We start from the raw sequence: 115,343 nt of genomic DNA on the forward strand, positions 1-115,343 counted from the left end.
TGCGGGCCAACCACATAAATCCGCAGAATATTTTTCATCAGAGTGAAAAAATACCCCGCGTAAAGCGGGGTATTTCTTGTTAGAGCAATTCCGATCAGAGAGTTATCAGCTCTGGGTAGAGGAGGCCAGCTTGCCGTGGCACTGCTTGTACTTCTTGCCGGAACCACAGGGGCATGGGTCATTGCGGCCAACCTTGGGTCCGCGGCGCTCTGGAGCCGGGGCCGCCTGCTGCTGAGGTTCACTCTCTGGGAGAGCCGAGGCCTCGGCGTGCTGAAGCTCCAACTGTTGCTTGCGCTGCTCTTCCAAACGGCGCTGCTCCAGTTCGTCCATTTGCTCGCGAGTCATGGGTTCCACATGGGCGAGAATGCGCACCACTTCGTGCTTAAGGTTTTCCAACATGCTTTGGAACAGGTGGAATGACTCACGCTTGAACTCCTGCTTGGGGTTCTTGTTGGCGTAAGCGCGCAAGCCAATACCCGCTCTCAGGTGATCCATGCTGGAAAGGTGCTCCTTCCACAGCTGATCCAACACCTGCAACATGATCTGACGCTCCACGGTGGGCATCAGGTTGGCGTCGCCGGAGGATTCACTGATACGCTCCACCTTGGTGGCGTAAGCGGCTTGCGCTTCGGCAACAACCTTCTCGCGCAGCGTTTCCTCGTGCAGGTTGCGGTCTTCATCCAGCCATTTTTGGATAGGCAGCTCAATGCCCAGCTCACCGGCCAGCTGCTGCTCCAGCGCCGGGATATCCCACTGCTCCTCAACACTCTGTGGCGGGACTGAAGCCGAGATAATTTCATTCACAACGTCTTCGCGAATCGCGTTGATGGTATCGCTGATCTGATCGGCTTCAAGCAGCTCATTGCGCTGACTGTAAATCACCTGACGCTGATCGTTGGCCACATCATCGTATTCCAGCAATTGTTTGCGGATATCGAAGTTGCGCCCTTCCACGCGGCGCTGGGCTTTCTCAATCGCATTGGACACCATGCGGTGCTCGATAGCTTCACCGCGCTCCATTCCTAGCATCTGCATAAAATTCTTCACCCGGTCAGAGGCGAAGATACGCATCAGGTTATCTTCTAAAGACAGGTAGAAACGAGTTACACCCGGGTCGCCCTGGCGCCCGGCACGGCCACGCAACTGGTTATCGATACGACGGGATTCGTGGCGCTCGGTGCCGATAATGTGCAAGCCGCCAGCTTCGATCACCTGCTCGTGGCGCTTCTTCCACCCCTCTTTCACCTTGGCTACTTCCGCCTCACTCAAGGCGCTGCCTTTTTCCTGGGCCAGAGCTTCCGCTTCGGCTTCCCAGTTACCACCCAGCACAATATCGGTACCACGACCAGCCATATTGGTGGCGATGGTGACCGTACCGGGGCGACCAGCCTGAGCAATGATATGCGCTTCGCGTTCATGGTACTTGGCGTTTAGCACCTGGTGCTGGATACCCGCCTTCTGCAGCATGTGCGACATTTCTTCGGAAGTCTCGATAGAAGCGGTACCCACGAGGATCGGCGCCTGCTTTTCACGGCAGAACTTAATGTCCTCAATAATGGCTTCCATCTTCTCTTCTTTGCTCAGGTAGACCAGATCGTTGAGGTCATCCCGCTGAATATCTTTATTGGTGGGGATCACCACCACATCCAGACCATAAATCTGCTGGAATTCAAACGCCTCGGTATCAGCGGTACCGGTCATACCGGAAAGCTTCGGATAGAAACGGAACAGGTTTTGGAAAGTAGTGGAAGCCAGCGTCTGACTCTCACTCTGGATCTGAACATTTTCCTTAGCTTCCAAAGCCTGGTGCAAACCTTCAGACAGACGACGGCCAGGCATGGTGCGGCCGGTGTGCTCATCGATCAGCACGACCTGGCCATTTTGCACGATATAGTCCACATCCCGGTTAAATAGCACCTGGGCACGCAGCGCAGCGTGTACATGGTGTAACAGACCCAGGTTACCGGGCGCATACAGGGACTGGTCTTCCTTCATCAGGCCGCTGCGGGACAACAGCTCCTCCACCAGCTGGTGACCCTGCTCAGTCAACTCTACCTGACGGGTCTTCTCATCAACCGTATAGTGTCCCTCACCGCCTTCCTCGGCACGTTCGAGCTGCGGAATCAGCTTGTTCATGGCCAGGTACAAGTGAGAGGAATCTTCTGCTGCACCGGAAATAATTAGCGGGGTACGCGCTTCATCGATCAGGATGGAGTCCACCTCATCCACGATGGCGAAGTTTTGCGGGCGCTGGGTGCGATCTTCCTTGCGCAACACCATATTGTCACGCAGGTAGTCGAAACCGAATTCATTGTTGGTGCCGTAGGTGATATCAGCCTGATAGGCGGCCTTCTTATCGTCCGGATGCTGCTGGGAAACAATCACTCCCACCGTCAAACCGAGGAATTCATAAACCGGGCGCATCCAGTTGGCATCCCGCGATGCCAGGTAATCGTTGACCGTCACAATATGCACACCCTTACCTTCCAGGGCGTTCAAGTAGGCCGGCAATGTCGCCACCAGGGTTTTACCTTCACCGGTACGCATTTCAGCGATGCGACCTTCGTGCAGCGTCATACCCCCAATCAGCTGTACATCGAAGTGGCGCATACCCAGTGTACGACGACCAGCTTCACGCACTACCGCGAATGCTTCAGGCAGCAGCTGGTCCAGAGTCTCACCATCTGCAATACGCTTTTTAAACTCTTCTGTTTTGGCGCGAAGAGCTGCATCGTCCAGCTTCTGGAAATCCTCTTCCAGCGCGTTGACTTTCTCCACGATGCGTCGCATGCGCTTCAGCTCGCGGTCATTTTTTGTACCAAAGACCGATTTAATCAGTTTGCCAATCATTATCTAGAAACCACTTATCTTATGTGCGCTGTCGGCGCTAATGCTGGGCAGATATTGCACCGACACTCCTTTATGCGAGGGGTGCAAGTAAACAGGAAGGCGCAAGCGCTGGCAACTCTTATGCCAAGCTGCCAGCATTTGCGCGTAAGGGAAGAATAGTTGTTATCTGCCTGTGCGGCGGATGTAGCTGGCCGGGTCGACGGTGCGATTATTCTTGAAGATTTCGAAGTGCACATGAGGGCCAGTAGAGCGTCCACTGGAGCCCATCTGAGCAATTACCTGGCCTTTTTTAACCACATCACCGAGGCCAACATTGAGTTCACTGTTGTGGCCGTAGCGGGTGGAATAACCATTGCCATGGTTAATTTCCACCAGTTGTCCGTAGCCGTGGCGCTCATCGGCCCAGGTAACTACCCCTGCGGCAACGGATACTACGTCTGAACCCATCTTGCCAGCAAAGTCGACACCTTTATGCCAAGTGCGACGTCCGGTGAAGGGATCGGTGCGATAACCGTAACGGGAGGACATCCAGCCTTTAGTGATCGGGCGCCCGGCGATAAACTGCTCATCTTCAAGCTGCAGATTCGCCATCAGGGATTCGAGGGTGTTCAGCTGCATCTGGCGATCGTCCACCTTGTGGGACAATTCACCAATCACTTCAAGAAATTCAGGAGGCTGGTAAGGCAGCTCTGAAGCCCCAGCGATACCGGGATCTTCCGGCCCCCCCACCGCGGGGGCAGCGCTGAATTCGAATTCACCCTCGTCGAGGTTAGCCGCTGCGGTAAGACGCTCACCCACGGCATCCAGGCGTGTTAGACGGGCCTGCAACTCGGCCAGCTTTACTGTAAGCGCGGCGAGTTGCTCGTGAGCCTCACGGTCGGCCTCATCAATTTCCTGCTGCTGCTTACGCAGAGCACGTTCCCACGCCTTGGCCGTGCGAGCATCGAACAAATCGGTTTTGGTCACAGGCAGATTGGCGCCCAGGAAAAAAGCACCAACCGGGAGACCCAACAGGCACAAGCTCAGTAGTGCCTTGCTCAGTCCACCAAAGTTGAAGCTGCGGGTGGCGCCACGCTCATTGACCAGTATTACTTTCATAACAAGCAGGAGAAATTCGATATTTTGTAGTTTTGTTGTCTCTATAAGTGAGACGAGACTCCAGTGCAGTACCTCACACTAATGGAGCGGTAAACCTAAACATCCGGAAGAAAGTAAGGTTACCAGAATTGCATCAACCTTCTCTGGTGATTCAGTCACGTAAAAAAGCCGGCAGTATAATGCCGGCTTCTTGCAGAATTTAAACAGCCAAAATCGGCTTGACGTAGGAGATTGGAGCCTCTTGCTCCCCCTCGAAAGTCACCATTTCCCAGGCATCTTTCTGGGTCATCAGATGACGCAGGGACTTATTGTTCAGAGAGTGGCCAGATTTAAAGGCTTTAAACTCACCAATCAGGCTGGTGCCAAGCAGGTAAAGGTCACCAATGGCATCGAGAATCTTGTGTTTCACAAATTCGTCTTCGTAACGCAACCCACCTTCGTTCAAAATACGATACTGGTCGATTACGATAGCGTTATCCACGGAGCCGCCTTGAACCAAGCCCTTAGAGCGCAGGTATTCAATTTCGTGCATAAACCCGAAAGTGCGTGCGCGACTCACCTCTTTCACAAAAGAGGTGCTGGAGAAGTCCACGGAAGAGGTCAGATTGCGCCCCTGGAATACCGGGTGGTCAAAGTCAATGGTAAAGGAGACCTTAAAACCATTGAACGGCAGGAAACTGGCAACTTTATCGCCCTCTTCCACCGTAATCGGCTTCTTGATACGCAGGAATTTCTTCGGCGCGGATTGCTCCTGAATACCGGCAGACTGGATCAGGAATACAAAAGGACCGGCACTGCCGTCCATGATCGGCACTTCCTGGGCGGACAGCTCGACAATCGCATTGTCGATACCAAGGCCAGCCATTGCCGAAAGCAAGTGCTCAACGGTAGCAATGCGGACATCGTCCTTCACCAGAGTAGTGGAAAGCAGTGTATCGCCCACATTCTCTGCGCGGGCTTCAATTTCGACCACCGGATCCAAGTCCGTTCTACGGAACACGATGCCGGTGTCTACGGGAGCCGGCTTAAGGGTCAGAACGACCTTTTTGCCAGTGTGCAGACCTACGCCAGTGGCGCGAATAGCATTTTTAAGCGTGCGCTGTTTGATCATGAAACTATCTTTTCCCAGTCGGTGGTCTACGCATAATGCGCAGCAAGCCGCCGATATTAGCACAATTGCGACGCCAATACCAATTGTGGGCGCGTGGTCAACTCAACACACCGCCACCGTCCTTCCAAGGATAGTTTAAAAAAAGATTGGAGCGCCACATCTCAGTCGCAGATACAGTATTCTAAGACTACGAGCGCCAGGATCACTGTAAAAAATTGTTAATTATACCCACCAGTCACTTTGCTTGACTCTCATTGCCTTCAGCGAATGCCCGATGACAACTGCATGACTAAGGCAAACTCTTTACTATCACAGAGCTCAACTCTCTAAGCTAAGGCGAGCTAAACTGAGGCCAGCCAAGATGCTGCAATAAGCCGCACCGCAGAGGCGACACCCAACCTTAAGTTGGGTGGACATGAGCAGTGTACTGCCTCTGCGGCGGCTACACTCAGTCTGCCTGACGGCGTAAGAATGCCGGAATATCCAGGTATTCCATATCAGCATCTGCCGGGTTCAGAGACGGAGCTGGGCGCTTGGGACGCTCGACATCTACCCGCGGGCGGGTGTCGGCAGCACTCTCGCGAGAAGCCAGCCCCGAAGCTCCGTGACTTTCTCGCATATCGCGCATATCGCGGCTCTCACGAACATCGCGGGATTCACGCACTTCACGCGCTTCCGGACGACGTGTGTTATCCACAACCTTGGCTGGTCGAACCGCAGGGGTTCCCTCACCCAGGCCAGCGGCTACAACGGTCACCCGCATCTCATCACCCAGCTTGTCATCCACTGCGGTTCCAATAACCACAGTGGCTTCATCAGAGGCGATTTCCTGTACGATCTCACCAACTTCGGAGTATTCGCCCAGGGTCAGCTCCTGACAACCAGCCTCTTCACTACCGGTGATAATGTTGACCAGAATACCGCGGGCACCGGCAAGGTTAACGTTATCCAACAATGGGCTGCGTACAGCTTTCTCCGCCGCTTCACGGGCACGGTTCTCACCAACAGCAGAGCCGGAGCCCATCATCGCCATACCCATTTCAGACATCACCGTGCGCACATCGGCAAAGTCCACATTCATAATGCCAGGACGGATCATCAGATCGGCAATACCCTGTACCGCTCCGAGCAACACGTTGTCAGCCTCTTTATAGGCGGACTTCATGGTGATCTTACTACCCAGCACTTCCAACAGGCGATCGTTGGGAATAGTAATCAGAGAGTCGACTTTATCGCGCAGCTCGAGAATTCCCTCTTCGGCTACCACGGTGCGCTTGCGACCTTCAATTTTGAATGGACGGGTAACAACAGCTACGGTGAGGATGCCGAGCTCTTTGGCAATTTCAGCCACAATCGGCGCACCACCCGTGCCAGTACCACCGCCCATACCAGCGGTGATGAAAACCATATCAGCACCGTTCAAGACTTCGGCGATGCGATCGCGGTCCTCCAGAGCGGATTGACGGCCAATATCAGGGTTGGCCCCAGCACCCAGACCGCGGGTAATGGTGTTGCCAAGCTGCAGGATTGTTTGCGCTTCGACATCTTTCAGCGCCTGAGCGTCGGTGTTCGCGCAGATAAAATCCACACCTTCCACGTCACTGGCAATCATATGCTTCACAGCATTGCCACCGCCGCCGCCGACTCCTATTACCTTGATGACAGGTTTATCCTGTACGCTATCAACTAGCTCGAACATCGCTGTTCCCCTTTCTTGCTCATGTCGAATTTTACAGCCACGCCTAAAAAAAATCCCTTATGGGACGGCTAATTCTGGTTGCATGCTATTACAAATTTCCACGAAACCAGTGCTTTACTTTGTCCCACCACTGATTATCGTTGCGCGCAGGCTGGGTTTTTCCTTCGGTAACCACTTCCTGTTGCATCGCGTACATCAATAATCCAACTCCGGTGGAATAAATTGGGTTGCTCACAATATCGGTCAACCCAGAAATTCCCTGAGGTACCGCGAGACGCACCGGCATATGGAAAATTTCCTCAGCCAGCTCAACTGCACCCTCCATTTTTGAAGAGCCCCCAGTTAAAACCACACCGGCTGCGCACAGGTCCTCAAAACCACTGCGACGCAGTTCCGCCTGTACCAGGGTAAATAGCTCGTCGTAACGAGGCTCTACCACTTCGGCCAGAGCCTGGCGAGATAAATCCCGGGGCTCCCGATCCCCCACACTCGGCACTTTAATGGTTTCACCTTCCCGTGCCAGCTTTGCCAAAGCACAGGCATATTTTATTTTTAAATCTTCGGCGTGCGGTGTCGGGGTCCGCAAAGCCATCGCAATATCGTTAGTCACCTGGTCCCCAGCTATGGGAATCACCCCAGTGTGACGAATTGAACCACCGGTAAATACCGCGATATCGGTGGTGCCACCACCGATATCCACCATACAAACACCCAGCTCTTTTTCATCTTCAGTCAGCACTGCGTAGCTGGAAGCCAGCTGTTCGAGAATGACATCCTCTACTTCAAGACCGCAGCGGCGGATGCATTTCTCAATATTTTGTGCAGCATTGACCGCACCACTGACCAAATGCACTTTCGCTTCCAGGCGCACGCCGGACATTCCCAACGGCTCTTTTACGCCCTCCTGATTGTCGATCAGGTACTCTTGCGGCAGCGTGTGCAAAATTTTTTGGTCTGCGGGAATGGCGACCGCTCGAGCCGCATCGATTACCCGGTCCAAATCCTGCTGAGTTACCTCGCGATCTTTAATCGCCACAATACCGTGAGAGTTGAGGCTCCGAATATGGCTGCCCGCAATACCGGCATAGACAGAATGAATTTCACATCCCGCCATTAATTCAGCTTCTTCTATGGCACGCTGAATAGATTGCACAGTGGATTCAATATTTACCACCACACCTTTTTTCATTCCGGTGGAGCGATGGGAGCCAATACCGACAATATTGAGATCCCCATTGGCAGATACCTCACCCACGATGGCAACTACTTTAGAGGTGCCGATATCCAGCCCAACAATCATGCGCTGATCGGATACTTGTGTCATTTTTGTTCCAACCTCGCTGGGCCATGTCCCGGTTTTTCATTAGTTATCAACCGAACCACCGCCTTCGCTTTTAAACTTTATTTTCAACTGCGGCTATTGCCGCTTCCCTGTTTGCTCTTGCTCGTTCTTCCATTGAACCGCTACCGCGTTGCCGTAACGGGTATCTACCTCGGCTACTTTTTGTAAATAAGGTTCGAGTAGTCCACGACTCAAAGTGAGAAAGCGGTTAACTCGCTCCAACAGTGCCTCATGACCGAGTTTTAATTCAATTCCCGACATTAACTCCAGATGCCAGCCACTCAGGTCATCAAATGACAACCGTTTTACTTCCATATCTCGCGTGGTCAAAAGCCCCGCAAGCGCTTGGTACTGGGACATGATCTGCCCCACCAACTCTTCATCTCCAGCAAGCTCAGGTAGCGTACCTACCTGCATTTGCGCCGGTCGTGGCAGCAGTGCACCGCTGGCAACCAGCAAACGATCATGTCCCCAGACTGCAAGTGGCTGCGCCTCGGTGACTTCAACAACAACACCTTTAGGCCAACGGCGACTTATGGAGACCCTGGTAATCCACGGCTGCTCAACCAATGCGGTGCGCATCGCGCGGATATCAACAGAAAAAAAACCCGCTTGCAAATACGGCAGTAAAATTTCTTTTATCTGCTCTTCAGTAACTGCATTAAAAGTTCCGCGGACCTCCACCTGCTCCAGCGCATCAACCCTACTGAGCTGAATTGCCGGCAGGCGCTGCCAAAGCCAATAACCACCTGTAACGACCCCAAAGGACAAGATCAGAAAAACAATTGAAAGTAACCAGGGGCGCCAGTGGATTCTGCCCTCCTGCCTTTGCCCGAGGGGGCGGGCTCCACGAACCTGGGCCTGCTTAGCTCTCACATTTTTTTTCTGTGTGGACCTCACTTACACTCAAGCCTCAAGGTCTTTCTCACCTAGGCGCCACTCTGCCAGCCTTTGTGAAAGAGCACCAACATTGCCAGCTCCCTGAGTCAGTACCACATCACCTGGCTCCAAAAGATCAGCCAAGATAGGTGGAACCTGATCAACAGTCTCGACAAAAATCGGATCAACTTGGCCCCTATTGCGCAAGCTGCGCGCCAACGTTCGTCCATCAGCCCCAGCTATCGGCGCCTCGCCGGCACTGTACACATCCAACAAAATTAATTTGTCCACTTCGGACAGAACCTGAACGAAATCCTCAAACAAATCTCGGGTTCGTGTATAGCGATGGGGCTGATAAACCATCACCAAGCGCCGCTCGGGCCAGCCATCGCGCACAGTTCTGATAGTTGCCGCCACTTCACGTGGGTGGTGGCCATAATCGTCCACCAACATCACTTTTTCTGCGTTACTGTCGTCACTAATAGAGAAATCCCCATAAATCTGGAAACGACGACCCACCCCTTGAAAACCTTGTAAACCTTTTTGAATCGCTTCATCGCCAATGCCTTCATCGGTGGCGACAGCAATGGCCGCGGTAGCGTTCAGTACATTGTGAATACCTGGAGTATTTACCGAGACCTCCAGCAGGTCACCCGCCGGGCGCTGCACCTTAAAGTGACTGCGTAAAGGCTCTTGCTTCACCTCGACGATGCGAAAATCATTGCCCTCGGCAAACCCATAGGTCAGCACAGGGCGGGAAAACTTCGGTATCACTTCCAGCACATTGGCATCATCACCACAGACCACGGCGAGACCATAAAAAGGCAGGTTGTGAACAAAATCAATAAAGATTTGCTTAACCTTCTCGAAGTCCCCACCATAGGTCTCCATATGGTCCGCATCGATATTCGTAATCACCGTCACCATCGGTTGAAGGTGAATAAAAGACGCATCACTCTCATCCGCCTCGGCAATCAGATAACGGCTCTCCCCTAGTGCAGCATTGGCGCCGGCCGAGTTAACCAATCCACCAATCACAAAAGTGGGATCTTTTTTATCCGCAGCAAAAATTGAGGCGATCAGGCTCGTGGTTGTGGTCTTACCATGTGTACCAGCGACGGCGATGCCATAACGGTAACGCATCAGCTCGCCAAGCATCTCTGCACGACGGACAACCGGGATACGGTTTTCATGGGCTGCGACCAGCTCGGGGTTATCGCCATGCACTGCGGAGGAATTCACAACCACATCGACACCGCGAATATTTTCCGCGCTGTGTCCAATTTGCACTTTCACACCCAGCTTTTGCAGTCGATCTGTAACGGTCGACTCGCGAAGATCGGAGCCAGAAACCTCGTATCCCTGGTTCTGCAGTACTTCGGCAATACCACTCATGCCCGCACCGCCAACACCAATGAAGTGGATGCGACGAATGCGGCGCATCGTCGGTACAGCGTAACTTTTTTCCAACTTGGTACGCTCAGAAGCCATACTTTCTAACCTTGATCCACTCGTGTTGTATTTGTTATCTGGCAAGGGCCAGCTGTTCAACGCAGGCACCAATCACCTGCTCGGTTGCATCGACCTTTGCCACACTGCGCGCAGCTTTCGCCATATTTAATAGCGCTTGCGGATCGGAGAGCAGTTTATGCAGTAGCTCCGACAAGCTCTGCGCATCCATGTCACTCTGCTGAACGACTACAGCACCACCAGCACTCTGTAGCCATTCACCGTTGCGTGTTTGATGATCATCAATAGCAAACGGAAAAGGCACCATAATTGCGCCCACACCAGCGGCAGCGATTTCCGAAACCGTCAATGCACCGGAGCGGCAAATAATCAAATCTGCAGCGCTGTAGGCATCGGCCATATTTGCGATAAAAGGCACAACTTCGGCCTCTACCCCAGCGGCCTGATAGGCTTCACGAGCCAACGCTATATGGCGCTCTCCCGCCTGATGGACCACTTTCGGTCGCAGGGATAGCGGTAATAAAGCGATGGCTTTAGGTACTAGTTCATTAATTGCTACAGCGCCGAGACTGCCGCCGAGCACCAACAAGCGCAGAGGTTTCTCACTACCAATGCGCAACTGGGGCTCCGAGAGGTTCGCAATTTCGGTACGCACGGGATTTCCAACCTGCTTGGCGCCGGGCAAGCTGCTGGGAAAAGCTTCCAGCACCTGACTGGCGATACGTGCGAGCAAGCGATTAGTAGTGCCGGCAACTGCATTCTGTTCGTGGATAATCAGTGGAATTCCACTGAGCCGCGCTGCCACACCACCGGGACCGGTGGCAAAGCCACCAAACCCAAGCACCGCATCCGGCGCTACCGCCTTCACTACGGCACGGGCCTGAGCCACCGCGCGTAAAACCTGCACAGGCGCTTTGAGCAGGGCCAATTTGCCCTTGCCGCGAACACCCTCCACGCTAATACAGTGCAGAGGAATATTGGCCTCGGGAATTAAACGCGCTTCAATACCGCGCTGGGTGCCGAGCCACTCGACATCAGCGCCATATTCTTGCAAAGCCTTTGCCACGGCCAGTGCCGGGAATACATGACCGCCGGTGCCACCGGCCATAAGTAGAAACTTCTTACCGGCAAATATTTGTTCTTTATGGGACATCAAAGCACCTCCCCACCGCCGATACCGGCGCTGACACGGCGCCGGGTAAATATTGGCAACTGCGCAAACAGGCCTGGGGTTTCCTCTTTGCCTTCAATTGGGCCACGCAGCTCAGTGCGGACTCTCAGGGCCAACCCCAACAGAGCGCAGCAAATAATTAAACTACTACCGCCGGAACTAACAAACGGCAGAGTCAACCCTTTGGTAGGCAACAAACCTGAAGCCACGCCCATATTCACAAAAGCCTGCCCCGCGATCTGCACCGCCATGCCAAATGCCAGCAAGGCAGCAAAAAATTTCTGCTGTGCCAAGGCCTCACGTACCAAGCGCAGCAATGAGCAAGTCAGCATCACAAACAGCCCAACAACAACCAAGCCACCAAACATGCCCCACTCCTCGGCGAGGATGGCAAAAATAAAGTCGGTATGTGCCTCGGGCAGGTAAAACAGTTTTTGCACACTGTTACCCAGACCAACTCCAAACCATTCACCGCGGCCAAATGCGATCAGTGACTGGGTCAGCTGATAGCCGCTGGCAAACTGGTCCCCCCAGGGGTCTAAAAACGTCAAAAGCCGTTGCAAGCGATAGGGGCTCATCAATGCCATCAGTGCTAAACCACAGGCCGCTGCCACCACAAGTAAAAAGGTGTGCGGCAAACGCGCGCCCCCTAGAAACACCATCGCCAGCACCGTACCGGATAGCACTACCACTGAGCCAAAATCCGGCTGCAACAACAGCAATAAAGCGACCACAGCGAGAATGACCACCGGCACCATAAAGCTGCTCCAGTGATGCAACTGCTTGCTACGCCGAGTTAAAAAGCTGGCAAAAAATACCAACATACAAAACTTGGCTACCTCTGCAGGCTGGATGGTGATTCCCGCAAACATTAACCAGCGCCGACTGCCATTCACCTCTCGTCCAATACCCGGCACCAACACCACCACCAATAACAGGCAGGAAAACAGTAGTAGTGGCCAGGACAGCCGCGACCAAATAGCCAGGGGAATTTGGCTCACCAGCAGTGCCGCCATTGCGCCAATCGACAAAAACGCCAAATGGCGCTTCAGGAAATACCAGGGATCTCCATAAATATCTGTAGCGAATGCAATTGAGGCCGAAGCCACCATCACAACCCCAATGCTCACCAGTGCCAATACACTAAATGGCAAAAGAGCATCGAGAAAATCACGTCTAGAATTCAGGGAGGGCAATTCACTCATTGCTCCTCCCCTGAGCCCTCGCACAAAATCGTTACGATTTTGCGAAAGTCTTCACCGCGCGCTTCAAAATTGCGATACATGTCAAAGCTGGCACAGGCTGGAGACAGCAATATATAGTCCCCGCTATGAGCCAAGGTGCTGGCCTTACTGACAGCATCCGCCATGGAATCAGCTCTGAGTGTTGGGCACTGTTCGGCAAACACCCGCGCAATTTTGTCTCCATCGACACCGATTGAAACCATTGCGCGCAGGGCGCTTGCGCTTTTCTTCAGGGCGGAGAAGTCCGCACCTTTACCGTCCCCACCAGCAATCAAAACTATTTTGCGGGTTGAGGTAGCCAACCCATTCAGTGCGGCCTGAGTCGCGCCGACATTGGTGCCCTTGGAATCATTGACATAGATAACACCGTGCAAATCCGCCACGCGCTCACAGCGGTGAGCCAATCCTGGAAAGCTACGCAGGACCGAGAGCATGGCGTCCATTGGCAGACCCACTACACTGCCCATCGCCAAGGTAGCCAGGGCGTTGGCAATATTGTGTTTCCCAACCATCGCCAGCTCATCGACCGGCAATAAATTCTCATTGCCCTGGGCTAACCAGTCACGCCCTTCAAAAGTGCGCACACCAAACTGCTTGAGATCGGGCCGGTCCAGGCCAAAAGTCCACTCTCGTCTCTCTCTTGATAAAGGCCCCTGACTCAGAGGGTCCTCACGATTGACCACGAAGACTTCCGCACCGCGGTAGATCCGCTGTTTAGCTCGGTGGTACTCCAGCATACTGGGGTAGCGGTCCATATGGTCCGCGCTCATATTCAAAACAGTGGCCACTGTCGGAGCGAGGGAGTTGGTCGTCTCTAGCTGGAAACTGGAAAGCTCCAAAACAAACAATTCTGGCAAGGGATCATCCAATAAATCGAGCACCGGCACGCCGATATTGCCGCCCACCCGCACAGAAACACCGGCGGCTTCAGCCATTTTGCCAAGTAGTGTGGTGACCGTACTTTTGCCATTGGAGCCGGTAATCGCCGCAAGCTTCGCTTTAGACTGCTTACGCTGTAGAGCCTGGGCAAACAATTCGATATCCCCCACCACAGGAATACCTTCAGCAATCGCCTGCTGCAGAAGCGGTTCCGCCAAGGGCACACCTGGGCTGGCAATAATCAGACTGGCCGCAAGCAGGGTATTCGCTCGCAGGGGCCCGGTTTCCACAGCAACCTGGGGAAATTCCCTCTGAAAATCCGCAAGCCCCGGTGGGTTATCACGACTATCCACCACTACCGGGGTATGACCGTGACGCAGCAGGTAGCGCACCACCGATTGCCCGGTAGCACCCAGTCCAATTACCACTTTATGCTGCGATGAGGTCGCGATCAGACTCATTGTTTTTTATCGGAGTTTCAGGGTTGCCAGTCCAGCCAAAACCAGAATTACGGTAATAATCCAAAAACGAACAATTACCCGCGGCTCGGGCCAACCTTTCAATTCAAAATGGTGATGTAGCGGCGCCATGCGGAAAATACGCTTGCCAGTTAATTTGAAGGACGCTACTTGCAAGATTACCGAGACGGTCTCCATCACGAATACGCCACCCATAATAAACAGCACAATTTCGTGGCGGGTGATCACCGCGATAATACCCAGTGCCGCCCCCAGTGCCAGAGCACCCACATCTCCCATAAATACCTGGGCCGGATAGGTGTTAAACCACAGGAAACCAAGGCCGGCGCCACACAAAGCGGCACAAAATACGGCAAGTTCCCCGGCACCAGCGATTGCAGGGATATGCAGATAATCGGCAAATTCCGCGTGCCCAGACAAATAAGCGATAATGCCCAATGCTCCGCCTACCATCACCGTGGGCATAATTGCCAAGCCATCGAGGCCATCGGTCAGGTTTACCGCATTACTGGAGCCCACCACTACGAAATAGGTCAGCAAAATAAAAGTGACCGGCCCCAGGTTAATAGCGACATCCTTAAAGAAAGGCACAAAGAACTGGGTTTCCGCCGGGCTGGTCGCACTCATAAATAAATAAATGGCCGCACCCAGACCGGCAATGGACTGCCAAAAATATTTCCAACGCGCAATGAGACCGCGGGGGTTTTTGTGAACAACTTTTTTATAGTCATCAACAAAACCTACCGCGCCGAAGACAAAAGTCACCAGTAATGTGACCCAAACGTAGCGATTGCCAAGGTCGGACCACAGTAGCGCTGAAGCAAAAATTGAAGCAAGAATCAGGGTACCGCCCATTGTGGGCGTACCGGATTTACTCAAGTGGGTTTCCGGACCATCGTCGCGGATCGCCTGGCCTACCTGTAAGTGGTTCAACCAGTTGATCATGCGCGGGCCAACGAGCAAGGAAATCCCCAGCGCGGTTAGGGCCGCAAGAATTGCGCGAACGGTTAAATAGTTGAACACCGAGAAGGTGCTCACATGTTGTTGTAATAATTCCGCCAGCCAAAGCAGCATTACGACTCCCCTCTGCTGTTGCCAAGCAGGGCCTGAGCGACCAGTTCCATACGGGCACTACGAGAACCCTTCACCAATACGGTGGTGTTGTTATCTAATTCCTGGGACAAGGCCGCAATCAGCGGCTCCCGTTCCCGATAATTTTGCAGGGGCGCATTATGTCCCTGGTTAAATGCCAAGCTGGCGGCAGTGCCCAATGGGCCCAGAGTAAATAGCGCATCGAGGCCGCGCTCCCGCGCCAGGTCCCCGACACCTCGGTGCATATCCTCGGCATCAGGGCCCAGTTCAGCCATATCCCCGAGCACCAGGATTCGCTTACCCGATCGCTGCGCCAATAGCTCGATAGCCGCCCCCACAGAACCCGGATTCGCGTTGTAGCTATCGTCAATAATCGTAGCCCCACCAATGCCGCGTTGTTCCTGCAAGCGACCGTCGACAACTCTCAGGTTGGAAAGCCCCTGAACAATTTCTGTTGCCGATATTCCCGCAGCAAAAGCACAGGCTGCCGCTACCAGGGCATTGTGCACATTGTGCTCACCCAAAAGTTGAAGTTGCAGGGGATGGGCAAGCCCTTCGATCACCAAATCAAATCCAGCACAACCACTCTCGTCCAGCGCAATATTTTCCGCATAGATCTCACACTGGCTGGCAAGGCCTACCTCTAGAGTGCGCACGCCTTCGGGCATGCGTCCGCGCCAATAGTCTGCGTAATTGTCATCGGCATTGATAATTGCGGTACCGCCAATATCCAAGCCGGTATAGATTTGCCCCTTGGCCTTGGCGATCGCATCAATAGAACCAAATCCCTCGACGTGCGCGGCCATGACATTGTTGACGGCACTGATTTGCGGTTTACCGATACTGCATAGATAAGCAATATCGTCCGGCCCATTAGCGCCCATTTCCAGAATCAGTACATCGTGTTCTTTACCGAGACTAAAAAGTGTTATCGGCAGGCCATACTGGTTATTTAGGTTGCCCTTAGTCACACAGGGTGTGTGACGCTGGCAAAATATCGCCGACAGCATTTCCTTGACTGTGGTTTTGCCACAGGAACCGGTAATCGCAATCACTCGCCCGCTGAACTGCTCACGGCACAGGAGACCAATCTGGCCGAGTGCCATGGTGGTATCCTCTACCCGCCACTGAGGCAGGCTGCAGCCCGGTACCTCCCGATCCACAACTAAGCCAAGAGCCTGCCCATCCAATTCGCCAACAAAATCATGGGCATCGAAATTGTCACCCACCAATGCAACAAACAACGCTTGGGAATTTAACTTGCGAGTGTCTGTACACACCTCGGAAAACTCCACCGAGCCATTGACCAACTCGCCACCGAAGCGTTCCTGTAATTGTTTTAAACTCAGCGCTCCGATCACTGGGCTTCCCCCTTTATTCCTTCAACCTTAAGGGACTTACCCATACGTCGGAGCAGCGCAGCAGCGGCCTGCTCGCGATCGCAAAAGTGAATTTTTTCACTGCCAATAATCTGGTAATCCTCATGGCCTTTACCGGCAATCAGCACTATGTCTCCCGGTTGAGCGGCAGCTACTGCCTGGCCAATAGCCTTGGCTCTATCAATTTCCACTTCGATATTACTGGCGGCACCTTCGAGGATATCGTCGATAATTTTTTGCGGCTCTTCACTACGCGGATTATCGCTAGTGACAATGGCGCGGTCGGCCATTTCCGAAGCTATACGCCCCATTGAGGCGCGCTTGCCGGTATCGCGATCGCCACCACAGCCAAACACACACCACAATTTGCCGCGGCAATAAGGCCGTGCAGCGGCGAGTGCCGCGCGCAGGGCATCTGGAGTGTGGGCATAATCGACCAGCACACCCACCTCATCCGCATCCTCAACCTGCACCCGCTCCATGCGCCCGGGGACCGCTTGAATGGAGGGAAAAGCCGCGAGGATTTCATTGAACGGCATGCCCGCCGAAGCAGCGGCGGCCACGACTGCGAGGGCATTGTAAATATTGAAGTCGCCGATCAGGGACGCATTGAGTTCACCGCTGCCCCATGGGGAGCTGAGCTGAACAGAAAACCCTTTTTCGTGACGGCGCAAATCTGTCACGTGCAAATCGCCAGCCTGCAAACCATAAGTCAATACACGCAAGCCGCGTAACCTGCAGCGCTCCGCCAGTTGCGCTCCGAAGGGATCATCCAGGTTAATAATGCCGCGCTTTAATTTTGGCAGACCAAATAACTTCTCTTTGGCTGCCCCGTAGGCGGCCATGTTGCCATGATAATCCAGGTGATCGCGGGAAAGATTGGTAAAAATTGCAGTATCAAAAATAAGGCCGTGCACCCGTCCCTGCGACAGGGCATGGGAAGAAACTTCCATCGCCGCAGCGCCTACTCCGCGCTGGCAAAAACCGGCAAAGTCTTCTTGCAAACGGACGGGGTCGGGAGTGGTAAGGCCGGTCTCTTGAAGCTCGATCGCTCCCTGGTTCCAGATGCCATTACCGATAGTGCCGATCAGGGCGGCACTGCCGAAGTGCCGAGCCAACAACTGCGAAGTGAGATAGGCACATGTGGTTTTACCATTGGTGCCGGTGACGCCCACCAAGTGCATTTTTCCACTGGGATTGCCGTGAAAGCGCGCGGCGATTTCCCCCACACGTTTGGCAAGTCCGGGCACAGTCACCACCAGAATATCCCTGTGGGTTTTGCACTCCAGCTTGTCCCCATCAGCCAACACTACGGCGGCGCCTGCTTCTATTGCGGCATCAATATATTCACGCCCATCCACAACAGAGCCACGCAATGCCATAAACGCATCGCCGGTTTTCACCTTGCGACTATCCAAAGCCACACCACTTACAGGCACATCGGGAATACCCGCATATCCGGGTACCAATTCCTGCAGGGAAATAAAAGAATGTTCGCGCTGAGTCACGATTTTGAACCCCTTTCGCTTAACTGCGCGGCCAGTTGCCGTTCCGCCGACTCCTTGAGATCTGGCGGTACCTGCAGCAGGCGCATAGCCCCAGACATCACAGCGCCAAATACCGGCGCTGCCACTTCACCGCCGTAGTACTTGGCGTGACTGGGATCGTCTATTACTACAACCGCAGCAAGGCGCGGCTTGTCCGCGGGAATAAAACCCGCAAATACTGAGCGGTAGCGATTATCGGCATAGCCTCCACTACCAACCTTGTGCACGGTGCCGGTCTTGCCAGCCACACGATAGCCCTCAACGGCTGCCTGACGGCCAGTACCACGCTTGCCAATTACCGTCTCCAGCATTGCAGTCACATCTTTAACCAGAGGCCCCTCGACTACCCGCTGGGTTTCCGTATCGGGCTGATCACCCGATAAAATCAAGGAAACCGGGCGCTTGAGCCCCCCATTGGCCAACACGCTGTAGGCCTGGGCGAGCTGCACCCCATTCACTGTTAAACCGTAGCCGAAGGCAAAATTGGCCCGCTCGATTGGGTGCCAGCGACTGCGGCTGGGCAGGATTCCTGGAGTTTCGCCAGGAAAACCACTACCAACTGCCTCCCCCAGGCCCAAGCGGTAAAAGAGTTCCCGCAGCGTATTTGGTTCCAAATCCAGGGCAATTTTTGTAATACCCACCTGGCTGGACTTGGTAATGATGCTGGTTAGGTCTAATTTTCCGTAGTTGACTGGATCAACCAGGGTTTTACCGGGCACACGGATATAACCCGGGCTGGTATCTATCTGGGTACTCGGCTTATAGCGACCGCTCTCCAAAGCCGCCAATACTGTTAGGGGCTTTACCGTGGAACCCGGCTCGAACTGGTCTATCAAAGCGCGATTGCGCATAGCCGCAGCTTTGACCCCCTTGCGGTTATTGGGGTTAAAAGAAGGCTGGTTGGCCATGGCGAGGACATCCCCACTGTGGGTATCCAGAATGACCATAAAACCGGAGGCGGCACCGTTTTCTGCTACAGCACGCTTTAATTCCCGGTAGGCGAGATATTGCAGGCGCATATCAATCGACAGTCGCAACTCCTGACCGGGCTGAGCCTCGCGCTGAATAGCCAACTCCTGCACGGTCCGGCCTTTCAAGTCCTTGACCACCTGCTGTGCTCCGGGCTCACCAGACAGCCAACTGTCGTAGGCGAGCTCAATGCCCTCCTGGCCGCGATCATCGATATTGGTAAAGCCCAGTAACTGAGCGACCACTTCACCAGCAGGATAAAAACGGCGGTATTCTTTTTTGCTGTAGACACCAGCTAGATCGAGGGACAGCACCCGTTCCGCCTGCTCTGGGGTCAGGTGGCGGCGCAGATACATAAACTCTTTATTGCGATATTTTTCCAGACGCGCGGCCAACTTACCCGCTTTTATCTCCAGCGCTTTAGCGAGTTGGCTTATCTGTTCAGAATTACTTTCACGCAGCAGTTTGGGATTGGCCCAGAGACTGTGCACCGGGGTGCTAACCGCCAGCAATTCACCGTTGCGATCAACAATCGAACCTCGGTACGCGGCAATTTCTTCGGTGCGAATAGTCCGTGCGCGGCCCTGATCCTGCAGGAATCGGTAACCCCGCTCCGCCGCGGGCACGACCTGTAATCGGGCTAAATGCGACACCAATACCAGGGCGAGCAGGCACAGCAGGGCCGCCACCAGCACAAAGCGCCAGCGAGCGATTCCCGGTTGAACTTGCTTTTTCTTAACTGCGCCCATAATTTTCCAATTGGCGTTATATTGTCATCCTGAGGGCCAACCTCTTAGCGGGGATGCTTGCCCAGCACCCCCAAAAGCGTTCCAGCACACCATTTCTTATGATTATTTCGTGTCGCCATACTCAACTTTAAGCGCGCACCGATTCCGCATAAAACGAACAAAAAATGTATAAATAAAAGGACCACTGAGCTACTTTCGCCCGAGCCCTATCCCCAACCCTACTCCGCCGGAACCAATACCTGCTCCGAGGGGCTCGGCATATGCATTTTTAATTCTTCCCTCGCCACTTTTTCCACACGGCTATAAGCGGACCAGGCTCCCCGCTCCAGCAATAGACGCTCCTGCTCATAGCGCAATTCATCGCGCGTCTTCTGTGCCCGGCCCAGCTCCGCAGTCAGCTCCCTGCTGCGCTGGGTCGAATACACCACTGCCAAAGCCGAAGCGATTGCTCCCAGCCAGAGCACAGCTATGCCGAGAAGCGACCTGATAGGCACCGGATCAACTCTCACCCAACTTTTCAGCAACCCGCATTACCGCACTGCGCGAGCGTAGGTTTTCATCCACCTCAACGGTGTTGGCCTTGATCGCTTTACCCAGTGAGCGCAAGGGCTTAGCGATCTGGCTATCCATCACCGGAAGCCCGCGGGGCAATTTTGGCCCGCGCTCCTTTTCGCGGATAAAGCGCTTGACCATACGATCTTCCAGGGAGTGGAAGCTGATAATCACCAGCCGCCCTCCCGGCGCCAGCAACTGTAGAGATTTTTCCAAAGTACTCTGCAGATCATCCAGCTCGCCATTTACATGAATACGAATCGCTTGAAAGACCCGGGTCGCCGGGTGCTTACCCTTTTCCCAAGCCGGGTTGGCCGCCTTGACCACCTCAGCAAAATCCAGGGTGCGCTCGAACGGTTTCTCGACACGGCGGCGAACGATGGCAGCGGCCATTCGCCGCGCGAAACGCTCTTCACCATACTCTTTGAATACCCGAGCCATTTCGTCTTCGGCTTCGCTATTCACCCACTGTGCGGCACTGATACCCCGGCTGGTATCCATGCGCATATCCAGTGGCCCGTCCTGCATAAAGCTAAAGCCGCGCTCAGCCTGGTCCAACTGGGGCGATGAAACCCCTAAGTCCAGCAGGATTCCGTTGACACTTCCCGTCCTCTCGCCAACGGCGAGATCCATATCGGCAAAGGAGCCGTGCCAAATAGAAAACCGCGATTCACCGGCAAAGCGCTGCTGCGCATAGTCAATCGCCTGGGGGTCTTTATCCACAGCCAACAATTGCCCTTTGGGGCCCAACTGTTCGAGGATCGCGGCACTGTGTCCGCCGCGGCCAAAGGTTCCATCTACATAGAAACCTTCCGGGTCAGTTACCAGAGCGTCCACGGCCTCGCGCAACAACACACTGCGATGCAATTCTTGAGACACCCGGTGTACTCCTTATAAAGAGAGGGAAGCCATTTCCTCGGGCATTCCCTCCTCGTCTTCACTATCATCGAGCCAGGACATCCAGCGTTCCTCGCTCCAAAGTTCTAATTTCTTGCCCTGCCCCACGAGCATCAGTTTTTTCTCCAGCCCCGCATATTCGCGCAGGGTGGGGGGAATCAATACGCGGCCGTTGCCATCCACCTGCAGCTCACAGGCATACCCGATCAAAAGCCGCTGGGCCCGACGCGCCACCTTGTTGAAGCTGGGAAGGGCTTCCACTTTAGGCAAAATTTGCTGCCACTGTGGCGCCGGGTAAACCAGCAGACAGCGCTCTTCAGTGTGAGCTGTGACCACCAGGCAACCGGCGCACTCCTCCAGCAAGCGGTCACGGACCCTTGCCGGTATCGCCAGACGCCCCTTGGCGTCCATATTGATTGCATGGCTGCCCAAATACACTTTGTGAGTTCACTCGCTCTGCTGTGCGCTAGTCGCGACAAGCCCTTTTCCAACAGGCCGATAGCGGGAAAAATTCAAATTTACGCCGCGCTGTGTAAATACCCACTTACCGGCGACGAATAAACCACAAAGTTCCACGAATTTCCACTTTTCCCCACTTTCGACACTATAAAACTGGTCGACACAAAGTCAAGGAAATCGACCGCAAAGTCGGCACAAACCCCAGTAAATTCGGGGTCTGCAGGCCAGATGGGAGTATTGGCACAAAAATCACTGTCACAAAGCAACAAAATAGTGCGAGCGCTCACTTACAAAATAATCGACCATATTAAACTAGCCGCCATTCCACCAGTAAGCGCGCCACGGTCAAAAATGGAGCCGGATCCGTTCTATTCGCCGCCAAGGAAGCTCTGCTGAGTTAGAGGGAGCAAAATAAAAAGCCCGGCGGATGCCGGGCTTTAGAATTATGTGAGCTGGCCTGTAAGCCGGGTTCTGTCGAGGACAACCATTCATCTGGGATGCCTGTCACCAGACACCTCAAGCGACCTACCCGCCCTCAGTGCGGGTCACACCTATAGAGGGCCTATTTGGTCTTGCTCCGAACGGGGTTTACCGTGCCGCGAACTGTTACCAGTCGCGCGGTGCGCTCTTACCGCACCCTTTCACCCTTACCTGTGCTTCCCCGGACCGAAATCGAGGGAGGCCATCGGCGGTCTACTCTCTGCTGCACTTTCCGTAGGCTCGCGCCCCCCAGGCGTTACCTGGCGTTCCACCCTATGGAGCCCGGACTTTCCTCCATCGCACAAGGCGACAGCGATTGCCCGGCCAGCTCGCGGCGAAGAGTAATGAGGCGACAGCCGGAATGCAACAGGCATTTTCCCTCAGCAGTAAAAGACCGCGCCTTATTTTTGCTGAAGGCTCCAGTTATACAGGGTCTTTTTATTCACACCGGTGATCTCCGCAGCAATGGCGGCGGCCTTTTTCGGCGGTAACTCTGCCAGCAGCAGAGTCATCACCCGCTGCGCCTCAGCGTCCAACTCAGTGTCGCGACGACGCTCAGCCCCGCGCACCAGCAATACAATTTCACCACGCTGTTGATTGCTGTCGGAACGCACCCAGTCCACCAACTCTCCCAAGGGCATCAGCTGGAAAGTCTCGAAGGCCTTGCTCACCTCTCGGGCAATGACTGCCTCGCGCTCGGTACCAAAGATCTCCGCCATAGCCTGCAAGGTATCGGCGACCCGGTGGGGCGCCTCATAGAAAACCAGAGTGCGGTTATCACCCGCCAGCTCCTGCAGTGCGCGCTCACGGGGGCCGGCTTTGGCCGGCAGGAAACCCTCAAAACTAAACCTATCACTGGGCAGGCCGGCGGCGCTCAGCGCCGCGACAAAAGCACAGGCACCGGGAATCGGCACTACGCGAATATCCCGCTCGCGCGCCTCGCGCACTAAGCGATAACCAGGGTCGGATATCAGCGGTGTGCCGGCATCGGAGATCAGCGCTACCGTTTGCCCCTGCTCCAGTCGCTGTAGTATCTGGCCGGTGCGCTTGTCATCGGAATGATCGTGGTACGCCATCAGGGGCGTTTCGATATTGAAATGGGAAAAGAGTCTCTGACTGTGACGTGTGTCCTCTGCCGCAACCAGATCGGCACATTGTAGAACTTCAATCGCTCGCGGTACCATATCGGCCAAATTACCGATGGGCGTAGCAACAATGTATAGCAGCGCCTGATCCGGCCCCATAGCTGTTCACTCCAAATATAAATATTGCGGGAGAAGAATATGTCCGCCTCTTCCCGGCGCACCTCTACTGTGATCACCAGCGTGGCTGCCGCCGCCCTGACATTGGCCCTGGCCGCCTGCCAGACTCCGGCCTCACGCCCCGGGGGCTACCAGCCCACTTATCCGGCGAGCCAACAGGTCAGCCGCGGCGACGCCGTGCGCTTGTTGCGCCGCGCAGATACTCTGCCGACACCCGCCAGGGATCAACAGCGCCTGCAGGCGGCGGCTATTCTATACGAGCTGGGCGACAAAGAGACGGCCAAAGAGGCGGTAACCAAAATAAATCCCGAACAGCTCGATAACACCCTCTTTGCAAGCTACGCCCAGGTATACGGCCATCTCCTAGTCGAGAATGACGATTTCTTCGAAGCTTTAGATCTGGCAACCTCACCGCGACTCGACGACGTCTGGCCGCGACTACCACAGGACACAGTCCTGCCGCTGCGCAACTTGCGCGCCGATCTGTGGGGGCTTCTGGGGGATTTAGATAGCGCTATTTCTGAGCGGCGCGAGATTTCCTTCCTGGCCAAATCTGATGAGAGCATCACCGAGAACAATAACGGCTTCTGGCAACTTCTCACCCAGCTGCCCTCCAGCGAACTGCAACAACGCGCCAATAACAGCAGCGACACTCAAATGCGCGGCTGGTACCAGCTTGCTCTACTCGGGCGCGACACCCAGGCCGACATCAGCACCCAACTTACCTCCCTCCGCCGCTGGCGCGAGCGCTGGCCGGCACACAGCGCCAACTCCCATCCACCCCAGGCACTGCAACTACTGGAGCGCCTGGCGGCGCAGCGCGCCGACAGCATCGCCCTATTGCTCCCCCTCAGCGGCTCACTCGGCAGTGCCGGTCGCGCGATCCGCGACGGCTTTATGGCCGCGCACTACACCGCCCTGAAGGGCGGTTCGGCAACGCCCCGTGTCATGGTGTACGACACCGGCACCGAACAACCTTTCGAAGAGGTTTATCAAAGTGCGGTGGATGCGGGAGCCCAATTCATTATCGGCCCGCTCGATAAAAGCAAGGTTGCCAATCTTCTGGCCACCGAAAAACTGCCGGTTCCCACCCTCGCCCTTAACTACGGCGATCAGGGTCGCCTGACCGGTGATCTGGTTCAGTTCGGCCTCGCCGTCGAAGATGAAGCCCGCCAGATCGCTCGCCACGCCTACCGCCAGGGACACCGCCAGGCAATGGTATTGAGTAGTGATAGCAGCTGGGGGCAGCGCGGTGCCGAAACCTTTGCGGAGGAATGGCAGCAGCTCGGCGGCTCTGTAAGCATCAATAAAACCTTCACCAATAGCAGTAAATTTGCCAACCTGGTCAGCGATGCCCTGCTGATTCCCGACAGCAAGGCTCGAAAAAAGGCCTTGCAGGGACGCCTGTCCGCCCCATTGGAGTTCACTCCGCGCAGGCGCGGTGATGTCGATATGGTCTTCGTTACCGCCCTGCCGCAACAGGCGCGGCAACTCAACCCGATGTTGACCTACTACTATGCCGGCGATCTACCGGTCTATGCCACGTCCCATGTGTTTGCCGGCCAGGCCAACCCAAATCGCGATCGCGATATCAACGGTGTGCGCTTTACTGCGCTGCCCTGGCTGTTTGAAGACAGTGAGACCAAGCGGGATATCGCAGAGCAGGCGGCCCCACCGCCGGCTTTCGCCCGCCTTTACGCCCTGGGTGCCGATGCTTTCCGCCTCTATCCCCGCCTACCCATGTTGCGCCAGTTCCCCGAGCAAAAGATCTACGGCCTCACCGGCGCCTTGAGCCTGAGCGCGGATGGCCGCGTAGTGCGAGAGCAGATGTGGGCACAAATTGAAAAAGGCATCCCGGTGCCGGTTACCACCATGGAACCCCTGCTGCCTTCCCGTCAAACCAGCCTGCAGCCGGAAAATAGTGAAACTTTTTAAAGGCTCTGCGGGAAGTGTCGGCGCCCACATGGAAGACGCCGCGGCACGCTATTTACAGCGTGCCGGGCTTTCCCTGATCGAGCGAAATTACCGCAGTCGTCACGGAGAGATAGACCTTATCGCCCGTGAAAGCGATACTGTAGTGTTTGTGGAGGTGCGTTTCCGCCGCAACAACCGTTTCGGCGGGGCCGGAGCCAGTGTGGATATTCGCAAGCAACAGAAACTGCTCGCCACCGCCCACGGCTATTTGCAACAACACAAACTGGACTGTCCCTGCCGCTTCGATGTCCTTGCTATAGAGGGCGATGCGCAAAACATTCAGTGGATTAAAAACGCCTTCGAAGCTTGAGGCAAAACCGAGATTTACCTTGCCAAGTATGGCGAACCCCAGTTCGCCAGTATTAAGGACACAATGGAACAGCGAGTCGTAACCCTTTTTCACCACAGCCTGGAAGCCACCATGAACGCCGGTGAAATACTGGCGCCTTTGATTGCGGAAGCCAGTGAGATGGTGGTGCACACACTGCTGGCAGAGAGCAAGGTGCTGCTCTGCGGCAATGGGGTCAGCGGCGCCCTGGCACAGAGCTTCTGCTCGCAGCTTACCGGCGGATTCCAGCGCGAACGCCCGGGTCTGCCAGCCATGGCTCTCAACAGTGACGGTGTCTCTATGGGCACCGTTGCGCAAAATCACAGCAGTGCCGATACCTTTGCCCACCCGGTGCGCGCCCTTGGGCAACCCGGTGACCTTTTGGTGATTATCAGCAGCGATGGTCGCGATTCCAATCTGGTGCAAGCCATGCGCGCTGCACGGGATCGCGATATGGGCATACTGGCGCTGACCGGCGGCGACGGCGGCGATTGCGCAGCCCTGCTCGATACACACGATATTGAACTGCGCGTGCCCTCTGATGTCGCAGCTGAGGTACACCAGGTGCACCTTCTGACTATTTTCTGCCTGTGTGATCTTATCGACAGCAGCCTTTTTGGTGGCTACGAGGACTGAACCATGAAAAATAACCAGCTTTCCTTGGGAAAACGCCTTCTCTCTGCCCTTGCCGCAACCGCACTGCTCGGTGGCTGCAGCACTGTTATGGAGGCCACCCACGATGGCCCTATCGAACAGGACCCCGGCAAGCGCTCACTGGGCACTTATATCGATGACGAGAGAATCGAAACCATAGTGACGGTCAATATCAATAAAGCCCACCCGGACCTGAAGACCTCGAATATCGATGTAACCTCCTTCAATGGTGTGGTGCTACTCACAGGCCAAGTGCCTGATCAGGAACTGCGCCTGCTCGCCGGGCGTACGGCGAGCCAGGTACAAAATGTTCGCCAGGTTTACAATGAAACCCAGGTTCGCGGCAAAGTTACCTTTCTCGCCACTACCAGCGATGCCTGGTTGACCACCAAAGTCAAAACCAACTTACTCGCCCACAAAGAAATTGATGGTGCGCGTATCAAGGTAGTGACGGAAAACGGTGTCGTTTACCTGATGGGCCTGCTCACTCCGGCCGAAGCCGAGCGCGCGGCTGACCTCACCCGCTCGATTGGCGGGGTACAGAAAGTGGTGAAAGCGGTGGAATATATCAACTAACAGCACACCCACTGCGCGCTACTGCAGCTAGGCCTAAATAAGAGCCTGGTGATATCGGTCAAAAAGAGCAAGCGCAATAAAAAAACGGAGGCAAAAGCCTCCGTTTTTTATTTCTAACTATCGCGCGGGACCTATACCCGCTCAATCGCTACTGCTGTGGCCTCACCGCCACCGATGCAGAGGCTCGCCACCCCTTTTTTCACATCGCTTTTTTCCATCGCCGCCAGCAGGGTGGTCAGGATGCGGGCACCGCTCGCGCCCAGGGGATGCCCCAGTGCGCAGGCGCCGCCATTCACATTGACCTTCTCCCAGGGCAGATCCAGCTCGCGCATAGCCGACATGGTCACCACAGCGAAAGCCTCATTGATTTCAAACAGGTCTACATCGCTGACGGACCAACCGGAGTTTTCCAGCAGCTTGTGCATAGCGCCCACCGGAGCGATGGTGAACCACTCAGGCTCGCGGGCAAACTGAGCCTGAGCCTTGATCACCGCCAACACTTTGAGATCGCGCTTCTCCGCTTCGCTCTTGCGCATCAACACTAAAGCGGCGGCGCCGTCGGAGATAGAGCTGGAGTTGGCCGCGGTGACAGTGCCATCCTTGCGGAAGGCTGGCTTCAGCTGGGGAATCTTATCTGGGCGGGCGTTGCCGGGGGCTTCATCCGTATCGACCTGTACCTCGCCCTTACGGGAAGCGATGGTCACCGGGGCGATCTCGCGAGTGAAGCTGCCACTCTCGATGGCCGCCTGAGCCCGGGCTAGGGATTCCAGTGCGAAAGCATCCTGCTCCTCGCGGGTAAAGCCGTATTTTTCGGCCGTGTTCTCGGCGAAGGTGCCCATCAGCTTGCCGTCCGCCGCGTTCTCCAGGCCGTCGAGGAACATGGAGTCTTTGACCTCACCGTGTCCCAAACGCATGCCGGAACGGGCCTTGGGCAGCAGGTAGGGGGCATTACTCATGCTCTCCATACCGCCGGCAACGATGATTTTCCCCTCACCCAGAAACAGTGCATCGCGAGCCATCATCACGGTCTTCATACCGGAACCACAGACCTTGTTGACTGTGGTGGTGGGCGTGCCCTCAGGAATACCCGCCGCCAGGGAAGCCTGGCGGGCTGGCGCCTGCCCAACACCAGCCGGAAGCACACAGCCCATCAGTACTTCATCGACATCGGCAGGGGATACACCGGCGTCTTCCAGGGCCGCACGAATGGCCGCGGCGCCCAGCTGCGGCGCGCTCAAGGCCGACAGGCTCCCCTGCATGGCACCCATTGGGGTACGCGCCATTCCAACGATCACTACCGGATCTGAAGTTACATCGCTCATTCTGTTTGCTCCCAGTTCAGCGCCGCCATCCCTGTCGTGGCGGCAATTGTTTTTAATGTCGCGGCATTATAGCCGAAGCCATACCCCGCTTCGCCAGAACCCCACGGCAATACGTCTCGATTGCCACGGAGGGCATGTTACTATCGACGCCAATCACAAGAAAAAGTGGCGAGGGAATTATGGAGATTTCAAGCATCGTCGTTCTGGTTGTTTTAGCCGCACTATTGTTCTACGGAATCGGCATCTACAACCGGCTGGTATCCCTAAAAAATCGCAATGAAAATGCCTTCGCCCAGATTGAGGTGCAGCTTAAACGCCGCCACGATCTGATCCCCAACCTGGTGGAAACCGCCAGGGGCTACTTAAAGCATGAAAGGGACACCCTTGAAGCGGTGGTCAGTGCACGCAACACCGCCATTAGCGACCTGAAAGCCGCGGCGGCCAGCCCTTCCAACGCCAGCGCGATCGACAGCCTGGGGCGTGCTGAAAGTGCCCTAAACAGCGCTTTGGGCCGCTTCAATGCAGTTATGGAAGCCTATCCAGACCTCAAGGCCAACCAGAATATGATGCAGCTCAACGAGGAACTGAGCAGCACCGAAAATAAGGTTGCCTTTGCCCGCCAGGCCTTTAATGACGCGGTCACCAATTACAACATCTACAAACAGAGCTTCCCCCCCGTTCTACTGGCAGGATTCTTTGGTCACCGCACCGACGGCCACTTACTGGAGTTTGCCGACAGCGAAGCCATCCAGGTGGCACCGCGAATCGAGTTTTAAGCGATGAACTTCTTCGAGTACCAGGATAAGGCCAGGCGCAACAGCGGCTTGTTGGTCGGACTCTTTGCTTTGGCGCTAATTCTGCTGGTTGGATTGACCACCTTGGTGGCTGCCGCAGCGGTTTCGTATTCCCGCGGCCAGGCTTTTTCCCCATTGGCGATCGAGCAGCTGCTCGGCTGGCAGACGGTGGGCTACATAGCCCTCACCATTGTGGCTATCGTGGCCCTGGGCAGCCTGTACAAACTGCACCAGCTGGCAGCCGGCGGCAAAGCGGTAGCGGAGTCGCTGGGCGGGCGCAAACTCAATATCGCCCCTCAGGGCCCTGCCGAACAGCGCGCCCTGAATGTAGTGGAAGAGATGGCCATCGCCTCCGGTACCCCAGTGCCGGATGTTTACCTGATTGAAGATCCAGCCATCAACGCCTTCGCCGCCGGCTACAAGCCCAGCGATGCGGTGATCGGTCTCACCCGTGGCTGCATTGAACAGCTCAACCGAGACGAGCTGCAGGGCGTGGTGGCCCATGAATTCAGCCATATTCTCAATGGCGACACCCGCCTGAACATCAGCATCGTCGGCCTGTTAAATGGCATCCTAATTATTGGCCTATTGGGGCACTGGCTGGTGCGCGGTGTCTACCCCAACAGTAGTAATAACCGCGGCCGTATACCCCTGTTTGCTTTGGGCCTAGCTCTGATGGCAGTGGGCTACGCGGGCACATTACTCGGTAACCTGATCAAATCCGCTGTGAGCCGCCAACGGGAATATCTTGCAGATGCCTCTGCGGTCCAGTTCACCCGCAACAACGCAGGCATTGCCAATGCCCTCATGAAAATTGGCGGCTACAGCGCCGGCTCAAACCTCAGTAGTGGCAGAGCGGCGGAATTCAGCCATATGTTTTTTGCCAGCGGCCTAAAGCGCTCATTTTTCAACTTGTTTGCCAGCCACCCTCCCCTGGCCAAACGTATAGCGCGGCTAGAGCCCAGTTGGAATGGCCACTACCCCAGCGACAGCAGTTCCACTGCGCAATCTCAATTGAGAAAAGCGAACCCTGCACCGGTGGCAGTGGCAGGTGTCGTAGAACCCACACCCTTTCAAATGGCCCTGGAAGCAGTGGACAACAGTCTTGCCTGCCCCAGTGAGCAACAAGTGCAATACGGCCGTCAGCTACTGGAATCCATCCCCCCCGCTATCCAGCAAGCCGCTCACGATCCCTTTGTCGCGCGCGCTTTGGTTTACCACCTACTGTTGCACAAGGATGAGAACGAGCGGCAAGCCCAAGAGGTGCTGCTGAAGAAAATCGCCCACCCCGCGGTAGTGAGAGAACTACAGAAGCTGGCGCCGCAATTAAAAGCCCTGCCCGACAATGCGCGCCTGCCACTATTAGATCTCTGCGTGCCAGCACTCAAAGCACTGGTCCCACAGCAGTATCAGATATTTAAGCGAAACCTGATTAAGTTGCTGCGCAGTGATGGAAAGATTGAAATTTGGGAGTGGGCCCTCTACCGGGTATTGATGCATGCTTTGGAAGAGACACCCGATCGGCAGCGTCTTTCCAACAAGAAAGGGGCTAGTAAAGATGCCGCTCGCTTCCTAATTGCGGCCATTGCCCATGCGGGTAATAGCGAATACCTACCGGCAAAGCGCGCCTACGAGCAGGGGCTTAAGTTTTTACAGCTAGAAGTGACTCCACTGCCGGGCCGCAAAGATATCGGTCTGCAGCACCTGGATAAAGCCATCGCGATAGCCAGTCAAATGAAGCCTTTGCAGAAGCCCACCTTGCTAAAAGCTATGGTACACACCCTGAACCATAATGGCGTTATCATGGCGGAAGAGATCGAATTGCTGCGAGCGGTAGCAGACAGTTTGGACTGCCCCATGCCGCCTATAGTACCTCAGGTGACTAGCCAGTAAATCTCTATAATTACCCGCTTCAATGAATATGGTGCTGATAAATTGGGCCAATGCCCACACTCCACAAAATAACGGAGGCAATCAGCACCGTGACCATCATTACCAGAGCCACGGTCAAAACCGCACAAGCATAGAGAAAGGCCCGCTCTTTATTCATATTCATCAATATCGGAATGCCAGCAAACACCAGGTAGATAGAGTACATACCCGCGATGCCCACCGCAGCCATGGTCAACCATGGGTGTGGGAAAAGCACGACAATGCTGGCGAGAAATATCGGCGTAGTAATAAAGACTGCGAGCGCAGTACCTTCGTAGTGTCTCGTGGGTTCATCCCCTTCGACCCCATAAGACTTGGCCATCCAATTAATAAATTCCCCAAGACAATAAACACCGACCAGAAGAGCAAAATAGGTAACGATTGATAAAACCGCCGCGCTCTCTGGAGTCAATTTTGCCATGTGCCCGCCGATCTCAAACCCCACTCGAGTCACACCGAAATAACCGGCGACCGTGGGTATCAGCGCTAAAAATGGCACATGGGTCATAAAAACTTGAAAAAAGGAATGGCGGTCCGCCCGTATGGCTTTCCACTCTTTCTCTGGATTGGTCAGAATACCAATAGTGTGACTGAGTAACCGCACGCTTATTCTCCGTTCAATACCCTGCTTTGCAGTATCGGGGGCTGGCGCGGAATTAACCAATGCAAAAAAGAAATTAAGTGCCACTATTACATTAGGTTGACTTATATCAAGTTTCGGCAGGGCCTGGCTTTCTACTTATCGATTTGACTTAGAGGTGTAATGGGAAGGGCTGACTGTGAGTATTTTTCCAATACTCCGATGGATGATAAAGAAGTAGCTCAATCGCCCACCACCTCAGAAATATTTAACGACCTTTCCAGGTCAAATTACACTCACTAATCATGTAACCAACATGCAACCAATCAGATAGGCACACTTATCCAGACAGAAGTGTTCAACAGTCTTCATAACGCATCGTTGAGAAAATATTCCCTAAAACAAGCACCATTACAGAATTTATTTCGATAAATGGCTGAAAGTTCACTTAATAATTTCTGCAATTACCTTTGAGTCAGATACGAAGTAAGTCAGATGCGAAGAGTAGCCCACCGCTAAAGATCGGGCTGAAAATGTATATTCATACATTTTCGAGGGCTGGGTGCCCTTTCCCCTAACTTCCTGGTGGGTCAACTGCCGTTGATACGAGCAAAAATCAGTCGGCACAGCGATAAGCGTGTGCCAGACTGATCATATAGTATCTCTACTAAGCGGTAGCGCTTTTAGGGCCGAGGAAAAACCACAGTATCAAACCTATTACAGGCAAGAACAGGACAAGCAATATCCAGATCAACTTTGTCCCCGTACCACTTCCAGACTGTACGATATTTAAAATTGCCCAAATATCGGCAACCAGTATCAAAAAACCTAATATGCCACCTACTTGAATATCCATACTTGCTTCCTTCTTTGAAAATCTCTCATTAACTGATTATTGAGTGGGAGGCTCTCGCTTCGTTATAAGGTGTGCAACTAACGAAACCATAAATAGCAACGCAAATACCACAAACAGCACCTTAGCTAGATCAAGAGCGCTACCGGTGGGGCCAGAAAGGCCGAAAAGCCCAGCGACAACTGACAACGCTAAAAAGATGTTTGCCCAAACGAGCATTGGTGACCTCTATCCTCTTCAAAATCAAACCATGAACTTGTGTGAATAACGCCTTACTCAAAACCCGAGAGAACCGAGCCTTCTTGAGTTTCAGCGAGAAGAACCAATCGGTCCCTCCTAACACACTTGATACGTTGCAACCTCCGTGCCAGCAAATTCCTTTAAGTTATCGTTAAATTTCCCAATAATTTTGTAGCAATTACACATCTTTCCCTGCCTATTAGATAATTTTTACAGAAACTCTCCCATAAAACTGACTAACAGCAATTCTCTAAGCCCAACCCCGCGGCATTGCTTCATTTTTTCAAGTTGGCACGCTCCTTGAATGACTCTTATTGCAAACTTAGAAAATCAATACTTCACAGAACAATTTTCTACGTACTAATCGCAATACATCTATTGAGAAAGAGGACTTACAAGATGAACAAGCTGATTTTAATTTTTTCGATCATGTTCACCGCTTTTACCCTGACTGCATGTGATATTGATGAAGGTGGCGCTGAGGAATTTGGCGAGTCTGTTGACCAAACCGCAGAGGACATCGGCAACGGTATCGAGGATGCCTGTGAAGATGTTAAAGAAGGCGTAAACAGCAAAGATACTGATTGCTAATCCAATGAACCAGAGTGGCGCTCGCCGGCTGACTACCACTGCCGGCGCCCCCTCAAACTTTTTTGGACAAGTGACTCTTTAGTCTGAAACACTCCTCTTCATTAACCGCTGTAAAAATCAATCTTGTGCAAACGCTTTAAAACAATCCTTGAGCATAACTTCACATATTGGAGTTCCCTCCACATTCAAGCCTTTACAAAGTTTTGAGTGCCATGGTTGATTTTTGCAAATTCGTCCCAAATTAGAGATACCCTTTGAGATAACGATTTTTTGTGAAAACTGGTTGCTTCAAGTTCCGCAATCACCGCAAACTGGGTTGTCTATTTAATCCCTACTAGAGAGGAGCTGGGATCTTGCAACGGGTATTATTGGTAGATGACGACGAAAACTTTACGAGCGCAGTCTCCCCGCTAATTGAAAATATGGGGTTTACAGTAGATGTAGCCGACAGCGTAAGTGAAGCCCGCAGCCACCTCGCCCGAAATCGCTATCACACTTTGCTACTTGACCTGATGCTGCCCGAAGGCAGCGGATTTGATGTACTGGACTCTCTCGCCCTGGACCGAACCCCCGACCAAATTGCTTTTGTTACAGGTCACAGTGCTATCAGGTCCATGGTTGATCACCTCGCCGGCCCCAATATGACCTACCTGGTCAAGCCGATTGAGATCAAGCAGTTACAAGAGTTACTACTCCGTAAAAAGCCTACGGCACCCAGCACCTACAAACGGCATTTCGGGGTCTTGGTTGGAGAATCCCCAGCCATGCGATCACTGTACGACATGATCGAAAAAGTTGCGCAAACACAAGCCAACGTGTTGATCCAGGGTGAGAGCGGCACCGGTAAGGAACTCGTTGCTCAAGCTATTCACAACGCCTCCGCCGCTCAAGGTCCACTCGTAGCCGCCAACTGTGGCGCTATTTCCGCAGAATTGATCGGTAGCGAACTATTTGGTCACGAAAAAGGCGCCTTTACTGGCGCAGTAGCGCGAAAACCCGGGCTATTCGAACGCGCCAATGACGGCACCCTCTTTCTGGATGAAGTGACTGAGATGCCGATCGATCAGCAGCCGAACCTTTTGAGGGTACTGGAAACCGGTAAGGTAACCCGGCTTGGGGGCACCACAGAGCTGGAAGTCTCCTGCCGAGTGGTCTCCGCCACCAACCGCAGCAATGAAAACATTGCCGATGGCGGCCATCTGCGTGAGGACATCTACTTCCGCCTGGCAGTATTTCCTCTGCAACTCCCTCCGTTGCGTGATAGAAAAGAAGATATCCCATTGCTGGCACAGTCATTTATCGACCAGATGAATGAAGAATATGGGACCAGCTACACCCTCGATAACCACGTTTTAGATGCGCTGCTCAGTTACGACTGGCCGGGAAATGTGCGCGAGTTGCGCCACGCACTGCACCGCGCATTTATTTTGTCTGATCGCAACCAAAATACGCTCACGCTACCACCGCAACTCGGATCACCTTTTGGCCGCTCAAGCACAACGACAACAAATTCTGAAGAAAACCAGGCTTCTGACTCTCCCGCCCAGCTAGAGGCGGGAAACACTATTGAAGCCATGGAAAAGCAATTAATTGCCAATACTTTGGAAGCCGTTGATGGCAATAAAAAGCAGGCTGCAGAATTGCTCGGTATTAGCTTGAAAACCCTGTACAACCGCCTTAATCAGTACAAGCAGGATGGACAATGAGCGAAAATAATATTCATCACAAGCTTCGCAATTTGATGAACAATATTGCTATGAATGCAGAGCTGGCAAAATTGCAGTTAAGCCAGCAAGCCCCTCCCGAAAAAATTCTGGCAAGTCTCGAAAAGGTTACTGAAGGCTGTAAAGGCTGCGCCGAAGTACTGGAAAGTGAGCCTCACAACAATGGATAAGAAACCTTCCAAATTACGCTACTTCTGGACAGCCCTTATCTTGGGGCTCTGCTTCTTATTTGTTGCTAATAGCTACCATACTTACCTCAACCTCAATGAACTTGGGGAAAATGCAGCTCGCTCGGGGAAAACCAAAAGCATCTTACAGCTGGCGAGTGATACTTACTTTGCTGTGCATACCGCCGAGCTGCGGTTAAGAGAGTTCAAGCAAAATGAGAGTTCCTCAAGCCTTGAACAGTATGAGAACGCGGTTGCGCGCGCCTCTGAGCTTGTCACCAAGTTACGCAACGAGGAAACTGAAATTCCAGAGCAGGCCATTCGTTTTGAAGAGCTCGAGCGGCTGCTTAACCGCCACTATAGTGCGATTGGTGCTGCAGTAACTGATCATACCCCTGGCACAAGCTCCAACGCTCAAGACAACCAGGAAACGATAGAGCTAAACGCCGCCCAGGACACACGTGAAGCCAGAAACTTGGCCCAGACAATGGAAGCCAGCCACGATAGCCTGGAGATGCTTTCTGAACTCATCGCCACTATCGAAGAGGAAGAATTTAAACATATCCAATCGCTGATGGATGATTCCACACTGCGACGTCAGGAAGTTACCCGCGCGGTCCTGTTCGCCAATTGCCTGGGAATCGGCTTGATTCTGGTAATCGCCATGCTTACCAGCCGCTCCATGCGACAACAAAGTGAATATGCCAAACAACTCGAGCAGCGTGTCGCCGAACGAACTCAGGAACTGGCTGAACGAACCCAGGAACTGGAGTTGTATTCACAGGAGCTAACCCGCAGTAACCGTGAGTTGCAAAATTTTGCCTTTGTCGCCTCTCACGACCTTCAGGAACCCCTGCGCAAGATCCGAGCATTTGGCGACCGACTCACCGATCGTTACAGTGAAAAACTCGGTGATGGGAAGGACTATGTCATGCGTATGCAGAGTGCTGCGAAGCGTATGTCTAAATTAATTGAGGACCTCCTCGCCTTTTCACGTACCTCCAGGAGGACAACCCCATTTGAAACGGTAGATCTCAATTTGGTCGTCGAAGAGGTTCTCGATGACCTGCAAATCAAGAGGGAAGAGACCAACGCAGAGATTGAAGTCCAGCCGCTGCCAGTGGTCCAAGCTGACCCGATGCAGATGTCTCAACTATTCCTCAATCTGATCGGTAACGCGCTCAAATTTATTAAACCGGATAACACCCCAATCATTCGGGTTGAATGCGAAAAGGCGGAAATCTCTCACGCAGATATCACCCTGCCGGGATACCGTATTACCGTGAGCGACAATGGCATTGGCTTTGATGAACAATATGTTGAGAAAGTTTTTTCAGCGTTTCAACGGCTGCATGGGCGCAATGAATATGAAGGGACAGGCATAGGCCTCGCCATCTGCAGAAGAATCATGGAGCGTCATTGCGGAGAAATTGACGCTAGCAGTACACCGGGGGTGGGAACAACTTTCGAACTATTAATACCGGAAACGCCCCCTGTACAAGTAGAATACAATGATTCTGAACCGCGCTTACTCGATACCGGCTCCACAGTTGTAACAGAGCCTTAAACTTTAAGAGAATGATTTATGCAGGCAGCCAAATCCATCAGCATTATCCTCGCGGATGATGACAAGGACGATCAGCTACTCACTCGCGAAGCACTCGAAGAAAGCCTCGTTAAAAGCGAACTCTCCATCGTAGATGATGGCGTTGAGTTATTATCATTTTTGAAACGGGAAGGCGAATACGAACATCTTTCCAACGAACCTCTACCCGACCTTATCCTGCTGGATCTAAATATGCCGCGCATGGATGGTCGCCAGGCGCTTGCGGCCATAAAAGCAGACCCGGATTTTCGGCGTATCCCGGTGGTAATCCTCACAACCTCCAAAGCCGAAGAAGACATGTTCAAATCTTATGATCTTGGTGCAGCTTCCTATTTATCAAAGCCGGTCACCTTCGAGGGGTTGGTCGACCTGATGCGCTCTTTGGGACGTTACTGGGTCGAATTCGTTGAGTTTCCCGGAAAGCAACGGAGTTATCAATAATATCCTTCTCCGCTGGGTATCAATAAATAAATAAGTCAGGCAGGTTGTTGAGATGGCTATCACCAGATTACTGCTGGTAGAAGATGACGAAGACGATTTTATTATTACAAGGGATCTTCTGCATGACATTAATCCTGATGGCTACCAGGTTGTGTGGGCCCGCTCCCCAGAAGAGGCCCACAAGCATTTTTATTCCAGCGACTTCGAAGTTTGCCTGCTCGACTACTCCCTGGGGGCATTTACCGGCCTGCAGATTCTGGCAGAGGCCCAGCGACAGGGATTCGATGCCCCGATTATTATGCTTACCGGCCACGACGATAGCGCTCTCGATGCAGAGGCGCTATCAGCTGGCGCTGTCGACTATCTGGTAAAATCCCAGCTTACCGCTGCTCGATTGAGCCGGGCTATCCGCTATGCGGTGGCGCGTCGGGATATGGAACAGGAGCGTTTGGAACGACTCAAAGCCGAAGCGGAGAACAAGTCAAAAAGTGAATTTCTGGCCCATCTGAGCCACGAATTGCGCACACCTTTAACCTCAATACTGGGCTATACCGACCTCCTACTACAAAATCAGCCAGAGCAGCCACAACTAGATCACCTGAGCATTATCAAGCGCAATGGCTACCATCTGCTGAGTTTATTAAACGATGTACTCGATTTATCAAAAATAGAAGCGGGACGACTGGAAATACAATTCAGCGAGCTGGCACTCCCCAGCTTCCTGACGGAACTCTATCAATTAATCACTATCAAGGCGGAAGACAAAGGTATTCGCTTTCGTATAGAGGCCCTCACAGAACTCCCCTCTCAGATCATTACCGATGCAACGCGACTGAGGCAAATTCTATTAAATTTTCTCAGTAACGCCGTAAAATTCACAGATGAAGGAGAGGTACGTCTCGATATTTTTGCGACCCGCTTAGAGAACAGTTGCCGTTTAAGCTTTCGTGTAATCGATACCGGGATTGGTATATCTCCAAGCGAACAGAAAAAACTATTCACGCCATTTGTTCAGGCCAAAGGTGATCGTTATCGTTCAGAACTGGGTTCAGGCCTGGGGCTTGCTATCAGTCAACAGTTAGCCCACCTGCTGGGAGGAGAAATATCCTTGCAAAGTGAAATTGGGGCTGGCAGCTGTTTCACCCTCACACTAGAGTGCAAACATTCCACAGAGTATCACTACCAAACCTGGGATCTTCAACAGCCAACAGCATCCATTCACTTTGAATCACCCTGTTTGTCCGGCCAAGTATTAGTCGTAGATGACGTAAGGGAAATTCGCGAACTGGTCGCCCACTTATTGGAAGGCGCCGGCTGCAACGTTCAACAGGCAGCGAATGGCCGGGAAGCAATAAACCTTTTACAGATGGCTCACGATAATGACAAGCCATTCGATTTGGTCGTGATGGATGTTCAGATGCCGGTGATGGACGGCCTCACCGCTACCCAAGAATTACGAAAACTGGGATTTGAAATACCCGTTATTGCGCTCACCGCACAAACAATGCTTGGTGAACGGCAGCGCTGTCTGGATGCGGGCTGTAGTGAACATCTGGGTAAACCCGTGCAGCCAGACCAATTATTTGACCTTCTTGCGAAGTACCTGCCGGATTCAATAGTCGACAAAAAGCTAATTCTTATTGAAGACGATGAGGATGCGCGCAGTGCAACCCAGCAACTGCTCTCGGCATTGGGCTGGGAAGCGAAAGCTTGCGGTGATGGTGAATCTGCGCTACAGCTCTTTGAAACTTACCAGCCAAGTCTCATTTTAATGGACATAAACCTCCCAGATATGGATGGTTTCACACTGGCCAAAAAAATACGTGATAAGGCATACACCGGTAGACTCTTAGCAGCTACCGGCGAAAGCCCAAGTTCAGACAAACTCACCGAATCCGGGTTTGATGGCGTTCTCAGTAAGCCCTATGACCTTAGTAAGCTCGCCCAACTATAATAGCCAACACTTTTTGCGACCCTTTTCCCATTTGTTCTTTTAGCGGAACCGGAAACAGGTTTTCGTGAAAAATCTTTAGGCATGCCAAAATTGGGGCAGCCATAAGTGCCCCTCCAACACCCCAAATCCAGGTCCAGAAGACCACGGCCATAAAGACGGAGATTGGGGAGAGCTTCAATCTTTGCCCAACAATTGAGGGGGTAATCAAATGCCCCTCAAAAGTCGTAATCACCATAAAGGCTGCTGGCGCTAAGAGCCCTGCCCATAGCGTTTCATAGGACACCAATCCAACGATTGTTAGCAGGCAAACCGTTATTAGTGGACCGACATAGGGAGCAAAATTCAAAAGTCCTGCCAGACAACCCCATAATAAGGGGTTTGGGAAATTCAACACCCACAATACGAATGAGGTAATAATCGCCTGCGCTAGATTGACTAACGCGATAGTATTTAAATAAGTTGATATTTGTCTTCTAATCTGGGTGGCAATACTCATTAAATGCCGGCGCCCTTGAAAATCACGACCAAACTGACCAATATGTCGGGCAATACTGCCACGACTGGAAAGCAGAAAAAAAGTAAGAACAATAATGATCAATGCTTGACTGGACAGGGTTGGAATATCGTCGGTAACAACACTTTTAAGCCAGCTTTCTTTTTCAACCGATACTGTTACATGGCTTTGATCTTCCGACTTACCCAGCTTCGCCACTTCATCCCCTGCCTTACGTAAATCCAGCAAGGGTTTTTGTACGATATTGAGTTTTTCTCGAACTTCAGCTGTTTTTTGTGGCCACCGCTCTATCCAATCACTCGCTGGTTCAGCCAATAGGCGCCCTGCAAGAAATATCATAAACACAGCGATAAGAACCAAAACACCTGCAGAGATAGGGTTAGGTATCCCTTTTTGCGATGTCCAACGGACAATAGGGGACAATAGAAGAGAGCTCATCCACGCTAAGGTGAATGGCAAAAGGACTGTTCGCCCCAGGTAAAGGGCCGCTATGACCGCCAGAGCAGTTAATATAACGATGCAAGTGGTAAGAACTTTGAACTGTCGACCACCTCCGGTTTCAGCACATATATTGGGAGATCCTATAGATTCTCGATTAATACTATCTTGTTCATTCACTCAGATATCCATCCTCGTTGAACCACCTATATACAGGTCCCCAACATATAGTCTCTCACTAGGGTCTACTGATCTTCCCTCAAAACTGTCACCCTATATAAACTTCTTGAGACTTGTTTCTTCAAGAAGCAGCTGACCTGTCTTCGCTAAATTCATCCCAAAGCTGAAGGCCATAATCCACCAGGATGCTGTAACTCAATCCAGAAAATAGGACTTTTAACCTTTCCTGACCTAACCCAGTAAATGTTCGCTCCGAGGCAAAACCCGCGGTACATATTGCCGCTAAGCTAATTGGCTTCACCGCAATTTTTTCCGAACAGGTTTTTAACCCAAACAAAGCTTTCTTAGTGTCGATCAAGCCATTTTTTTCAGTTAGCCGCGCTGCCTCGACAGCTGCTTTTTCATTTTTCAGTAGGAGATCCAGCATCGGGGGCCTCACTTTCAAAAACATTGAGGTCAATAGTAATCAGGCGTAATAGACGCCTGCTTTGGCGCCACAACAGTACTATTGCCAGTAATTGCATACAAAAAATAACCGGTAAACCCCAGGCCCAATGACCCAGTAATTGCCATATGGCATAGGCTGCACTAAGGGAAAGAGCAAACCAGCTGAGCGCAATAACAGCACCAAGGCTTACGAGGGTAACCAGGGAAAGGGAGACGGCCGCCAGACTCAATCTCCACTGAGCCCCAATTAACGCCAAACGCCCTCTGAGCACCTGCTCTAAGGCTGACAACAGCGCCTGAGCCGTTACGCTCAGACGCTGCCAGTCAGACACCTCAACAGAGTCCTCTACTCCAGAGCTGCATTGCTGTGTGCTTTTAGAGTCCGTCATATTTTAACGACGACGAATTAAGGCGCTGACAATCGCGCCAGTAGCAAACGCTATACCTGCGGCTGCCCATGGATTTTTCTTCGCAAATCCCTCTACCTCTGAACGGGTTTGGCTTGCCGTCTCCTTTAATTGGTCCCGTTTTTGCGCGAGAGAATCAGAGGAGCTTGTAGCGGTTTCCCGAATCCTCTCCTCCGCAACCGCCGCTCTATCAGAGAGGCTATCTACCGCCGAGTGAGCTCTTTCTCTCGCCATTTCGGATAGAAACGCTTCATCTCGTGCAACATCTTTACCGTTCACACTTTTATTCGCATTTTTTGAGTTAGCTGCTGTAGCCATGTGTATCACCTATTTTGCAAAGTTCACTGAGGAACCTGCAGGTAGCATGCCAACTCCATTTCTGTCACCCAAAGCGCTTTATAGCCTATTTATAACCACCATAGAGGCGCATCATTTAACAAAAGCAGGTTATAGCTTGGAAAGTTTTCATTTTTTACAAACAAGAAAATAATAATTTTGAAAATCTTACACAGATGAATCAATTACCACGGGATTTCAAATTACTTAATAAGCTTAAGGATCAATCTTCCTGAGTGCTTTTCAAAAATTGAATCTACCTACAACCCAATAAGCATGCGGGTTTCAGGGCATCCAAGAAAAAATTAACCTCCCTCTCCGCAAAAGTTGGCATACCGGTTGCAACCATCACACCAAGCTTCACAGCTTAGAATCAAAAAATACTTTTTCGGTTTAGCCCCACAGGGAACACACCGACAAGTAGTGCAAATATTTTCATCTGAGGATTATTGTTATGAACTATGGAAAACTATTAGCTGCGATCACACTGACTACTGGACTTGCCGGACAAGCTGCTGCACAAGAGAGCTTTGACCGTAGCGAGTCTGAATTTTATGTAGGTGGTGGTTACGGCCAATACTCCATTAAGTGGGATAACGAAGAAACCGATTTCGATGAAGATGCTGAAGTAGTCAAAATTTACGGCGGGATGAAAATCAATGAATATCTCGGTGCTGAAATTGGTTACCTGAACTTTGATGAAGCCAACGATTTTGACAATAACGCAGAAATTGATGGCTTTACCTTTGCCGGGATTTTATCTGCACCGCTTCATGAGCGTGTCTCTGTGTACCTAAAAGGTGGTTGGTTTACCTGGGAAGCTGAAGTGAAATCAGACCTACCTGTTATCGGTCGGGTTTCAGAAGACTTGGACGGCGGTGATTGGTTCTACGGAGCTGGGGTAAAAGTAGGCGTAATGGAAAATCTTGATCTGCGCTTAGAGTATGAACGCTTTGATCTGGATGATGACATTGAGCCGCAAATTGATATTGCTTCCGCTTCCTTGCAGTTCGCCTTTTAAAACGGGAAATCCACTTCACTGTAGAGGTACATGGACGTGCCTCTATCAGTGAATACCTAATTCATCACAGAAGGAGACAGACATGAAGTCACCAAAACTATTCGGCAGCCTGGCATTAGTCGCAGTAATTTCTGGCTGCGCCACAGGAACCATGCCCAGCAATGAGATTGCAGAGGCGAAAGTTTATATCTCCACGGCCGAGGCCGATAAAAGTGAGAAATTCGCCGCTCAACACCTCGCTACCGCGAAGGAACATTTAGGCAGTGCGCAGAGTGCGGCCGATAAACATCAATTTGATCAGGCACGCATGTTCGCAGAGAAGGCTACAGCAGATGCCAAGCTAGCCAGTGCCCAAGCGCGCTCTGAGACAACCAAGCTGAAACTCCGTGAGCTGAATGCCACGCTCTTGCAGCTTAAACGTGAAATAGATCAGGGATCTTGATCTAGCCCATACATGCAAATATCACTGCTATTTGCCATTCAACAGATAGGATTTGATCATGAATAAGTCGTTAATCTCTCTTGGCCTCGCCACTGCAGTAGTAAGCGGCTGTGCGAGCACAGATATTCCAAAACCTTTGGCCGAAGTTGAACATCAATACCAGCTCATGAGTAGCAATGAAATGGCCAATCGCCATGCGGCGACACCGCTCAGAGCTGCGGGTAAAAGCGTTAGTGAGGCCAAGACAGCGTGGCAGGATGGCAATGAAAAAAGTATGGCGCATCAGGTCTATCTTGCCGAAAGAATGCTAGGCGTGGTTGAGCATGAAATCGATATTGCCGATATGGAAGCTCAATTCAAGAACGCAGACATGGTACGCGCCGGCCTTGTGCTGCAGGGTAAAAATTCTGAACTCACTCAAAAGAATCAGGAACTGAAAGAGCTGAAGAAAGAGCTCGAAAAAATGGGCAGTAAGCAGAACTCTGAAGGCAACGTCCTCACTCTTGGCGATGTACTCTTCGCCTTTGATGACCACAAGTTGCAGCCAGGTGCCAAACCCACAGTGAGAAAAGTGGCTGACTTCTTAAGCGCCCACGAGAACACCAGAGTTGTGATTGAAGGGTATACCGACTCCCTTGGTAGTGAAGAATATAATGTCGGCTTATCTGTTAAGCGTGCACAATCAATCCAAAAGGCCCTCGTCAAGGCCGGCGTGACTAACGAACGCATTACGGTTAAAGGCTACGGAGAATCCAATCCAGTCGCCAGTAACAAATCCGCTGTAGGGCGACAGCACAACCGACGCGTAGAGGTCGTACTACTGAGTGAGAATGAAACCTATGAATCCCCAACCGTTGCGCGCGTGAACTAATCCTCTCCGCTACCTCCCCCAAGGTAGCCTCGAAGGCCCATCCTTCGACCCTTTTGCCACGGACCGTCAATATCCGTGGCTTTTTTATTCCCGCTCCTAAATCCATAAATGTTATCTGTGTTTACTACAGTCGAATTTTGGCCCTGAGAGTCAATGCTGATTTCACAGGAGCTTTCTTAGAAAACACTCATTGAGTGGGTGGAATGTAAGAATTAGCGCGCCAGGTAAGGATGCCGATCAGGAGCTCACAGAGAGAATTCTCAGTGTATCTTTGACGCAGTGCATCCCTCCCTTCTGGCCCAATAGAACTCGATAATTGCGCTAAAAGCAAAGCCCCGATAAGTACGGGGAAAATCAGTGAGTATTATTCAGCTGGAAAAGCCTAAAAATCACTCAAAGGCCAGTGACAACTTGAGGATTTAGCGCAAACCTTGCAAATACCTGGCGATGTTTGGCAAATGAAATAGGGGGGAATGATAAAAATTTTGAGTGAATAAAAAGATAGCTAGGGAATAAAAAGCCAAAAAAGAAAGGAGGCATCTTGCCTCCTTTCTTTAATGAACTTACTTCACTACCCGCAAGGCAGGCTTTTTCACCGATTTCTTACCCAAACTGGTGGGTGGTGTCGGCTCTGGTGGCTCAGGGGTTTCCTCAGGCTCAAATACCATACCCTGTCCGTTTTCGCGGGCATAGATACCAATAACCGCCCCCACGGGGACCTGTATATCGGTGGGCACGCCGCCAAAGCGCGCATTGAACCTGATGGCATAGTTATCCATCGTCAGGCCAACCACAGCGCTCTCCGAGACATTCAGCACTATCTGTCCGTCATCGTTGACATGCTGCTGGGGTACCAGGACACCAGACAGGTGGGTATCCACCAGGATATAGGGAGTGCACCGGTTATCGGTTATCCACTCATAGAATGCCCGCAAAATATAGGGGCGATTGGATGTCATAGCCGGCTTACTCACAGAAGTATCCTCAACGCATTTCCCGTTCGTACTCAGTCAGGCTCTGCTGGAAAGCCTCGCGAGCGAACAGGCGATCCATATAATCCAGCAGTGGCTTAACCTGCTTGGTTTTGGGCAGGCTGATTTCAAATTGCTCGAGACGCCACAACAGGGGGGCCATGCAGCAATCTACCAGGGAGAACTCTTCATTAAAGAAGTACGGCAACTCGGTAAACATCGGCGCGATGCCCACGAAACTATCGCGCAGTTCCTTCCGGGCGGAAGCTGCATCCTTTCCACCCGCCAGGATCTTATCCACTAACGGACACCAGTCGCGCTCAATGCGGTGCATGATCTGGCGGCTCTGAGCGCGGGCAACCGGGTAAACCGGCAGTAGCGGCGGGTGTGGGAAACGCTCGTCCAGGTATTCCATCATTACCTTGGTTTCAAACAACACCAAATCGCGGTCTACCAGGGTCGGCAACGAATTGTAAGGGTTGAGGTCAGCGAGCTCGGCTGGTTTATCATCGGGATCGACATCAATGATATCGACGGAAACTCCCTTTTCTGCAAGCACAATGCGCACACGGTGGCTGTAGTGGCTGCGACCATCGGAAAAGAAGGTCATTGAGGAGCGCTTGTTGGTAGGCACACCCATGTTCAATCTACCTCAAACTAGTCGGTCGGCAGGCGCCAACCTTTTATTCAAAATATAAAAGGGTGGCGGAGCAACTCCACCACCCATCAAAGAGAAACCGGCGAAACTTAGTGGTGTATGTCTTTCCAGTACTCGCGGTTCAACAGCCAGGCGAAGATAAAGAATACAAAAATAAACGCCAGCACGTAGAAACCAATGCGCTTGCGATCTTCAGCCATAGGCTCGGCAATGTACTCCATAAAGTTAACCAAGTCATACATAGCTTGGTCGAACTCTTCAGGATTCATGGAGCCCTTCACGCTGCCCACCTTCAGGCTGCCACAATCCGCATCCATAATGGGGTTGCCCAGCTCATCGCGCACAATCTTACCGTGGTCGCGCTTAGGGCCGGGAGCACACTCCGGCAAACCCTGCAGCTCCATCAAAACATGGGGCATAGCGACACTGGGGAATACCAGGTTGTTCACACCGGTAGCTCGGCTGTCATCCTTGTAGAAACTGCGGAGATAAGTGTAGAGCCATTCCGGGGAGCGGGAGCGAGCCACCAGCGTCAGGTCCGGCGGCGCAGCACCGAACCATACTTTGGAGTCATCCGGGCGCATGGAGATCTCCATCAGGTTACCGATCTTGTCGTTGCCCAGAACCAGGTTCTGCATCATCAGCTCATTAGGGATATCCAGATCGGTGGCAACGCGCTCCCAACGGGAGTAGTTGGCACTGTGACAGCCCATGCAGTAGTTGACGAAGTACTTGGCACCGCGCTGCAGGGACGGCTTGTCCTGCAGGTCGATATCGATGTGGTCCAGCTCAACGCTGGACTCGGCACCTACCGCCTTAATCGGGATAAGGGTCAGCAGTCCGACAACCACGATACCAATAAACAGGATACCGAAAGTCTTGGCACCAGACGGGCTGGTTACACGCTCAGGCTCCGGGTATACCTCATCGCGGTTAGTAATCCACGGCAGAGCGGCAAAGAAGCCCGCCAGCAGTAGGGTTACCACAGCCATGAAGGTATTCACAGAGAGATTGGCAACGGCCATCCACAGGAACAGCACACCGAAGCCGATGCTTACAACCCAGGAACCAATGCCTTTTTTGCTCTTCGGATTCGTCCAGACCGGCATGGTCAGGAAGAAGGCGAAGTAGAACAGAGTCGCCACCTGAGACAGGAAGTTGCGTTCAGGGGTCGGAGATTTAACACCAAGATAACCGAGGATAATAAATACCGCAGCGAACACCAGCAGCAATGCTTTAGGCAACCAGCCTTTGTAGCGGATGGAACGCACCGGGCTCTTATCCAGCCAGGGCAATACAAACAGCACCGCAATCGCCGCGCCCATAGCAACAGTACCTAGGAATTTAGCCGGCAGAGGGCCAATATCCATAGTTACTGCGCGCAACACAGCATAGAAAGGTGTGAAGTACCAAACCGGGGCAATGTGCGGCGGTGTCTTCAGCGGGTTTGCCTCTTCGAAGTTAGCGTACTCCAGGAAGAAGCCGCCCATCTCGGGGAAGAAGAACACCACGGTTGCGAAGATAAACAGGAATACCGCAATACCAACCAAGTCGTGAACAGAGTAATAGGGATGGAAAGGCACGCCGTCTTTGGGGATACCATTCTCGTCCTTGTTCTTCTTGATCTCGATACCGTCAGGGTTATTGGAGCCCACTTCGTGCAGCGCAAGAATGTGCAACACTACCAACAAGACCAGTACCAGAGGCAGAGCAATGACGTGCAAGGAGAAGAAACGGGTCAGAGTAATACCGGAAATCAGGTAGTCACCACGAATCCACTCCACCAGGGTGTCACCAATACCGGGAATAGCGCCAAACAGGGATACGATCACCTGGGCTCCCCAGTAGGACATCTGGCCCCAGGGCAGTACGTAGCCCATAAAGGCTTCCGCCATCAGCACCAGGTAGATACACATGCCGAAGATCCACACCAGCTCGCGGGGCGGCTTATAAGAGCCGTACATCAGACCGCGGAACATATGTAGATACACCACCACGAAGAAGGCAGACGCACCTGTCGAGTGGAGATAACGTATCAACCAACCCCACTCCACATCGCGCATGATGTATTCAACCGAGGCAAAGGCATCTTCCGCAGAAGGTGTATAGCTCATAACCAACCAGATACCGGTCAGCAGCTGGTTGACCAGCACCAGCAGGGAGAATACGCCGAAGAAGTACCAGAGGTTAAAGTTTTTGGGCGCGTAGTACTTGCCCATGTGCTTATCCCAGGCCTGGTAGATCGGCAGACGCTGATCAACCCAGTCACCGAAATTTGCTAGCCATTTCATGCAGCGCCCTCCTGGTCTACACCAATCACGATTACGTCATCGCTCTCATAGGAATAAGGCGGAACCTCCAGATTGGTAGGCGCCGGAACACCAGCGTATACACGGCCAGCCATATCGTACTTGGAACCGTGACAGGGACAGAAGAAGCCCCCCATCCAGTCGTCACCACCCAGGTCGGCAGCACCGACTTCAGGGCGGTACATCGGCGCACAACCCAGGTGGGTACACAGGCCAACCAGAACCAACAGCTTCGGCTTGATAGAGCGGTTTTCCGGGTTTACATAAGCCGGCTGGATAGACTCCTCGGAATTGGGGTCCCGCAATAGCGGCTCCACCTTTTCCAGGTCTTGCAAAATCTCGTCGGTACGACGGACCACATATACCGGCTTGCCGCGCCACTCAACGGTGACCATCTGGCCCGGCTCAATTTTGCTAATGTTGTACTTAACCGGAGCACCCGCAGCTTTCGCCTTGGCACTCGGCTTCCAGGAAGCGACGAAAGGTACGGCCACCCCAACCGCACCCGCACCACCAACTACAGAGGTAGCAGCGGTTAAGAAACGGCGCCGTCCTACATTTACACCGTCATCACTCATGACGTAGTTCTCCCATCACAGCGATCCCAGACAAGCCGGAAATGCGCTGGCCCAAACCCAAAAAGTCTTGAAAGAAGTCCCGCTCCGGCAGATTGCCCGCGCGAATAAACCCCACAAATCAAGCGGATACAAATCCGCGCAATGTTAAAGAAAATGCCATTTTGATACAAGGCAAAGACCTGGGGAACGTCTGGAATTGCGCGGTGAAATTGCGAGAAATTGAACAATTCCCGGTTGGAAATTCCAAATCACAACTACCGGATAGAAAAAAGCCCGGCAGTTGCCGGGCCAAAAAGAAAGCTTAACGCTTGGAGAATTGCGGCTTCTTACGCGCTTTGCGCAGACCCACTTTCTTACGTTCAACTTCACGGGCGTCGCGGGTAACAAAACCAGCGGCGCGCAGCGGTTGACGCAGCTCCTCATCGTACTGCATCAGGGCGCGGGTCAGGCCGTGACGGATTGCACCCGCCTGACCGAAGGAACCACCACCTTTAACAGTTGCGATGATGTCGAATTTCTCGACCATGTCGACCTTTTCCAGCGGCTGACGCACGATCATGCGAGCCACCTGGCGACCAAAGTATTCGTCCAGACTGCGACCATTTACGCTGATCTTGCCTTCACCGGGTACGATGAATACACGAGCAGTGGAGGTCTTGCGGCGGCCGGTACCGTAGTATTGAGTAGTTGCCATCAGATTTCTTCCCGTTTAGATCGCCAGTTCAATCGGCTGTTGCGCCGCGTGAGGATGTTCACTACCGCCGTATACTTTCAGCTTCTTGAACATGGCGCGACCCAGAGGACCTTTCGGCAGCATGCCTTTAACGGCGCTTTGAATGGTGCGCTCGGGCGCTTTTTCGATCAGCTTTTCGAAGCTGATGGACTTGAGACCACCGGGATAGCCGGAGTGGCTGTGGTAGATCTTGTCTTTGGCCTTATTGCCGGTCACGCGAACCTTCTCGGCATTGATCACAATGATGTAATCGCCAGTGTCCACGTGGGGCGTGTATTCAGGCTTGTGCTTGCCGCGCAGGCGGTGGGCGATCTCGGCGGAAATACGGCCGAGGGTCTTGTCCGCAGCGTCAACAATGTACCAGTCGCGTTTTACCGCTTCTGGCTTGGCACTGTATGTCTTCATGTTATAAACACCTGTAATATGACCCCCTGGTATTAGGGGCCGTCCCACAAAAGAGCGCGGATAGTACAAAAGGAGTGCTCGCTTTTCAAGCGGTTTATACGATGGGGCTATTCCGGGCGGTGCGCCCTTTCCAGGTACTCCCTGGACTGCATTTCCAGTAGGCGACTGACCGTGCGTTCGAACTCAAAACGCAGGTGCTGCCCGCCATAGAGTGTCTCTGCCGGCACCTCCGCAGAGATCACCAGTTTTACGCAACGATCGTAAAATTCATCCACCAGATTGATAAAACGACGCGCCTGGGCATCCATACGCTCATCAAACTTCGGCACCGCCGCCAGAAGAACCGTCTGGAATTCCCGTGCCAGTTCTATGTAATCATTTTGTGAGCGGGGACCATCGCAAAGATCGGTAAAGTTGAACCAGGCAACATCATCCGCCACCTTTAGAGCCCGAATGGGGCGCCCCTCAACCTGCAAGTCCACATTACTGCGCACTTCGCAACCGTCCACGATTAGCCGGGAGAAACTGTTGGACAGGTTTTCGTCTGCCGCCTTATCGAGCGGCGCGTGATAAAGCTCCAACAGCTCCAGAGTACGCAACCGGTAATCGGTGCCGCCATCCACATTCACCACCTTGGTATGGCGCTGTAGAAGGTCGATTGCCGGCAGGAAGCGGGCCCGCTGCAAACCATCCTTATAGAGCCCCTCCGGCACGATATTGGATGTGGCCACCAGCGTTACCCCACGGCGGAACAAGGCCTCCAAAAGGCCCGCTAGGATCATGGCATCGGCAATATCGGACACAAAGAACTCATCAAAGCAGAGCACCCGCACCCTTCGCGCAATCTTCTCGGCCACCCTTTCAAGCGGGTTTTTCTCCCCGGCATACTCTTTCAGATCCTGATGAACCTGGCGCATAAACCTGTGAAAATGGGTGCGCTGCTTCTGCTCAAACGGCAGGGACTCATAGAAGGCATCCATCAGATAGGTCTTACCCCGCCCTACCCCGCCCCAGAAATAGAGGCCCCGCTCAGGACCGACATCGGCGCCGCGCAAGCGTGAAACCAGACTTGCGAGAAAACCCCGCTTAGCCCTGGCCACCAGGCGCAGGTGCAGATCCTGCAATTCCTGAACCGCCGCCCGCTGGGATAGGTCCTCAATAAAGTCAGGGCGCTGCAGGTCGCTCTCATAGCGTTCAAGGGGGGAATGTAAGAGAGGTTTGGCGGGCAACATAGATGAAAATTTCTTCAACAACCGAGTAACAGGCGCGCACTCTATCAAATTCACCACCGAGCCGCCTAGGCGGGGAAGTTGCAATATATAGGTAGTACCCTTAGACCCTACCAATTATCTGATCCCTGTCCGATTCGCCAGCCAATACGGCAATTCGGAACTGGCGGTAAATTGGCGTGTCGCAATTAACCAACAATCTTAATTGTCGGATTAATAATCGCGTATACTGGGCCCGCTAACAGGGGGCGACAGCCACTTGCAGATGGCTACCCAGGGTCCCAAGCAATAATATTGCCCGGGTAACCACCATCCATCACCATGCACCAGGGATCGCCAGTGCCATATAAGAGCAAGTTCGGGAGGTAGGAAGTGCACTCTACATCGGTATTAATTTTAGTTGGCATCCTCGGCATGACGCTGGGTGCTTTCTTGGCCTACCTGGCGATTCGGGGACGCTCAAGTGTCGACCGCACTCAGGAGCTGGAGCAACGCCTGCGCGAGGCCAATAACAAGCTCGAGGATTTTCAGCTACAGGTCAATGAACACTTCGACCAAACCTCTCAATTGGTTCACAACCTGACCGAAAGCTACAAAGAAGTTCACGAATACCTATCCAACAGCGCCTTGAGGCTATCCAATCAGGATATAGGCCGACAAATGCTGGAAGCGGGTAGTGGCAAGCTGAAAGAAGATGACAAGCAACTCCAAGAGATGGGGCCGCCGAAAGATTGGGCGCCCAAAGAACCCGGTGCCAAAGGCACCCTCGACGAGGACTACGGCCTTGAAAAAGAGGCGCATGTAGGCAGCTAACCGCTACATCTTCAAAATTTCTGATCTCACTTTTTCAGTTGAGACTAGGAGAGAGGCAAAGAAAAAGGCGGGGTGACCCGCCTTTTCTCATTGAACCTGAAGAATTACAGGCTCTGGTAATAATCCATCAGGATCTGCGCTACTTCCGGACGGGAGAATTCCGGCGGCGGGGCAATACCATCCCCGAGCATCTCACGCACCTTGGTGCCAGACAGCAGAATAAAGTCTTCTTTGGTGTGATCCGGCACATCACGCATCATTACCACCTTATTGAGCTTCTTTGAGTAAGCGGTGTGGTCGGCACGGAAAATTTCTATTTCCAAAGCACCCTCAGGAACCTTCTCATCGAAAATAGTCTGCGCATCAAAAGCGCCGTAGTAATCTCCAACACCAGCGTGATCGCGACCTACGATCAGGTGGCTACAACCACAGTTCTGGCGGAATAGCGCATGTAGCACGGCTTCACGAGGACCGGCATAGAGCATATCGAAACCATAACCGGTCACCATCACGGTATTGGCCGGGAAGTACAGCTCTACCATCTTGCGAATCGAAGCATCGCGTACCGGCGCCGGAATATCACCGGGTTTCAACTGCCCCAGCAACATGTGAATCAGAACTCCGTCCGCCTCGACGGCTTCAAGGGCCATCTTGCACAGCTCTTCGTGGGCGCGGTGCATGGGATTACGGGTTTGGAAGGCTACTACCTTGCTCCAGCCACGCTCGGCAAATTCGTTGCGAATTTCCACTGCTGTACGGAAGGTATCCGGAAAGTCACTAATAAAGTAACTAAAGTTCAGCACCTCAATCGGGCCTGAGATGAGCTTGCGACCAGCAGACTTAAAGGTGGTTACACCGGGGTGCTTATCATCCAGGGTACCGAAGACCTGTTCGGCCATGGTGTCCATCTGCTCATCGGAAACGGTTTCGATCGCTTCCACGTCCATTACCGCCAATACAGGATTGCCTTCAACATTCGGGTCACGCAAGGCAATTCGAGACGCGCCCTCAATTGCGCTGGTGTCTTCAACAACATTCAGCACTGGTACCGGCCAAAACAAACCATCGACTGTGCGCAGGGTGGCAGCCACACTCAGGGCATCGGCAAGATTCATATAACCGTGCAAGGGATTGAAGTAGCCCGCTCCCAGCATGACTGAGTTGGCGGCAGCGGCAGAGCTGACCACAATAGAGGGCAACGACTCCGCTTCATGCATCAACTGGTGATGCCGCTCGCTGTCATAAACAAAGCGAGGCTGCAGCTCAACACTGCCGTGGGGACGAACTAAGGACATTTTGGTCTCCAAATACAAAATTTGCCGGTTAGTCAATTATCGACTGGCTATTATACGCATCTGCACAGACTGACCAATGTCAAACCGATACAGAGAGGGCAGTATAGACCGCAGCTCTTTGGAGCTCGGCCGGCACAGGGAATACCGGCAACCAAAGATCCACCCCAACAACAAATACTGCACCAAGCCTTTACGTCATCAAGGGCGCATTTTCAAATAGCGACGTATTGCTTAAACTGCAACCCCACAGAGAAGAGCCTGTGAAATACAAACCTCCAATAAGTATCAAGGGCTAATAACAGTAATCGTGAAATAGGGAGAAAGCACAGAGGAGCAACACCAAACTTTTGCGCAGATACTTCCAATCAATCCCATAGAACAGCTAAGAGGCTTTTGAAAGATTGGAGATTGATTTAGAGATACCCGTAAGATTGCTTGGAGAATTTACGGTAAATATTGATAGGGCTGCTCTGAATACTAGCCCTCTATGAATACAGGGCACCCAAGAATAGATAGTCAATAAGCATTACAGCGGCCCACTCATGGAGGCTATGGCTGAGCACCTACTTTACACACTCCGAATAACTCTTCATCGATTCCGCTGTGGCACTAACAAAACAACAGCAGGCTCCCTTCTCGGCGAATCCCCAACAAGACGTGTGTATAATCAGCGCAAAGAGGAGTCTCGAGTGTCCCAAAATCGCTTTTTACAGGATTGGGCCCTGCCTGCCCTGATCGGCTTGGCTATGGCCGCCCTGCTATTGGTTATATTTCCGCAACTGCGTGGCGTAAACCCCAAACCCTTCCAGGAGGATTGGCAGGGGCCGGTATCCTATGCCCAGGCGGTGAATATGGCTGGGCCCGCCGTAGTCAACATTTATACCCGCATGGCCCTGCCACAGCGGCAACACCCGTTATTTAATGACCCCCTTTTTCGCCGTTTGTTCGATAACATGAACGTCCCACAAAGAGAGCGCATGCAGTCAAACCTGGGCTCCGGGGTTATCGTCAGTGACAATGGCTATATTCTCACCAACCACCATGTGGTCGACCAGGCAGACGCGATCGTCATTCTGCTGGCCGATGGTCGCGAGGCGCAGGCGCGCATGGTTGGCAGTGATGCTGACTTTGACCTTGCGGTTTTGAAAATTGAACTGGACGGCCTCACTTCTATCTCGGTTGGCGAGCCCGAAGCTGCCCAGGTAGGTGATGTGGTACTGGCAATCGGCAACCCCTTTGGAGTCGGTCAAACTGTGACCCAAGGCATTATCAGTGCCAAAGGGCGCCACCTGGAAAACTCCGGCACTGGCAGCCACCTGCAGAACTTCCTGCAAACTGACGCAGCAGTGAATCCCGGCAACTCTGGCGGGGCACTGGTGGATTCCCGTGGGCGCCTGCTCGGTATCAACACCTCAATCCTGAACCAGTCTGGCTATTCCGGCGGAATCAGCTTTGCTATTCCCGCCAATATCGCCTTCAAAGTGATGCAGGACATCATCGCCTACGGCCGTGTTGTACCCGGCTGGTTAGGCATTGAGGCCAGCGCGATCAGCCCACAGATGGCCAAGGAGTTCAACCTCGCCTCCACCGGAGGGGTTATGATCACTGCTATCTACAATGAAAGCCCTGCCCACAATGCTGGGCTCAAGCCCGGGGACGTGATCACCCATATCGATGGGCTGCCTATAGGCGATGGAAAACAGGGCGAAGCCACCATGGCCACCCTGCGACCTGGAGACACCATCTCCATCACTTTCACTCGTGAGGGGGCATCCCATACCGTGGAGGCGACAGTGTCAGTCAAACCAGATACGACAACCCCCGCAGAGTAATCCTTTAAGAAGCAAGGAAGCCAAGTTATGCGCGCAATCACGCTATCCCTTCTCCTGGTTTTGGCAGCCGCACAGTCTAGAGCCGATGACAGGGAGGAGCTCCAAAAACTGCTGCACCACTTTATCGACAATGCCGCTAGCAATGCAGAAGCCCATCAACGCTTTTGGGCCGAGGACCTTATCTACACCAGCTCCGCAGGCAAGCGATTTGGCAAAGAGCAAATCATGCAGGGCATGGAAAAGGGCGCAGATGAGCCGATGACGGTAAGTTACGCTGCGGAAGATGTCGATATCCGCCTGCTGGGAGATACGGCAGTAGTGGCATTCAAATTGGTAGCCAACGATAGCGACAAAGGGGAGAAAAATTATTACTTCAACACGGGCACCTTTGTAAAACGCCAGGGAGATTGGTATGTGCTCGCCTGGCAGGCAACCCAAATTCCCGAAGAAGGGAGCAAGCCAAAAAATTAGTGGACTGCGCGGGCGAGGCTAGTTCCCGGCCTGCCTCTCGCGCCAGCTCTCACGAACATTGGCCATAAAACGGGACTCACTAGGAACATTCGCCTTGGCAATTAATCCCCGTGCAAAAGCCTCAACTTCTTCCCTACCTCTCCCCTCACCGGAAAAAGAGGCTCGCACCTTAATAAACTTATCCTGGCGCACAAATAGATAGGTGTGGGTATCAAAGCGCTCCCCGTCTGCGGCAAGAAAATAACCTGAGAGCCTGGTTACAGGCAGATCCTGCCCCTCGACATACCAGGTTTCAGAGGCTTCTTCGTTGAGATCCAGCGCCTGCCACTGCGCCTCTTTCTCCACTAAGTGCAACTCCTGGCGAACCCTATCCAACTCCCGCACCTGTGCAAGCTGCAGATCCCCCCATTCCCAATTTGGGATTGGGTAGACAAACACATCGACCGAGTCGAACTGAAATTGACGGTGCACATAGCGTGTCTGGACACCAAATAAAGGATGACTGGCAAGCACCAGCGGATTGCTCACATACTCGCCGACCGACTCAGGCAAATTAAGAGTCCCGTGGTAATCACTCGCCCCAATTGACTGATAGAGATATTCCGGCTCCATTGCCCCATCGCCTTGCAAATGCGATATCAACTGAGCTGCAACCACCTTGGCTAAATCTCGCTTCGCATTGGCAGGAGAGCTCAACAGACTGATTGTTGTTGTGAATGGAAATTCCAGTTGGTAGCGCTTTAAGGGCAGGCCATGCCAAGTCAAGATTGCATCTACATGGATGTCCCGGGTAGTTCGCACAGGAGCCAGCATCATGGTGGCACCAGCAATCACCGCCTCACCGATATCCCCTATACCCTCTTCGGAATATCCAGCTGAGCTTACCAATAATTGATAGGGAACATCGTCATTGCCGAAATGCACAGAATGAAAAACGGTGGAGGCCTCCAACTCGTTAAACAATTCCGTGTAATCCACTACATCGTATTGGCAGTGTTTAAGTAAAGAGCTTTCAGAATAGTCATTACAGCGCCGTTCAAAATCCTCTTCAGGCATCTTGGCAAAGAGGGATAAAGAGGGAAGACTTTGCTCCGCATTAGCATACTCTGCCACGTTATTTTCATCAGTTGTCACACAACCAAACAACGACAGGACGGCCAAACACAGAAATAGTTTACGCATGATGTACCTTACTGGTGCCAGATACTGCAACAAGGTGAACGCTTACTTCTTGACCCGAAAGGCGGCAGATCGAGCATGGGCTTCCAACCCCTCACCCCGTGCGAGAGTGGCAGCCACACGACCGAGCTGATCGGCTCCTTGCGGAGAACAAAAAATAATCGAACTGCGCTTCTGAAAATCGTAAACACCCAAGGGCGAAGAGAATCGCGCTGTACCACTGGTAGGTAATACATGATTGGGGCCAGCACAATAGTCCCCCAGAGCTTCTGCAGTATAGCGGCCCAGGAAAATCGCACCGGCATGGCGAATTTTCGGTAGTAGAGATTCTGGATCGGCTACGGAAACTTCCAAATGCTCGGGAGCAATGCGGTTGGAGATTTTCATTGCCTGCTCAAGGGAATCCACCAGGATCAGAGCACCGCGATCGAGAAGAGACTTGGCCGCTATTGATGCGCGTGGCAATTCTGCCAGCTGACGTTGCAGAGAGGACTCCACCGCATCGAGAAATTCAGCATCGGGACACAACAAGATGGATTGTGCCTGTTCGTCGTGTTCGGCCTGGGACAACAAATCCATTGCGATCCAGTCCGGATCGGTAGCGCCATCACAAATAACTAAAATCTCCGAAGGTCCAGCGATCATATCGATCGCCACATGACCAAAGACCGAGCGCTTAGCGCTAGCCACATAAATATTGCCAGGACCGACTATCTTATCTACCGGGGCAATTGTCTCGGTGCCATAGGCCAGCGCAGCCACGGCTTGTGCGCCACCGATAGTGAGTACTCGATCCACCCCGGCAATAGCCGCTGCGGCCAATACCAAATCACTGATCTCACCCTCAGGAGCTGGAACCACCATGGTCACTGAATCCACACCAGCTACCTTGGCCGGTATAGCATTCATTAACACAGAAGACGGATAACTGGCTTTGCCACCGGGCACGTAAATGCCAACGCGTTCCATCGGGGTAATCTGTTGGCCGAGTACCGTGCCATCTGCCTCGGTATAACGCCAGGACTCCTGCTTCTGATGCTCGTGATACTCGCGCACGCGCCGGGCGGATATTTCCAGGGCTTCGCGCTCCTCTGAGCCGATACGCCTAAGGGCCTCACCCAGTACCTGCGGCGTTAACAAAAAGTCTTCTGCCTGAGTAAGATGACGACGGTCAAAGCGATTGGTGTATTCGATAACCGCAGCATCACCGCGAGTGCGCACCTGCTGCAGGATCTCAGCAACCGTTGCCTCAACCCGCTCATTGGCGACTGCCTCCCAAGCGAGCAGTTGCTTTAGTTGCCCATCAAAATTTGTGTCAGTGGCATTCAGCCGGCGAATAACCTTGCTAGTCATAACTTCAAAATCTTCTAGTTTTGCGCGACAGCCGCCGACAACTTTTCGATCAGCTCACTAATGGGCTGATACTTCATCTTCATTGCAGCCTTATTGACGATCAAGCGACTACTGATATGTGCGATCATTTCGCGGGCCTCCAGGCCATTGGCCTTTAAGGTATTACCGCTATCGACAATATCCACAATCTCATCGGCCAGATCCATCAGCGGTGCTAGCTCCATGGCACCATACAATTTAATGATGTCTGCCTGCCTTCCCTGAGCCGCATAATGACGCTTGGCGCTCTCAACAAATTTCGTCGCCACTTTGATCCGCCCTGTTGGCAGGGCAGCCCCCTTCACTCCCGCAGTCATCAAACGACAGCGAGCGATACCCAAATCCAGGGGCTCATAGATGCCATCGGCGCGATACTCCAGCAGAGTATCTTTGCCGGCAACGCCCATATCCGCGGCGCCATGCTGCACATAAGTAGGAACATCAACACCGCGCAGGAGGAGCAGGCGCACCCCCTCGCAGTTGGTAGGGAAGATCAACTTACGACTTTTCCCCAGGTCTTCGAGTGGTTCCAGGCCCGCCGCTGCGAGTAAAGGTAGAGTTTCTTGCAGGATGCGCCCCTTGGTCAGGGCGATAGTGATTTGCATAGTCATTATTAAAGCCGGCTTATTTTCGAGGGCCGCCCTTAGCAAAAGGCGGCCGCCTCAATTTGCTAACCAGGCACTCGGCGAATATTCGCCCCCAGTTGCTGTAATTTTTCCTCGATACACTCATAACCCCGGTCGATATGGTAAATACGATCGACCGTGGTAGTACCTTCAGCCACCATTCCCGCAATCACCAAACTTGCCGAAGCGCGTAAATCCGAAGCCATCACGGGTGCCCCTTTAAGCTTTTCGACACCGGTGACAAACGCCGTATTGCCCTCAAGAGTGATATCCGCGCCCATACGATTCAACTCGTGTACTTGTATCAGGCGATTCTCAAAAATGGTCTCCACCACTGCGGCCTTGCCCTCGGCGACGGCATTCATAGCGGTAAACTGCGACTGCATATCAGTGGGAAACGCCGGGTAAGGTGCGGTACGGAAGCTGACCGCCTTGGGGCGATTACCCTTCATATCCAACTCAATCCAGTCGTCACCGCAGCTCAGATGCGCTCCCGCCTCTTCAAACTTTAACAGTACTGCATCGAGGATATCCGCGCGCGTGTGTAGAAGGCGAACCTTGCCGCGAGCTGCAGCCGCCGCTGCGAGGAAGGTACCGGTTTCGATACGATCTGGCATAACACTGAAGGTGCATGGAGCCAGCTTGGGAACACCGTGAATACGCATGGTGTCAGTGCCAACACCTTCTATCTGAGCACCCATGGCAATCAGGAATTCCGCCAGATCGACGATCTCGGGTTCGCGCGCTGCGTTGTGTAATACCGTGGTGCCTTCGGCTAAGACCGCGGCCATCAGTAGGTTTTCCGTACCGCCTACAGTGACCTTCTCCATAACGATATTGGCGCCTTTAAGACGGCCGTTAGAGCGGGCCCGGATAAAGCCACCATCAATCGTTATTTCGGCGCCCATCGCCTCTAACCCTTTCAGGTGGATATCCACCGGGCGACTGCCGATAGCGCAGCCACCGGGGAAAGAGACATTGGCGACACCGTGGCGGGCCAGCAGCGGGCCCAACACCAAAATCGAGGCGCGCATGGTTTTTACCAACTCGTAGGGCGCCGTCAGATCGTTGACCGAACGGGGGTCTATTTCTACACCCAGCTTCTCATCAACCGTGATATCACACCCCATACAGCGCAGCAGGGTAATCATCGTAGTGATGTCATTAAGGTGTGGCAGGTTGTGAATATGCACCGGACCATCAGCCAAAAGTGCTGCGGCCAAAATTGGCAGTGCAGAATTCTTTGCACCAGAGATTCGCAGGGTGCCGGAAATTGGACTACCACCCTCTATTATTAACTTATCCATTCGGTCTCATATTTCGGGGGTCGCCTGGATACAGGCGACAGGTTATCGACTGGCTTCTTCTGGAGTAAGGGTCTGCATTTGCACGGCATGCAAGGTGCCGTCAGCAATTTTGTCATTTAGCGCGGCATAAACCAGCTGCTGCTTTTTCAAGCGGCTCAGACCTTCGAAAGCACTACTCACCACAGTTACCATCAGGTGACTACCTTCAAAGGCGACGTCGACATTACTCTCGGGGATATGACCCTCAATGAGGGCTTTGATTTCATCTGGTTGCATAGGAGGGATTTGCGTTAGTTGAAAAACAGCACGCAAGTGTACTTGAATCGAGGAGGGTGCGCAGCTGCGCACCCTGAAGTTCGCCGACTAGCTCACTTTATCGGCAACATCCTGCCCGGCGGACCAGTTGGAGATTACCTTATCGATATCCCCGTAGGACTGCATAGACTGGGAAAACTGGCTGCGGAAAGTTTTACCTAAATTAACGCCATTCAAGATAACGTTGATCAGTTTCCACTCACCTGCACGGTTGCGCACCAGGGTGTAGGAGACTTTGGTGATACCTTCCTTGCTGCGCACTTCCTGCAAAACATTAACCCGGTTACCGCTAGGTAAAGTCCCAGGGTTTACCACTTTCACATCGAGGTCGCCAAAATTCGCCACACCGCGGGCAAATGTTGCCACCAGGTCCCGACGGAAAGTGCTGGCAAAGCGGGAGCGTTGGGTCGCGGTAGCCTGCTTGGCATAACGCCCCATAACACCGCGCGCAATAAAGTCAAAGTCCACCACCGGGGTCAACACGCCCTCAACGGCGTTGTAGTACCTCTGCGGGTCAGAGTTGGCATATTGGGCATTTGAGCGAATGACACCCAGCAGCTTTTGGGAAACCCCCTCAATCATTACATAAGGGTTTTGATCGGCATTCGCAGCGGGGACCACAGCAGACACCAATGCTGCGCAAAGTACAAATCTTAGCCATCGGGAAAACCCGTACCGACCAATCCAAAATGATGTATTCACAAATACTCTCCAATTAGCAAATCATTCCTTGGACGCACACAGCGTAAATAAGTGCCATGACGAGACTGCTGGCATTTCTCCCCAGAAGTGGGGATTTGTCGTTCATCCGCTGAGTGACATAGCTGACAGCAGCGGCGGCAGACTATACCATGACCGCGCCCGGTGGTGTGGCAGTGTACGAGCGTGTCATTTGGCATCCCCTATCGACCAGCCTTCCTACACGCTTTTAAGCTGTTCATAATAATATAGATTAGAACGACAATCGCAGGGTCAGCTTCGACAATAACAAAGCGTGACACCTGCGACTTATGCGTGAAAGCCCAGAGAAAGCAGGGCAAAGAGAGTTATCACAGATACCTTCGATAGCTAAAAGGTTAGTAAATTAGTAGTGAGCAAGCAGAGGCACTTAATGACCCGAGAATTAATAACGGAAGCTGGGAAGCGCACCGTTCGAATGGAAACGGAAGCTGTCGCCGCACTGGAACAAAGGATCAACGGCAATTTCCAGCGCGCCTGTGAGATGATCCTGCAATGTCCCGGCCGCACTATTGTAACGGGTATGGGCAAATCGGGGCACATCGGACGCAAAATAGCCGCCACCCTCGCCAGCACTGGTACTCCTAGCTTTTTCGTTCATCCTGGAGAAGCGAGCCATGGAGACCTGGGAATGATCACCCGGGACGATCTGGTGATCGCCATCTCAAACTCGGGCTCTTCCGCAGAAGTACTGACTTTACTGCCACTGTTAAAGCGCCTGAGCATCCCCATGATCAGCATGACAGGCAAGACTGACTCCCCATTGGCGCAGGCAGCAGAAGTCAATCTGGATATTTCAGTGCAAACTGAAGCCTGCCCTCTTAATTTGGCGCCAACCTCCTCAACCACCGTCACTCTGGTCATGGGCGACGCTCTGGCGGTGGCCTTGCTTGAAGCAAGAGGCTTCACCGCGGAAGACTTCGCCTTCTCCCATCCAGGCGGAGCCCTTGGCCGGCGACTATTACTCAAGGTGGAAGATGTCATGCATGCCGGGGAAGAACTGCCCCAGGTCCAACCAGACACTCTATTGTCCAAAGCCTTGCTGGAGATGACCAGCAAAGGGTTTGGTATGACTACCATTGTCGATCCAAAGGGAGAACTACTCGGTGTCTTTACCGACGGGGACTTGCGCCGCGTGATCGACCACAAGATCGAGCTGGATAAGGCCACTATGGATCAAGTGATGAGCCGCCGCCCTAAAACGGTATCCGCCGAGACTTTGGCTGCGGAAGCACTGCGTATTATGGAAGATTATAAAATCACCGCGCTCGTCGTAGAGGATAAAACCCACCACCCAATAGGCGTACTACATATGCACGATATACTGCGCGCCGGCGTAATCTGAAAGATTAAATTAATTTTCGGGGCACGTTAGTGCCCTATTTACATTTTAAGGAAAATTCTGGTGGTTTCAGAAAAAGAATTAAATGCGGCTCTGCAGAAAGTACGCTGGCTGGTTTTGGATGTAGATGGCGTCCTCACCGACGGCAAACTTTATTTTGACAACAATGGCAATGAGCTGAAAACCTTTAACACCCTCGACGGACACGGCATTAAGATGCTACAAAACTCCGGGGTTCGCGTAGCCATTATTACAGGGCGGCGCAGCTCCGTGGTAGAGCGCCGCGCTCACGACTTGGGCATCAATAAACTGATTCAAGGGCGCGAAGACAAATTTACCGCGCTGCAGGAACTTTTTGCAGAGGAACCCTGCCGCTTAGAAGATATCGCCTACATCGGCGATGACTATCCGGATCTCCTGGTGATGACACGCATCGGCTGCCCCATAGCTCCTCCCAATGCCGCAGCCCCCGTCAGGGAGCGCGCTCTGTGGGTAACCCGAGCTCGCGGCGGAGAAGGCGCTGTGCGCGAAGCCTGTGATCGAATCATGCAGGCGCAGGGAACCTTTGACTCGGCTCTCGCCCCCTATATTGGAGAGCAATAATGCGCACCTGGCTGCCGCTGCTATTAGTAGTATCGCTAATCAGTGTTGGCCTGTGGCTTTCGGAAAGCCCGCCCGATCAGCTGTTGGGGATACGACCAACCCCCCAGCAGCATGACAAGGCCGCAGAACTGATCATCCGAAATGCTAAGACACGGCACTTCAATGAGGAGGGAAATCTCGCCTACCGGGTAGATGCGGATCAGATTACCTACTACCAGTTTAAACGTCGTGACCGGGCAGACCTGGCGGAACCCCGCATGCTCTTTTACCAGGATGACCAGCCGAAGTGGCGTACCGAGTCCCGCAAAGGGGTCGCTTACAATCGTGGTGAACGAGTAGTCTTGGATGGCGATGTCGTAATTGATGAACTACCCGCCCCTGGCGGTATCAAATTGGAAACATCGAGCATTACAATTCTGCCCGCGAAGGAATTCGCCGAGACAGACAAAGTTGTTACTATTAGCTCTGGCCCTAACCGCACAACGGGTAAGGGTATGCGCGCTTACCTGAATGAAGACCGGATGGAAATCCTATCCGACGTAAAGAGCATCTATGACACTGACTAAATACCGCCACTTGCTAAGAATCTCCGCTATTACCGCACTAGCGCTCATAGCTTCAACGGCTGTTGCACTGCCAGAAGATCGCCAACAGCGGATCAACATCAGTTCTGATGCAATGAATGCCGGCCTCAACAATAACTTGGTGGTATATAGCAACAATGTTGTTATCACTCAGGGTTCGCTGAAAATTCAGGCTGACCGCGTCGAGGTTTACTTCACTCCAGAAAAAGAGATCAGTCGCGTCATAGCCGTAGGCAAGCCCGCGCATTTCCAACAAAAGATTCTTCAGGGCGAAAATCCCGTCAAAGCTAGAGCCCAACGTATTGTTTACCAGGTGAGCTCTGAGGAACTGCAGCTCACAGGCAAGGCCCACGTTGACCGTGAGGGCAATACACTGGCCGCAGAAAAAATTGACTACGATCTCTCTACCGAACAAATGAGTGCCAAAGGGCAAACAGGTAAGGGGCGCGTAGAAATGACATGGAAGCCCGAGAAGAAAGAGAACCCGCAAGGCGCCAGTGATAACCAAGGGCAGCAAGCCCCCTAACTTTCACTCAGGCGCTAAGCAACAGATATTATTTGCACCGGCGGGCATCACTCTGCCCGCGGCATGGATAGATTTCGGTACACACTATGCCAACGCTCAAAGCGTTACACCTCGCGAAACAGTATAAAAAAAGAAAAGTTGTCCAGGATGTCACCGTCAGTGTTTCCAGCGGACAGGTTGTCGGGCTTCTAGGCCCTAATGGCGCCGGTAAAACCACCTGTTTTTATATGATTGCCGGGCTGGTTCAGGCCGATGCAGGCAGGGTGATGATCGACGATGAAGGTATTACCCGACTGTCTATGCACGGGCGCGCACGCAAAGGCATCGGCTATCTTCCCCAGGAAGCCTCCGTGTTTCGCCGCCTGAGCGTAAAAGACAATATTCTCGCCATCCTAGAAACCCGCAAAGACCTCTCGCGAGCCGAGCGACAGCAACAGGCTCAAGCCCTGCTTGAGGAATTTAACATTACCCATATTGAGCAGAGCTTGGGCATGGCACTCTCTGGGGGCGAGCGCCGCAGAGTAGAAATCGCCCGCGCCCTGGCCACCAATCCCAGTTTTGTCCTGTTAGACGAACCTTTTGCCGGCGTGGATCCCATATCGGTAAACGATATCAAAGAAATCATCCGCCACCTGCGGGATCGAGATATCGGAGTACTCATTACCGACCACAATGTGCGCGAGACCCTCGATATTTGCGAGACCGCCTACATTGTCAGCGAGGGCCACATAATCGCTGAAGGCACACCAGAAGATGTTCTTGCCAACCAGCAGGTTCGGGAAGTTTATTTAGGACATGAATTTACCATTTAAGATGAAGCGGCAATCCCTATCCTTAAATTTTTCAATTTGAGCTTAATTCCTCATACTTCAGCCACCTCGAGTCTAACATCTATCACTGGATCGGCACGTTTATTGCTTGTAATAAATTAGAGGGAGGGGTAGTCTGCGCCATCTTAGGACAAATTGATCTAAACACTGTCTTATCGGCCAGCGGCTCTCCACTATGAAGCAGTCACTCCAGCTCAAGCTCGGCACACAACTGACTATGACTCCCCAGTTGCAACAGGCGATCCGCCTTCTGCAACTGTCTACCCTTGACCTTCAGCAGGAGGTTCAGGCGGCGTTGGATAGCAATCCAATGCTGGAGGCGGATAGCGAGGAACAACCCTCAAAGGTGGAGAATGGCCAATCTCTGACTGAGCACGAATCAGAGCGGGTGCAGGACAATACTTCACAAGCGGCTGAGGAACGAGAGCTTGCTGAGGGGGACTGGGACCAGGCAATTCCCGACGAGCTTCCTGTCGACTCCCGATGGGATGATATCTACACCAGTCACAGCGGAAACCCAGAGCTGGATACCCTCAGCTACGAACGCAACTCCATCTCTGTCGACTTACAAGGCCACCTGCGCTGGCAACTGAACCTGACCCCTTTATCCGAGCAGGATAAGTGGATCGGTGAAAACCTGATTGACAGCATAAGCCCCAGCGGCCTCCTGGGCACCTCAATAGAGGATGTTGCCTCCTCATTAGCTGTAGATGAAGATGAAGTACTGGCAGTCTTAAAGGCCATCCAACAGTTCGAGCCTGCCGGCTGTGGGGCTCGGGAGCTAAAAGAATGCCTGCAATTGCAACTGCAACAGTTACCGCCAACCACCCCCTGGCTCGACCAAGCGCAAAGCATCATTGAAAAACACTTAGACTTGCTCGGTAAAAGAGATTTTCGCCAGCTGAGTCGGCGCACACGCCTTAACGAGGCCCAGCTCGGCGAGGCCATTCGCCTCATCCAGACACTAAACCCGAATCCGGGAGAGAGCTTTGGCGGGCAGGAGCCGGACTATGTAATCCCGGATATCATCGTTTCCCGCAAGGCCCTGCGCTGGCAAGTAGAATTGAATGGAGAGATCACTCCCAAGATTCGAATCAATAATCACTATGCCTCAATGGTTAAGCGTGCGGATAACTCCAGAGATAACAACTTTTTGCGGGACCATCTGCAAGAAGCTCGCTGGTTTATGAAGAGCCTGCAGAGTCGCCACGAAACCCTGCTGAAAGTCGCCAACTGTATTGTCGAAAAGCAGCAAGGCTTTTTTGAGGAGGGGCCAGAAGCCATGCGCCCCATGGTGCTGGCAGACGTTGCCGAGTCCATTGGCATGCACGAGTCCACCATCTCCCGGGTAACCACCCAAAAGTACATGCTCACACCCCGTGGTGTGTTTGAACTCAAGTATTTCTTTTCAAGTCACGTGAGCACAGACTCCGGCGAAGATGCCTCCTCAACCGCCATTCGCGCCCTGATCAAAAAGCTGATTGATTCGGAAACGCCACGCAAGCCGCTATCCGACAATAAAATTACCCAGGAACTAGACCAGCAGGGCATCAAAGTAGCCCGCCGCACAGTAGCCAAGTATCGCGAATCAATGGGTATCCCCTCCTCCAGTGAAAGGAAGCGCCTAGTTTAATTTGCCCATACCGGGCGCGACCAAAAAGGCGGAGCAAGTCATAACCTGGCGTCAGTTGCTACGTCTTCGCAACCGAACTCCAAACTTTGAGTGTATCCTTCCATTCTGGGCCACTTCCTAGTAGGGTTGCGACCCGAAAGGAGGCTCGCCGTATTGTGATGCACCTGGTAAGGAGAAATCCATGCAGATCAACATTAGTGGTCACCACGTCGACGTTAGCTCACCAATGCGCAACTACTGTGAGAACAAGCTGGAAAAGCTCTCAAGGCATTATGACAACATAACCAACGCGCAAGTTATTCTATCTGTAGATAAATTGATCCAGAAAGCTGAAGCCCGAGTACATATCAATGGTCACGACCTCTGTGCGGGTTCGGAAGACAAAGACATGTACGCAGCCATCGATGCGCTTACAGATAAGTTGGACCGCCAACTGAAAAAACACAAAGAGAAGTTGCAGAACCACCGCTGAATTATGACACTGGAAGCTTTACTTTCTCCCCGCCTAAGCCTTTGCCACCTGGCGGGGAGCAGCAAAAAGAAATTGCTGCTCAATATTGCCCAAGCCATCGCCGAACAATATCCACAGCATGACTCCGACACAACATTCAACCAATTGATCGCTCGGGAGCGCCTGGGTTCGACGGGTATTGGCGAGGGGGTAGCCATACCTCACTGCCGTCTTCCTGGCTGTGAGCAACCTATAGGCGTGCTTTGCACAATCGAACCCGCCATAGATTTCGACGCTATCGATAGGCAACCTGTCGACTTACTCTTTGTCCTACTCGTCCCTGAAGATTCAGAGCAACAACATCTGGATACACTGGCAGAAATCGCTGCGCTTTTTTCCAACAGCCAAGTCCGGGATAAGTTGAGAAAAGCCGAAAGTAGTGATGAGCTCTACGCCCTAGCCATAGATTCTGCCGCAGCAGCCTGATTCTGGTTTTGTACTTTTATTCTGGTAACAACTGAGATTCTACTGAATCACTCCTTAAATTACCGTTAGGAATAAAAACACCATTTCTCAAGCAATTAAATGGTATAAAGAGCTAAAAAGAGGGGGTCCCCATGCGCTTGGTCATTATCAGCGGCCGCTCCGGCTCCGGTAAAAGCTCCGCACTACAATTGCTCGAAGATGTGGGCTTTAACTGCATTGACAACCTACCGATCAGCCTGCTGCCCGAACTGATTAAGCGGGCCGAGCAACAAACCCCAAAGGGGGACACTCCCCTAGCTCTGGGAATAGACGCACGCAACCTCTGGCAGGATATCAAGCAGGCTCCACGTGTCATAGAAGCCCTGCGCAGCACAGGTGTCCAGTGTGACATTATCTACCTGGATGCCCGTGAACCCGTCCTCGTTCAGCGCTTCAGCGAGACTCGCCGAAAACACCCCCTCAGCAATGACTGCACCCACTTACTCGAGGCCTTAAAACAAGAAAGGGAACTGCTGACACCGATCTCAGCCATGGCAGATATGGTGATCGATACCAGTAGCCTCGGCCTACATGAGTTGCGAGAGCTAATTAAAAGCCGAGTGGTGGGCGAACACTCAGAGGGAATGGCAATCCTTTTTCAGTCGTTCGGCTTTAAATACGGCGTACCCGTGGATGCTGACTTGATGTTCGACTTGCGCTGCCTGCCAAACCCCTATTGGGAACCCAGCCTGAGAAAAAAAACCGGGCTGGACCCCGAAGTAGCCGAGTTTTTACGCTCCTATCCAAAAACCAACAAAATGGAAGCGGACATCACAGGCTTTTTAGAGAACTGGCTGCCCTCCTTCCAAGAGAGCAACCGCAGCTATACCTGTATTTCCATTGGCTGTACCGGAGGAAGGCACCGCTCGGTATATATGGTTGAGCAACTAGCCCGTACTTTTCTGCATAAATTTGGCAATATTCAAGTCCGTCACCGCGAACAACAGAGATAGTCGAAACACCGCAAGCCCCTATGCAAAAGCAGCGTCTCATCATCATTAACAAACTCGGGCTACACGCCCGCGCAGCCAGTAAATTTGCCCAGACCTCTGCCCGCTTTTCTTCAAATATCAAAGTGAACTGCGGAGACAGATCCGTGGACGGTAAAAGCGTGATGGCGCTCATGTTGCTCGCCGCCGGCCAGGGTACTGAACTGGAGCTGGAGGTGGAGGGCCGTGATGAGAGCGACGCACTCGATGCCATCTGCACCCTGGTCTCTGAGCGCTTCGGCGAAGCCGAGTAGTTTGCAAAGGCAACCGGCAGTGGATAGAGTCCGCCATGGTATTAAAGCACCACGACCTTTCCGTGGCCTCTGTCCTCCTAATCACCGCTGAGCAGTAAGGATTTATCGTGTCCAGCCCACCCCAAGCCGAAATCAAGTTCCGCGCGCAAAACCAGCTCAGTGAGTTGTTCGCCGCTCTCGATAGTGGTACCGGGCAGGAAGTCCGGCGCATGCTCAAAACCCTTACGCCCCAGAGCATTGCGCAACTGTTGGAAAGCTCACCTCCGCGTATCCGCCAGGTTCTGTGGAATCTGATCGACCGGGATGTCGAGGGTGAGGTTCTGCAAGAGCTGACCGATGAGGTCCGAAGCCAGATCCTCGACACCATGGATACTGAGGAGATGGTGGAGATCATGGAGGGGCTGGACGCGGACGATATCGCAGATATCCTCCAGCAGCTCCCCGAGCGTGTCGTCTCGGAAGTCCTCTCGGCAATGAGCGAAACAGACCGCCTGCGGGTGGAAAGTGTTCTCGCTTACGATGAGAACACCGCTGGCGGCCTGATGGACACCGATACCATATCGGTGCGGCCCAACCTGAGCCTGGATGTAGTGCTGCGTTACCTACGCCGCCATGAACAGCTGCCGGAGTCCACAGACAGCTTGTTTGTGGTCAATCGCCAGGGCCAATATATCGGTCTACTCCCGCTCTCCAAGCTTCTCACTACAGACCCATCCGTCACAGTTCGCGAGGTGGTCAATACCGATGTGGAACCGATACCCGCAGATATGCGCGATACCGAAGTCGCCCGGTTGTTTGAAAAGTATGACTGGATCACCGCACCGGTAGTGGATGAGGACAACCGCCTACTGGGCCGTATCACCATCGACGATATCGTCGACGTTATCCGCGAGGGTGCCGATCACTCCCTAATGAGCATGGCGGGCCTCGATGAAGAAGAGGATACTTTTGCCCCGGTTAGGCGAACTGCCCGTAGACGCGCGCTTTGGCTCGGTATCAACCTACTTACTGCCCTACTGGCTTCCTGGGTCATCAGCCTGTTTCAGAATACGCTGGATAAAGTCGTTGCCCTCGCCGTTTTAATGCCCATCGTCGCGAGTATGGGCGGGGTGGCTGGCAGTCAAACACTCACCGTAGTGATCAGGGGAATGGCGCTGGGACAGATTGGCAAGAGCAACCTCAGCTGGCTACTCTCTCGGGAACTCGGATCAGCAGCTCTAAACGCCCTACTTTGGTCCCTAGTGATGGGGCTGATCGCCGCGCTATGGTTTGACGACATTACCATTGCAGTCATCATCGTTGCCGCAATGGTCATTAATTTGATCGTAGCGGCGATGGCAGGGGCAATTTTACCGGTTGTATTGCGGGCAATACGAATCGATCCGGCACTGGCCGGTAGCGTCGCACTGACAACCGTTACCGATGTGGTGGGGTTCATGTCCTTCCTGGGCCTCGCCACCTGGCATTTTGGCTGAGAGGCAATACACTGCCTGCTCAAACAGAACCGGGGCAGCCCGGAACCTATACACGGAACTCCAGATGTACGAATACGACGATGAAGACCTGCCTAAGAGTAAGACGCAGGTAAAGCAGGAGATGCACGAACTGCAGGCCCTGGGCAAGCAATTGACCGAGCTATCCAAAACCCAGCTTGCTGAAGTGCCCATTGATGAGGATATGCGCGAGGCGATCGATACCCTGGGACGAATCAAGTCTAACGAGGCGCGCCGCCGTCAAATGCAATATATCGGTAAACTGATGCGCAGTGCCGACCACGAAGCCATTGAAGCCGTACTGAATAAATTCAAAGAGCGAGATCAGCAACACCCGCGCTTTGACAAGATGGCAGAAGACTGGCGCGGGCGCTTACTTGAAGAGGGCAACAGTGCCCAGGAAGCTTTCTTTGATCAGTACCCCCAGGTAGACCACCAACAACTACGTCAACTGGTGCGTGATTCCCTGCGCGAGATCAAAAACAGCAAGCCCCCTAGCAATCAGCGCAAGTTGTTCCGCTATTTGCGGGACTTTTTTATTCAGTCTTCACAGTAATCCAGCATCACTCTTGCACCACTCGGGCGGCCTGGCACCGCCCACAAACCTTTATATTGCAATATTGGCTAATGCTAAAACCAATCTAGCCACCGATAAGCGTTGCTAGAAAAATTCCATTCTTTTTAACCGCCGCTCCAATTGGCTACAAGCCCAGTTGGTTACTGTTCACGCCCCTGCGCAGGTTCAAAGTCCAGGGCCAGAGAATTCAGACAGTATCTCAAGTTTGTCGGAGGGGGACCGTCCTTAAAAACATGCCCCAGGTGCTCACCGCACTTCGATAATACTTCTGTACGCCTGAGCCCCCAGCTGAAATCGTCTTTTAAGACGATATTTTGCGGGTAAGCTACATCCCAAAAACTGGGCCAACCGGTACCCGATTTAAATTTGTGCTCGGAGCTGAATACCGGCAGACGGCAACCTGCGGTAATGTAGACTCCTTCTTTTTCGTTGTATAACAACTTGCCGCTAAAAGCCCGCTCAGTATCCCCTTTCCAAAGAACTTTATATCGATCCTCAGGGAGTAATTGTTTCCACACCGACTTGGGAATTTGCTCCAGGCCTTTGCCCTCAGCGATACGTGTCTTAGCCTCTGCCACTGTCATATCTTGAATTCTCTGATCATCGGCCTCGGAGCAGGCCGATAAAACCAGGATTAACACCACTAGAAACCATAGCGTCGAAGTCTTCACCATATTGCAAACTCCTGTCCTCATTAGGTCATTACCTTAAAAGGTTAGAAAGCTGCGTTCACAGGCTTTCGGAGTCCTCCCCTCAGACTTGCTAGCTCCATCAACAAGCGGGTTAAGAGCCGGCTCCGTCAGCTAACGGAGGGGATGGGGAATGGCTGGAATCCGCCACTCCCTGCTCTTGTCTTGTCTCTTTTCCAGATGCCTCAGAGGCCGCCCCCTGGCGTTCAGCGCCATCTCCATCAAAGAGTTTTTCAAAGCGCATCTGTGGATCAGCCCAGTCACCGCTAATGCGATAACTGACGCTGGCCATTTTCTTCACCTGCTTTTTAAAGGCTTTACTAATGAGGTAAACGCCCGCCGCGGCTGGGAGTCCTCCGGCCAGTGCAGCAACCAAAGCGAGGTTATTACTTACCGGCAGAGTAGCGACTAGAGTCAGATCCAAATCTTCACGTACCAAATTCACTCGCCCAGCCATCTGCAGCTCACTGGTTGGTCCCTCAACCTGGATAGGTACTGCAATTAACAGCTGCCCATCTCCTTCGAAAACCACCTCACCGCGCACCCGGTCGAAAGCCATACCACTTTTGTAAAGGTCAGAAAAATCCAGGCGCAGGCGGCGCGCCCAGGTGTCGAAATTAAATAGCGACAATAACCTTAGGACGGTTGAGCCTGCGGTACCGGTTGAACGAAGGAAGCGGCCATCACGAATATCTATTTTCAAATCTCCCGAGAACAAGCTGCCCCTGGCCATCGCCGGAGACCCATCCCAGCGCAATGCCGTATCAAAGGTAGCGGATTTACTCTCAATCAGCGGCTCATGCCCCATTTCACGCTGAATATCAGCCAGGTCATCGGCTGCCAGACGCCCGATAAATTGGGATGAATTTTTACCCTCAGCATCACGCATCCACATCAGCTGTGCTCCCAGGGCTTTATCACCACCGCCACGCCCCTGTAACTGGAAACCGCGTACACTGCCACGAATATCACTCAACACCAGGCGCTCTTTAGATGGCCGCACTTCAAGGGACCAACGTCCAAGCTCTTCCTCGCCTAAGCGCAGACTTTCCGTACTGAAATCAATCGATGGCAAGCTCTGGAAGTTAAAGTTCGCCCAGGGGTCCACCGACTCTTCTGAAAGGGGCAGCTCAGAAGAAGCCTCCCCTGAAGCAGCCTGTTTTTTTTCAGGAGTGGGAAGACGCAGATGCGCCAATTTCATGCGGAGAGGCTTTTTCCCCCCTAGCGTTCCAGAGAGCCTCCCCGCCGCCATTTCACTATCGAAATCCAACTGCCACTTGGCACCCACCCCTCGGCCAGTGACATGTATATGCTCAATTTCCGCAGTGCCCAACTGCAAACGGTCGGTACTAAGATCAAGACTTACCGGTAAAGGACTGGATACTTTGGCCGTTGCCAGCGCACTTTGGGAAGAAGAAGTTATTTTGTTCTGGCTATCGGTCTTCAATTCAGGACTCTGTGTGAGCGTTTGCCCAGACTGGCTAGAGGACTCAGACCCCGCCGGTGCATCATCGCGGTAAATACCCAACAGTTTTTCCCAGCGGGGCAGATCAACACTGGAGATATCGCCGAGAATACTTAGCCCCCTCTCTTCAGGCAGTTTCGCCTCGGCATTGAGTGCTATTGCTGCACGCTCAAGAGCCCCATCCACCAACCAAAACTGACCTTGCAGGTGTTCACCGTAATTCAAATGGAACAAACTACCCTGATCACCGATGGGGGCGCGCAGCACAAAATTTGTTTTTCTCTCAGCAGCTTTACCGAAGGGCTCGGGAAGATTGACTGCGACACCGGCAAGATTCGAGGTCAACTCAAAAACTGCAGCGTAGGGGGCCTCTTTTGATCTTGCCGGAATGGTCACCAATGCCCGGTAATCCATGGCACCATCCAGCCATTTCAACTCGGGGCGCTGACTCCAGCGGTAGATCGACTGGGTAGTAGCATTCCCATCCACTACCACCTGAGTATCCCGGGAATCGCCCTCACCAAAGTGACGAATACTCGCTTTAATGGGCCGGCCCCAGAGCTCGCCTTTCAGTTGAGTTCCCTCGAGACCAGTATCGCTGTCATAGACCACATCGCCAGCCAAAGCCTCGGCATGTAAACGCAGGTTCTGTAGCTGCAAATCACCACGATTAAGCTGCAAATCAACTCTTTGACTTGGGGATAATGCCGCGCCGCCGAGGGGCTGGGAGAGTCTCAGTTGTCCACGAATATCCCCAGACAACTGCCACTCATCAAATGCACTGCCTAGCTGCTTACGCAGAGGAGACTCCTTCAATAGACGCAATCCATCCTCAGCTGGCCCCTGTAGCTGTGCGGTTACATCCAGGCGTGAGCCTTTCTCAGGTTGTGGAGTTACTTCAACTAAAACCTCATGGGCATCCACACCCCATATGCGCGCCTTATTGGCGCTGACGGATACGTTTCCGTCATCCAGCGAAAGGCGGCCATCCACCGACTGCACCTTGGGCCATTCATCGGCATACTTGAGGCTGGCGTTGGAAAAGTCTGCGGCCAGCTGTACCGTTTGGCGCTGCGTATGAGCCCCCAGAGCGCGTAGAGACTCCTCCTTGCCATCTTTTGGATAATTGCTACCTCGATAGATAAACGCGGCAGTCTCAACCCGTCCAGGATTCTCGGCACCTAACCCATCTTTCAGCCAACTGCGCAGGTCTTCACTAACCGTAGTCGGAACCAATTTCTCTTGAGTTCCTACGCTGGCATCACGCAACGACAGGGACAAAGCCAAATCCGCCGCACGAGTATGTGGGCGAAAAGGCAGGGACAGCAAAAACTGTCCACGCACTTCCCCCACCTCACCATCCAGCTGCAAGGGGCCAGAGAAGACATTGATTTCATTCGCATCCTTGTCCAGATTCCAAGCCAAGGTGCCGCTGGCCCGTTCAAAAGAAAATGTCTCGGAATACAAATTTGGAAAGCCCGCTTGCAAGCTGGAGCCATCAAGCTCGACCCGGCCTTCGCCCCCGGCAAATTCCAGGTAGCCACTCAATCCGGCCACCGAGGGAGCTCCACGATAGGCCTGAGTGGCTATATTGTGCAAATTAGCACTGAAGCTCACCGTCCCATCAGCTCCTTTTCGCAGCTGTACACGGCGCAGCTGGCCCTCGGGTTCCAGTGACTTTAACCAATCACCTGCAGCGCCCTGCAATACGTCCAGCCGCCTGAGAATATCGCTCCACCCCGCCAAATCGATCACGTCTGCCGACAATGCAGTCCCCTGCCGATCACTACTTACCTGCAGGTTTAGTGGCGGCATTTGCAGGCCCTGCCAATCTACTTGGGTACTCTGTAGAGCCAGACGCCAGTGCTCACCGGGCAGCCAGCGACCGGAAATATCTCCAGAGAGCGCGCGCAGCGGAGCCATTATGTGGTCACCCCCCTCCGTCAGCTCACCAGTGTTCCGCTGACCTTTCTCCTGCACCGGTGTTTTATCCAGGTTTTCCACCCGGGCGAGGCCTACTCGCCCGAGCAGGCGATAGCCTTTATTGGCATCACTGTGCAGCCATAGGCGTCCATCCGCCCACTTGCGCCCCTGCCAATGGAATCGATCGGGAAGTGGGGTCAGCTGGTGAAGGAGAGAAACAATATCTTGGTCCAGTAGCAGCTCGTTGAGCTGCATATAGCCTCTCAGTGAAAAATCTTTCTTATTGCGCGGATTACCACGCCCCTCCAGTACCAAACGAAGAGTCTCGGAATTGCTTGTGGGCTCTTCACCCTCACGGGCAATAAAGGCGCGGGCAGTTAGGCGGTGAAAACCCCCTCGGTTTTCCAAAGAGATTTCCGGCAAATTGATCTCAGCGATCTGCTCATCAGGCAGCCTGACGGTGATTGCCGCATCGCTAATCCAAACCTTGGGACTGAGCTGGAAGAGTCGTGCCGGATCGGCCGCTTTGGGGTTGGACACAACTCTACCGTCGGGCTTCAAGGATATATCAGGAAAGCCGTCCAGGCGCCACTCTCCCTGTTCATTTCGACTGAGGCCGGCGGCAAAGGCATGCATTTGCAGGTCTTTCCACACCAGCTCCCGGTTCCAAAGACTGGCGAGCAGATCCAGCTGGAACAATCCGTGCCCCATACGTAACTCGCCCTTCTCTCCCAGACGCAAGCCATCGAGCTGTAATGACACTTGCAGTGCCTCCCAGCGCAGGGAGATCCGATCCATCTGCACCGGCACTCCCAACTGACCGGTGAGCCAGCGGCTGATCTGCGGGCGATATTCTTCCACTTGAGGGGATAGCAAGCGTCCAGTTTGCACAAGGATTGCCAGCGCAATCACCAGGCTTACCGACAACAACCAGAACTTTCGCGCGAGCCAGCGCAACAGGATCATTATCACCTCCACTCACTCATAGACCGGCTGTAGGCATCGCAACGGCCAGCACCGAAAAGCTGTGAGGAGACGAAAAATGATTTATACAAGAACAATGTCGTACTGCTCCTGGTTGTAGATAGGCTCTACTTGAAACTGTATGGGCCTGCGAATAAATTCCTCCAAGTCGGCGACGTTTGCCGACTCCTCATCCAGCAGCAGGTCGATCACCACTTGGCTAGCCAGAACCATGATCTTTTCACTGTCGTAGGCGCGAGCCTCTCGAATAATTTCCCGGAAGATCTCGAAACAAACCGTTTCTGCACTCTTTAGAGTCCCGCGTCCTTCGCACACCGGGCAGGGCTCACACAAAATTTGGCCCAGCGATTCCCGCGTACGCTTGCGGGTCATCTCTACCAAACCGAGCTCGGAGACCCCGGTAATACTGGACTTAGCGTGATCCCGCTCCAGGGCTTTTTCCAAGGTACGCAATACTTGGCGTTGGTGTTCCGGGTCCTTCATATCGATAAAGTCGATAATGATAATTCCCCCCAGATTGCGCAGACGCAGCTGGCGGGCGATTGCTGTTGCCGCTTCCAAATTCGTCTTGAAGATAGTCTCTTCCAGGTTGCGATGACCCACAAATGCGCCGGTATTGACATCGATGGTACTCATCGCCTCGGTTTGTTCGACGATGAGATAGCCCCCTGACTTCAGCGTTACCTTATGCTGCAGGGCACGGCGGATTTCCTCCTCAACCCCATAGAGATCAAACAGGGGCCGCTCACCGGGATAATGCTCCAGTCGCCCGGCTATTTCAGGTGCGTACTTACCGGCAAACTCTGCAGCGCGGCCGTGCGCCTCGCGGGAGTCTATACGAATCTTCTCGGTATAAGGGCGCGCAAGATCACGCAGGGCACGCATGAACAGTGGCAAATCCTCATAAATTACGGAAGGCACGGCCCGCTCTTTGATACGCTGTTCCAACTCCCCCCAAAGCTTGTAGAGAAAGGGGATATCCCGCAGTAATTCCTCCTCGCTGACGCCCTCCGCCACGGTGCGCAAAATAAAGCCGCCGTCAGCGGAAAGACCATCCTCAGCGAGGCGTGATGAAGCGACTTCCACCAACTGACGCAGGCGCTCCCGCTCACCTTCATCCTCTATACGGTTGGAGATCCCAATATGGCGGGTTTGCGGCATATAAACGAGGTAGCGTGCAGATACCGACAAATGGGTGGTTAATCTCGCCCCTTTACTACTAATAGGGTCCTTGACCACCTGTACAACCAAGGGTTGTCCCTCACGTACAAGAGCACGAATATCTGCCACTTCGGCATCCCTGGATTCCATGCCCTCATCATCCAGGGGGGCGATATCGGAGGCGTGAATAAAGCCGGCGCGTTCCAAGCCAATATCCACAAAGGCCGCCTGCATCCCCGGCAGTACCCGAATCACTTTGCCCTTATAGATATTGCCGACGATACCCCGGCGCGCACTGCGCTCCAGGTAAACCTCCTGCAGTACACCGTTTTCTACCAGTGCCACCCGGGTCTCAGTGGGCGCAACGTTGATTAGTAATTCTTCGCTCAAGACTCGGCCTCCTGCCAGTAGGGTATTCCGGCCTGCTCCAACATCGGAACCAGTGCCTCCAGGGGCAGGCCAACCACATTGCTATAACTGCCGCTGATAGACTCCACCAATGCGCCCCCCATGCCCTGAATACCGTACCCGCCGGCTTTATCGGCAGGCTCGCCTGTATGCCAGTAGGCTTGAATGGTCTGGTGTGACAAATGGCGAAACCGCACACGGGTTTCCACCAGACGGCTAAACTGCCGCTCTTGATTACGCAGGCAAATAGCGCTCATTACAGAGTGCTCCCTACCAGACAGGGCCAACATCATGGACTCAAAGTCAGTGAAATTCTGTGGCTTCTCAAGCAGGCGATCACCACAAAGTACAACCGTATCGGCACCCAGAGCCCAAAGCCCAGACTGGTCAGACGCCATCAATAACCCAGCTGCAGACTTATCCTGAGCCAGGCGCTGAATATATTCTTGAGGAGTCTCTGAAGCTTGTTTCTGCTCAGGCACAGACGGGGGGCACTGGGAAAACGAAACGCCTAGCTGTGCCAATAATTCGGCCCGGCGCGGCGATCCCGAGGCGAGAAGAAGACGGTTTGAAGAGGTGGTATTCGTCACTGTACTACATATTCCCTGTGGGCCAGCGGCTGATTATAGCGAAGTTGATCGAAAAATGATCAGAGTTTTACATTGATTTACAGACTGGGGAGACGCTCAGCGGACCTGCAACCGACCACAGAGGCGGTGCAACAGCGGCGCTACCCAGGGCCATAGCAAGGCCGTGGTGAGCGCGGGCCATAGGAAGGTCAATCCGGGGACGGTTTTTCCCTCCAAACCGTGCACCCAGTTACCCACCACCTGGTGGATACCCACCAAGACAAACACCCATAAAAGCTGCTGGGCAGGATTGAAGGCCCTGGTACGCTGGTAGGTTAACAGGCTGAAATAGGCCAGAACCGCCAGAGCTAGCGCATGGGTGCCGAGACTGGCCCCACTAATCAGGTCTTCCAGTATTCCCACCAGCCAGGCAAAACCGACGCCCAAAGCCTGGGGCATACGGGTAACCCAGAAAATAACCAACAGGGCCGGAAATGCCGGGCGAAACCACAGCCACTGCTGTGGTAAAGGCATAACCACAAGCAGCATCGAAAGGAAGAGCGTGAGCGCGATAAACCAGCGATTATTCGCCTGCAAGGCCCTGCCCCCCATCCCCGATGACCGCCAGAACAAAGCGGCTGCGACTCATACGTCCGCGCGGAAGTACTTCCGCCTCGGCAAATGGTTGACCCGGATCTCGAGTGATCGACATTACCTCACCCACCGGATAGCCCGCCGGAAAGCGCCCGCCGAGACCGGAACTGAGCAACAGATCCCCCTCGCGAATATCACTGGTATTCGCAAGATGCCTGAGCTTGAGGCGATAGAGATCGCCAGTGCCTTCAGCGACAGCGCGCATACTGTTGCGCAGCACCTGAACGGGAATTGCGTGGCTGGAGTCGGTAATCAGGAGAATCCGGCTGAAGGCACCCCCAGCCTCAATTACCTGCCCGAGCAGACCACTGGCGTCCATCACCGGTGTGCCTACATCGATGCCATGATTGCGCCCTTTATCGATCAATAACACATGCTCGAGAGGGTCCGGTGAAACACCGATGACCTGGGCCACCAGTACCCGGTCATCAACCATTTCCGCCGAATTCATCAGCTCTTTCAAACGCGTATTTTCCGCTTTTACCGCAGCTAACAATTGGCTGCGCTGCTCCAGCAGCAGTACTTGGCGCTTGAGACGGTCATTCTCTTCGAGTAATTCTTCGCGGGAGCGAAACTGCTCACCAGCCCAGTCCCCAACGCGCTCCGGGGCACCAGTGATCCAGTAAAGCGGGGCCGTAACACCGGAAAGACGCTCGCGGGTGGACTGGAACCAATTGGTGTAGTGGTCGGCAACGATCAGAGCGATTGCCAGGGGCACTAATAACAGTAGGCGGAACTCAGGGGAGGGGCCGCGGGTAAAAAGCGGTTTCAAGGGCAGCCCCCTTTGTACAGGTCAGTGATTATTGGTCTCACAATATATCGGATGTCCCTGAAACGTGAAACTAACTGCCGACAGGACTACCGCAATTATCGCTAGGGTAACCTGCCGGCTTCAATCGACTCAGTTGGACATCAGATACAAACGGCTGCGATCCAGCATATCCAGGGCCTTGCCGCCACCGCGGGCAACACAGGTGAGGGGGTCATCGGCAACGATCACCGGAAGGCCAGATTCCTCCATCAGCAAGCGATCCAGGTCCCGCAACAGGGCGCCGCCGGTCAACACCATGCCGCGTTCAGCGATATCCGAAGCCAGCTCGGGAGGAGATTGCTCCAGGGCACTTTTCACCGCTTGAACAATTCCAGTCAGCGGCTCCTGAAGGGCCTCAAGAATTTCATCGGAATTCAGGGTAAAACTACGGGGCACCCCTTCTGCCAGATTGCGGCCGCGCACATCGATCTCGCGAACTTCACTGCCCGCGTAGGCGCAACCAATTTCTTCTTTAATACGTTCAGCAGTTGCATCACCAATCACACTGCCGTAGTTGCGACGCACGTAGTTGACGATAGCTTCATCAAAACGGTCACCGCCGATACGCACCGAATCGGAATAAACCACACCATTCAGGGAGATAATGGCGATCTCGGTAGTGCCCCCACCGATATCCACCACCATGGAGCCGCTCGCTTCCTCGACATTCAGGCCCGCACCGATCGCCGCCGCCATCGGCTCTTCGATCAGGGATACTTCGCGGGCGCCTGCACCCAGGGCAGATTCGCGAATCGCACGGCGCTCCACCTCGGTGGACTGACAGGGAACGCAGACCAGCACGCGGGGGCTCGGGCGCATCCAGCTGTTCTCATGCACTTTCTTGATAAAGTGCTGCAACATCTTCTCAGTAACCTGGAAATCGGCAATCACACCGTCCTTTAGAGGGCGAATCGCGGTGATATTGCCAGGGGTACGGCCGAGCATGCGTTTGGCTTCCACTCCAACTGCCTCAACGATTTTCTGGCCATTGTAGTGACGGATTGCGACGACGGAGGGCTCGTCGAGAACTACGCCGCGATCGCGAACGTAAATCAGCGTATTGGCGGTTCCCAGGTCGATGGAGAGGTCACTGGAGAACATGCCCCGCAAACGTTTAAACATGGAATTCGATTACCTTGTACTAATTGTCAGCCCCCAGGTCGGGCACTGCGGGCGCGGCTTATTTTATGGATACAAATCCTAGTTAGTCCGCGCAAATAATTCTGAGTTCCGAGCCGCATTTCGAATCGGAATTTACGCAATACGCCGGAGTCTCTGGGCGCCCGGCAGGATTGGGCAAACTCTAACAACGGCGCCGGTTCAGAGCAAGGCTGAAGCCCCGCTAATCGATTGCAGATTTATCCCTATAGCTGAGCCGGTGAGAATAGCAGCCTATTGTGCTAAATTTGCCGGCCCTGCCCCGTCCTTATACGGAGCAACCCAGATTCGCAACTGAAGCCGGAGGAGCTCTATTGCCATGGCTGTGGATACGCAAACCGTAGAGAAGCTGGCGGAACTCGCCCGCATCGCCATATCCGAAGAAACTATCGAAGAAGTCAGCGGCCGCCTTGGGGATATCCTGCAGCTAGTGGACCAGTTGCAGGCCGTCAACACTGACGGCGTCGCCCCCATGGCGCACCCGCTTGATGAAGTGCAGACCCTGCGCACCGACGCGATAACAGAAACTGACCAGCGCCAGAGTTTCCTGAACTTGGCCCCGCAGTCTGAAGAAGGACTTTATCTAGTCCCCAAAGTCATCGACTGAACAGGGCCCCAAGCAAGCACCTAATTATTCGATTTCGCCCTGAGCCCGCCCAGAGCCTTTTAAGGGAATAACATGCACCAGCTTACTATTGCCGAGATGATCCGCGGCCTGCAGAGTAAGGCATTCTCCAGTGTGGAGCTAACTCGCCATCTACTCGCACGAATCCAACAGCTAGACAGCAACTACAACAGCTTTATTACCGTAACCGAAGAACTCGCCCTATCCCAGGCCGAAACCGCCGATCAACGCTTGGCTAAAGGCGGAGCACCCGCGTTGTGTGGGGTCCCCATTGCCCATAAAGACATCATCTGCACCAACGGCGTACGCACCAGTTGCGCCTCAAGGATGCTGGATAATTTTATTCCGCCGTACGATGCCACTATAGTGGAGAACCTCAATGCCGCCGGCACCGTAACCCTGGGCAAAACCAATATGGACGAGTTCGCCATGGGCTCTTCCAACGAAAGCAGCTTTTATGGCCCGGTGAAAAACCCCTGGAATACCCGTTGTGTACCCGGCGGCTCGTCCGGTGGTTCCGCAGCAGCGGTTGCAGCGCTACTGGTACCTGGCGCCACCGGCACTGACACCGGTGGCTCCATTCGACAACCCGCCGCTTTGACCAACACCACCGGCCTAAAACCCACTTACGGCCGTACATCCCGCTGGGGTATCGTCGCCTACGCTTCCAGCCTGGACCAGGCCGGCCCTATTGCACGCAATGCGGAAGATGCAGCTTTTCTGCTATCCGCCATGGCAGGCCACGACCCAAAAGATTCCACCAGTCTGAATCGCTCGCAAGAAGACTTCACCGCGGGACTGAACAAGTCCATCGCCGGTCTCAAAATCGGTGTACCCAAAGAATACTTTGGGGAAGGCTTGAACTCTGAAACAGCCACCCGCGTACAAGATGCTCTTAAGGAATTTGACAAACTCGGGGCTGAGCTGGTGGATATCAGCCTGCCACATACTGAGTTGGCTATTCCGGCTTACTATGTCATCGCCCCAGCCGAAGCCTCCGCCAACCTGTCCCGCTTCGACGGGGTGCGCTATGGGCACCGCTGTGAAAACCCCAAAGATTTGCGCGATTTATATATGCGCTCCCGTGGCGAGGGCTTTGGCGAAGAAGTCCAGCGCCGTATTTTGGTTGGCACTTATGCATTGTCAGCTGGCTATTACGATGCCTATTACAACAAGGCCCAGCAGGTACGCCGCCTGATCAAACAGGATTTTGTAAGGGCCTTTGAAAAAGTCGATGTCATTATGGGGCCCACCACACCCTCCCCCGCTTTCGAGCTGGGTGCCAAAGGCGCCGATCCGGTGGCCATGTACCTGGAGGATATCTATACCATCGCCACCAATCTAGCGGGCTTACCAGGTATGTCTATCCCCTGTGGACTGGTGAACAATTTACCCGTGGGGCTTCAGATTACCGGTAACTACCTGAGTGAATCTCGCATGCTCAATGTTGCGCATCAATACCAACAGGTAACCGACTGGCACCAAGCCAGCGCCGTATAAGGAGATCTATCGTGGAATGGGAAATCGTTATAGGGCTGGAAATTCATGTGCAGTTATCCACCCAATCCAAACTTTTTTCCGGCGCTAGCACCCGTTTCGGTGCAGCACCGAATAGCCAGGCCTGCGCCGTGGACTTGGCCATGCCTGGAACCTTGCCTGTACCTAATGAAGAGGCCTTTCGCTACGCGGTAATGTTTGGCTTAGCGATGAATGCAGAAATTGGCAAGCGATCTGTTTTTGAGCGTAAAAACTATTTTTATCCAGACCTTCCCAAAGGCTACCAGACAACCCAGCTGGAACAACCTATCGTCGGGGCTGGCGAAGTTGAGATTCACCTGGAGGACGGCAGCAGTAAAAAAGTGCGCCTGCACCACGCCCATCTGGAGGAAGATGCCGGTAAATCTCTGCATGAAGATTTCCACGGAATGTCCGGAATCGATCTGAATCGTGCGGGCACACCGCTGATAGAAATTGTCTCAGAGCCCGATATGCGCAGCGCCGCCGAAGCGGTCGCCTATTTGAAAAAAATCCATAGTATCGTCACCTATTTGGGCATCTCCGATGGAGATATGTCCCAAGGCTCCCTGCGCTGTGACGCTAACGTCTCTGTGCGATTAGAGGGGGAGGAAAAGCTGGGCACACGCACCGAGCTAAAAAACATCAACTCCTTCCGCTTTGTTGAGCGTGCTATCAAAGTTGAGGCCGAGCGCCAAATCGACATTCTCGAAGACGGCGGCAGCATAGTGCAGGAAACCCGATTGTATGATGCGGATAAAAATGAAACCCGCTCCATGCGCAGTAAAGAAGTTGCCAATGACTATCGCTATTTCCCCTGCCCCGATCTATTGCCGGTAGTGATCACCGATACTTACATAGAGCAACTACGCGAACTGTTACCAGAACTGCCCGATGCCAAAGCCGAGCGCTTCCAATCAGAGTACAGCTTATCTGCTTACGACGCCGATCAGTTGACCCAGGAACGCATCATTGCGGACTACTTTGAAGAGGTTTGCAAATCCTGCGGGGAACCAAAACTGGCCGCTAACTGGGTTACCGGTGAGTTAGCCGCACTGCTGAACCGCCAGGAAATCTCTATACAGGAGTCCCCGGTTAGCGCCCAGCAACTCGCCGGGTTAATCGTACGAGTCAAAGACAACACCATCTCCAGCAAGATTGCCAAACAGGTTTTTGAAGCTATGGCAGAGGGCGAGGGCAGCGCAGATGAAGTTATCGAGAAGCGCGGCCTTAAGCAGGTATCCGATACCGGTGCCATTGAACAGATGGTAGAGGCGGTTATCGCCGCAAGCGGCGCCCAAGTGGATAACTACCGCAAAGCCGACGAATCCAAGCGTCCCAAAATGATGGGCTATTTTGTCGGTCAAATCATGAAGGCCTCTAAGGGCCAAGCAAATCCACAGATGATCAATAAGATCCTCAAGGAAAAGCTCGACGCATTGCTTTAGGCCTTTTAAACACAAAGCCAGGTCCGCGCCTGGCTATTCTCATAGAAGTAAGGAATTGATTTTGAGCCTGAAAAAAGACAAACAAAAAGTCCTCGGCGAAGTGTTTGACGAGGCGCGAATTGCCGGCTTCCTGGTGGGGGAAGCACCTGAAAATACCAACCGGGATTTTCATTTACTTGAGCGCGCCTACCGCAGTATGAAAGCGGAAAGTTTTGCCACTTTTGTACAATTGTTTCTCGCCGATGGCCACGACCTCAACAGCACGGGACCCGATGGCAATACCCTGTTAACCCGCATAAGCGAGCACCGCCAGAGTAACGAATATATAGAAATCCTAAAAGCCGCCGGCGCTAAAGACTGATTAACTGCCGCGATCCCGCGAGAGGTAATTTTATGACTTCAAATCCAGTCCACGGTATTGACGCGCTAGTGCGCGGCGCCCGCTTGTTAACCCGGCGCGAGCTGCGCCCATTTATCCTTGTCCCCCTGCTGATTAACCTGGTGCTGTTTATTGTAATCAGCGGCATCATGATTACTCAGCTTGGCGGCCTCAGTGACTATATCAGCAGTCTCCTATCACACACCCCAGTAGATACCACCAATATGTCCTGGTGGGAAGCCGTCATGGCTAAAGGCGCCGCCTGGACCGCCAGCGTATTCCGCTGGCTCGCCTGGATTATTGCCATTCTGGTACTGTTTTTATTTTTCCTCGCCTATGGCTATTTGTTTGGGATAATCACCAATATTATCGCTGCCCCTTTTAATGGCCTCCTAGCCGAGAAAGTCGAAGAACTTCTCACCGGCAAAGCGCCTCCTGCTGAACCAATGATACAGATGGTATGGCGCACACTGGGACGGGAAATGCGCAAACTGGGTTACTTTATTTTCTGGGGAGTGATCATTTTTCTGATATCCACAGTAACCAGCTGGACCATAATTATTCCTACCGTCCTGGCTGCAGTATGGGGTGCTTGGTGTATGGCAATACAATATGTTGACTACCCTCTCGACAATCACCAGCGTCCTTTTGGAGAATTAAAAAGTGTATTACGCCGGCGCAAACTAACCACGCTCGCCTTTGGCGGAACCGTGATGCTGGCTAAGATGGTACCGATTTTAAATATCTTTGTAATGCCCGCTGCAGTAGCTGGGGGTACCGCACTCTGGGTAGAGCGGCTGCGCAGGGAGGGAGATCCCGGGACAGAAACCCATACTGCAACATTGCCCAATTAAGCCTGGAATTATTACCAGCCATATACCCCTAAATATATGCACTTACACCCTAAGGGCGGCGGAACTCTACTCCTCCGCTCAGTGCAATCTAAAATAGCTACTTAATGGCCACCCGGCCAAAAAAAATTATAAGTGTTAATGAATATATTAATGATTAGCAATGAATTCCCTCCTTCTATTGGCGGGGTTCAGACTCATGTATTTGAGCTTTCCAGAGCACTCGTTAAGCTTGGTCACTCTGTACACGTACTAACTAGAAAGCCTACTAAAAGCACTCCAACGACTGACTGCTACGATGGTGTTACCGTTGAACGCTTGCAATTACCAGACAGCCATCTGCTCTACGACTGGCTGCTGCGTAAACAAATTCGCAAACAGGTCCGTGAGCGTCAAATCGATATCGTTCATATTCATGGCATGCGCCCATTGAATGCTTGCAAGGGGTTGAAGATCCCAGTCATATTTACTAATCACACATCATCATTTATTAAACGCGCACAAAAAGGGAAGAAAGCTTTAAGAAAGATGCTGAGCCAACTTAACATTGCTTCAGCTACGCTTGCCGCAAGCGAAATTTTAGCGGAAAAAACTAGGGAAACAGGTTATCAAAATCCAGTTAGCTTTATCTGTAACGGGGTAGATACCAATATTTTCTACCCCGGGGATTCAACGATAAGAGAATCCCTATCAATCCCAACAGAAGCCTTTGTTATTGCCATCGGTTGCCGGCTGGAACCAGTAAAAGGCGTTCGCTTTCTTGCAGAGGCAGTTGCAGCTATTAACGACCCGCAATTACACCTAATAATTGCTGGTGATGGCAGTGAAACTCAGGATATAAAACACCTACTCAGAAACCAAGTCAAATCAGGCAACGCCCATCTCCTTGGCAATATTCATAATTCGAAGATGCCTGATATCTATAGAGCAGCGGATGCCTCATCACTCCCCTCCCTAATGGAAGCCACAAGTATATCCGGGCTAGAAGCCATGGCGAGTGGATTACCCATTATTGCTTCCGATATAGGTGGAATTCCATATATCGTAAAAGACAGCGTCAATGGAATCTTAACTAAACCCGGATCAGTAGATGACCTTCAAAGAGCTATTAGACAACTTCTAAACAATAGAGACCTGAGTAAGCAGATGGGAATTTCTGGACTAAAAATGGTGAAAGAGAACTTCACTTGGGAAATCATTGCCCAACAAGTCATTAGCCACTACAAGCAATTAAGTATTCAATAAAACCTCCAATCAGACCCAGCACAGGGAAGTGTTTGGTAAAGTCTATTGAGGCTAAGGGCTTTAGCCCCGGAGGAGCCCAAGCCAGGGAGTATCAATCCGCTCAGGATTTACACTTGGCGACAAACATTTTACAGCACCCTCCAGCTCACGAAACAACTGTGGATTTTCAATGTTTTTCATCAACAAATTTTGTAGCCGCTCGCTCAACAAGGAATCCCTCACCTGTTGAGGATGCTTTATACCGCTAGCCAATATTTGTGGCAGCCAATCTGACAAATCCTGTATGGTTAAGGAATCATTTCCCTCTTCAGGATAACCAGAGAAGTCATTATCAAATGCCAAACCAGAAGCATTCTTTAGGAAGTGATCATTCAGCGGCTTATTGCAATACTCAAACAAACTGAAGAAGCCTTCAGCCTCAGCTTTTGATGGGGCCAACTTAGAGATTCCCATCCTCATCATTGGTTTAAGTTTTTTAATCTCAGACTCAGTAACGCCAAGCTCCAGTAACTTGTTAGTTAGCAGGAATTCTTTACGGCCAACTCCCTCATTGATACGAACAGAGGGAATATTCACATTCACCCCAAGCAATGAGCAAAAATCATTTACAACATCACCATCCTGCAAAAATTCAACAGAAAACTCACGTACATTCAACGCGCCCTCACCGAAAACCGAAGCCCATATCTTCAATTTGGAAAAATAATCGAAATATGTCATTAGATCGGCATTGACATGCGGAAATGCACTTTCGCAATGGCCAAACAACTGGCTAGAGGGACTAATATTAGGTGCCGCAGCACGAGCAGCCTGCTTTTTAAATGAAAGTGCCTGCAAATCCTGTCTACGCAAATAAACAATAATTTGACATCTGTCGAAAAATTTTCGGCAATCTCTGTAGATACTCTCAATGTCGTCAAGCGTGTGAAGAAAACACAAATGCTCTGCAGATACAATGACGTTCTCTCCACGACTTTTTGCCAGTAAATTACCTAAGCGCCGATTTATACGATAAAACATTCGGCCATTTTTTTTCTGGATATCTACAGTGCGAGAGGAACTGCCTTTTTTTCCAAGAGACAGGAATTCTATCCCTCTTGAATTTAAAAACTTTGTGGATTGTTTTAAAGCAAGCTGTAGTGCACTAGAGCCAGTTTTATGGAAACCGATGTGAAGGAAGAGAGTTCGCATTCGAGTCTTTTTGATTTTACATAGGTAAAAACATCCGAACTCAAGGCCAATTAATTCAAGTTTCAAAAAAACCTGACAGCCTACGGAATGGTGGTCCCAACAACAGAAAAAATCTTTTCAAGTGTAGTTCAAAGTAAGAGAGGGGGAGAAAAGGAGAAAGAAAAAAAGACAAAAATTGGTACATTGACCACGATTTAGGTTAATAAAGTACTCAAATACCTGAGGGCGCCAATAGGCCATAATGACCTATTGGCATAAATGAGATCAATAGCGAGAGCGCCCTCGGCCACCACCGCGGCGATTACTGTGCCCACTACGATGATCCCTATCGCCACCACTGCGACGCACCTCAACTTTTGGAGGCTCTTGTAGTAGCTCTTCCGGTGGCACCTCGCATTTGAGCTTCTGCCCTAGTAGCTGTTCGATTGGCTCCAATCGCATGGCATCATCTTCACAGGCGAAGCTGATGGAAGTACCCGTCTTACCGGCTCGCCCTGTACGGCCGATACGATGCACGTAGTCCTCCGGCTCTTCCGGAAGGGTGAAGTTCACGACATGACTAATACCGTCGATATGGATACCACGGCCGGCCACATCCGTGGCTACCAACACCTTGGTTTTACCCGACTTGAAGTCATCGAGAGTACGCACGCGCTTGTTCTGTGCCACTTCGCCGGAGAGTAGGCCGGCGGAAATACCGTGGGCGAGCAGGTGTTCATGCAAGCGGCGACACTGATCCCGGCGGTTGGCGAAGACAATCAGGCTGTCCACCTCATCCCGCTGCAAGATATTGTAGAGAAGTGCATACTTCTCCTCACTAGCGGCCAAATAGACATGCTGCTCGACGGAATCGGTGGCAACCCGCTCCGGTTCGATTTCTACCACTACCGGCTCTTCGGTCCACTGCTCCACCAGGTCATCGACTTCGGGGGTGAAGGTGGCAGAGAAAAACATGGTCTGGCGATGGGTCTTGCGGGGTGTCTGGCGAACGATTCGGCGCACCTGGGGAATGAAGCCCATATCCAGCATGCGGTCAGCTTCATCAATCACCAGCACCTCTACCTGATCCAGGAAGCAATCGCGGTTGCCGACAAAGTCCAACAGACGACCCGGTGTCGCCACCAAAATATCCACTAAACGCTCATTGAGATTACGCTGCTGCTTCTCGTAATCCATCCCTCCAACCAGAGTATGAATCTCCAGACCCGTGTATTTGCACAGCGCTTTAGCATCATCGGCGATCTGCATCACCAACTCGCGGGTAGGCGCGATAATCAGGGAGCGGGCCTCGCCGGCGTAGCGCTCCCCATCAAAGGGGTGGCGCAACAGATCATCAATTACGGTGATCAGGAAGGCTGCGGTCTTGCCAGTACCTGTCTGGGCCTTACCCACCAGGTCGTGGCCATTCAGGGTATGAGGTAGAGAACGCCCCTGGATCGGCGAGCAGTACTGGAATCCCAGGTCGTGAATACCGCGCATCAATTCCGCTGGTAAACCCAGATCATGAAAACGGACCTTGCCCTCCTGTTCTGGAATCTGAAAGTCGTCCAGAGACCAGGGCGTTGCTGCTTCCGACTTGGGAGTATGGGTGCGCTGGCGCCCTCTATGGGAGCCTTTGCCGCTGCCCCGGCGTGAGCTCCCCTCACCTTGACCAGATTTCGCCTCGGCTTTTTGGCCCTTACGGGGCTTATTGGAGGGATTCTGGCCACTTTTACGCTGCTGGGAGCGTTCATCTCCCTGGCGGGGGCTCTTCTCCTCAGTAGAGGAGGAACGACGGAACAACTTTCCTATCAAGTGAAATACTCGCTCAAATGTTCAAATAATCGGCGAGTATACCACCACTCTATGTGGATTCTCGCCCGCTACAGTGGCGGCACAACCAATAATCAATACTGAAGAAACGCCCAGCCCCACTGCACAGAAGTACCAACAGCATAATGAAGTAAGTCGCCGAAAACTCAATACCATTCTTCAGGACTGTGAAGCCGCCAGTCTCTGACAACCATTCATAGTTACCATGCTCTTTTAATAACTCTATGGCTTTCTCCTTGCGGGTAATGGCCTCATCAATCAGGTCCTCACGCCACTCCCAGGGGGCGATCAGGGTTTTATCCGGCAAAGCTGACCAACCATTCTCCCAGTGTGCAGTGACCGCAGCCACTGCCATCACAAACATCAGGGGGATTGCCACCAGCCGGGTGGCGAAGCCCAGGAGTATGGCAATGCCGCCAAAAAACTCCGTCAGTGCCGCCGCCCAGGCCATAAACAGGGGGGCCGGTAAGCCCAACCCCCAGTCTGGATTACCAAACCAGGCAGCCACGCTGTCGATGTCCCCCATTTTGTTGAGCCCGGCCAAAATAAAAATAGGCGCCAAGTAAATTCGCAACGCCAGCGGCCCCATCCAGTCGATCTTCTGGACCCAGTGCACAAAGCAACCATACCAACGACCCAGGGTATTCATAACAGGACCATCCTTATCACCCTCTCTTCAGTGTATGTGTTCACTTTAGTCGAGCGACCCAGGCATCTCTTACACTGCCCCTGACTAAGCTTGTTCTTGCAGGTGGCGAGATGGGGTCAGTACAAAGTGAACACCTACCTATTGGTGCATGGCTTATTTCTCGGGGGATGGTGCTGGGCCCCCGTGGCTAGGCTGCTGATTGCTGGCGGACATCGAGTGTTCACCCCCACCCAGACAGGCCTTGGGGAGAGGCATCACTTACTTTCACCCTCGATTGGTATGGATACCTTTATCCAGGACCTGGTGAATGTGATCGAGTTCGAGGAACTAGACCAGGTGATTTTAGTGGGGCACAGTTTTGGTGGCATGGCGGCCGCGGGCACCGCTGACACGCTCCCCGAACGTATTCGCCATCTCGTTTACCTGGATGGAGCCATCCCCAATCCCGGCCATGCGTTTATAGAACAATTGCCAGAAAATATCCGAGAGAAACGCCTGGCAGAGGCCAAAGAGATTTGTGGTACCCGCTGCTTTTTACCCATGGACCCAGCCCAGTTGGGAATTAGGGACCAGGAAATATTAAATTGGCTGCGTCGTCATATGACCCCGCACCCGGTGAAGACCTATTTGGACCCCATCCAAATGAAATTGCCCCCTGAGCTGGGGCCGGCCTGCACCTATATTCGCTGCACCAAACCCCACTATCCCCCAGCAAATAAGAGCGGGGAGCGCGCACAAAAAATTCCGGGGTGGCACTACCGGGAAATTGACGCTAGTCATGGATGTATCTTTCTCACACCGCACAAAATTGCCAGATTATTAGAGGATATTTCTCAGTAGCGGCTGGGAGAAAACGCGAATTGGCCGTAGAATAATCTGCCTTTTTTGCGGCGGAATATCCGTGCTGTATAGCCCCTTACAGCTCCTCACCCTGCTTTAAAGGTCATTTGGCACAACTGACTGCCCAATTGTTTTTTTCTGCCCAATCCCGGCTGAACTTGGCTGATATACCAAAATCATCGACAGGCTCCGCCTTAATAAATCTGGTTTTTCCCTTGCTTAAGATTTACCGACGCGCTATCTCCACCGAACTCTCGCACCTCACCACATTGGGAGGCCCCCTGGTTGTCAGTAACCTGGCCGTGGTAAGCATGGGCGTTGTGGACACGATTGTCGCCGGCAACGCTGGAGAGGTGAACCTGGCCGGACTGGCATTGGGCTCCAGCATCTGGGCTGTGTGCGCGGTTACCCTTATCGGTCTACTCGCCGCGGTTTCCCCGGTTGTCGCCCACCTGCGCGGCGGCCGCGATGAAGAGGGCTGCGCCGCCCAGCTACACCAGGCGCTTTGGATTGGCTTGGTTGGCGGCATATTAGTACTATTCGCCCTACTCGCCGTTCCGGTGTGGAGTCAGTGGATCGACACTGAAGAGCCAGTCCGGCAGGTATTACAGGGTTATATCCTGGCGCTCACGGTGGGCACTCTGCCCTTCGCCCTGGGAACCGCCCTGCGCGGCTATTGTGAGGGCATGGGACAGGTTCGCCCGGTCATGCGTATTTACCTGGCCGCCGCCCTACTTAATATTCCGTTGGATATTCTTTTTGTCTTTGGTGCCGGCCCCATACCCGCCATGGGAGGTGCCGGCTGCGGCTGGGCAACCGCTGCGGTCAGTACTCTGATCGCCATCGCCTTGTTCTGGCACGCCGCGACAGATCCGGCCTATCACCAGCTCAAGCTTAAACTGATACCACCCAAGCCCGATTGGCCTATCTTGAGGCACCTTTTGGCAGTCGGGCTGCCAGTGTGTGTCGGCGCCGCCAGTGAGGTGACATTTTTTGCCAGCCTGACAATTCTACTCGCCCCCTATGGCGCAGCCATTGTGGCGGCTCACCAGATTGGTATGAGTATCGGCTCAATTTTTTACCTGGTCGCGCTGGCACTGGCACAGGCTTTAAGTATTCGTACGGCACACCTGCTCGGGCAGAACCGCCCAAAGAGAGCGCTGTTTGCCGGCAAAGTGGGAATTGGCAGCGGTGTGGTATATGCGCTCGGTACCGGGGTATTGCTGATCACCTTTCGCCACCTGTTTGTCCAGGCCTATACCAACAACGCGGAAATTATCGCAGTCGCTTCTAACCTACTGCTGCTCTGCGCCGCCTACCAGCTGGTGGACGCAGCCCAGGCCATGGCCTGGGGCGCGTTGCGGGGTTACAAGGACACCCGCGTGCCCATGTATATCCAGTTGTTCTCTTACTGGCTGGTAGGGCTCTCCAGTGCCTATTGGCTGGGCGAAAACTTCTGGGGGGTCTATGGCTACTGGACCGGCGTCTGTATCGGCCTGGGCACCGCCTCAATCCTTTTGGCGCTGCGCCTGCGCCGCACTAGCCGCAAGGCGATCGCCAAAACCTGGGGACTAGGGGCTAGATCACATTCCCAGGGAACACTTTGACTATACTGGCGCTCCAAGTCCCCAAGCGTGCCGGGCAACAACAATAACCGGCGCTGCCCGCACATGTTGTTAACCGGAGTTACCGAATGATCCCGCGCCCTATTCCCAACAGGCCTCGGCGCCTGTTGAGCCTCGCCCTGCTATTGACCTCAGCCCAGACCTGGGCCCTGAGTGACTCCAGCGGCGCGCAAGAAAAACCCCAAGAAAAGGTGCAGGAAAAAGTACAGGGAGAAAACCGGGCGGAAGCAGTCTCCAAGGCGGAAAACTTGAAGCTGGACCAACCGGTAATCACCGAACTGGGCCCACCCACCGGCGTCGCAGAGCAAAATGAAAATCCACAGGCAAGTGCGGAAGAGCCCTCGCAGGAGTCCCTGCCCCAAGCGGAAAACCTGCAGTTAGACCAGCCCATCGGCGAGTTCGAAGGGGCTCCAAAAGGCTCCACAAACCAAGAGGCGCAAGCCAAACCCGCGGAAAAACCGGCAACTCCGCCAGAAGCCCCCCCAGCCGGCAATGTTTCCCTGGAAGTGGAAAAGGCCAAGCCCCTGCGCCTGCTCGGTGCCGAAGTTGCCCCGGCAACCTCCACCCGCCTGGCCTGGTCCCCCAGCCAGCACTTTGAGGGCGTCTACAGTCCCACCGCCGTATTAGTTGTCAACGGCGCCAATCCTGGTCCGGTACTCTGTCTGACCGCCGCCGTTCATGGGGATGAATTAAATGGCGTGGAGACGGTGCGCAGGGTCATGTACAACCTGGATGCTGAGCAGTTGAGCGGCGCTGTGATTGGCGTACCCATCGTCAACCTGCAGGGTTTCCATCGCAGCTCCCGCTACCTCACCGATCGCCGCGACCTGAACCGGCACTTCCCCGGGGACCCCAACGGCTCCTCCGCTTCACGGATCGCCAATTCTTTTTTCCACGAGATTATCAGCCACTGCAACGCCGTGGTTGACCTGCACACCGGCTCTTTTTATCGCACTAACCTGCCGCAATTACGCGGTGATCTGACCAACCCGAGAATCGTGAAAATGACCAAGGGCTTCGGCTCCACGGTGGTGTTGCACAGCGCCGGGGCCAAAGGCACCCTGCGCCGCGCTGCTGTGGAGGCGGGCATCCCCACCGTAACCCTGGAAGCCGGCGCCCCCATGGTGCTGGACGAGCGCTCGGTCAGCCACAGCGTGAAAGGGATTCGCACACTGCTCAACCAGCTGGGCATGGTGAATAAATTCCGCCTTTGGGGAGACCCGGAGCCCGTGTACTACAACTCCACCTGGCAGCGCTCCTCTACCGGCGGCATTATTTTCAGCGAGGTAGAGTTGGGAGAATTTGTGCGCAAAGGAGATCTTCTGGGCACCGTAACTAACCCCATCACCAATGTGCGCACGGAAATCCGCTCGCAGCACAACGGCCGTATCCTCGGCATGGCGCTGGATCAGGTGGTACAACCGGGCTTCGCCGCTTACCACATCGGCATCCAGGCTCCGCAGGAGCAAATCAGCCCTCCGGAGGAGGTGGTCGCAGAAGAACCACCGGTGCAAAAACCCCAGCCCCAGGCAACGAATGCTGCGAGCGAAGCTAGCGATGGCACCGCCGAATTAAGGGGTGATGAGGATTAACCCTCTACTGTGGATTACTTACCTTGTCGATAATCCTGGGCTGGGGCTGTACGAGAGGCTCCGGCTGCAGGGTGATGTGATCAATATCAAAGCGTTTGATTAAAGTCTCCCGTAAGCGCTCCAGCACCGCCGGCCAGGCGGTTAGATCATCCACCACAATATGCGCCGACAGGGAGATGGTGCTGGAATCCAGGCGCCAGATATGCAGGTCGTGCACTGAGCGCACACCGACCACAGCTGCCAGGGTCTCACCCACCACTGGCAGGCTCAATTCCCGCGGCACACGCTCCATCAGCACATCCACCGAGTCGCGCAGCAGGCGCACGCAAGAGAGCAAAATCAGCAGGCAGATCAGCAGGGACAACAACGGGTCAATCGGCACCCAACCGGTAAAATAAATCACCGCACCAGAAATCAACGCCGCCACAGAGCCCAACATATCCCCCATCACATGCAGGAGAGCGCCGCGAATATTGAGTGTGCGCTCACCCCGGTAGAGCACCCAGGCCGCAAGGATATTGATCAGCAACCCGATAAAGGCAATCACCATCACCGTACTGCCATGTACCGGCTGGGGATTGCGCAAGCGATCAATCGCCGCAAAGGCAATCCCCGCCACAATCAACAACATAATCAGGCCATTGGTTACCGCCGCCAGCACCTCGGCGCGGCCCCAACCGAATGACAATTCCCGGTCCGCCGGTTTTTTGGCCAATACTGCCGCCACAGCGCCGAGTGCCAGGGCGAAAGAGTCAGTGAGCATATGCCCGGCATCACTGAGAAGCGCCAGGGAGCCGGATAACCAGCCGCCAATGGCCTCCACAAAGGAAAATCCCAATGTGAGGACCAGGGCAATCACTAACGGACGCAAGGCGCCGTTGCCCGTGCGGTGGTGGACGTGATCGTGCATAGATTCCCTCCCTATCAATCCCTCGGGATACGCAATTTTTTGCAGCGCTTACCCGTAGAAGCGCTTAGTTTTTACGGCCCAGAGTAATACGCTCCCAGCCGGAATAATCTTTGCGGCTCTCTACCGCGCAGTAACCCGCGGCGCTAAAAATTTCCCGTACAGACTCGGCCTGCTGCCAACCGTGTTCCACCAGCAACCAGCCACCGCCTTGCAGAAAGTCTGCAGCGTCTCTGGCGATCCTCTCTATATCCGCCAGTCCCTGATGCGGAGCAACCAGCGCAGAGTGCGGCTCAAAGCGCACATCACCCTGGGCCAAATGTGGATCGGCCGCATCGATATAAGGGGGGTTGCTGACGATCAGGCCAAATTGCCGGGGCGGCAACCGTGTGAACCAATCGCTTTCAAGAACCTGAACATTGGCAAAGCCGAGCCGTTTGCGGTTTTCCTCAGCGAGTGCCAGAGCGGCCGGGGATTTCTCCGCGGCGACAATCTGCCAACCGGGCTTTTCCGAGGCCAGCGCCAGGGCTATGGCACCGGTGCCAGTGCCCAAATCGAGTGCGCGCAATTTCTCTTGAGGGCAGAGTTCCAGGGCGGTCTCCACCAACAACTCCGTATCCGGCCGGGGAATTAATGTGGAGGCATCAACCTTCAAAGTGAGCGACCAAAATTCCCGCACGCCAGTCAGGTGGGCCACCGGCTCACCATTTTTGCGTCGCGCCAGCAGAGTATCCAATTCCTCCTGCTCACTCGGGCTCAGCTCGTATTCCGGCCAGGTATAGAGCCAAGTGCGCTCGCGACCGAGAATATGCGCGAGCAGCACCTCTATATCGAGACGCGCCGACTCGCTATCGGTGAGTTCAATACTGCGGGAAAGATTGTCCTTCACACTGCTCATAGGAAAGTGCTACCCAATAGCGGCAAACAAAACGTCAACTATTGTCCCATCGCCGCCAGCTGATCCGCCTGGTGTTCGGTACGCAGCGGCTCAATCACCTCTTCCAGGGCACCCTGCATCACTTCATCGAGCTTGTACAAGGTCAGTCCAATACGATGGTCGGTCACCCGGCCCTGGGGATAGTTGTAGGTACGAATACGCTCGGAGCGATCGCCGCTGCCCACCAGGCTGCGGCGCGCGTCAGAAATTTCCCGTGCTGCGGCTGCTTCCTGTTCACTGGAAAGTTTGGCCTGCAGCAGCGCCATCGCCTTGGCTTTGTTCTTGTGCTGGGAGCGTTCATCCTGACACTCCACGACGATGCCACTAGGGAGGTGGGTCAGGCGCACGGCGGAGTCGGTTTTGTTAACGTGCTGACCGCCTGCACCAGAGGCGCGGTAGGTATCCACGCGCAGATCGGCCTTATTGATCTCGATCGCGTCGCGCTCGTCTGGCTCCGGCATCACCGCTACGGTACAGGCGGAAGTGTGAATACGTCCCTGGGACTCGGTTTCCGGCACCCGCTGCACACGGTGTGCACCGGATTCAAATTTCAGTTTGGCGTAGACATCCTCACCGGCCACACGAGTGATAATCTCTTTGTAACCACCGTGTTCCCCAGCATTCTCACTGACTATCTCGATGCGCCAGCCCTGTTTTTCCGCATAGCGGGAGTACATGCGAAACAGATCGCCAGAAAAAATCGCCGCTTCATCGCCGCCGGTACCGGCGCGAATTTCCAGGAAGACGTTCTTGCGATCATTGGGGTCGCGGGGCAGCAGTAGGGTCTGCAGCTCGCGCTCCATGGGTTCAACCTGAACCTCGGCCTCGCGCAACTCCTCTTGGGCCATTTCGCGCATTTCCGGGTCGCTCTCGCCGAGCATTTCCCGCGCCGCCGCCATATCCTCCTGCAGCTGCTTGTAGCGGCCGTAGCACTTGACCACCTCTTCCAGCTCTGAGTACTCCCGCGACAGCTCGCGGAACTGGTCCTGATCGGAGATCACACTGGCATCACCGAGCAGTGCAGACACCTCTTCGTGGCGCTCCTGCAGATTCTCCAGCTTGTTCAGTAGGGATTCTTTCATTTCTGTTTTTTCTCTAATTCGGTATCGGCGAGGTCGTCGAGCCCCACCACTTCGCGGGCAATACGCAGCCGCTCCAGGTCGCCATCCGCAGTCGCTTTTCTCAGGCTAATCGTGGGAGCATGAATCAATTTATTGGTCAGTGAGCGGGCCAGCTGCTCCATCAAGCGCCTGGGATCTTCGCCCTTATCGAGCTGTAACAGGACTCGCTCAAGCTCGGTCCCACTGATTTGTTGGGCGCGCTGGCGGTAGCTGCGGATCGTGTCCACCGCTCCGAGGGCACGTCCCTCTTTGGTAAATTCCGCCGCAGCGCTATCTACGATCTCCCCGGCGGCCTCGGCGGCGCGCTCACGGGAGCGCATTCCTTCATCGATCACACCGCGCAGATCGTCAACGCTGTACAGGTAGACATCGTCGAGTTCACCGACCTCGGTTTCGATATCCCGCGGCACCGCGATATCCACCATAAACATGGGGCTGTGGCGGCGCTTGCGCAGGGCGGACTCCACCGCGCCCTTGCCCAAAATCGGCAACTGGCTGGCGGTGGAACTGATCACGATATCGGCACGAGCCAGGTGCTCGGGAATATCTGCCAACAGTATTGCCTCAGCGCCAAAGTTTTCCGCCAGTAACTGTGCGCGGCTCAGAGTGCGGTTGGCCACAATCAACTGCTTGATGCCCTGGTCCAACAGGTGACGCGCCACCAACTCCACCGTCTCACCGGCACCGATCAACAGTGCGGTCTGTTTCTTCAGGTCAGTAAAAATACGCGAGGCCAGGGACACCGCCGCATAGGCGACAGAAACCGGGTTTTCACCGATTGCCGTCTCGGTGCGCACCTTTTTCGCTATGGTAAACACCCGCTGGAAGACCCGGTGTAACTCGCTGCCGACACTGCCACACTCCCGCGCCACTGCGTAGGCTGACTTGAACTGACCGAGAATCTGCGGCTCCCCGAGGACCAGTGAATCGAGACCGCAGGCCACACGCATCATATGGCGCACCGCCTCCTCTCCGGTGTGGATATAGCTGCAACCCCGCAGCTGCTCCAGTGGCACCTGATGGTATTGCGCCAGCCACTGCAGCAGCGGCTCCGCTTCCACATTCCCATAGATCTCGGTACGGTTGCAGGTGGAGAGAATGGCGAGCTCCCGGCAATCGAGCGCCTTGCGCGCATCCCCCAGGGCACCGGGCATCACCTCGGGCGCAAAAGCGACCCGTTCGCGCACCTCGATAGGCGCACTGTCGTGGTTGATCCCCAGGGTAACAATTGGCATAGAATTCCGTCGGCTAAATCTAGAGGCGCGTCATCCGCATTGGGGGCGCATTTTCACGGGCTGTCGCTTCGCTTGCAAGCTGGTGATACGGTTTAATTGTGCGCTGATTTGTGCAACCGGCCCAGGGCCCGCACTCCAGGAGCGGATTCACGGCTAGAATTATATGGCGATAAACGTTTAAAACGCGCCACTCTTACACCGCTTCTCCGCAGCAGCCATGTATGGATACGATCTATGCTCCCATCCCGCCACCCGCACACCCAATGTAGAACCAAAGCCCCATCGCTCTGTGCATTCTGCCTGTCACTCGCCTACCTGCTGGGTGCCTGTGCTCAAGCACCGTCTCAACCGGCAACTAGCGAAGAGTCCCAACGCCAACCCCAAACACAGGAACAGCGCAGCGATGAGCAGACGACTGTCGCCGCGGAAGAGAGCGAAGCCCGCAGCTTTCCCATAGATACCTTTTACACACTACTGGTAGCCGAAGTCGCCGGTATCCGCGAACAGTACGACGTAGCCCTAGCCAACTACTACCACCAGGCTGAGGTCACCAAAGATGCCGGAGTTGCAGCCCGTGCGACCCGCATTGCACGTTTTCTCAATGCTCGCCAGGCCGCTCTGCGCTCAGCGCAGCTATGGGCCGAACTGGAGCCGGATAATGCCGATGCCCAGCTGGCACTAACTGCAGAGCTCACCCTAGCAGGGGAATTTTTAGAGGCCCTGAAACACGCGGAGAAGGCACTGGCTCTCGGCGGTAAAGCACCGATGCAATCCCTCGCCGCCACCGCCATCGGCCACGAACAACTGGACGATCAGCTCCGTGCAGAATTCGCTCGGCTCTCCGAGATTTACCCCTACGACGATGAAGTGGTCATGGCCCACGCCATGGTGCTGCGCGATGCCAAACAGTACCGGCGGGCCCTCTCTCTGGTCCGCCGTGTTCAGGAGCAACACCCAGACCAGCTGGATGCCCCACTGCTGCAGAGTCACTTACTGGTGGACTTGGGTAGACGCAAAGAAGCTATCCAGCTGCTGGAAAATTTAGTCAAAATTTACCCGGAAGAAACCCGTTTACGTTTGCAATACGCGCGCCTACTCATCCGCGAAGATCTGGCCCTCGCGCGCCAGCAATTCGCCGAGTTGGTCAAGCAGCGCCCAGAAGACGGTAACCTGATCTTATCCCTGGCGCTGATCCACTATGAAACCAACCAGCTCGCTGAAGCCAAACCTTTACTCGACCGGCTACTAGAACTGGAGCAGCACGAATCGGCGGCACACTTTTACCTCGGTGGGCTCGCGGAGAAACAGGGCGACAACGACACCGCCGCCGCGCATCTCAAGCAAGTGGAGCCCGGAGCTGATTATGTAGAGGCCATCACCACGGGCACCAAATTGCTCGCGGCCAGTGGGAAACACCACGAAAACAGCCAATGGTTTGCCGAGTTGCGCGAGCGACACCCCGTACAGGCAGAACATTTTTTCCTGATGGAGGTCGAATTGCTGCGCAAGAGTGGCGAACCACAGATGGCGCTGCAACTGGCTGATCAAGCTGTAGCCACTCTGAGCAACAGCGGTCGCTTGATTTATACCCGCGCCCTGCTCAACGACCAGCTCGGCAATAGCGCGGAGTTTGAGCGGGACTTGCGCAAGCTGCTGGAACGCGATCCAGACAACGCCACGGTTTTAAACGCACTGGGCTACAAGTTGATCGATGATGAATCCCGTCGCCCGGAGGCCCTGCAGTTAATCAGCCGGGCCCTGGAACTGGAGCCCGAGGACCCGGCCATCATCGACAGCATGGGCTGGGTGCAGTACCGTCTGGGAAATTATCGCGCCGCGGAAAAATATTTGCGCCGGGCTCTGGAGAAACTGCCGGATCACGAAATCTCCGCCCACTTGGGAGAAGTACTCTGGGTTCTAGGGGATCGAGATGCTGCGCTCAAAGTCTGGAAAGACGGGTTGACCGCCAACCCCGAGAGCAAGATCATCCCGGCAGCGATGAAACGTCTGCAAATCAAAGAAACACTGGAACAACATGCATCTGACAACTGACGCCGCCAACCGTAAGTTTTCTTTTTTACTGGTAACAGCCCTCACCCTGTTGATCTCCGCCTGTGCCGGTCAGAAAACCAAGGAACCCGCTGCGGCGGAAAGCCCCGGCGAAACTGCAGCGCCCACATCGGTTGCCCAACTCAAGCAATGGAGTATTAAAGGCAAGCTAGGTGTGCGCTCTCCCGCTGATAACGGCAGTGCCAACCTGACCTGGCAGCAGAGCGGCCCGCAAAATTTTCGTATTCACCTGAGCGGCCCTCTCGGTGCCGGTACTACGGTGATATCCGGTTCCGCCGGAGGTGTCAGCCTGGTGCGCGGCAATGAAGCCCCTGTGGTGGCCCGCGACGCTGCCCAACTCACCCAACAGACTCTGGGTTGGCCCCTGCCCGCCAAGGAAATGTTCTACTGGGTGCGCGGCCTTCCCGCGCCCGGCCCCAGAGGCGCAGAAAAACATAACGGCCGGGGTGAGCTTCAGAGCCTGCAGCAATCCGGCTGGTCGCTGCGCTTTAGCGATTACCGCCAAAACGGTCCCTACCTCCTTCCCACTCGCATTAAAGCCCAAACCAACGGTGTCGCCGGACCGGTACAGGTGACCCTGGTGATCAAGGAGTGGGGTTTTTAAATGCCCAACTCCTAGCATGCGGGTATTATGGTGCCACCAGAATTAACCGGCCCACTCATCCCGCATGCTGACTTTACCCGCGCCCGCCAAACTCAACCTAATCCTACGTATACTCGGCCGTCGCCCCGATGGCTACCACGAACTGCAGACCCTTTTCCAAATACTCGATTACGGCGACAGCCTTGTATTCTCCCTGCGGGACGATGGGGTTATTAGCGTCGACGCGGGAACTCTAGACGTTCCCGAACAGGACAACCTGGTTTACCGCGCAGCCCAGCTGCTTCGTAAAAATATACAGAAGCAAGATGTCGCTCTTCCCGGTGTCCATATCCGCCTGAATAAAAAACTGCCACACGGCGGTGGTATTGGCGGCGGCAGTAGCGATGCTGCCACTACACTGCTCGGCCTTAATTATCTTTGGCAATGTCATTTATCGATCGAAAGCCTCGCCGAGCTGGGCCGACAACTCGGTGCGGATATACCGGTGTTTGTGCGCGGGCGTACCGCCTGGGCCGAGGGGGTCGGGGAAAAACTCACACCACTTTGCACAGAAAAACGCCACTATTTAGTCGTAGCTCCCGGCTGCCAAGTGAGCACTGCAAAAATTTTTTCCGATTCCCGTTTGACAAGAGATTCCGTCGCAATTACATTAGCGGCCCTTCGCGAGGGGCAGCTCAATGAAAAGCCACTCAGCAGCAAAAAACTGGAAGCTTTTTCCGGTAACGACTGCCAGGCACTCGTTGAGAGTCTCTACCCTGAAGTTCGCGATGCCCGAGAGTGGCTGCAGCAATTTGCTCCAGCACAGCTCACCGGCACCGGAGGCTGTGTTTTCGCCGCCTTCGAAACTGAGCAAGCAGCCCAAACGGCACTTGCCAGACTACCGCGAAAATGGCAGGGTTTTGTTGCAGCCGGCGTACAGGTTTCACCGGTACACCAGCGACTCGCGAAATTAACCTCAAGCGATTGAGGAAAGATGCTGGGGCGTAGCCAAGCGGTAAGGCAGCGGGTTTTGATCCCGTCATGCGAAGGTTCGAATCCTTCCGCCCCAGCCATTTTCTTTTACGCAGTGGCACCAGCAAAAACCCGGTTCCGACATGTTCCAGTCGACACTGATCCAACCGGCCAAGGCCACCCGTAGCGGGCTGCAAAAAGCCTATCCCCGAATTCAAAGAAACAATGTCGAAGGCAGCTTTGCGCGCAAACCCCTGCCGGCGACCCGGAGGCTCTCCGAACATCAAAGCAACCACCTGGGTGATCCGGGACGGCCAGCACATTTACCCGCTTTGCTACCCGTACTATCGCCCCCTATAAAAAGTGGTGCTATCGCATCCTAACTGCTAGCAAATAATGCCGGCATCTACACTTCAACTCACTTCAAGACAGAATTAAAGGAACTCGCAGTGGCTGACTTAATGGTCTTTACCGGCAACGCAAACCCGGAACTGGCACAAAAGGTTGTCGACCATATGGCGATCCCCTTGGGCGAAGCTACGGTCAAGCGCTTCTCCGATGGCGAGATCGCTGTTGAAATTACCGATAACGTGCGCGGCCGCGATGTTTTCGTGGTGCAGTCCACCTGCCAGCCCACCAATCGCAACCTGATGGAGTTGATCCTGTTGGTAGACGCCCTGCGCCGTGCATCCGCCGGTCGCGTTACCGCAGTGGTACCCTACTTCGGCTACGCCCGTCAGGACCGCCGCGTGCGCTCCCAGCGAGTGCCGATTTCTGCAAAAGTAGTTGCCGATATGATGGTGAGCGTGGGCATCGACCGCGTACTGACCGTCGATCTGCACGCCGAGCAGATTCAGGGCTTCTTCGATGTCCCTGTGGATAACGTTTACGGTTCCTCCGTACTGCTCGACGATATTGAGCGTCAGAAGTACCAGAACATGGTTGTGGTATCCCCAGACATCGGCGGTGTTGTACGCGCCCGCGCCGTGGCCAAGAGCCTCGACTGCGACCTGGCCATCATCGACAAACGCCGCCCCGCCGCCAACGTTGCCGAAGTGATGAACATCATCGGTGAAGTCAGCGGCCGCACCTGCCTGCTGGTCGATGACATGGTCGACACCGCCGGCACCCTGTGCAACGCCGCCAACGCCCTGAAAGAACACGGTGCAGAAAAAGTCGTGGCCTACTGTACCCACCCGGTACTATCCGGCAACGCCATCAGCAACCTGAACAATTCTGTTCTGGACGAGCTGGTCGTTACCGACTCTATCCCGCTGGGTGACAAGATGGAAAAAGCCCCGAAAATTCGCCAGCTGACTCTGGCTGCCATGCTGGCTGAATCCATGCGCCGCATCAGCAACGAGGAATCCCTCTCCGCGATGTTCCGCTAAGAGCGCCCACCAGGGGTCTCCAGTCGGCAAATAGTTAAAGTGCCCCGCATCGCCGGGGCACTTTGCGTTTGGGCCCGATTCCCGTAGAATACGCGCCCGCCCGGCCTAGCCGGGCAATTACTTTTGGGCAAACGCCCAATTTACATAAACACCAGAGCGGTCCGGTCGCAGGTCTCTCTGGACAGACAACCCGAGGTTTTACCCATGTCTGATATCAAACTGAACGCCATTGCCCGCAGCGATGAAGGGAAAGGTGCGAGCCGCCGCCTGCGTCGCCTGGAAGGCCGTGTACCCGGCATCGTTTACGGTGGCGAAGTTGAGCCGCAATCCGTATCCCTGCTGCAAAAGGACCTGTTCAAGGCCCTGGAAAACGAAGCTTTCTTCTCCTCCATGCTGACCATCGACGTCGACGGCAAAGAAGAGAAAGTTATTCTGCGCGATCTGCAACGTCACCCTGCCAAGCAACTGCTGCTGCACATTGACTTCCAGCGCGTTTCCGCCAGCACCAAAGTACACGTGAAAGTGCCTCTGCACTTCCTCAACGAAGACACCTGCAAAGGCGTTAAGGCCGGCGGCATCGTTTCTCACACCCTGACCGAGCTGGAAGTCAATGCTCCTGCCGGCAAACTGCCCGAGTTCATCGAAGTGGACCTGGCGGACCTGGAGCTGGATGGCATCCTGCACATCTCCGACCTGAAACTGCCGGAAGGTGTTGAGTCTGCGGATCTGAGCCACGGCGAAGACCACAACCTGGTTGTAGCTTCTATTCACAAGCCTCGCGGCGCTGTTGAAGCTGAAGCCGAAGAAGCTGGCGAAGGCGAAGAGTAATCACCTTGGCTGCGGCACCGGATACTCCGATCCAGTTGATTGTCGGCCTGGGCAACCCCGGGCCGGAATACGACCGGACAAGACATAACGCCGGTGCCGACTTTGTTGTCGAGCTGGCACGCCGCCACGGCACTCAGCTCAGCTCCGACAGCAAATACCACGGCCTCACCGGCCGTGTGCGGATCGGCAACCGGGAAGTCCGGCTGCTGATTCCCACCACCTATATGAATCGCAGTGGCCAGGCTGTAGGCCCGCTGGCGAACTTCTTCAAAATTTCCCCGGAAGCCATACTGGTCGCTCATGACGAGCTGGATCTGGCCCCCGGTATCGCGCGCCTGAAAGCTGGCGGCGGTCACGGCGGACACAACGGCTTGCGGGACATTATTGCCGCACTGGGCAACAACCGGGATTTTATGCGCCTGCGACTCGGCATCGGCCACCCCGGAAGCGCCAGCGAAGTGGCGCGCTTTGTCCTCCAGCGCGCCCCCAGGGCGGAACAGGAAACTCTGGCTGACGCCATCGATCGCGCGATCGACGTGCTGCCCACCGCCGCCAACGGCGACTGGGGCGCAGCCATGAAAACGCTGCACACCGCCAAATAGATCCCCCCGGGCGGCTTGCCTTTTGTCCCGGAAATCTCGATAGTGTGCTGCGCCAAATTGCCGGTATTTTCCCGGCTGGCCCGGATCATTCGGAGGCCGCGCTAACCAGCCCGCCCAGACTCCCGCCAGCGCAATCACTACCGGACTTCTAACGCAATTAGCAGAGCGCGCGGTACGCGCCTCGGGCAAACGGAAAAATATCACCATGGGTTTTACTTGCGGTATTGTCGGCCTGCCTAACGTGGGCAAATCCACCCTCTTCAACGCACTGACCAAAGCGGGAATCGACGCAGAGAACTTCCCCTTCTGCACCATCGAGCCCAACGCCGGCGTAGTACCAGTGCCGGACCCCCGCCTCGACAAGCTGGCGGAGATCGTCAAGCCTCAAAAGGTGATTCCAACCACCATGGAATTCACCGATATCGCCGGACTGGTTGCAGGTGCTTCCAAGGGTGAAGGCTTGGGGAACAAGTTCCTCGCCAATATCCGCGAGACCGACGCCATCGCCCATGTCGTGCGCTGCTTCGAAGACGACAACGTCATCCACGTGGCCAACCAGGTACACCCGGTATCCGACATCGAGGTGATCAACACCGAGCTGGCCCTCGCCGACCTGGACACTGTGGAGAAAGCCCTGCAGCGCTTTACCCGCGCCGCCAAGGGGCAGGACAAGCACGCCATCAAGATGAAAGCGCTGCTGGAAAAAATCCTGCCGCACCTGAATGAAGCCAAACCGCTGCGCTCCTTCGGCTTGTCCGAAGATGAACTGGCAGACCTGCGTGAACTGAGCCTGCTCACGGTGAAACCCACCATGTACATCGCCAACGTGCATGAAGACGGCTTCGAAAATAATCCGCACCTGGACGCCGTTGCCGCCATTGCCGCTGAAGAGAACGCTGTACTGGTGCCTATCTGCAACAAGCTTGAAGCGGAAATTGCCGAGCTGGACGATGACGAGAAACAGGAATTCCTGGAAGAACTGGGTATGGAAGAGCCCGGCCTGAACCGGGTGATCCGCGCCGGTTACCAGCTGCTGGGCCTGCACACCTACTTCACCGCCGGTGTGAAGGAAGTGCGCGCCTGGACCATTCCGCTGGGAGCCACCGCTCCGAATGCCGCTGGCAAAATCCACACGGATTTCGAAAAGGGCTTTATCCGCGCCGAAGTGATTAGCTACAGCGACTTTGTCGATCACAAGGGTGAGGCCGGAGCCAAAGACGCGGGTAAATGGCGCCTGGAAGGTAAAGATTATGTTGTCGCCGATGGTGACGTGATTCACTTCCGCTTCAACGTCTAATACTCTCCATCTATCTTTCGCCTCCCCACCCGGGGAGGCAGTCCCTGCGGCGTAAAATCCATGGCGCAATCAAACTGGAAGGTCGGCCTGCCCCTGGCGCTGATTACAGTGTTTATGTGGGCAGCCCTGCCCATCGCCCTCAAAGGCCTTCTGGAGCATATCAGCCCTGAGACCGCCACTTGGTATCGTTTTGCCGGCGCAGCACTGCTGGCGGGGCTCTACTATGGCCGTGCACGGCAATTGAAATTGAAGACACTCTTCAGCCGTGGCCTGCTGTTATTCACCCTGCTCGCCGTGGCCGGACTGCTGCTCAACTATCTCACCTATGCCAGCGGCCTCAACTACATCACCCCCGGTGCAGCACAGATCGTGATCCAGTTGGCGCCCCTGTTGCTGTTGATCTCCAGTGTGCTGTGGTTGGATGAGCGTTTTTCGCCGCGACAGTGGTGCGGCGTGGCCCTGGTGGTGATGGGGTTGCTGTTATTTTTCAACCAGCGCCTCACCGAACTGGGCAGCGGTGCCGATAGCGACTACCTGCTGGGGCTTGGGCTGATCCTGATCGCTGCCATATCCTGGGCGGTGTATGGCTTTTTCCAGAAGAAAATCCTCAGCCGCGCCACGCCGCAGGACTTGCTGGTATTGATTTATATCGCCGGCACTCTGTGTTTCCTACCGATGGCCGACCCACTGGATGTCTCCCACCTGGGCTGGCTGGATTGGTTACTGCTAGCGTTTCTTACTGCCAACACCCTGATCGCCTATGGCGCTTTCAGCAAGGCCCTGGCCCACTGGGAGGCCTCCAGTGTCAGCGCTACCCTGTCGCTGGTGCCAGTGATCACACTGTTGTTCAGTACCCTGGTAAGCAGCATCTGGCCCAATTACATCGCGGTAGAGCCGCTCAATTGGATCAGCTGGAGTGGTGCCGCCGCGGTAGTATTGGGCTCTGCCCTCGCCGCCATCCGTTCCGGACGCCGCGCTTAAGAGTCGCTGACTCCAGATGAAAAAATCGCTAACTAACTGAAAAGAATACAAAAAAAGTGTTGACACACCCAGCCCATCGATTAATAATGCGCGCCCTCGGGACAGCCGAGACAACAAAAGAAATGGCAAGGTAGCTCAGCCGGTTAGAGCGCAGCACTCATAATGCTGAGGTCGGGAGTTCGAGTCTCCCCCTTGCTACCATTTCAAATCACAAAGTCTATTCTTTGTGAACCTTGAAACTGGGGCGTAGCCAAGCGGTAAGGCAGCGGGTTTTGATCCCGTCATGCGAAGGTTCGAATCCTTCCGCCCCAGCCATCTTACAGAATTTATCCCGCAGGCCCGATCCAGGGCAGCACTCAAAACTAGATTCTTCGTCAGCCGACATCTTTGTTCGTTGATATCAGCTTATCGCTGCCGGCACGCAATTGCGCACCAGCCACCACCCAACATCCCTACCCGGCTTTAACGCCCGGCGCCAAGGTTTCCTCTATTGAAACCGCCTCAGCCTCCGTAGCCGACGCAAATTCTGAGATGGCTCCACGACTGTGCTCGCGGCGCAATCCCAGCGCGCGCAGCCACTCAAACCCCAGTAGACACAACAGCAGCGCCAGCAGTACCAGCGGGCCGCCCAGACCACTCAGCGCCTGCCGCTCAGACACGCAAGCCCACACAAGCTGCACAACACACAGTAGAGCCACAATCAGTAGTGTGGGCTTGCGACCCAAAAGACTCACGACAAAAACGCCCAGGGGTGCTCCCAAGGCCACCACCGGCGCCGCCGCCAGCCAATTGCCAAAGACCCCCGGCTGCCAATCACCGGCCAGTGATTTCACCAACACGCCCAGCACAGAACAGAAGGCCATAATCACCACCGAAGTGGGGATCGCTACTTTCAGATCCACACGACTCAAAAGCACCAGAGCCGCATACACCAGCATATCCACACCCACGCCGGTCACGGAGACCACACAGAAACCAGCAAAAGCCCCAAGCAAAAAACCGACACGAAAATCCGTTGGGCACTGCGGATCACCCTTGTGCTCACAGTCGGTAATCTCAGCGAGGCGGTATAAATGAAACACCCCAAAGCTACCCCAAAGCACTGCGAAGGAGAGTTTTACCCACAATTCGGGGATCAGTGGGGCGAACAGTAATATACCTGCGGGGATAGCCAATAAAGAACCGAGCAGAGCGCCGCGCAACATCGACCAGGCCAGCGCCTGTCGCCGACAGAGAATAAACAGGCTGGCACTGACCATGCCGATGGACTGAACCGCAAAACTGAAATCGCGGCCGAGACTGGCCGGCATATCAAATAGCAGCACCAACACCGGAAAGCCAACAGTGCCTCCGCCCATGGGCGTGGAACCAGCGGCATAGCTGCCGAGCGCCATGGCCAGTGCCATGGACCAATGTTCCAGTGCCAGGGCCAGATTATCCCCCTGTAAAACAAGGAACAGCCACACTCCGTAAAACAAAACCAACCAGGCAAACCAGTAGCGGAGAGATAACCGCGCTAGGAATTTCATCTTATTATTCGCGAACTTAAACGTCAGAGGGGCTAATAGTGGTACGAGTGTAAGGCGGGATCAAGGTGGGAAAGTGACCGCTGATAACTGCATCTCGAAAAGACGATGCGGAAAGACCGCCCGGCAACCGCAGTCACCGGGCTTTACAGGATCAGTTCAGGCGCTTTTTGCGAATCAGATTTTGAACCTGCATGGAGGACATCATGGAAGCGTAAATCGCCGGCAGAGCACCGCGCTTACGCAGCTCCAGGAAGTCTTCATCAGACAAATTGTTCAGCTTCTCTTCGTCAATCACGTAGAAACCGGTCAGGTCGTAGGGCTTATCCTCTTCGTTAATACGCAGAGTCAGCTTCTTCTGGGTCAGCAGATCCTTGGATACCAGGAACTCGATAAAAGACTCGGTAACAGACACACGCTGGGCAGTTTCCACCACCGCCTGGGCACGGTTCTTCAGGTAGTCGGTCTGCTCACCTTCACCGTCGAACAGGGCCTCACCTTCGGCTTCACTCAGCATCTTGGAGTCTTCATCAATACACAGTACCGCCTGATCGGTATTCTCTGGGTTCTTCACCAGTACGAATGGGTAGGTGCGAACCTGCAGAGGAATGTAGCTGCCGTTCCAGCCGTCAGCGCCGGAGAACAGGTTTTCACCGGGACGCAGGCCAGTGAGGGCAACCACTTTGAACTGATCGGTGTTCTGGTCTTTTACGAACAGGATCGGATAGCTCTGGGCCGCTTGAACAATCTCCTGAACCACTAGCGGCAAAATATGATTGCTGCTCACATGGTCAAAAGTGATGTCCTGGGTGAGTTTCAGGTTGGCATGTGCCTTTTTATCCAAAGCTTTGATCTGTGCCATAAGTACAACTCCTAGCTACTTTTATAGTTACTTAATTTTCAGAGATACCCTAACGTACCACTTAATTGGCTTATAAACGATGACAAGCGCTTTCCTCTAGCCGCCGAATAGTCGCCGGAAACCAAAGCCAGCATTAAACAGCGAAGCGGCCCAACAGGCAATCTCGGCCAGTGGTAATTTATCTAAAGACAAATTTTCACCGACATGCCTCTCCCTGCTGAGACTTGGGTTTCAGCACACAGTAGGGGGAATAGGGAATAACAGCCCAGACCAGTTAAGGAAACCATCGGTGCACAATTATTTAAGGTGCCTCAAATAGCTAAGCAGCCCAGCCTGCCCTATAGCTAAAAAGCAACCGATAAGCAGGTCAGACCTGTTCAATAAATATGCAGTCAGAGAGCTGAGCCAGCGATCGAGCTCTTTAGGTCAGCGAAAGCCCTTTCCAGCACCTGGTCCTCACCTGATCGCACAATATCCAAGGTGCGCTCTACCAGAATATCTGGCTGGATACCGTAACCAACAAACTCCCGCCCATCAGGGTAAGTATCCCGCTTGGTACACACTCTGAAAGTACCACCTCCAGGAAGGTCTACGAACATAGGTTGTCCCGTACTGCCATAAGTGGGTTCACCTACAGTAGTGAAATGTTCGAGAGAATCTGCATACACCAAGAAGTCTTCAGCTGCAGAGGCGGTATTTCGGCCAATCAGCACATAAGTTGGTACTATGTGGTTACTCTCCGACTTCGGCTCAACTAAATCCCCGGACCCCTCACCAGATTCCCATGAAGTACCCTCTGCATAGGGACGATACTCTTCTAAATCTTCAAACTGATCCGCAAAAGAGCCCCAGGCCTTATAAGCTGCAACATGCTTGGGAGTTTTCCATACAGAGCCAGGTAAATCCCGATCAGCCAAATAAGAGATTATCTCTCCGGCATAGGCAGAATTACCTCCACCATTAAAACGCAAATCAATAATCAGCCCTTTAGACTTAGTAATTTCATCGTAGTGAGATTTAAATTGCTCAACAATCGCTTCATCATGAAAACCATTTAGCGCCACATAACCGATATCATCCTCCATCCATTTGAACTCAAACAATTCACCATTGGAGGCGGGCTGTTTGATTGAGGCATATTCGATCTCCCTACCCCGTGCATCCCGCTTAACCTGGACACTCTTGGTCGCCCCATTTGGAGTTTGAATAGTGAATTGGGCCATGCTGCCCGGCTTTCCATCGAGAGCATCTCGAACCGCAGTATTCCAGAGAATATGTTGAGTAGAGCTGGCAATATATGGCATCACCTGCTCTTTTAAATGAGCTTCCACGGGCTGCCCATCGATCGCGACAATAATTGAGCCAGGAGGAATTTGTGACTCCAGCCCCTTTTCAACTCCTGTGATCACTGCCTTACGCCCGGCCTCAGTTAAGCGAATAGCTGGCCAGTCTATATAGCTAGAGGACATACCCTTTGGGTAATAAATATTGGTATGACCATCCTGCAGGAAGGCATTGAGGCGCTTCAGTTCACGGTAATATTCATAGGTGTTTTGTGTTGCTAAAACCCGTGGAATAAATTCCCGATACTTAGCATCGAAGTCCAACTCGGGAACCTGGTCGAAGAAAGCGAAGTTATAGCTAACCTCCTTCCAATAGAGAGAAAGCCCAAATAGTTTATCTGCATCAGATAAATTATCTTGAACTTTATTGGTATCCTCTGAATAAACGATACCAGCAGAGAAAGCAGCCATAGAAAAAGCCAAAACAATTTTTTTAAGCACAGCAAAAGCTCGATAGATAAAAGGATTTATATTTTATGACTTAGGGATAGATGGTAAATACCGGCTACCGTTAAAAACCTGCAACTTGTCGACTATGAAAATATAACATGGTTGCATTTTCCATCTATTGGTTCTACCTATTTAGAAGCCCTGGAAATAAGTGCTAGAACTTCGTTTACCACCATATCCGGCTCATCATTGTGAGGGTAGTGATAACTTTTCTCTGTCAGAACCACTCGCCCCTGTGGAAATGCATGGGCCCAGTTTGAGTGTAACTCGCCCCACATATTTCGAGCCTCATCGGTGAAAAAGAGTAGCTGAGGGTCATCATACTTCTTGATTGAAGTAATCACAGTAACAGGGATATCGGGAATTTGTGGGTAGTCTGGTAGGGGACGCTTGGACCAAAAGTCCAAGTACTGATTCGACATCCCATTCTTCATGTCATCCAGTTTTACCTGAGCAATCTGTTTCTCAGCCAGCTCCAAATCCAGAGCACGCATAATATCTACATCGTGCTCGGAAGATGGCTCAATCAGCATCAAGGCAGCCAATTTCTCTGGATACTGCGCAGCAAAAGTTCGAGCTACATTTGCACCATAGGAATGCGCAATATAGATAACCTTACCTTTAACACCCAAAGCTTCCAGTAAAGTCTTAGCCCCTTGGGCATAATCCTCAGAGCTAAAATGCTTCCTAATAGCTGTGGAATTGCCATTACCTACACGAGAGTAACGTATGACTCTTGCGTGCTCTGCCAGCTTGGCATAGATTGGATTCCAATCAGACATACCAGCCGAACCACCCGCTTCTAGAAATAAAGTAGCCTCGCCAGCCCCCTTGATCTCGTATTCAATACGGTATTCACCAACAGAAATTTGTTCTGGTGCCGCAAAAACACCCAGGGGAAGAGCAAACATTATAAATAGCAGGACTAGACGCATATACAACCTCTAATAACGACCAAAGAATCCGGACCCAAAATAGCAGAGTGCCGCTATGTTGCAGCTACTCTCTGCCCCAAACGCGCTTCGTTGCCGGGTCCAGGTTCTTCAGGCACCAGCTGCGCCAACCCCAGCGAAACCAAAGCCATCAAAGATCCTGCAAAGAACACCATGGCCGGAGAAGTGAGCCAGAGCAGACCGAATAGAACCGGTATAACAACCGCAGCGATATGATTAATGGTAAAGCTGACTCCAGCAGATGCAGCTATATCACGCTCATCCACGATCTTTTGAAAATAAGTCTTGATCGCTATTGCCATAGAAAAGAACAGGTGATCAATAATATAGAGTGCAGCTGCCATCGCCGCACTCTCTACCAGTGCATAGCCAGCGAAAACCAGTATTAAGCCGAGATATTCCAAGGTAAGAATACGGCGCTCTCCAAAGCGGACAATAAATTGTCCTATTTTTGGTGCAATATATAAGTTAAGCAGGTGGTTCACTGTATAGAGGGCAGCTATTTCGCCCACACTGTAACCAAATTTTTCCACCATTAAAAAACCAGCGAAGACAATAAAGATTTGCCGGCGCGCGCCACTCATCATTGTCAGAACGTAGTAAAGCCAATAGCGTTTTCGCACTATCAGCTGCTTTCGCTGACTGTGAGGCTGGGGAAACTGAGGAAAGAGTATCCAAGCTACCAAAGCAACCAAGACTGTAGTACCACCTCCAATCAGGTAAACCCAGGAATAATCCAATCCAGCCAAATTCATTAAGTACCAAACCAACCCATAGGCCAGCAATGCGGCAAACGAACCGGCCGCAGCCATACGCCCCATCCAAATTGCCGAGGTCTGTTTCGGAAACCACTGCAGAGCTAAGGAAGTCTGCAAAGTTTCATAGAAATGAAACCCAATGGACATCAATAGGGTTGTCAATAACAGCCCTGTAAGTGAAGGGAAAAATCCTGTCAGCATGACTCCCACTCCCGTCGCAATGAGCGAAAGAAGCGCCAACCGCTGCTCACGTATGAGTAACAAAACAAAGATTACCGTGAAAGCGAGGAAGCCCGGTATCTCCCGCACACTTTGCAACAGACCAATATCAGCTCCAGTAAAGGAGGCCTTAGTAATTACAAAATTATTGAGCAGAGTATTCCATACGGAGAAAGAAAGGGGCATTGAAGCAGCCAAGAGCAACAATAATATCTCTGGCCGGCGGAGACGTTGTAACATAGCGAGACTCCTACATTAGGGGTTGCAATATACGCTATAGGTTACAGACGTGTAAATTGAACCGAATTACTCAGAGTGAGGAAGGAAATAATACTCTGCATTTGGGATGCGTATAGTTTATAGATCCTGGCCATTGAAAAGTAGAATCTTTCAACCACGTGCCTTAGGGGCCATGCGCTCATTCATTATATACAGGCAATAGAGTATAAAACCATACCGGGTATAAAAATACTAAATGATATCGCTGGCCACACGTGAAAACTAGGCTCAATAATTCTTTGGAAAACCCCTACATAACTCCCAATATCTTTTTTCTTATGAAACACCATTAATCATCTAAGCTATGAACAACCTCTATCACCCATACTCTCGATATCAATCACGGTAGCAAATCTTTGTCCTTTAGAGGCGCTTAGCCAATGGAGCTGCTAAATGAATATATTCACTAAGATTTCCAGCTTATTGCTTCAAATTGCCGTCTCTACCCTTTATGCGTTATCCACAGTCTCCTATGCCTCTCCCCAAGTCAGTGTCCTGCCAGATAGCCTCATCTTAAAGGAATGGAAGGTGCCTTGGGAGGGTTTACCAAGGGACCCCCATGTGGATAACCAACAACAAGTCTGGTTCTGTGGACAGGCAGGCAACTATATTGGTCGATTTAATCCGACTAATAAAGAATTCAAGCAATTTGAGGTACCCGAAGGGACTCACCCACACAACTTGATTGTGGATAACCAAGATCAGATCTGGTACGCCGGTAACCGCAACGCACATATTGGCCGGATGAATCCAGAGGATGGCAAAATTCATCAATATGCTATGCCTGAAGGGGTTAATGATCCACATACGCTGGTCTTTAACCGGGAGGGGAATATCTGGTTTACCGCCCAACAGAGTAATCGGATTGGCTTATTGAATGTATCCACTGGTCGTGTACAGATCGCAACGCCACAAACCAGTAATGCGCGCCCCTATGGCATTAAGGTAGACCAACAAGATCGCCCCTGGGTAGCCTTATTTGGCACCAACAAGCTTGCCTGGGTAGACCCCAAAACCATGGCGGTAACAGAAGTTTCCCTCCCGCGCTCAAAAGCTCGTCCGCGCAGGTTGGAAATCGATCCTACTGGTAATATCTGGTATGTGGATTACCCTGAGGGTTATATCGGTCGATATATTCCCAGGACAAAAAGATTCAAGGAGTGGAAGGTTCCCTACGAAAACCCTCGACCTTACGGCACTGCACTGGACGATAAAGGCCAGCTCTGGATAGCGGACACTGGAGCTACGCCGAATATTATCTTTGCCTTTGATACCAAAACCGAGAAATTTACCAGTCAAACCACAGTGCCGAGCGGAGGCAATATCCGCTACATGTATTTTAATAACAAAGATGGAAGTTTCTGGTTTGGAGTTGATACAGGATATCTAGATCAAGGCATACCTAAGAGCTAAACCCTCAAAGAAACACATGAAAAAAACCTAAAAGTAAAGAACCAGCAATTGACAACTTAAGACACTCTAAGACAATACTCAGCCCTATTTAATGCAAGTATAGGGCCCTAATTGTAAGGAGGTTGCCAATTGATCACAGGGGGATATGATTTATCTTCACACAACCAAATCATGGCTCGGACCCCAGGGCGAAGACCACTCTCTGGGGTAGAGACCTTTTGCCAGTCGCTCGGTTTAAATACGTTTCCTTCAAGGCGAAACTGTTCTAGCAGCTTACTCCAACCAGGCATAGAGAGTTTTAGATACTCACTGGTACCATCATCAGTCTCCATCCACAACTCAAAGCTACCATTTACCAGCTTTA

107 protein-coding genes, 3 tRNA genes and 1 other RNA gene are annotated in these 115,343 nt (G+C 53.3%); 51 read left to right on the forward strand and 60 right to left on the reverse strand.

Annotation, left to right across the window (positions count from 1 at the left end):
• Positions 1 to 105: 105 nt before the first annotated feature.
• From secA to rsmI, 19 genes are all read right to left on the reverse strand, one after another.
• The gene (gene secA, locus FIU95_RS14860) at positions 106 to 2,850 is read right to left on the reverse strand and encodes a preprotein translocase subunit SecA (RefSeq protein WP_152454509.1); all 2,745 of its coding nucleotides are present in this window, start codon (positions 2,848 to 2,850) and stop codon (positions 106 to 108) included.
• A 162-nt stretch (positions 2,851 to 3,012) separates the two neighbouring features.
• Positions 3,013 to 3,948 carry a M23 family metallopeptidase gene (locus tag FIU95_RS14865; protein WP_152454510.1) on the reverse strand — a complete coding sequence of 312 codons (936 nt, stop codon included), beginning with the start codon at positions 3,946 to 3,948 and terminating at the stop codon, positions 3,013 to 3,015.
• 199 nt (positions 3,949 to 4,147) lie between these two features.
• Positions 4,148 to 5,059 carry a UDP-3-O-acyl-N-acetylglucosamine deacetylase gene (gene lpxC, locus FIU95_RS14870; protein WP_152454511.1) on the reverse strand — a complete coding sequence of 304 codons (912 nt, stop codon included), beginning with the start codon at positions 5,057 to 5,059 and terminating at the stop codon, positions 4,148 to 4,150.
• A 448-nt stretch (positions 5,060 to 5,507) separates the two neighbouring features.
• Positions 5,508 to 6,758, reverse strand: coding sequence for a cell division protein FtsZ (gene ftsZ / locus FIU95_RS14875; protein ID WP_152454512.1), 1,251 nt, complete (start codon positions 6,756 to 6,758; stop codon positions 5,508 to 5,510).
• A gap of 88 nt (positions 6,759 to 6,846) precedes the next feature.
• On the reverse strand, positions 6,847 to 8,082 hold the full coding sequence (gene ftsA / locus FIU95_RS14880) for a cell division protein FtsA (protein ID WP_152454513.1): 1,236 nt from the start codon (positions 8,080 to 8,082) through the stop codon (positions 6,847 to 6,849).
• A gap of 93 nt (positions 8,083 to 8,175) precedes the next feature.
• Positions 8,176 to 8,976 (reverse strand): cell division protein FtsQ/DivIB, encoded by an 801-nt coding sequence (locus FIU95_RS14885; RefSeq protein WP_152454514.1) that lies wholly within the window; start codon positions 8,974 to 8,976, stop codon positions 8,176 to 8,178.
• Between the two features lie 30 nt (positions 8,977 to 9,006).
• Positions 9,007 to 10,470, reverse strand: coding sequence for a UDP-N-acetylmuramate--L-alanine ligase (gene murC, locus FIU95_RS14890; RefSeq protein ID WP_152454515.1), 1,464 nt, complete (start codon positions 10,468 to 10,470; stop codon positions 9,007 to 9,009).
• 34 nt (positions 10,471 to 10,504) lie between these two features.
• Positions 10,505 to 11,602 carry an undecaprenyldiphospho-muramoylpentapeptide beta-N-acetylglucosaminyltransferase gene (gene murG, locus FIU95_RS14895; RefSeq protein ID WP_152454516.1) on the reverse strand — a complete coding sequence of 366 codons (1,098 nt, stop codon included), beginning with the start codon at positions 11,600 to 11,602 and terminating at the stop codon, positions 10,505 to 10,507.
• The gene (gene ftsW / locus FIU95_RS14900) at positions 11,602 to 12,825 is read right to left on the reverse strand and encodes a putative lipid II flippase FtsW (protein WP_152454517.1); all 1,224 of its coding nucleotides are present in this window, start codon (positions 12,823 to 12,825) and stop codon (positions 11,602 to 11,604) included. The genes murG and ftsW overlap by 1 nt, the downstream gene beginning before the upstream one ends.
• The gene (murD, locus tag FIU95_RS14905; RefSeq protein ID WP_152454518.1) at positions 12,822 to 14,204 is read right to left on the reverse strand and encodes a UDP-N-acetylmuramoyl-L-alanine--D-glutamate ligase; all 1,383 of its coding nucleotides are present in this window, start codon (positions 14,202 to 14,204) and stop codon (positions 12,822 to 12,824) included. Before murD ends, ftsW begins: the two co-directional genes overlap by 4 nt.
• 6 nt (positions 14,205 to 14,210) lie before the next feature.
• Positions 14,211 to 15,296: a phospho-N-acetylmuramoyl-pentapeptide-transferase gene (mraY, locus tag FIU95_RS14910; RefSeq protein ID WP_152454519.1), complete on the reverse strand. Its 1,086-nt coding sequence runs from the start codon at positions 15,294 to 15,296 to the stop codon at positions 14,211 to 14,213.
• Positions 15,296 to 16,675 carry a UDP-N-acetylmuramoyl-tripeptide--D-alanyl-D-alanine ligase gene (gene murF / locus FIU95_RS14915; RefSeq protein WP_152454520.1) on the reverse strand — a complete coding sequence of 460 codons (1,380 nt, stop codon included), beginning with the start codon at positions 16,673 to 16,675 and terminating at the stop codon, positions 15,296 to 15,298. Before murF ends, mraY begins: the two co-directional genes overlap by 1 nt.
• Entirely contained in the window at positions 16,672 to 18,201 is a 1,530-nt protein-coding gene (locus FIU95_RS14920; protein WP_152454521.1) for a UDP-N-acetylmuramoyl-L-alanyl-D-glutamate--2,6-diaminopimelate ligase, read from the reverse strand. Before FIU95_RS14920 ends, murF begins: the two co-directional genes overlap by 4 nt.
• Positions 18,198 to 19,958, reverse strand: a complete 1,761-nt coding sequence (locus FIU95_RS14925; RefSeq protein ID WP_152454522.1) for a penicillin-binding protein 2 — start codon at positions 19,956 to 19,958, stop codon at positions 18,198 to 18,200. Before FIU95_RS14925 ends, FIU95_RS14920 begins: the two co-directional genes overlap by 4 nt.
• A gap of 218 nt (positions 19,959 to 20,176) precedes the next feature.
• A complete protein-coding gene (gene ftsL / locus FIU95_RS14930) occupies positions 20,177 to 20,452 on the reverse strand; it encodes a cell division protein FtsL (RefSeq protein WP_152454523.1) in 276 nt (91 codons plus the stop codon).
• A gap of 4 nt (positions 20,453 to 20,456) precedes the next feature.
• Positions 20,457 to 21,389, reverse strand: a complete 933-nt coding sequence (rsmH, locus tag FIU95_RS14935; RefSeq protein WP_152454524.1) for a 16S rRNA (cytosine(1402)-N(4))-methyltransferase RsmH — start codon at positions 21,387 to 21,389, stop codon at positions 20,457 to 20,459.
• Positions 21,390 to 21,401: 12 nt separating this feature from the next.
• Positions 21,402 to 21,845 carry a division/cell wall cluster transcriptional repressor MraZ gene (gene mraZ / locus FIU95_RS14940; RefSeq protein WP_152454525.1) on the reverse strand — a complete coding sequence of 148 codons (444 nt, stop codon included), beginning with the start codon at positions 21,843 to 21,845 and terminating at the stop codon, positions 21,402 to 21,404.
• Between the two features lie 465 nt (positions 21,846 to 22,310).
• Positions 22,311 to 22,678: RNase P RNA component class A (gene rnpB / locus FIU95_RS14945), an RNA gene on the reverse strand.
• Positions 22,679 to 22,747: 69 nt separating this feature from the next.
• A complete protein-coding gene (gene rsmI, locus FIU95_RS14950; protein WP_152454526.1) occupies positions 22,748 to 23,590 on the reverse strand; it encodes a 16S rRNA (cytidine(1402)-2'-O)-methyltransferase in 843 nt (280 codons plus the stop codon).
• A 39-nt stretch (positions 23,591 to 23,629) separates the two neighbouring features.
• On the opposite strand from rsmI, the gene FIU95_RS14955 reads away from it, so the two are divergent.
• From FIU95_RS14955 to FIU95_RS14970, 4 genes are all read left to right on the forward strand, one after another.
• The gene (locus FIU95_RS14955; protein ID WP_152454527.1) at positions 23,630 to 25,543 is read left to right on the forward strand and encodes a penicillin-binding protein activator; all 1,914 of its coding nucleotides are present in this window, start codon (positions 23,630 to 23,632) and stop codon (positions 25,541 to 25,543) included.
• Positions 25,530 to 25,892, forward strand: coding sequence for a YraN family protein (locus FIU95_RS14960; protein WP_216646259.1), 363 nt, complete (start codon positions 25,530 to 25,532; stop codon positions 25,890 to 25,892). Before FIU95_RS14955 ends, FIU95_RS14960 begins: the two co-directional genes overlap by 14 nt.
• Positions 25,893 to 25,955: 63 nt before the next feature.
• The gene (locus tag FIU95_RS14965; RefSeq protein ID WP_152454528.1) at positions 25,956 to 26,546 is read left to right on the forward strand and encodes an SIS domain-containing protein; all 591 of its coding nucleotides are present in this window, start codon (positions 25,956 to 25,958) and stop codon (positions 26,544 to 26,546) included.
• 3 nt (positions 26,547 to 26,549) lie between these two features.
• On the forward strand, positions 26,550 to 27,140 hold the full coding sequence (locus FIU95_RS14970) for a BON domain-containing protein (protein WP_216646260.1): 591 nt from the start codon (positions 26,550 to 26,552) through the stop codon (positions 27,138 to 27,140).
• Between the two features lie 131 nt (positions 27,141 to 27,271).
• On the opposite strand, the gene FIU95_RS14975 is transcribed toward FIU95_RS14970, so the two are convergent.
• On the reverse strand, positions 27,272 to 28,462 hold the full coding sequence (locus tag FIU95_RS14975; protein ID WP_152454529.1) for an acetyl-CoA C-acyltransferase: 1,191 nt from the start codon (positions 28,460 to 28,462) through the stop codon (positions 27,272 to 27,274).
• Between the two features lie 179 nt (positions 28,463 to 28,641).
• Here FIU95_RS14975 and FIU95_RS14980 point away from each other — a divergent pair, with 179 nt between their 5' ends.
• Both FIU95_RS14980 and FIU95_RS14985 read left to right on the forward strand, forming a co-directional pair.
• On the forward strand, positions 28,642 to 29,238 hold the full coding sequence (locus FIU95_RS14980) for a LemA family protein (protein ID WP_152454530.1): 597 nt from the start codon (positions 28,642 to 28,644) through the stop codon (positions 29,236 to 29,238).
• A 3-nt stretch (positions 29,239 to 29,241) separates the two neighbouring features.
• Positions 29,242 to 31,149 (forward strand): M48 family metallopeptidase, encoded by a 1,908-nt coding sequence (locus FIU95_RS14985; RefSeq protein ID WP_152454531.1) that lies wholly within the window; start codon positions 29,242 to 29,244, stop codon positions 31,147 to 31,149.
• Between the two features lie 19 nt (positions 31,150 to 31,168).
• Here FIU95_RS14985 and FIU95_RS14990 read toward each other — a convergent pair whose 3' ends face one another.
• From FIU95_RS14990 to FIU95_RS15000, 3 genes are all read right to left on the reverse strand, one after another.
• Positions 31,169 to 31,792 (reverse strand): Yip1 family protein, encoded by a 624-nt coding sequence (locus FIU95_RS14990; RefSeq protein WP_152454532.1) that lies wholly within the window; start codon positions 31,790 to 31,792, stop codon positions 31,169 to 31,171.
• Between the two features lie 643 nt (positions 31,793 to 32,435).
• On the reverse strand, positions 32,436 to 32,624 hold the full coding sequence (locus FIU95_RS14995) for a PLDc N-terminal domain-containing protein (protein WP_152454533.1): 189 nt from the start codon (positions 32,622 to 32,624) through the stop codon (positions 32,436 to 32,438).
• Between the two features lie 36 nt (positions 32,625 to 32,660).
• Positions 32,661 to 32,840, reverse strand: coding sequence for a DUF1328 domain-containing protein (locus FIU95_RS15000; RefSeq protein WP_152454534.1), 180 nt, complete (start codon positions 32,838 to 32,840; stop codon positions 32,661 to 32,663).
• A gap of 420 nt (positions 32,841 to 33,260) precedes the next feature.
• On the opposite strand from FIU95_RS15000, the gene FIU95_RS15005 reads away from it, so the two are divergent.
• From FIU95_RS15005 to FIU95_RS15030, 6 genes are all read left to right on the forward strand, one after another.
• Positions 33,261 to 33,452, forward strand: coding sequence for a hypothetical protein (locus tag FIU95_RS15005; RefSeq protein ID WP_152454535.1), 192 nt, complete (start codon positions 33,261 to 33,263; stop codon positions 33,450 to 33,452).
• A 353-nt stretch (positions 33,453 to 33,805) separates the two neighbouring features.
• Positions 33,806 to 35,158, forward strand: coding sequence for a sigma-54 dependent transcriptional regulator (locus tag FIU95_RS15010; RefSeq protein ID WP_152454536.1), 1,353 nt, complete (start codon positions 33,806 to 33,808; stop codon positions 35,156 to 35,158).
• The gene (locus tag FIU95_RS15015; protein ID WP_152454537.1) at positions 35,155 to 35,346 is read left to right on the forward strand and encodes a histidine kinase; all 192 of its coding nucleotides are present in this window, start codon (positions 35,155 to 35,157) and stop codon (positions 35,344 to 35,346) included. Before FIU95_RS15010 ends, FIU95_RS15015 begins: the two co-directional genes overlap by 4 nt.
• Positions 35,339 to 36,910: an ATP-binding protein gene (locus FIU95_RS15020; protein WP_152454538.1), complete on the forward strand. Its 1,572-nt coding sequence runs from the start codon at positions 35,339 to 35,341 to the stop codon at positions 36,908 to 36,910. The genes FIU95_RS15015 and FIU95_RS15020 overlap by 8 nt, the downstream gene beginning before the upstream one ends.
• A gap of 18 nt (positions 36,911 to 36,928) precedes the next feature.
• Entirely contained in the window at positions 36,929 to 37,390 is a 462-nt protein-coding gene (locus tag FIU95_RS15025) for a response regulator (RefSeq protein ID WP_152454539.1), read from the forward strand.
• Positions 37,391 to 37,442: 52 nt separating this feature from the next.
• Positions 37,443 to 39,344 (forward strand): hybrid sensor histidine kinase/response regulator, encoded by a 1,902-nt coding sequence (locus tag FIU95_RS15030; RefSeq protein WP_152454540.1) that lies wholly within the window; start codon positions 37,443 to 37,445, stop codon positions 39,342 to 39,344.
• On the opposite strand, the gene FIU95_RS15035 is transcribed toward FIU95_RS15030, so the two are convergent.
• From FIU95_RS15035 to FIU95_RS15050, 4 genes are all read right to left on the reverse strand, one after another.
• Positions 39,322 to 40,476 carry an AI-2E family transporter gene (locus FIU95_RS15035; protein ID WP_152454541.1) on the reverse strand — a complete coding sequence of 385 codons (1,155 nt, stop codon included), beginning with the start codon at positions 40,474 to 40,476 and terminating at the stop codon, positions 39,322 to 39,324. The genes FIU95_RS15030 and FIU95_RS15035 overlap by 23 nt on opposite strands.
• A gap of 121 nt (positions 40,477 to 40,597) precedes the next feature.
• Complete coding sequence (locus FIU95_RS15040) at positions 40,598 to 40,903, reverse strand: hypothetical protein (RefSeq protein WP_152454542.1); 306 nt, start codon at positions 40,901 to 40,903, stop codon at positions 40,598 to 40,600.
• Complete coding sequence (locus FIU95_RS15045; RefSeq protein WP_152454543.1) at positions 40,878 to 41,312, reverse strand: hypothetical protein; 435 nt, start codon at positions 41,310 to 41,312, stop codon at positions 40,878 to 40,880. Before FIU95_RS15045 ends, FIU95_RS15040 begins: the two co-directional genes overlap by 26 nt.
• Positions 41,313 to 41,315: 3 nt before the next feature.
• Entirely contained in the window at positions 41,316 to 41,648 is a 333-nt protein-coding gene (locus FIU95_RS15050; protein ID WP_152454544.1) for a YqjD family protein, read from the reverse strand.
• A gap of 472 nt (positions 41,649 to 42,120) precedes the next feature.
• Between FIU95_RS15050 and FIU95_RS15055 the strand changes: the two genes are divergently transcribed.
• From FIU95_RS15055 to FIU95_RS15065, 3 genes are all read left to right on the forward strand, one after another.
• Positions 42,121 to 42,687, forward strand: a complete 567-nt coding sequence (locus FIU95_RS15055) for a porin family protein (RefSeq protein ID WP_152454545.1) — start codon at positions 42,121 to 42,123, stop codon at positions 42,685 to 42,687.
• A gap of 82 nt (positions 42,688 to 42,769) precedes the next feature.
• Entirely contained in the window at positions 42,770 to 43,129 is a 360-nt protein-coding gene (locus FIU95_RS15060; RefSeq protein ID WP_152454546.1) for a DUF4398 domain-containing protein, read from the forward strand.
• A 58-nt stretch (positions 43,130 to 43,187) separates the two neighbouring features.
• Complete coding sequence (locus FIU95_RS15065) at positions 43,188 to 44,000, forward strand: OmpA family protein (RefSeq protein ID WP_152454547.1); 813 nt, start codon at positions 43,188 to 43,190, stop codon at positions 43,998 to 44,000.
• A 563-nt stretch (positions 44,001 to 44,563) separates the two neighbouring features.
• Here FIU95_RS15065 and FIU95_RS15070 read toward each other — a convergent pair.
• The 7 genes from FIU95_RS15070 to zapE form a co-directional block, all read right to left on the reverse strand.
• Positions 44,564 to 44,959, reverse strand: a complete 396-nt coding sequence (locus FIU95_RS15070; RefSeq protein WP_152456408.1) for a ClpXP protease specificity-enhancing factor — start codon at positions 44,957 to 44,959, stop codon at positions 44,564 to 44,566.
• Positions 44,960 to 44,984: 25 nt separating this feature from the next.
• Positions 44,985 to 45,611, reverse strand: a complete 627-nt coding sequence (locus FIU95_RS15075; protein WP_152454548.1) for a glutathione S-transferase N-terminal domain-containing protein — start codon at positions 45,609 to 45,611, stop codon at positions 44,985 to 44,987.
• A gap of 107 nt (positions 45,612 to 45,718) precedes the next feature.
• Complete coding sequence (locus FIU95_RS15080; RefSeq protein ID WP_152454549.1) at positions 45,719 to 47,920, reverse strand: ubiquinol-cytochrome c reductase; 2,202 nt, start codon at positions 47,918 to 47,920, stop codon at positions 45,719 to 45,721.
• Positions 47,917 to 48,516 carry a ubiquinol-cytochrome c reductase iron-sulfur subunit gene (gene petA / locus FIU95_RS15085; RefSeq protein ID WP_152454550.1) on the reverse strand — a complete coding sequence of 200 codons (600 nt, stop codon included), beginning with the start codon at positions 48,514 to 48,516 and terminating at the stop codon, positions 47,917 to 47,919. Before petA ends, FIU95_RS15080 begins: the two co-directional genes overlap by 4 nt.
• Before the next feature lie 301 nt (positions 48,517 to 48,817).
• Entirely contained in the window at positions 48,818 to 49,210 is a 393-nt protein-coding gene (gene rpsI / locus FIU95_RS15090; RefSeq protein WP_152454551.1) for a 30S ribosomal protein S9, read from the reverse strand.
• Between the two features lie 15 nt (positions 49,211 to 49,225).
• Positions 49,226 to 49,654, reverse strand: coding sequence for a 50S ribosomal protein L13 (rplM, locus tag FIU95_RS15095; protein ID WP_152454552.1), 429 nt, complete (start codon positions 49,652 to 49,654; stop codon positions 49,226 to 49,228).
• Between the two features lie 107 nt (positions 49,655 to 49,761).
• Positions 49,762 to 50,886, reverse strand: coding sequence for a cell division protein ZapE (zapE, locus tag FIU95_RS15100; RefSeq protein ID WP_152454553.1), 1,125 nt, complete (start codon positions 50,884 to 50,886; stop codon positions 49,762 to 49,764).
• A gap of 369 nt (positions 50,887 to 51,255) precedes the next feature.
• Here zapE and FIU95_RS15105 point away from each other — a divergent pair, with 369 nt between their 5' ends.
• Positions 51,256 to 51,696 (forward strand): YhcB family protein, encoded by a 441-nt coding sequence (locus FIU95_RS15105; RefSeq protein WP_152454554.1) that lies wholly within the window; start codon positions 51,256 to 51,258, stop codon positions 51,694 to 51,696.
• 104 nt (positions 51,697 to 51,800) lie between these two features.
• Here FIU95_RS15105 and sat read toward each other — a convergent pair whose 3' ends face one another.
• Entirely contained in the window at positions 51,801 to 52,991 is a 1,191-nt protein-coding gene (sat, locus tag FIU95_RS15110) for a sulfate adenylyltransferase (protein ID WP_152454555.1), read from the reverse strand.
• Between the two features lie 689 nt (positions 52,992 to 53,680).
• On the opposite strand from sat, the gene FIU95_RS15115 reads away from it, so the two are divergent.
• Complete coding sequence (locus FIU95_RS15115) at positions 53,681 to 54,823, forward strand: trypsin-like peptidase domain-containing protein (protein WP_172975421.1); 1,143 nt, start codon at positions 53,681 to 53,683, stop codon at positions 54,821 to 54,823.
• A 27-nt stretch (positions 54,824 to 54,850) separates the two neighbouring features.
• Positions 54,851 to 55,294, forward strand: coding sequence for a nuclear transport factor 2 family protein (locus FIU95_RS15120; protein ID WP_152454556.1), 444 nt, complete (start codon positions 54,851 to 54,853; stop codon positions 55,292 to 55,294).
• A gap of 18 nt (positions 55,295 to 55,312) precedes the next feature.
• Here FIU95_RS15120 and FIU95_RS15125 read toward each other — a convergent pair whose 3' ends face one another.
• The 6 genes from FIU95_RS15125 to FIU95_RS15150 form a co-directional block, all read right to left on the reverse strand.
• Positions 55,313 to 56,476: a hypothetical protein gene (locus FIU95_RS15125; RefSeq protein ID WP_152454557.1), complete on the reverse strand. Its 1,164-nt coding sequence runs from the start codon at positions 56,474 to 56,476 to the stop codon at positions 55,313 to 55,315.
• A 42-nt stretch (positions 56,477 to 56,518) separates the two neighbouring features.
• Complete coding sequence (hisD, locus tag FIU95_RS15130; RefSeq protein WP_152454558.1) at positions 56,519 to 57,826, reverse strand: histidinol dehydrogenase; 1,308 nt, start codon at positions 57,824 to 57,826, stop codon at positions 56,519 to 56,521.
• 14 nt (positions 57,827 to 57,840) lie between these two features.
• Positions 57,841 to 58,476 carry an ATP phosphoribosyltransferase gene (hisG, locus tag FIU95_RS15135; RefSeq protein WP_152454559.1) on the reverse strand — a complete coding sequence of 212 codons (636 nt, stop codon included), beginning with the start codon at positions 58,474 to 58,476 and terminating at the stop codon, positions 57,841 to 57,843.
• Positions 58,477 to 58,535: 59 nt separating this feature from the next.
• A complete protein-coding gene (gene murA / locus FIU95_RS15140) occupies positions 58,536 to 59,798 on the reverse strand; it encodes a UDP-N-acetylglucosamine 1-carboxyvinyltransferase (protein ID WP_152454560.1) in 1,263 nt (420 codons plus the stop codon).
• Between the two features lie 42 nt (positions 59,799 to 59,840).
• Positions 59,841 to 60,074: a BolA family protein gene (locus FIU95_RS15145; RefSeq protein ID WP_152454561.1), complete on the reverse strand. Its 234-nt coding sequence runs from the start codon at positions 60,072 to 60,074 to the stop codon at positions 59,841 to 59,843.
• Between the two features lie 87 nt (positions 60,075 to 60,161).
• Positions 60,162 to 60,815 carry a phospholipid-binding protein MlaC gene (locus FIU95_RS15150; protein ID WP_152454562.1) on the reverse strand — a complete coding sequence of 218 codons (654 nt, stop codon included), beginning with the start codon at positions 60,813 to 60,815 and terminating at the stop codon, positions 60,162 to 60,164.
• A 409-nt stretch (positions 60,816 to 61,224) separates the two neighbouring features.
• Here FIU95_RS15150 and FIU95_RS15155 point away from each other — a divergent pair, with 409 nt between their 5' ends.
• The 12 genes from FIU95_RS15155 to yjgA all read left to right on the forward strand — a co-directional run bounded on the left by FIU95_RS15155 (position 61,225) and on the right by yjgA (position 70,637).
• Entirely contained in the window at positions 61,225 to 62,196 is a 972-nt protein-coding gene (locus tag FIU95_RS15155) for a KpsF/GutQ family sugar-phosphate isomerase (protein WP_152454563.1), read from the forward strand.
• 60 nt (positions 62,197 to 62,256) lie between these two features.
• Entirely contained in the window at positions 62,257 to 62,796 is a 540-nt protein-coding gene (locus FIU95_RS15160; RefSeq protein WP_371416928.1) for a KdsC family phosphatase, read from the forward strand.
• Positions 62,796 to 63,362, forward strand: a complete 567-nt coding sequence (lptC, locus tag FIU95_RS15165; RefSeq protein WP_152454565.1) for an LPS export ABC transporter periplasmic protein LptC — start codon at positions 62,796 to 62,798, stop codon at positions 63,360 to 63,362. Before FIU95_RS15160 ends, lptC begins: the two co-directional genes overlap by 1 nt.
• Complete coding sequence (gene lptA / locus FIU95_RS15170) at positions 63,349 to 63,906, forward strand: lipopolysaccharide transport periplasmic protein LptA (protein WP_152454566.1); 558 nt, start codon at positions 63,349 to 63,351, stop codon at positions 63,904 to 63,906. Before lptC ends, lptA begins: the two co-directional genes overlap by 14 nt.
• Before the next feature lie 86 nt (positions 63,907 to 63,992).
• A complete protein-coding gene (gene lptB / locus FIU95_RS15175; RefSeq protein ID WP_152454567.1) occupies positions 63,993 to 64,718 on the forward strand; it encodes an LPS export ABC transporter ATP-binding protein in 726 nt (241 codons plus the stop codon).
• A gap of 193 nt (positions 64,719 to 64,911) precedes the next feature.
• Positions 64,912 to 66,369 carry an RNA polymerase factor sigma-54 gene (locus FIU95_RS15180; RefSeq protein WP_152454568.1) on the forward strand — a complete coding sequence of 486 codons (1,458 nt, stop codon included), beginning with the start codon at positions 64,912 to 64,914 and terminating at the stop codon, positions 66,367 to 66,369.
• 181 nt (positions 66,370 to 66,550) lie between these two features.
• Positions 66,551 to 66,841 carry a ribosome hibernation-promoting factor, HPF/YfiA family gene (gene hpf / locus FIU95_RS15185; protein WP_152454569.1) on the forward strand — a complete coding sequence of 97 codons (291 nt, stop codon included), beginning with the start codon at positions 66,551 to 66,553 and terminating at the stop codon, positions 66,839 to 66,841.
• Entirely contained in the window at positions 66,842 to 67,306 is a 465-nt protein-coding gene (gene ptsN, locus FIU95_RS15190) for a PTS IIA-like nitrogen regulatory protein PtsN (protein ID WP_305848669.1), read from the forward strand. It begins immediately after the preceding gene.
• A 131-nt stretch (positions 67,307 to 67,437) separates the two neighbouring features.
• Positions 67,438 to 68,298 (forward strand): RNase adapter RapZ, encoded by an 861-nt coding sequence (gene rapZ / locus FIU95_RS15195; RefSeq protein WP_152454571.1) that lies wholly within the window; start codon positions 67,438 to 67,440, stop codon positions 68,296 to 68,298.
• Positions 68,299 to 68,318: 20 nt separating this feature from the next.
• Positions 68,319 to 68,588, forward strand: a complete 270-nt coding sequence (locus tag FIU95_RS15200; protein ID WP_152454572.1) for an HPr family phosphocarrier protein — start codon at positions 68,319 to 68,321, stop codon at positions 68,586 to 68,588.
• A 107-nt stretch (positions 68,589 to 68,695) separates the two neighbouring features.
• On the forward strand, positions 68,696 to 70,063 hold the full coding sequence (gene mgtE, locus FIU95_RS15205) for a magnesium transporter (RefSeq protein WP_152454573.1): 1,368 nt from the start codon (positions 68,696 to 68,698) through the stop codon (positions 70,061 to 70,063).
• 64 nt (positions 70,064 to 70,127) lie between these two features.
• Positions 70,128 to 70,637, forward strand: a complete 510-nt coding sequence (gene yjgA / locus FIU95_RS15210; protein WP_152454574.1) for a ribosome biogenesis factor YjgA — start codon at positions 70,128 to 70,130, stop codon at positions 70,635 to 70,637.
• A 161-nt stretch (positions 70,638 to 70,798) separates the two neighbouring features.
• On the opposite strand, the gene msrB is transcribed toward yjgA, so the two are convergent.
• From msrB to FIU95_RS15245, 7 genes are all read right to left on the reverse strand, one after another.
• On the reverse strand, positions 70,799 to 71,332 hold the full coding sequence (gene msrB / locus FIU95_RS15215; RefSeq protein ID WP_152454575.1) for a peptide-methionine (R)-S-oxide reductase MsrB: 534 nt from the start codon (positions 71,330 to 71,332) through the stop codon (positions 70,799 to 70,801).
• Positions 71,333 to 71,441: 109 nt separating this feature from the next.
• Positions 71,442 to 75,701, reverse strand: a complete 4,260-nt coding sequence (locus FIU95_RS15220) for a YhdP family protein (RefSeq protein ID WP_152454576.1) — start codon at positions 75,699 to 75,701, stop codon at positions 71,442 to 71,444.
• A gap of 81 nt (positions 75,702 to 75,782) precedes the next feature.
• Positions 75,783 to 77,270: a ribonuclease G gene (gene rng / locus FIU95_RS15225; protein WP_152454577.1), complete on the reverse strand. Its 1,488-nt coding sequence runs from the start codon at positions 77,268 to 77,270 to the stop codon at positions 75,783 to 75,785.
• A complete protein-coding gene (locus FIU95_RS15230) occupies positions 77,267 to 77,878 on the reverse strand; it encodes a nucleoside triphosphate pyrophosphatase (RefSeq protein ID WP_152454578.1) in 612 nt (203 codons plus the stop codon). Before FIU95_RS15230 ends, rng begins: the two co-directional genes overlap by 4 nt.
• Positions 77,879 to 77,974: 96 nt before the next feature.
• Positions 77,975 to 78,454: a rod shape-determining protein MreD gene (gene mreD, locus FIU95_RS15235; RefSeq protein ID WP_152454579.1), complete on the reverse strand. Its 480-nt coding sequence runs from the start codon at positions 78,452 to 78,454 to the stop codon at positions 77,975 to 77,977.
• Entirely contained in the window at positions 78,441 to 79,283 is an 843-nt protein-coding gene (gene mreC / locus FIU95_RS15240; RefSeq protein ID WP_152454580.1) for a rod shape-determining protein MreC, read from the reverse strand. The genes mreD and mreC overlap by 14 nt, the downstream gene beginning before the upstream one ends.
• Before the next feature lie 129 nt (positions 79,284 to 79,412).
• The gene (locus FIU95_RS15245; protein ID WP_152454581.1) at positions 79,413 to 80,444 is read right to left on the reverse strand and encodes a rod shape-determining protein; all 1,032 of its coding nucleotides are present in this window, start codon (positions 80,442 to 80,444) and stop codon (positions 79,413 to 79,415) included.
• A gap of 355 nt (positions 80,445 to 80,799) precedes the next feature.
• On the opposite strand from FIU95_RS15245, the gene gatC reads away from it, so the two are divergent.
• From gatC to FIU95_RS15275, 6 genes are all read left to right on the forward strand, one after another.
• Positions 80,800 to 81,087, forward strand: a complete 288-nt coding sequence (gene gatC, locus FIU95_RS15250) for an Asp-tRNA(Asn)/Glu-tRNA(Gln) amidotransferase subunit GatC (RefSeq protein ID WP_152454582.1) — start codon at positions 80,800 to 80,802, stop codon at positions 81,085 to 81,087.
• A gap of 72 nt (positions 81,088 to 81,159) precedes the next feature.
• On the forward strand, positions 81,160 to 82,605 hold the full coding sequence (gene gatA / locus FIU95_RS15255) for an Asp-tRNA(Asn)/Glu-tRNA(Gln) amidotransferase subunit GatA (RefSeq protein WP_152454583.1): 1,446 nt from the start codon (positions 81,160 to 81,162) through the stop codon (positions 82,603 to 82,605).
• 11 nt (positions 82,606 to 82,616) lie between these two features.
• Positions 82,617 to 84,068 carry an Asp-tRNA(Asn)/Glu-tRNA(Gln) amidotransferase subunit GatB gene (gatB, locus tag FIU95_RS15260; protein ID WP_253868666.1) on the forward strand — a complete coding sequence of 484 codons (1,452 nt, stop codon included), beginning with the start codon at positions 82,617 to 82,619 and terminating at the stop codon, positions 84,066 to 84,068.
• 61 nt (positions 84,069 to 84,129) lie between these two features.
• Entirely contained in the window at positions 84,130 to 84,429 is a 300-nt protein-coding gene (locus FIU95_RS15265; RefSeq protein ID WP_152454585.1) for a PA4642 family protein, read from the forward strand.
• A 32-nt stretch (positions 84,430 to 84,461) separates the two neighbouring features.
• A complete protein-coding gene (gene cysZ, locus FIU95_RS15270) occupies positions 84,462 to 85,301 on the forward strand; it encodes a sulfate transporter CysZ (RefSeq protein ID WP_152454586.1) in 840 nt (279 codons plus the stop codon).
• 150 nt (positions 85,302 to 85,451) lie between these two features.
• Entirely contained in the window at positions 85,452 to 86,543 is a 1,092-nt protein-coding gene (locus FIU95_RS15275) for a glycosyltransferase family 4 protein (RefSeq protein ID WP_172975422.1), read from the forward strand.
• 60 nt (positions 86,544 to 86,603) lie between these two features.
• Here the strand turns inward: FIU95_RS15275 and FIU95_RS15280 are convergent, their stop codons facing one another.
• The 3 genes from FIU95_RS15280 to FIU95_RS15290 form a co-directional block, all read right to left on the reverse strand.
• A complete protein-coding gene (locus tag FIU95_RS15280; protein ID WP_152454588.1) occupies positions 86,604 to 87,800 on the reverse strand; it encodes a hypothetical protein in 1,197 nt (398 codons plus the stop codon).
• Positions 87,801 to 87,998: 198 nt separating this feature from the next.
• The gene (gene rhlB / locus FIU95_RS15285; protein WP_253868668.1) at positions 87,999 to 89,528 is read right to left on the reverse strand and encodes an ATP-dependent RNA helicase RhlB; all 1,530 of its coding nucleotides are present in this window, start codon (positions 89,526 to 89,528) and stop codon (positions 87,999 to 88,001) included.
• Positions 89,529 to 89,577: 49 nt separating this feature from the next.
• Positions 89,578 to 90,195, reverse strand: coding sequence for a DoxX family protein (locus FIU95_RS15290; protein ID WP_152454589.1), 618 nt, complete (start codon positions 90,193 to 90,195; stop codon positions 89,578 to 89,580).
• 144 nt (positions 90,196 to 90,339) lie between these two features.
• Between FIU95_RS15290 and FIU95_RS15295 the strand changes: the two genes are divergently transcribed.
• From FIU95_RS15295 to FIU95_RS15305, 3 genes are all read left to right on the forward strand, one after another.
• Positions 90,340 to 91,035, forward strand: a complete 696-nt coding sequence (locus FIU95_RS15295) for an alpha/beta fold hydrolase (RefSeq protein ID WP_256366426.1) — start codon at positions 90,340 to 90,342, stop codon at positions 91,033 to 91,035.
• Between the two features lie 215 nt (positions 91,036 to 91,250).
• On the forward strand, positions 91,251 to 92,642 hold the full coding sequence (locus FIU95_RS15300) for an MATE family efflux transporter (protein WP_253868672.1): 1,392 nt from the start codon (positions 91,251 to 91,253) through the stop codon (positions 92,640 to 92,642).
• A gap of 86 nt (positions 92,643 to 92,728) precedes the next feature.
• Positions 92,729 to 94,252, forward strand: a complete 1,524-nt coding sequence (locus FIU95_RS15305; RefSeq protein ID WP_152454591.1) for a succinylglutamate desuccinylase/aspartoacylase family protein — start codon at positions 92,729 to 92,731, stop codon at positions 94,250 to 94,252.
• A 4-nt stretch (positions 94,253 to 94,256) separates the two neighbouring features.
• Here FIU95_RS15305 and FIU95_RS15310 read toward each other — a convergent pair whose 3' ends face one another.
• From FIU95_RS15310 to hemA, 4 genes are all read right to left on the reverse strand, one after another.
• Positions 94,257 to 95,162 carry a cation diffusion facilitator family transporter gene (locus FIU95_RS15310; RefSeq protein WP_152454592.1) on the reverse strand — a complete coding sequence of 302 codons (906 nt, stop codon included), beginning with the start codon at positions 95,160 to 95,162 and terminating at the stop codon, positions 94,257 to 94,259.
• 64 nt (positions 95,163 to 95,226) lie between these two features.
• On the reverse strand, positions 95,227 to 96,057 hold the full coding sequence (gene prmC / locus FIU95_RS15315; RefSeq protein WP_152454593.1) for a peptide chain release factor N(5)-glutamine methyltransferase: 831 nt from the start codon (positions 96,055 to 96,057) through the stop codon (positions 95,227 to 95,229).
• Positions 96,058 to 96,095: 38 nt separating this feature from the next.
• Complete coding sequence (gene prfA / locus FIU95_RS15320; protein WP_152454594.1) at positions 96,096 to 97,178, reverse strand: peptide chain release factor 1; 1,083 nt, start codon at positions 97,176 to 97,178, stop codon at positions 96,096 to 96,098.
• On the reverse strand, positions 97,175 to 98,452 hold the full coding sequence (hemA, locus tag FIU95_RS15325; RefSeq protein WP_152454595.1) for a glutamyl-tRNA reductase: 1,278 nt from the start codon (positions 98,450 to 98,452) through the stop codon (positions 97,175 to 97,177). Before hemA ends, prfA begins: the two co-directional genes overlap by 4 nt.
• A 234-nt stretch (positions 98,453 to 98,686) precedes the next feature.
• Between hemA and FIU95_RS15330 the strand changes: the two genes are divergently transcribed.
• The 11 genes from FIU95_RS15330 to FIU95_RS15380 all read left to right on the forward strand — a co-directional run bounded on the left by FIU95_RS15330 (position 98,687) and on the right by FIU95_RS15380 (position 107,491).
• The gene (locus FIU95_RS15330; protein WP_152454596.1) at positions 98,687 to 100,504 is read left to right on the forward strand and encodes a tetratricopeptide repeat protein; all 1,818 of its coding nucleotides are present in this window, start codon (positions 98,687 to 98,689) and stop codon (positions 100,502 to 100,504) included.
• On the forward strand, positions 100,488 to 101,126 hold the full coding sequence (lolB, locus tag FIU95_RS15335) for a lipoprotein insertase outer membrane protein LolB (RefSeq protein ID WP_152454597.1): 639 nt from the start codon (positions 100,488 to 100,490) through the stop codon (positions 101,124 to 101,126). The genes FIU95_RS15330 and lolB overlap by 17 nt, the downstream gene beginning before the upstream one ends.
• A gap of 64 nt (positions 101,127 to 101,190) precedes the next feature.
• A complete protein-coding gene (gene ispE, locus FIU95_RS15340; protein WP_152454598.1) occupies positions 101,191 to 102,093 on the forward strand; it encodes a 4-(cytidine 5'-diphospho)-2-C-methyl-D-erythritol kinase in 903 nt (300 codons plus the stop codon).
• 10 nt (positions 102,094 to 102,103) lie between these two features.
• Positions 102,104 to 102,178, forward strand: a tRNA-Gln gene (locus FIU95_RS15345).
• 360 nt (positions 102,179 to 102,538) lie between these two features.
• On the forward strand, positions 102,539 to 103,468 hold the full coding sequence (locus tag FIU95_RS15350; protein WP_152456412.1) for a ribose-phosphate pyrophosphokinase: 930 nt from the start codon (positions 102,539 to 102,541) through the stop codon (positions 103,466 to 103,468).
• A gap of 204 nt (positions 103,469 to 103,672) precedes the next feature.
• A complete protein-coding gene (locus FIU95_RS15355; protein ID WP_152454599.1) occupies positions 103,673 to 104,296 on the forward strand; it encodes a 50S ribosomal protein L25/general stress protein Ctc in 624 nt (207 codons plus the stop codon).
• Positions 104,297 to 104,301: 5 nt separating this feature from the next.
• Positions 104,302 to 104,898: an aminoacyl-tRNA hydrolase gene (pth, locus tag FIU95_RS15360; RefSeq protein WP_152454600.1), complete on the forward strand. Its 597-nt coding sequence runs from the start codon at positions 104,302 to 104,304 to the stop codon at positions 104,896 to 104,898.
• A gap of 205 nt (positions 104,899 to 105,103) precedes the next feature.
• Positions 105,104 to 106,195, forward strand: coding sequence for a redox-regulated ATPase YchF (ychF, locus tag FIU95_RS15365; protein ID WP_152454601.1), 1,092 nt, complete (start codon positions 105,104 to 105,106; stop codon positions 106,193 to 106,195).
• 60 nt (positions 106,196 to 106,255) lie between these two features.
• The gene (locus tag FIU95_RS15370; protein ID WP_152454602.1) at positions 106,256 to 107,176 is read left to right on the forward strand and encodes a DMT family transporter; all 921 of its coding nucleotides are present in this window, start codon (positions 106,256 to 106,258) and stop codon (positions 107,174 to 107,176) included.
• A 124-nt stretch (positions 107,177 to 107,300) separates the two neighbouring features.
• A tRNA-Met gene (locus tag FIU95_RS15375) sits at positions 107,301 to 107,377 on the forward strand.
• A 39-nt stretch (positions 107,378 to 107,416) separates the two neighbouring features.
• Positions 107,417 to 107,491: transfer RNA gene (locus FIU95_RS15380), tRNA-Gln, on the forward strand.
• A gap of 137 nt (positions 107,492 to 107,628) precedes the next feature.
• On the opposite strand, the gene FIU95_RS15385 is transcribed toward FIU95_RS15380, so the two are convergent.
• The 5 genes from FIU95_RS15385 to FIU95_RS15405 form a co-directional block, all read right to left on the reverse strand.
• On the reverse strand, positions 107,629 to 108,705 hold the full coding sequence (locus FIU95_RS15385; RefSeq protein WP_152454603.1) for a sulfite exporter TauE/SafE family protein: 1,077 nt from the start codon (positions 108,703 to 108,705) through the stop codon (positions 107,629 to 107,631).
• 151 nt (positions 108,706 to 108,856) lie between these two features.
• Positions 108,857 to 109,564: a SapC family protein gene (locus tag FIU95_RS15390; RefSeq protein WP_152454604.1), complete on the reverse strand. Its 708-nt coding sequence runs from the start codon at positions 109,562 to 109,564 to the stop codon at positions 108,857 to 108,859.
• A 392-nt stretch (positions 109,565 to 109,956) separates the two neighbouring features.
• Positions 109,957 to 111,318 carry a S41 family peptidase gene (locus tag FIU95_RS15395; protein ID WP_253868674.1) on the reverse strand — a complete coding sequence of 454 codons (1,362 nt, stop codon included), beginning with the start codon at positions 111,316 to 111,318 and terminating at the stop codon, positions 109,957 to 109,959.
• A gap of 167 nt (positions 111,319 to 111,485) precedes the next feature.
• Positions 111,486 to 112,292, reverse strand: a complete 807-nt coding sequence (locus FIU95_RS15400) for an alpha/beta fold hydrolase (protein WP_152454606.1) — start codon at positions 112,290 to 112,292, stop codon at positions 111,486 to 111,488.
• A 53-nt stretch (positions 112,293 to 112,345) separates the two neighbouring features.
• Positions 112,346 to 113,527 carry an MFS transporter gene (locus FIU95_RS15405; protein ID WP_152454607.1) on the reverse strand — a complete coding sequence of 394 codons (1,182 nt, stop codon included), beginning with the start codon at positions 113,525 to 113,527 and terminating at the stop codon, positions 112,346 to 112,348.
• A 432-nt stretch (positions 113,528 to 113,959) separates the two neighbouring features.
• On the opposite strand from FIU95_RS15405, the gene FIU95_RS15410 reads away from it, so the two are divergent.
• A complete protein-coding gene (locus tag FIU95_RS15410) occupies positions 113,960 to 114,979 on the forward strand; it encodes a lyase (protein ID WP_152454608.1) in 1,020 nt (339 codons plus the stop codon).
• Positions 114,980 to 115,343 lie beyond the last annotated feature (364 nt).

Source organism: Microbulbifer sp. THAF38 (assembly GCF_009363535.1).
Taxonomy (GTDB): domain Bacteria; phylum Pseudomonadota; class Gammaproteobacteria; order Pseudomonadales; family Cellvibrionaceae; genus Microbulbifer.

Excerpts from the sequence above, each read along its gene's own strand:
- FIU95_RS15080 (WP_152454549.1), bottom strand. The coding sequence starts at position 47,920 with ATGAAATGGCTAGCAAATTTCGGTGACTGGGTTGATCAGCGTCTGCCG.
- FIU95_RS15370 (WP_152454602.1), top strand. The coding sequence starts at position 106,256 with ATGGCGCAATCAAACTGGAAGGTCGGCCTGCCCCTGGCGCTGATTACA.
- FIU95_RS15180 (WP_152454568.1), top strand. The coding sequence starts at position 64,912 with ATGAAGCAGTCACTCCAGCTCAAGCTCGGCACACAACTGACTATGACT.
- FIU95_RS15390 (WP_152454604.1), bottom strand. The coding sequence starts at position 109,564 with ATGGCACAGATCAAAGCTTTGGATAAAAAGGCACATGCCAACCTGAAA.
- FIU95_RS14985 (WP_152454531.1), top strand. The coding sequence starts at position 29,242 with ATGAACTTCTTCGAGTACCAGGATAAGGCCAGGCGCAACAGCGGCTTG.
- rapZ (WP_152454571.1), top strand. The coding sequence starts at position 67,438 with ATGCGCTTGGTCATTATCAGCGGCCGCTCCGGCTCCGGTAAAAGCTCC.
- hemA (WP_152454595.1), bottom strand. The coding sequence starts at position 98,452 with ATGCCAATTGTTACCCTGGGGATCAACCACGACAGTGCGCCTATCGAG.
- FIU95_RS15070 (WP_152456408.1), bottom strand. The coding sequence starts at position 44,959 with ATGACATCCAATCGCCCCTATATTTTGCGGGCATTCTATGAGTGGATA.
- FIU95_RS15040 (WP_152454542.1), bottom strand. The coding sequence starts at position 40,903 with ATGCTGGATCTCCTACTGAAAAATGAAAAAGCAGCTGTCGAGGCAGCG.
- gatA (WP_152454583.1), top strand. The coding sequence starts at position 81,160 with ATGCACCAGCTTACTATTGCCGAGATGATCCGCGGCCTGCAGAGTAAG.
- FIU95_RS15045 (WP_152454543.1), bottom strand. The coding sequence starts at position 41,312 with ATGACGGACTCTAAAAGCACACAGCAATGCAGCTCTGGAGTAGAGGAC.
- FIU95_RS15055 (WP_152454545.1), top strand. The coding sequence starts at position 42,121 with ATGAACTATGGAAAACTATTAGCTGCGATCACACTGACTACTGGACTT.
- FIU95_RS14995 (WP_152454533.1), bottom strand. The coding sequence starts at position 32,624 with ATGGATATTCAAGTAGGTGGCATATTAGGTTTTTTGATACTGGTTGCC.
- petA (WP_152454550.1), bottom strand. The coding sequence starts at position 48,516 with ATGAGTGATGACGGTGTAAATGTAGGACGGCGCCGTTTCTTAACCGCT.
- FIU95_RS15065 (WP_152454547.1), top strand. The coding sequence starts at position 43,188 with ATGAATAAGTCGTTAATCTCTCTTGGCCTCGCCACTGCAGTAGTAAGC.
- hisD (WP_152454558.1), bottom strand. The coding sequence starts at position 57,826 with ATGACTAGCAAGGTTATTCGCCGGCTGAATGCCACTGACACAAATTTT.
- FIU95_RS15060 (WP_152454546.1), top strand. The coding sequence starts at position 42,770 with ATGAAGTCACCAAAACTATTCGGCAGCCTGGCATTAGTCGCAGTAATT.
- murG (WP_152454516.1), bottom strand. The coding sequence starts at position 11,602 with ATGTCCCATAAAGAACAAATATTTGCCGGTAAGAAGTTTCTACTTATG.
- FIU95_RS15000 (WP_152454534.1), bottom strand. The coding sequence starts at position 32,840 with ATGCTCGTTTGGGCAAACATCTTTTTAGCGTTGTCAGTTGTCGCTGGG.
- FIU95_RS15220 (WP_152454576.1), bottom strand. The coding sequence starts at position 75,701 with ATGATCCTGTTGCGCTGGCTCGCGCGAAAGTTCTGGTTGTTGTCGGTA.
- FIU95_RS14975 (WP_152454529.1), bottom strand. The coding sequence starts at position 28,462 with ATGAGCGATGTAACTTCAGATCCGGTAGTGATCGTTGGAATGGCGCGT.
- rsmI (WP_152454526.1), bottom strand. The coding sequence starts at position 23,590 with ATGGGGCCGGATCAGGCGCTGCTATACATTGTTGCTACGCCCATCGGT.
- secA (WP_152454509.1), bottom strand. The coding sequence starts at position 2,850 with ATGATTGGCAAACTGATTAAATCGGTCTTTGGTACAAAAAATGACCGC.
- prmC (WP_152454593.1), bottom strand. The coding sequence starts at position 96,057 with ATGAGCAGTGTGAAGGACAATCTTTCCCGCAGTATTGAACTCACCGAT.
- zapE (WP_152454553.1), bottom strand. The coding sequence starts at position 50,886 with ATGTTGCCCGCCAAACCTCTCTTACATTCCCCCCTTGAACGCTATGAG.
- FIU95_RS15020 (WP_152454538.1), top strand. The coding sequence starts at position 35,339 with ATGGATAAGAAACCTTCCAAATTACGCTACTTCTGGACAGCCCTTATC.
- FIU95_RS14865 (WP_152454510.1), bottom strand. The coding sequence starts at position 3,948 with ATGAAAGTAATACTGGTCAATGAGCGTGGCGCCACCCGCAGCTTCAAC.
- FIU95_RS15125 (WP_152454557.1), bottom strand. The coding sequence starts at position 56,476 with ATGCGTAAACTATTTCTGTGTTTGGCCGTCCTGTCGTTGTTTGGTTGT.
- rpsI (WP_152454551.1), bottom strand. The coding sequence starts at position 49,210 with ATGGCAACTACTCAATACTACGGTACCGGCCGCCGCAAGACCTCCACT.
- FIU95_RS15330 (WP_152454596.1), top strand. The coding sequence starts at position 98,687 with ATGCTCCCATCCCGCCACCCGCACACCCAATGTAGAACCAAAGCCCCA.
- FIU95_RS14970 (WP_216646260.1), top strand. The coding sequence starts at position 26,550 with ATGAAAAATAACCAGCTTTCCTTGGGAAAACGCCTTCTCTCTGCCCTT.
- FIU95_RS15145 (WP_152454561.1), bottom strand. The coding sequence starts at position 60,074 with ATGCAACCAGATGAAATCAAAGCCCTCATTGAGGGTCATATCCCCGAG.
- FIU95_RS15305 (WP_152454591.1), top strand. The coding sequence starts at position 92,729 with ATGATCCCGCGCCCTATTCCCAACAGGCCTCGGCGCCTGTTGAGCCTC.
- murD (WP_152454518.1), bottom strand. The coding sequence starts at position 14,204 with ATGAGTCTGATCGCGACCTCATCGCAGCATAAAGTGGTAATTGGACTG.
- mraY (WP_152454519.1), bottom strand. The coding sequence starts at position 15,296 with ATGCTGCTTTGGCTGGCGGAATTATTACAACAACATGTGAGCACCTTC.
- lolB (WP_152454597.1), top strand. The coding sequence starts at position 100,488 with ATGCATCTGACAACTGACGCCGCCAACCGTAAGTTTTCTTTTTTACTG.
- ispE (WP_152454598.1), top strand. The coding sequence starts at position 101,191 with ATGCTGACTTTACCCGCGCCCGCCAAACTCAACCTAATCCTACGTATA.
- FIU95_RS15310 (WP_152454592.1), bottom strand. The coding sequence starts at position 95,162 with ATGCACGATCACGTCCACCACCGCACGGGCAACGGCGCCTTGCGTCCG.
- FIU95_RS14965 (WP_152454528.1), top strand. The coding sequence starts at position 25,956 with ATGGAACAGCGAGTCGTAACCCTTTTTCACCACAGCCTGGAAGCCACC.
- FIU95_RS15355 (WP_152454599.1), top strand. The coding sequence starts at position 103,673 with ATGTCTGATATCAAACTGAACGCCATTGCCCGCAGCGATGAAGGGAAA.
- lptA (WP_152454566.1), top strand. The coding sequence starts at position 63,349 with ATGACACTGACTAAATACCGCCACTTGCTAAGAATCTCCGCTATTACC.
- FIU95_RS14955 (WP_152454527.1), top strand. The coding sequence starts at position 23,630 with ATGTCCGCCTCTTCCCGGCGCACCTCTACTGTGATCACCAGCGTGGCT.
- FIU95_RS15200 (WP_152454572.1), top strand. The coding sequence starts at position 68,319 with ATGCAAAAGCAGCGTCTCATCATCATTAACAAACTCGGGCTACACGCC.
- FIU95_RS14925 (WP_152454522.1), bottom strand. The coding sequence starts at position 19,958 with ATGGGCGCAGTTAAGAAAAAGCAAGTTCAACCGGGAATCGCTCGCTGG.
- cysZ (WP_152454586.1), top strand. The coding sequence starts at position 84,462 with ATGACTTCAAATCCAGTCCACGGTATTGACGCGCTAGTGCGCGGCGCC.
- ftsW (WP_152454517.1), bottom strand. The coding sequence starts at position 12,825 with ATGAGTGAATTGCCCTCCCTGAATTCTAGACGTGATTTTCTCGATGCT.
- FIU95_RS15395 (WP_253868674.1), bottom strand. The coding sequence starts at position 111,318 with ATGGCTGCTTTCTCTGCTGGTATCGTTTATTCAGAGGATACCAATAAA.
- yjgA (WP_152454574.1), top strand. The coding sequence starts at position 70,128 with ATGTACGAATACGACGATGAAGACCTGCCTAAGAGTAAGACGCAGGTA.
- murC (WP_152454515.1), bottom strand. The coding sequence starts at position 10,470 with ATGGCTTCTGAGCGTACCAAGTTGGAAAAAAGTTACGCTGTACCGACG.
- msrB (WP_152454575.1), bottom strand. The coding sequence starts at position 71,332 with ATGGTGAAGACTTCGACGCTATGGTTTCTAGTGGTGTTAATCCTGGTT.
- FIU95_RS15275 (WP_172975422.1), top strand. The coding sequence starts at position 85,452 with ATGATTAGCAATGAATTCCCTCCTTCTATTGGCGGGGTTCAGACTCAT.
- FIU95_RS15050 (WP_152454544.1), bottom strand. The coding sequence starts at position 41,648 with ATGGCTACAGCAGCTAACTCAAAAAATGCGAATAAAAGTGTGAACGGT.
- ftsA (WP_152454513.1), bottom strand. The coding sequence starts at position 8,082 with ATGACACAAGTATCCGATCAGCGCATGATTGTTGGGCTGGATATCGGC.
- FIU95_RS15385 (WP_152454603.1), bottom strand. The coding sequence starts at position 108,705 with ATGAAATTCCTAGCGCGGTTATCTCTCCGCTACTGGTTTGCCTGGTTG.
- lpxC (WP_152454511.1), bottom strand. The coding sequence starts at position 5,059 with ATGATCAAACAGCGCACGCTTAAAAATGCTATTCGCGCCACTGGCGTA.
- lptB (WP_152454567.1), top strand. The coding sequence starts at position 63,993 with ATGCCAACGCTCAAAGCGTTACACCTCGCGAAACAGTATAAAAAAAGA.
- hpf (WP_152454569.1), top strand. The coding sequence starts at position 66,551 with ATGCAGATCAACATTAGTGGTCACCACGTCGACGTTAGCTCACCAATG.
- FIU95_RS15405 (WP_152454607.1), bottom strand. The coding sequence starts at position 113,527 with ATGTTACAACGTCTCCGCCGGCCAGAGATATTATTGTTGCTCTTGGCT.
- FIU95_RS15005 (WP_152454535.1), top strand. The coding sequence starts at position 33,261 with ATGAACAAGCTGATTTTAATTTTTTCGATCATGTTCACCGCTTTTACC.
- FIU95_RS15030 (WP_152454540.1), top strand. The coding sequence starts at position 37,443 with ATGGCTATCACCAGATTACTGCTGGTAGAAGATGACGAAGACGATTTT.
- murA (WP_152454560.1), bottom strand. The coding sequence starts at position 59,798 with ATGGATAAGTTAATAATAGAGGGTGGTAGTCCAATTTCCGGCACCCTG.
- FIU95_RS15350 (WP_152456412.1), top strand. The coding sequence starts at position 102,539 with ATGGTCTTTACCGGCAACGCAAACCCGGAACTGGCACAAAAGGTTGTC.
- FIU95_RS15245 (WP_152454581.1), bottom strand. The coding sequence starts at position 80,444 with ATGTTTAAACGTTTGCGGGGCATGTTCTCCAGTGACCTCTCCATCGAC.
- ychF (WP_152454601.1), top strand. The coding sequence starts at position 105,104 with ATGGGTTTTACTTGCGGTATTGTCGGCCTGCCTAACGTGGGCAAATCC.
- ftsZ (WP_152454512.1), bottom strand. The coding sequence starts at position 6,758 with ATGTTCGAGCTAGTTGATAGCGTACAGGATAAACCTGTCATCAAGGTA.
- FIU95_RS15155 (WP_152454563.1), top strand. The coding sequence starts at position 61,225 with ATGACCCGAGAATTAATAACGGAAGCTGGGAAGCGCACCGTTCGAATG.
- hisG (WP_152454559.1), bottom strand. The coding sequence starts at position 58,476 with ATGACTATGCAAATCACTATCGCCCTGACCAAGGGGCGCATCCTGCAA.
- gatC (WP_152454582.1), top strand. The coding sequence starts at position 80,800 with ATGGCTGTGGATACGCAAACCGTAGAGAAGCTGGCGGAACTCGCCCGC.
- rplM (WP_152454552.1), bottom strand. The coding sequence starts at position 49,654 with ATGAAGACATACAGTGCCAAGCCAGAAGCGGTAAAACGCGACTGGTAC.
- FIU95_RS15290 (WP_152454589.1), bottom strand. The coding sequence starts at position 90,195 with ATGAATACCCTGGGTCGTTGGTATGGTTGCTTTGTGCACTGGGTCCAG.
- FIU95_RS15015 (WP_152454537.1), top strand. The coding sequence starts at position 35,155 with ATGAGCGAAAATAATATTCATCACAAGCTTCGCAATTTGATGAACAAT.
- sat (WP_152454555.1), bottom strand. The coding sequence starts at position 52,991 with ATGTCCTTAGTTCGTCCCCACGGCAGTGTTGAGCTGCAGCCTCGCTTT.
- prfA (WP_152454594.1), bottom strand. The coding sequence starts at position 97,178 with ATGAAAGAATCCCTACTGAACAAGCTGGAGAATCTGCAGGAGCGCCAC.
- FIU95_RS15400 (WP_152454606.1), bottom strand. The coding sequence starts at position 112,292 with ATGCGTCTAGTCCTGCTATTTATAATGTTTGCTCTTCCCCTGGGTGTT.
- FIU95_RS15120 (WP_152454556.1), top strand. The coding sequence starts at position 54,851 with ATGCGCGCAATCACGCTATCCCTTCTCCTGGTTTTGGCAGCCGCACAG.
- FIU95_RS15075 (WP_152454548.1), bottom strand. The coding sequence starts at position 45,611 with ATGGGTGTGCCTACCAACAAGCGCTCCTCAATGACCTTCTTTTCCGAT.
- lptC (WP_152454565.1), top strand. The coding sequence starts at position 62,796 with ATGCGCACCTGGCTGCCGCTGCTATTAGTAGTATCGCTAATCAGTGTT.
- FIU95_RS14980 (WP_152454530.1), top strand. The coding sequence starts at position 28,642 with ATGGAGATTTCAAGCATCGTCGTTCTGGTTGTTTTAGCCGCACTATTG.
- FIU95_RS15410 (WP_152454608.1), top strand. The coding sequence starts at position 113,960 with ATGAATATATTCACTAAGATTTCCAGCTTATTGCTTCAAATTGCCGTC.
- FIU95_RS15025 (WP_152454539.1), top strand. The coding sequence starts at position 36,929 with ATGCAGGCAGCCAAATCCATCAGCATTATCCTCGCGGATGATGACAAG.